This window comes from Pyxidicoccus trucidator, assembly GCF_010894435.1.
GTDB lineage: Bacteria > Myxococcota > Myxococcia > Myxococcales > Myxococcaceae > Myxococcus > Myxococcus trucidator.
Map to the genome: position 1 here is coordinate 132,214 of NZ_JAAIXZ010000013.1, position 114,962 is coordinate 247,175.

Genomic DNA, 114,962 nt, shown 5'->3' on the forward strand with positions numbered 1-114,962 from the left:
CTGGTGGCCGCACTCCATCGCGCCGGGGTCACCAACCTGCAAACCTTCCCGGCCGTCCTCACCGACTCCCAGCGCGGGCTGCGCCTGCCCGGCTTCCAGGCCGTGCAGATTCTGGGTCGCATCAAGGCGGCGGATCCGAACGAGTCCATTGCTTATGACCCGGACTCTGTGGGCCGCACCATCGTCGCCTTCGACAAGCTGGTCATCGATGCGGAAGCCGCGCATGGACTTCTGATGTTCCGGCTGCTGGAATCTGCCTCGACCATCATCGTGCACGAGCAGGTGAAGCGCGAACTGGACAAGGAGCAGTGGCGATTCGTCTCCGTCCACCCCACTGACGAGAATCCGGACCCGTTAGACTTGGACGACTTCGCGAATACCCAGGGTGTCGCCCAATGGGACAAAGAAGAAGACGAAGACGACGATACCGTCGATAGCGAGGAAGATGACGCTGGAGACGACAACGCGTCGTAAAGCGGACGAGCTGCAATGGCTTCCAAGAACTCCTTGACCTCCTCCCCCATGTACTACCGCCTGCGTCCCACGCCGGTCCTCGAAGGCGTTTACGACATCCGCAGGTCTGAGCTGGCGGCACGGTGGCTTTCAGGCAGGCCCATCTCCGACGCCCTGCCCAATCCCATCGAGCTCGAACTGGATGACCGGTTCGGCACGCGGATGGCCGACATCTTCATTCGCGGCATCCTGGTGATGAGCGACCGGCTGGTGGCCGCACTCCATCGCGCCGGGGTCACCAACCTGCAAACCTTCCCGGCCGTCCTCACCGACTCCCAGCGCGGGCTGCGCCTGCCCGGCTTCCAGGCCGTGCAGATTCTGGGTCGCATCAAGGCGGCGGATCCGAACGAGTCCATTGCTCATGACCCGGACGATATTGGCAGGGATGTCGTCGGCTTCCACAAGCTGGTCATCGACCCGAAGGCCGCTCGCGGAGCATTGATGTTCCGGCTGCTGGAGTCTGCCTCGACCATCATCGTGCACGAGCAGGTGAAGCGGGAACTGGACAAGGAACAGTGGCAGTTCGTCTCCGTGCACCCCACTGACGAGAACCCGGATCCGCTCGACCTGGAGAACTGGGCAGCTGACTTTCGGGAAGTGCTTCAGCTTCAGGCAAAGGCGAAGGCGAAGGCGAAGACACCTTCGAAGCCGAGAAGCACTGCCCGGCAGAACCAGGCGACCGCAAAGACGAAGCGGCCTACCCGGAAGCCCGCGACCACGACTCATGCAACGAAGCCTGCGTCCAAGACGAAGCGCGCCACTCCCAAGCCGAAGGCTCCATCACGGACGAAAGTCGGTGCCCGGAAGAAGCCTTCACCTGCGGCACGTCGTCCGCGTGGCAAGCGCTGACTCTTGATGTCAGGAGAGGCCCCAGGCCCGGCAGACGGGCATCATGAGCATCTCCGCCTGCGGCCCTCCAGCCGCGCGTGGAGCAGGAGCAGCCTCATACGTGCGCGTCTCGCGAGGTGAATTGCGATGGCTCACAAGCAATCCTTGACGCCCTCTCCCATGTACTACCGACTGCGCCCCACTCCAGTCCTCGAAGGCGTCTACGACGTCCGGAGACCGCACCTGGATGCCGAGTGGCTCTCGGGAAGGCCCTTCTCCGTCGCGCTGCCCAATCCTCTCGAGATTGAGCTGGATGACCGATTTGGCACGCGCATGGCCGACATCTTCATTGACGGTATCTTGGTGATGAGCGATCGGCTGGTGGCGGCGATCCAGCGTGCGGGTGTCACCAACCTGCAGACCTTCCCGGCCGTCCTCAACGATGCCCAGCGCGGACTGCGCCTGCCCGGCTTCCAGGCTGTGCAGATTCTCGGCACCCTCAAGGCCGCGGACCCGAAGAAGTCCATTGCCTATGACCCGGATGATATCGGCCGCGACATCGTCGGTTTCGACAAGCTCGTCATCGACCCGAAGGCGGCTCGTGGCGCTCTGATGTTCCGGCTGCTGGAGTCCGCCTCCACCATCATCGTGCACGAGCGGGTAAAGCGGGAGCTGGACAAGGAGCAGTGGCAGTTCGTCTCTGTCCACCCCACCGACGAGAACCCGGATCCGCTCGACCTGGAGGACTGGGCTGCCGACTACAGGGCCTTGGTGGAATGGGAGAAGCGCAAAGCTCAGGAGAAAAGGGCCGCGAAGAAGAAAGGCACTGCCCTAAAGAGCCAGGCGACCGCGAAGAAGAAGCGCCCCGCCCGGAAGCCCGCGTCCAAGACTCGTGCAACCAAGCCCGCGTCCAAAACGAATCGCGCCACCCCCAAGACGAAGGCTCCATCACGGACGAAAGTCGGTGCCCGGAAGAAGCCGTCACCCGCGACACGTCGTCCGCGTGGCAAGCGCTGAGCCTCCAGACCTGAGACTCTCTCGGCGCACCCACACGGCCCAGACGACATCCCCCATCCGGCCCTCTTCTGCGTCACTGGAGTCCGGGGGACTCACGGAGCCCTCCCGGGCAGCGCTAGAACGGATCCGGGTGAGCTGCCCAGACGCTCGCCACGCTGAGAAACTCATCGGCCTCCGGGTTCATCCCGAGCTGCCGGAGCAGGATGCCGCTCGACACCCGCTCGATGAAGCCCCACTGCCAGATGGACCTGGGTTCGACGCCGGTCAGCTCGGACAGTCTCCGGCAGCGCTCGACGCCACGTGCGAAGGCATCGCCCGCGAGCAGGTCCGCGCCCCACTCGCGCATGAGGATTCCAAGGTCATAGCCGCGCTCGATGAAGAGGCCCTCCGGGTCGATGAACTTGAACCTCCGGAGGCCTTCACCGGGTACGAGCAACGTATTCTGTGAGTGGCAGTCACCGTGCGCGAGGACCGCATTGCGTGGAGTGAAGGCAGCATGCCGCGCCTCCGCGAAACGCAACGCGGTGTCGACGACGTCACCTGGCCACGGCGTCGCGAGCTTCGCCTGCTCGTCCTCGATGAAGCGGGCGAGGCTCTCTGCCTTCTCCGCGCCGGACATGAACCCGGCGGCGTCTGGAATCTCCCGCCAGGCCTCCAGCAGCGTCTGGCAGCTGAACCCGATTTGAACCGCTGGCTCGAGGCCCAGCTCGCTCAGGTGCGGCCCCAGTCTATCCAGCAACATGGCGCTGTGCGCTTCGTCATGCCGGAGGACCCGGACGTAGCCCTGGCCATTCGCATGCAGCAGCGTGCGGAGCTCGCGGACTGAGTGCTCCAGCCCCGGCATCACGACCTTCAGGACGGCCTCTTCGCCATCCTGCGTGGTCGCGGACACAACAACAGCTTCGGTGCCGCCCTGCATGACGCCTGAGAGCGTCAGCCCCCACTGCCGTGCAATCGTGTCCACCCGCGTGGGCAGTTCCTGAAGCCACGCCTGTCCCTCCGCCCCCTTGGCCAGGGCTCTGCGTCGGACGACGTCCGGGATGTCCAGGGGCGACACCATGGCCCGACATGATGCGAAAGAGAGGGGTGCGGCGCAAAGGGCTCCCTCCGGGTGCATCGAGTGCTGAAACACTCGCACCAGCGCCACTCCAGCTCGACTCCGAATCACCTGCCAATTACGAGAGGAACGACCGGGCCGCCGCCTGAGCGCGACGGTCCGACAGGCACCGCGGAACCCGGGCAGCTCCGCTCGCGAGGAGGCACGGACGGCCATGATTCAGGGATTGGACCACGTACAGCTCGCCATGCCTCGGGGACAGGAGCCCCAGGGCCGGACCTTCTACGGTGGACTGCTCGGACTGGGCGAAGTGCCCAAGCCGCCGGAGTTGGCGAAGCGCGGGGGCCTCTGGTTCGAGCTCGCGGATGGGCGCGGACTGCACCTGGGCGTGGAGGAGCCCTTCCTCGCCGCGAAGAAGGCGCACCCGGCCTTCCGCGTGGTGACGCTGGACACATTGGCCGAGGCGCTACGGACCGCCGGCCACCCGGTGACGTGGGACGACTCCGTGCCCGGCGTGCGCCGGTTCCACAGCGCGGACCCGTTCGGAAACCGGCTGGAGTTCCAGGAGGCGGCCCCTCGGGAGAGCTGAACTCCGGGCTTCCAACCCCGCCACGCCCGACACCCCTTCGGGCGGTCTGAAGCGCGGCGGTACTCGACTCCGTCCGGAGCGGCTACACGCGGTGAGTCTCCCCACCGCGTGTCAGCCGGCCTCACTCCGTCACGGAGCGGCGCTCTGCGAGTCCGCGGGCTTCGCGTCCTGCGGCTGCTCGGCCTGCTTCTCGTCCGCGGGGGCACCGGCGGCGGCCTGCTTGCCAGCGGCCTTCTCGGCGGCGATCTTCTCGCCAGCAGCCCTGTCGATAGCGGCCTTTTCGGCAGCGGCCTTGTCGGCAGCGGCCTTCTCCGCCGGGTTCGGCGTGCGCTTGGCGGCCACGGCGGCCTGGCGGACCAGCTCGCGAGCCTTCTGGGCGACCTTCGGCGTGGGCGCGAGAATCATGAACATCAGACGCCCTTCCATGCGGGGCGGCTGCTCCACGATGGCCACTTCCTTCAGGTCCTTCGCCACGTCCTCGAGGATGGCCGTGCCCTGCTCGCGGTGCGTGATTTCACGGCCGCGGAACTGGATGACGACCTTCGCCTTGTTCCCGTCCTCGATGAACCGCCGCATGTTGCGGACCTTGAACTCGTAGTCGTGGTCCTCCGTCTTCGGACGGAGCTTCACTTCCTTGAGCAGGACCGTGACCTGGGCACGCTTCGCTTCCGAGGCCTTCTTCTTCTCCTCGTACTTGAACTTGCCGTAGTCCATGATCTTGCAGACCGGAGGACTGGCCATGGGGCTGATCTCGACAAGGTCGAGCCCCTCGGTACGGGCCTGCTCGAGGGCGGCTTCGAGCGGCATGACGCCAAGCTGCCCGCCGTCGGACCCGACGACGCGGACCTCGCGAGCGCGGATACGGCGGTTGGTCCTCTGATCGCGGCTCCCGCCGCGGCTGCTTCTCTGTTCGCGAATGATGTGAAGCTCCTTTGAAATTCGGTTTCAGCCCTGTCGCCTCTAAAGGTGTGACAGGTCACTCCGGTACAACAAGCGGCCGGACAGGGATGTGAGGCAGCCCGCCCTTCCCGCGTCCAGCGCCTGGAAGGCCGCTCTCCTTATACAGGAGCGCCTCCAGATGCCTGCTCGCCCGGAAGGAGGGGTTCGCCGCGCCGGACTCTCCCCGACCCGGGACGGTAACGCCAGAGATAACGGGGGATCCGCCCTCCCGCTCGGAGACCTCGCCACCGGAAACGGTGCCACGGCGGCACCGAATGGCACCACCGGCTGCGGGAGGCCCTGGACGGCCAGGCTGGGAACGGACCCAATCAAGGCCCGCCATCATGGGCCCGCGACGCGTCCGGTTCCAGGACCTCAGGGGAAATGTGGGCCCTTTGTCGGATGGTCCGGAGTTCTCATGACCCCCACCTGACGCTTGGGGGCACGCATCCCGGGCCTGGCACACATTTCCCTTCATGCTCCAGGCGCCTGGAAACCGAGCGTTCCGGAAGCGGGCCTGGGGCCACAGGGGGCAGGAAGGGGAGCAGGGGCCCACCCGCGCCCCTGCCCGGCCGGTAACGGTGGGAGGTGCCTCACGCCGGCCGCGAGCGCTTGGGGACCTCCACCCGGTCCAGGTCTCTCGCGGCGACGACGTCGTCCACCAGGGGCTTCGCCTCCGCGACGAAGGGCGCGGTGTCCTCGTAGCGCTGCGAGAAGTGCGTGAGGACCAGCCTGCGGGCCCGCGCCTCCCGGGCCAACTCGGCTGCCTGGAGGGCCGTCATGTGGAAGTGGTCGTGCGCCTCCTTCCGCTCGGTGTCCAGGTACGTGGACTCGCACACCAGCAGGTCCACGCCCTGGGCCAGCCGCGCGGCGCCCGCGCACGGGCGCGTGTCCATGACGAAGGCGAAGGCCTGTCCCGGGCGGGGCTCGCCCACCTCCTCGACGCGCACCGTGCGGCCCCCGACTTCCACCACGCCGCGCCGGAGCAATTCGCCCGTCAGCGGCCCGGAGATGCCGGCCTCCGCGAGCCGGCTGGGGATGAGCTGGACGCGCGCGTGCTCCTCGAGCCGGAAGCCGAAGGTGTCCACGGCATGCTCCAGCCGCGCGGCCGACAGCTTGAAGCCCTTCGTCTCCGCGAGGACGCCGTCCTCGGAGATGGGCCGGGGAATGATGGTCGCCGCGTCCATGAAGATGGTGGCGTGCCGGAGCCGCTCGAAGAAGGCCTGCCCGGACGCCGGATAGTGAATCTCCACGGGGTGCTTCGCGCGGTCCAGCGACAGCCGCTGGATGATGCCGGGCAGCCCGAGCGCATGGTCCCCATGGAAGTGGGTGATGCACACGCGGGTGACCTGGGTGGCGGAGAGGCCCGCGAGCGTCATCTGCCGCTGGGTGCCCTCGCCGGGGTCGAACAGGATTCCCTCCTCATCCCAGCGGAGGAAGTACGCGTTGTGGTTCCGGTGGCGCGTGGGCACCTGGCTGGCGGAACCGAGGACGATGAGCTCGCGGCTGGACATGGTGGGCTCCCCCGAGGCGAAGAATGGCACCCCGACGGGGCCTCGCGCACGGCCCTGACACCGCAAAGGCTCAGGAGAATCCGCGGGGAGGACTGGCCGGCGAGCGGCGCAGCCAGTTGTCCTCCGGGTACGTGGCGGTGCCGTCGATGAGGTGCAGCGAGTAGGCGTGGCGGCTCTTCGGTGACGTGTTGGGGCCGCTGCGGTGGGGCAGCAGTCCGTGGAGCACCACGAGGGTGCCCTTCTCCACCTCCAGCGGCACCATGCCCTCCTCGGGCACGGGCGTGGAGTCCAGCACGCGAAACGCGGTGCCTCCGCCCTCGGCGCGGACGAAGCGCTTCTTCAGGCCCAGGCGATGGCCACCGGGCAGCGCCCAGAGACAGCCGTTCTCCAGCGTCGCGTCCTCCAAGGCGAACCAGAAGCCCAGGCAGGTGAGCGGCTCCGTGTAGAGGAAGGTGGAGTCCTGGTGGGAGTTCACCTCGCCGCCGATGTGGGGCTGCTTGAAGATGTACATGGACTGGAGGAGCAGGGGCTTGCGTATGCCCAGCTCCGAGGCCAGCGAAGCCAGCTCCGGCGTGCGGGAGAACCCGTCGAAGCGCGAGTCCAGGTCATGCAGGGCGTGGCCTATCTTGTTGATGGACAGGGCCTTGTCCTGGCGCAGCGAGCCGTCCGGCCGGAAGGCGCCCTCCTCGAAGAAGAAGTGGATGCGGTCGCCCGAGGAGAGGAAGTAGTCGTCGGACGTCCGGGTCTGCTCGTGGGTGGTGAAGACGGAGACAGTCTCAGGCTGGAAGCCGGCGACGAGCTCCTCCGCACGGGCCTTGAGCGCGTCACAAGCCGCCGGGGTGACGAACCGTGGAAGCACGAGGTAGCCCTGCCGCTCGAAGGCTTCAGCCCGGTCCGTCATCTCACCCTCCCGAGTGACAGGGCCCTCGGGCCCTCGTCGCGCTCGGGACTATCTCACGGGTTCCGGGGCCCTGCTCATGAGCGGCGCGGCCTCACGGAGCGCGTCCGCCAGGGCACAGGGCACACGCGTAGCGACGGGGTCGAACGCCCCGCATCCGGACAGGATGTTACTCATTAGAGAGGTTATCAAGCTGTTCACCCATGAGGTAGTGTCCCGCGCATGGGCGGAGCGAACCGCCCCACGTCGGCAGGGGCTCTCATGGAGACATCTCGGGCATTGCAGGACCTGGCGCCAGCCTCACTCCCAGCGGGCACGGAGGTCGGCGTCTGGCGCGTGCTGGAGCGCCGGGGCCGGGGCAACTACGGCGCCGTGTATCGCGTCGAGCGCGTGGGGGACCCGGGTGCCGGCCCCTTCGCGCTCAAGCTGGCCACGCACATCCTGGACCTGCGCTTCGAGCGCGAGGCGGAGCTCCTCTCCCGCATCCACCACCCCGGAGTGCCCCGCCTTCACGCAAGCGGCCTGTGGCTCCACCCGGCGGGTCCCTTCCCCTACCTCGTCATGGAGTGGGTGGAGGGCCAGTCCCTCTACGACTGGGGCCGGGAGCGGCACCCCACCTCGCGGCAGGTGCTCCGGCTGCTCGCCCAGATGGCCCGGGCACTGGAGGCGACCCACGCGGTGGGCGCCGTCCACCGTGACGTGAAGGGAGACAACGTGCTCGTGCGCGTGAGCGACGAACAGGCCGTCCTCATCGACTTCGGCGCGGGCAACATCCGAGGCGCGCCCACGCTGACGGCGCCACCGCTGCCCCCCGGAACCCCGGCCTACCGCAGTCCGGAGGCCATCCGCTTCCAGTGGGACTACCGCAGCCATCCCACCGCGCGCTACGAGGCACAGCCCGCGGATGACGTGTACGCGCTCGGCGTCACCGCGTACCAGCTCGTCACCGGAACGTACCCGCCCCCTCCGCGAGTCACGACCGTGGACGGGAATGCCGGCACGGCGGCACCGCTGAGTCCTCCGCGCCTGCACGACCCCGCCGTGTGCGCGGAGCTGGACGGGCTCATCCTGCACATGCTCGCGGAGCATCCCCAGGAACGTCTGGGTGGTGGCAACACCTCGGCGGTCGTCCTCGCGCTGGAAGAGGCCGTGGCCGAGGCGGGCCCCGAGGCGGACCTGCCGCTCTCCGGGCGCGCGACACTCACCTCACCTGCCGTCGCCACCGGGGCTGGCGCAAAGCGCCCGGGGCACGCGCCCTCACGGGAGCACTCGCACGACGCGACACCCGAGCACCCGAGGCTTCACGCTCCGAACACCCAGCACCGGCCTGGACAGGAAGACCTGGTGCACACCGAAGATGCGCCCGCGCGCACCGCAGTGAGCGGCACCGCGCACGCCTCCGCGAACAGCACCGGGCACGCCGCCGAATCTCACGGCCCGGGGCGGTGGGCCTGGCTCGCGGTGGCCACTGTCGGCCTGTCCCTCCTGTCGGCGGCGATGGGCTGGTTCCTGCGCCCCACTCGAAGCGAAGACGACCTGGAGCAGGCCGCGGCTGCGTACCAGGAGGCTCGCGACGGCGGCACCGTGGCGGTGGGAGATGCCTCCGTGGCCTCGCCGGTGACCATCCTCGCGCCGGTGCCCACGCTCAACCTGCCCCCCGGCCTGATGCTCCCCATGCCGGACCGCCCCTTCCCGGGCCAGCGCAAGCCGCCCTGCAACCGCAAGGGTGAGCTCGAGATACGCGGCGGCTGTTGGTACGAGCTCGCCCGCGTGAAGTCGCCCTGCGACGAGGACGCCTACGACTACAAGGGGGCCTGCTACCTGCCCTCCTTCCCCGTCCAGCGCCCACACACCTCGGCCCCCGCGACGAACACAGGCCCCTGACTCCCGGCCGCCAGCCTCGCCGGGAGTCACCCTTCCTGAGTCCTCCGGCCCACGGATGCGCACGTCCCCGCTCGCGCGAACCACAGGGGATGTGACACACCCACGTCCATGAAGCGTCACGCCCCGGCCCCGGAACGCAACCGCGAGCCCCTGCTCGCCGTCCTTCGCGAGGTGCTGCCCACCTCTGGCACGGTGCTGGAAATCGCAGCCGGCACCGGCCAGCACGCCGTCTTCTTCGCCCGCGCCTTCCCCGGCCTCACCTGGCAGCCCACCGACGTGGAGCCCGAGTCGCTGGAGAGCATCTCCGCGTGGCGCGCGGAGGAAGCCCTCCCCAACCTGCAGCCACCGCTCCCGCTCGACGCCAACGCCGAGTCCTGGCCGGTGTCCTCCGCGGACGCCATCCTCAACGTGAACATGATTCACATCTCCCCCTGGGCGTCCTGCCAGGGGCTGATGCGCGGCGCCGGGCGGGTGCTCGCGCCGGGTGGGTGCCTCGTCATGTACGGCCCCTACTTCGTCGAGGGCCGCGAGACGGCCCCCAGCAACCTCGCCTTCGACGCGTCCCTGCGCTCCCGGAACGAGGCCTGGGGCGTGCGGCAACTCGAAGCCGTCACCGCCGAGGCCGCACGCCACGGCCTGGAGCGCGAGCGTGTGGTGGACATGCCCAGCAACAACCTCACGCTCGTCTTCCGCAAGCGTCCGGGCGCAAGCTCCCCGGCCTGAGCAACCCTCCAGGGTACACCCGCCCCGGCAATGAAGCCCCGCCGACATCCGCGGGGAAACAATGCGGACCGGCGCCTCCGCCCGGAGTCCCTCCCCCCTTTACGGGAGCGCCCCCCGCCACCACCATTCGGGACGGTCGGGGCTGTCCGCGCTGACGTGAGGCGGGAGAGAGGGGATGCACTCAATGCCTGACACAGGCGCGAAGGTCGGCACCTTCGATGGAGCGCTCTTCGCCTCCGTCCTCCATGCGCGTGCCAGGCAGGCCCCGGACCGCGGGCGCTCGCTGTGGCTGGTGCCGCTCGCCATCGGCTTCCATGCCGTGGCCCTGCTGGGCCTCGCGTCCCTCTGGCACGGCGGCTCCGGAGGCCCGGGCCGCCCCAGGGACGACAGCGGAGACCTGGTCCTCCGGCTCATGTCGGCGCCTCCACCGCCGCCGCCCGCGGCCACGTCGGCGACCGTCGCCCGGAAGACGGTGGCCCGCCGCTCGCGTCCCTTCCCGAAGCCCACCTTCGCGCAGTCCCAACCCACCCCTGTCGAGTCCCCGACGTCTCCCGTCGAGGCGCCGCCCTCCTCCCTCCCGGACACCTCCGAGCTGCCCGGCACGGACGCCGCGGCCACGGGCCCGGCGGGGGTGCCCGGCGGCGTGGCGGGTGGCGTGGTGGGAGGCCTCATCCAGGGCGTGCTGGGCGCGAGCAACCCGGGCCTCCTCCTCGCGCCCCCTTCGCCCCGTCCCAGCCAGGAGCAGCTCTCCACGTGGCGCCAGGAGTACTTCGAGACGATGTTCCGGGACCGCTTCGAGAACGTGCGCTACCCGCACCAGGCGGCCATGGCCGGCATCGAGGGCAAGCTGGTGGTGCGCATCTCCGTGGGCGCGAGGGGCCAGGTGCTGGGCCTGCACGTGCTCGGCTACTGCCCGCACTACGTGCTCTGCGAGGCCGCGATGAAGGCCGTGCGCGACGCCGCGCCCTTCCCGCCGCCCCCGCCGGAGCTCGGCGGGCGCGTCACCGTGGAGCTGCCGTTCAACTACCACCTGCGCTGAGCACTACCGCCCGGACACTCCCGCCTCATGGAGCGCCCGCCGCGCCCGCGAGTCCGCGAGGTTCCACTCGGGCCACGCGCCGTCCGTGGGCTGCCGCTCCGCATACCCGTCCAGCAGCGCCGCATTCCGCGCGTCCTTCAAGTCCAGCCCCCGCACCAGCTCCGGCACCGCGTCCGCCGAGAGGCCGGAGAGGTAGCCCAGGTCCGGGCCGCTCGGGTCGGTGGCGCGCGCGATGTTGAGGCGGACGATGAGCGCGTCCGGGTTGATGGCATTCACCGCCAGCACCGCGCCCAGCGCCGTGACGAAGGCGCCGATGGCGAACCGCTCGGGCCGCCACCACAGCGTCACCGCGCGCCACGTCAGCACCGCGCCCAGCGCGTACATGAACACGTGCGTGAAGAGGCGCAGGCGCGTGTAGCCGAAGGCGTCCTCGTACAGCGTCATCCGCTTCACCGCCGAGGCGACGATGACCAGGGTGAGCGCCACCATGAGCGACGTGCCCACGCGGAAGACGCCCTGGGCCAGCGGCGACTCGCGGCGCGTCCACCGCGCCAGCGCCATGACGAGCCCCAGCGTCAGCATGGACACGAGCAGCAGCTCGAAGAAACCCCGCCGCGCGTACGTCGCGTAGGTGTAGCCCTCCGCCGGGGACGAGGCGCCGCCGATGAACAGGTACGCCACCTGGAAGCCGGCGAAGGCGAGGAAGAGCGCATCCACCGCGAGGATGAGCGTGAGCGCCTCGGTGAGTCCCAGCCGCGGCAGGGCCGGCTTCACCTCCACCTCGCCCATTTCCTGCCCCTTGCGCCGGCGCAGCGACTGGCCGAGCACCGCCGCCGCGACACACGCGGAGAACCCCGCCCCCACGACACGGCCGAGCGTGCTCCCGAGCAGGCTCCACCCGTCCACGTCGAACAGCCGGCCCAGGGCCACCGAGAAGGCCGCGTCGGCGGACGCCAGCAGCACGGCGAACACGCCCAGCACCGGAAGGGCGATGAGCAGCCCGCGCGCGAAGGGCAGCAGGCGCGGCGCGTGCGTGCGCGCGAGCTTCAGGTCCACCGAGTCCCGGACGATGGCGGGCGGGTACAGCAGGCTCCGGAACGCCGAGGTCAGCGCCGCCAGCGGGTAGCCCACGAGCCCCAGCCGCTGCACCCGGCCCGCCGCCCAGAAGTGCGTGAGCAGCAGCAGCAACGCGCCCGAGGCCAGCAGGTTGAGCGCCAGCAGCCACGAACTCGCGCGCACCGCCACGAAGCCGGAGCTGACGAGCAGCGGCGCCGCGAGCCACGCATTGGGCCGCGCCCGCTGCCACCCCTCACGGCCGCCCAGCAGCACGAGCGTCCCCAGCAGGGCCGCCACCACCAGCGGGAAGGACACGCCCCACCGGGGCCGGTCCAGCAGCACCTCCGCGAGGACGCCGATGCCCAGGGAGGCGGCCAGCATGGCGCGCGGGGCGCGGACGCGGGGAAGCCACGCGGAAGCGGGAGCCGCCCGCCGGTAGGACGCGATGGCCCCGTCGTCTTCGGGCGAGGACGCCACGAGGGGAGGAGCCCCGGGCGATGACGCCAGGGACGCCGCGGAGGGCATCCCCGCCAGGGGCGTGGAACCAGACGAAACGGACGTGCTCATGACGGCGGACCTCGGACTGGGGAACGACTCGGAACGTCCCCAGGATGCGCAGGTCCGCTTTGGGAAAGGCCGCGCACGGGGGCGAACGGTCGCGCCCGGAGGCCGGACGGTCCATCCCCGCCCCTGGCTGGTGCCCCGTCACGCCAGGCACCAGTCCGTCCTTCGAGCAGCGCGCGCTACCCGCCGCGCATCCAGCCCTCGCGCTCCAGCAGGCCCGACACGCGCGCGGCAATCTCGTCGCGGATGCGCTCCACCTGCTGCGCGGACTTACCCTGCGGGTCCTCGAGCGGCCAGTCCTCACGCATCAGCTGCGTCGCCTGGGGGACCGCCTCACCGCACCCCAGGGTGATGAGCCATTGCGCGTCTCGCGCCAGCGCGTCCGTCAGCAGGCGGGGCTTCGCGTCACCCAGGTCGATGCCAATCTCGCGCATCGACTCCAGCACCACCGGGTGCATCCGCTCTCCAGGTTGGGTCCCCGCGGTCAGGGCCTGGGCCTTGTCCGGGTCCGCCATCACATTGAAGAACGCCGCCGCCATCTGCGAGAGACCGGCGTTTTGTGTACAGGCAAAGATAACCTTGCTCATCGACTACCCCCTCCAATTCCTACGCGTCGGCGCGCCCCTCCCCCGCGCGCTACCACGAATCATCCTGGCCACCCCCCATGGGTGGTCCACGGCTTGAGGCTGTCACATCCCGAGGACGGATGCTCGACAAGAGAGACGCCAGGGCCCTGCTTCCTTGAGTGGTTGGCCTTTACGCAACCCGTCATGGCCGCACGTCTGCCTGGGAGCCAGGGTGGCACAGTCCCTACCGTTCCCCACCTGGGGGGCGGAGCCCCGGAGGCTGGCCGCCCGGAGAGATGCATAGGTTGGACGGAGCCATGCACATTCCCACATGGATATGGGTGGTCTTCTGGGCGGTGGTGCTTGCGCTCATCGTCGTGGACCTGCTCGCCCACCGGGGACGCCACGGGGAGTCCCACCGCGCGGCCGTCATCTGGAGCTGTGTGTGGGTGGCCGCCGGCCTGCTCTTCAACCTCCTCGTCTGGCGTGTCCTCGGAGGGCACGCCGCCCAGGAGTACCTCGCGGCCTACTTCATCGAGAAGAGCCTCAGTCTCGACAACGTCTTCGTCTTCCTCGTCATATTCCGCAGTCTGGGCATTCCCGCGAAGGCCCAGCACAACGTGCTCTTCCTGGGCATCTTCGGCGCGCTCGTCTTCCGCGCCCTCTTCATCTTCCTGGGCGCCGCGGCGCTGCAGCGCTGGAGCTGGGTGGCCTACGTCTTCGGCGCCATCCTCCTCATCACCGCCTGGCGCGTGTTCCGCGAGGACCCTTCCGGGCAGCAGGAGAACAAGGCCGTGCGCTGGCTCGCCCACCGCCTGCCGGTGACACACGAGGTGCACGAGAAGAAGTTCATCGTCCGGCTCGCGGACGGCCGGCGCGTGGCCACGCCGCTGCTGCTGGCGCTGCTGGGCCTGGAGCTGACGGACATCGTCTTCGCGGTGGACTCGGTGCCCGCCGCCTTCGCGGTGACGCAGGACACCTTCATCCTCTACAGCTCCAACGCCTTCGCCATCCTCGGCCTGCGGGCGCTGTACCTGCTGCTGTCCGGCACCGTGGGGCAGCTGCGCTACCTGCACTACGGGCTGGCCGGAGTGCTCGCCTTCGCGGGCCTGAAGATGGTGCTGGAGCCGTGGCTCCACGTCACCCCGCTGCTGTCGGTGGCCATCATCGTCACGCTCATCGGCGCCTCCGTCGTGGCCAGCGTGCACGCGAAGCGGCGGGACGCGCGCCTGGGACGCCCCCCTCCCGGGCGCGGCGGGGAGCCGGAGCGCCGCGGCCCCGGGCGCCCCACCGAGGTGGAGGCCTGAGCCGGGCGCTCCCGTGACGGAGGGCTACTCCGCTTCCTGCGCGTTGGCGCCGCCCGCGAAGTCGGTGCTCGCGCCGCCCAGCACGAAGCTGTCGAAGGCCGCGTTGGCCATCAGCTGCACGCGGTCCTCGTACTTCTTCAGCAGCGCCACGTTGGCGGCCGTCACCTTCCGGCCCTCCTCGGACAGGGGTTCCCCGGCCTGGCCGGCGCCCTGGTCCATGGCGTCGATGGCGGCCTGGAGCTGCCCCTGGGCCTCCTCCAGCTGCGTGCGCTCCTCGTCGGAGAGCGCGTCACCCTCCAGCTTCGTGTCCATCTCCTCCAGCTGCTTCTCCAGGGCGGCGCGGCCCTGCTTCATGCCCTCGCGCGCCTGGTCCAGGCCCTCGGCCATCAGCGAGGCGTAGACGGTGCCGGTGATGGTCTGGAACTCGGCGGGCGACATGTCGTGCTGCTTCAGGCCCTCGATGTAGGCGGCGCGCACGTCCACCATCATCGACATCATGAGGTTGGTGGCGTCCATGGCCGCGCTGAAGCTGGGGTTCTTCTTCCCCTCCTCGCCACCGTGCTCCTGCTCGAAGGCCTCCGCCTTCTGCTCCAGCGCCTTGAACGCGGGCAGCGCCGACTCGCGCACGGCGAAGTAGGTCTCCAGCCGCTTGGGCTCCAGCGCCAGCACCTCGCCCTGGGGAGGCGCCTGGAAGGTGTGCTCCTGGTTGAGCTTCGTCAGCTGCTCCTCCTGGGCCGACATCTTCTGTCCGGCCTCCAGGGTGCCGCCGAACGTCTTCTTGAACAGGAAGCCTCCGGCGACCACCGCGCCAATGCCCAACAGGAGGATGACGCCACAACCGATGCCTACGCCGATGAGGACCTTCTTCATGAACCCCTCCGAAACCGATGTTCCACGCCCCCGTGCTAACCGGGCAGGTGCCCATGGAGCAAGGGCCCCCTTGCCCGTCGGGCGGCGGCCCCCTGGGCACGCTTCCCTCCTGCGCGGCTAGTGGAGCCGGGACGCTTCGGCCTCCGGAACCCGCTGCCCGAGCTGGCGGGGCAGGCGGACCAGGAAGGTGGTGCCATCCTGCTCCGTGGAGCGGACGCGGAGCGAGCCGCCGTGCGCGTCGACGATGTGCTTCACGATGAACAGGCCCAGCCCCAGGCCGCGGCTGTCGCGCGTCCCCTTGCGCTCCGCGCGCTTCATCGGCTCGAAGAGGCGCGAGCGCAGCTCCAGGGGAATGGCGCCCCCCTGGTTGTGGACGGCCAGCGCCACCGTGTCCCGCGTGCCGTGCGTGCGCACCCGCACCGGGCAGTGCTCCGGGCTGTAGTTGATGGCGTTGTTGACCAGGTTGGTGATGACCTGCGCCAGCCGGTCCGGGTCCCACAGGCCGCGGCCGTCGCCGCCGCACTGGATGTCCAGCCTCCGCTCCGGATTCGCCAGCTGCACCTCGTCCACCACCTGCCGGGTCAGCTCGTGCAGGTCGAACGCCCGCGGCTGCATGGGGATGCCGCCGCCCAGGCGCGCCTGGGTGAAGTCCAGGATGTCGCGCAGCATGCGCGTGGCACGCTCGGCGCTGGTGAGGATGCGGCCCATCACCTTGCGCTGCCGCTCGTCCATGCCCTCGCGCCGCAGCAGCGTGGTGGTGGCCATGGTGATGGCGGAGAGGGGGTTGCGCAAATCATGGCTGACGATGCCGATGAGCAACTGCTCGAACTCCGCCCGCCGCTGCGCCTCCAGCTCCGCGGCGCGCCGCTCGGTGACATCCTGCATCGCGCCCACCATGCGCACCGCGCGGCCCGAGGCGTCGTGGACCACATGGCCCCGGTCCGAGATGACGGCCCACGTCCCATCCCCGCGCAGGAAGCGGTACTCGTCCGTCCAGTGCTCCTCACCCCGGTCGATGACGGCCTGCATGTCGCGGCCCACGCGCTCGCGGTCCTCGGGGTGGATGTGCTGGGTCCACGCGTCGAGGTCCATCCGGGGCTGGTGGGAGTCCAGGCGGAACTGCCGGGCGGCCAGCTCGCTCCACTCGATGTAGCCGGTGTCAAACTGCCAGTCATAGATGACGTCGCTGGTGGCCAGGGTGGCCAGCCGGTAGCGCATCTCCGACTGGCGCAGCACCTCCTCCGCGCGGTGCCGCTCGCTGATGTCCAGCGACACGCCCGCCACGTTCACCACGACGCCATCGGGCCCCATGACCGGGGAGACGCGCGTCATGAACCAGGCGCCCCCCAACTCCGACTCCAAGGAGAAGGACTCACCGCCATGCGCGCGCCGGGTGGCCTCCATGAGGTCCGGCCGGTCCGCGTACAGCTCGAAGGCGGAGTGGCCCACGACCTGCTCGCTCTCCAGTCCAATCACCCTCAGCCCTTCGCCCTCGAAGAGGGTGATGATGCCCTGCGCGTCCGTGGACCAGAGGATGACGGGCAGCTGGGTGAGGATGCGGTGCAGGTGCTCGCGGGCCTCGTCCCGCTCGTGCTCCATGCGGGCTTTCTCCGTGAGGTCGGTGGAGATGCCGCACACCGCATACGAGTGGCCCCACGCGTCCGGCACGGGGAACTTGAGCGAGCTGTAGAAGTGCGGCCCGTCCTGCTGCGGCACCACCTCGTCGTAGCTGTGCGGCTGGCCGCTCGCCAGCACCCGCGCGTCATTGGCGGTGAGGTCCGCCGCCACCTCGGGCGGGAACAGCTCCACGTCCGTGTGGCCCACCACCTGCCGACTGGCAAGCCCGGTGGCCTCCTCGAAGGAGCGGTTGATGAAGAGGTAGCGCCCCTCCGTGTCCTTGGCGAAGATGACGGCCGGGGCGTGGTCGAGGATGTCATGCAGCTTCGCCTGGGTGGCGCGCATGGCCTGCTCATGGTCCCGGGCGTACTGCACCACCGCGTCCGCGATGCACGCGTCGAGCGCCTGGTTGAGGACCCTCAGCCCGGCCAGCTCGGGCGCCCAACCCGACTCGTCGAGGATTTCGTGGATGCTGTCCCGCAGCAGGCCGTACTCGCGCACCACCGCGCCAATGTCACTGCCCGCCTGAAAGCGCTCCCGGCCATGCCGGCCGCCAATGGCCCGTGCCCTCTCCAGGTCGGGCGTCGCGTGCAGGGTCCGGAGCGTCTCCACCAGCGAGTCCATCAGCCCGGGCAGGCTGCTCAGCGGCCCCGTGCGAGGTACCGGGCCCTCCCCGAGCACCTCCAATACCCGCGCCTCCCAGCGCTGGAGGATGTCCTCTCTGCGCGCCTCCAGCAGGTCCGGCAGGAGGAGCGGCGGCGTGGCGCAGGGGTTCATGCAAGCGCCTCCCACGAGGGGGCCCCGGGCGAATCCCCGCCTGACGGCCCTCCCGAGGAGGTGCAATGCCTGGATGGATGAGGCGAGGACATAGCCGTTGCCACTTTGATACATCCCCTCCGCCCGAAGGGCTCCCCGCCCCCACGTCGGGCCCGGGTGATGCCTCGCAGAGAGGGCGACCACGGGTGCGCCCCGTGCGGGGTGCCACGCTCCCTTTCATGGCCGGGCCTCCAAGTCTGGGCTTCCTCGGCCACCTGGACCAGACTGGGCACCCACACCCAGGAGGAGAGCATGGGACTCGCGGAGCGCAGGGCCGCCAAGAAGTTCGAGGACACGACGTACCCGAAGCTCAAGCAGCAGGTCGACGCGGCGGCGCACTTCGAGGTGCCGCTGGACGTGAACTGGCAGAGCCTCGCCATCGACGGGGGCGCGGACCTCTACGAAGAGGGCTTCACCCAGGTGTACTTCACCCCGCTCATCGAGGCGTTCCAGGCCATCTGCATCGACGACATGGGGCGCGACGCGCTCAAGTCGAAGCTCAAGCGCGTCATCATCCGCAACACGGCGGGCGTCTACTACGCGAGCAGCATGGTGACGTTCGAGGACGGCGTGCTGACGCTGGACCATGAGCCCACCACCAACGTCGGCGACGTGAGGGACCGTCGCGACAGCATCCAGAAGACGCTGGAAGCCGCGCTGTAGTCAGCGCTGGCAGGGCACCGGCGCGCAGGCACCCCACACCCCTCGCCTCGCGCGCCGGGCCTCGGCCTCCAGCGACTCGAACTCCGCGCGCCGCGCGCTCCCCGCGGGCGGCACGTGCAGCACGCAGGCATGGCCCCGCTCCACCAGGAGCGTGTTCACCTCGCGCCCGTCCACGGACACGTAAGCGAGGAGCCGGCCAAAGCGGTCCTCGCACGCCTCACCGTAGGCCAGCGCCACCCGCCGTCCCTCCACGAGCCCGCGATTGAAGGCGTGGGCCTCCGGGCCGAAGCAGTCGCGGGTGCGCCCCGTGCTCTCGGGCGCATCAGCCAGCAGGTAGCGGATGCGCTCGCCACTCTCGAGGAGGAGCGTGTCACCGTCGATGACCTCCGCCACCCGGCCCGTGTCCGGACCGCACGGGGTGCTGGCCTCTCCCCCGCAGGCCAGGAGCGCGGCGGCCAGCACGGCCGCGCTCACCGAGCGCATGGACGGTTCTCCACGCCCGGAGTGCCCCGGTCCCCCAGCCCATAGCGGACGCTGGTGGGAGCGGGACAGAAGCTCCCCGCCGCGTCATTCCGGGTGGCGTCACTCCGGGATGGGTCGACCTGCGAGGACACGCCCGGCACCGCCGCGGTCGTCCACGTCACGGCGTCCAGCAACCGCCCGTCCACCGCGAGCCGCAGCACGTGGTTGCCCGCGCTGTTCGCGAGGTTGAACGCGAACGTGCCGAGCACCGCCGGCAACCCGCCATTGAGGGACACGTCCTCGCTGCGCGCGAGGACGGCACGGCCACCGGCCTTGAGGGACAGGCACAGCGCCGACATGAGCACCGCGCTGCTCCCACTCCCGTTGGACAGGGTGACGCCGTTGAGGTCCACCTCGCGCAGGGCGAGCACCTCCACCCACTCGCCCGTGGCATCCGCCACCGCGCTCGGGTCGGCCATGAACTCGGTGAGGACCAGCGAGCCCGCATCCGGCACCCTCGGCGCGCGGAGCTTCCCGGTCGACCTGTCGATGCAACCATTCACCGGAGTCCCCGCGTCCACGCCTGCATCCGCCGGGCCCGCATCCGGAACGCCCGCATCCAGCCGACCTCCATCCGGGGCCCCCGCATCCGGGACGCCACCGTCCGAGCCACCCACGCCACAAGCGCGGTTCGCACGGCCAGGAGTCCCCAGGTTGCCGCGCGTCCCATAGACCTCCGTGGCCCGACACCACGCCGCTCCCGAGTCATTGCGCTGCGCATCCGCCAGCAGCGCCGACACCTGCGTGGCCACGCCCTCCTCCGCCGGGCCGTACCCGGCGCCATCGATGAGGACGTCCCCCGCCTTCACCATCACCACGCCGCCCGAGTTGCGCAGGTCCACACCGAAGGTGGCCACCGGCGCGGGCAACCAGCCGTTGACCGCCGCCTCGGTGCGGCGTGCCAGCACCGCATGCTCACCCGCCGCGAGCGACACGCACGCCCCCGTCGCCACCTTCGTCCCCGCCGAGTCCGTGCCCACCGTCACCCCATTGAGGTCCACGGGCACGGTGGCCCGCACCTCCACCCACTCGCCCAGCGTGTCGTCTCCGCGCGGGTTGGCCATCACCTCGGTGATGACCAGGTCTCCCGGCCGCGGGCGCACCACGGGCCTCGCGGAGGAAGCTCCCGCCGGCACACAGGACTCCGCGACACCCGCATCCGCGGTGGAAGACGGCGGAGGTGCTCCCGAATCACAGGGAGCATTCGCCGCACCGGGGCTCCCCCGGGGCTCATCCGCTCCGGCCCCGTCACACCAGCGCTCCGGGTCATCGTTGCCAGCGGAGTCGGGCACGAGCCGGCCGTCGTAGATGCGGGCCACTCCACTCTTCGCGGGCGCGGTGAGGTGGACCTCGTCAACGTCCCGCTCCCCGCATCGCACGCCCAGCTTCCCACCCGTGTTGCCCAGCGCGCCAAGCGCCTCGCCATACGCATGGTCCATGTACGCGGGCAGCGGCCCCTCGCGCACGTCCCCCAGCACGAGGTAGCTCCCGGCCGCCACGGGCACGGAGCCGGTGAAGAGATAGGCCCGCTCCTGCGAGCCATCCACGCGGGCCGAATAGAGCGTGACTCCATGCAGGTCCACGGTGGTGCGCGTGGGGTTGTGAAGCTCGACGTACTCCTGCCCGGTGTCCGTCCCCACGGGGTCATTGAGGTACTCGGTGATGACCAGGTCTCCGGGCAGCAGCCCGGCGCACGCCGCGTCCACGCCCTCGTCCGGAGGTGCCCCTCCACAAGCCCACGCGCCGAGCAGCGCCACTCCACCCAGCCACCTTCCCCAGCCCCTCATTTCGGCAACCCTCACGTTCAACTCCTCTGTCTCACAGCACTTCAGGACCGCGACTCCAGCTCCAGGTGAAAGCGGCAACCCTCACATTCAGTTCCTCTGGTTCACAGCGCGTCAGAACCGCGTCTCCAGCTCCAGGTGGAAGAGGTGGCGCGGCGGGTCGGGCGGTACACGGGCCACGCTCGCGTCCTTCAGGTCGAGCACCCACGCGTACCGCGCCCGCGCCGTCACCCTCTCGAAGGCGGCCCAGCCCGCGTCCACGGCGGCGCGCAGCTCCTGCCGGAGCCGGCGGCGCTCGGAAAGGTCCTCGTCCTTCCACACCACCCGGGCGCCCAGCTTCACGGACTCCGCGGGCCGCAGCCGCACGTCGAGCACGGCCTGTCCGTCATACCGGGGGCCCTCGGCGTCAGGCGCCTCCACGCGCGCGTGCCCGTACTGCACCGCCACCGTCACGCCGTCGGCGACCTCGGACCGCACCCGGGCGACGACTCCGTACCGGCCGCTGGAGCACGGGCTCGTCCCTTCCTGGGAAGCGTCGACCTCCGCCTCCCCGGAGCACGCGCCCCCTGTTCCCAGCCCGGAGTCCCGCAGCTCCACCTGGAGCGACGGCTGGAACCGTGGCCACACGAGCCAGTCCGCCCGGGCGGAGGCGCGCAGGTGCGCCGTGCCCGCCGTCCCCGGCACCGCGCCATCGGCCGGCAGCGTCCACGCATCCACCTGCCCGCGAACCCGCCACGCACCTTCCGCGCGCTGGAGATAACGCACGCGAGCGCCCAGCTCGTTGCGCACGCGCAGTCCCTCCAGCGTGTCCGGACCGGAAGTCGCACCGCTGTAGGGATTGGCGAAGTCGCGTCCGTAATAGCGCAGCGCCAGCTCCACCTCGTGCCGTGCGCCAGAGAGCACGGTGCGCTGGACGGCACCGAAGCCACCACCTCCGTCCGGAGCGACATCGAAGCTGCGCGTGCCCTCGAAGAAGAGGTCCACAGCGCCACGCCCCCAGGCCGCATCGAGCCCCACCGCGCCGAAGCCGCCACCCGCCGGGTAGCGGGCACTCGGCTGGAAGTCGAGTCGCGCACCTTCGGGGCTCCACACCGGCCGCGCGGCCCAGCCCGTCACCCCGACCTGGGCACGCGGTGACAGGGACAGCGTCGCATTGCCGCCACCCGCCCACTCCTGGAAGACACCCGGCAGCGTGCGCGCCGTGAGCTTCTCCACCCGTGAGCCCGACAGCGGCACCAGCACGTCCGGAGCCCGGCACCCACCACGCGAGTCCACACAGGCCGAGCGGTCCAGCACCGCATGACGCGCCAGCGAGCGGAGCTGGTACGAGCCGAAGCCCGTGAGCGACAGCTCCGCGCCAGTACCCACCGGCCCACGCACGGTGCCCACGAGCCCCCGGAAGCCCTCGTCCCAAGCGAAGTCCGGGGTGACGTCGGACAGCCGCTCCTCGGGCTCGCAGCCCGTGCCTCCCACGAGGCACTCCCGTTCCAGCGCTCCGGGCGGTCGCACGCCGTCATCGGGAAGGAAGCCCTCCGGCGACGGCAGCGCCGTGGTGTCCAGCGTGAGCCGCTGCCCGAAGCCCAGCCGGTACGTGCCCGCCAGCACGGAGGCGCGCTCACCCGTCCAGTGCGCGTAGAGCTTCGGCAGCAGCACCGCCGGACCGGGCGCCTCCACCACCAGGGCCCGCCGACGCTCATCCCTCTGAAGGGGCCCCAGTCTCCTGCGCGCGAGCGAGAGCAGTACTCCCGCCCGCATCCCGGCGAGTCCTCCCGCGCGAACCTGCAACGCCACGGGTGGCAGCAACGGGTCCGACGCGGCGAAGGCCATCAACAGCCTCGCATCACCAGAGAGCCCGGGCTCCCGCCGCACGAGGAACGACGCGAGCCTCCGCTCCTCTTCCTCCGTGAGTCCTCCCGGAGAATCGCTCCCCGCGGCACCTGAAGCCCTCGCGCGCCCATGCTTCGTGGCTCGCCCGCCAGCGTCCCGCCGCCGCATGCGAGCCCGCAGCAGCACATCCACGTCCGCGTACGTCAGCCCGGGCAGGCCATACAGCGTGGCGCGCGTCGCGAGCCTCGGGTCCACCCCGGCCCGCCGCAGCGCCAGCAGTGCCGCGAGCGTCTCACGGGAGATGGCGCCCTCTTCCGCCAGCGCGAGCAGGTCCAGCTCACCCGAGACTTCCGGCTCCACCTCATACGGCGCCGCATGCACGGGCAGCGCCCGGCACAGCCAGCACCCCAGCAACCACGGCAACCACAGTGAGAGGACACGGCGCACGCCGCGCTCCGCTGCACATCCGAGACCACCGTTCCCTACAGCGTCACCACTCCGTCACTGCGTCTGAATCCCGGACCCATCGTCCAGGAGCCGGACAGGACTCAGGCCCTCGCGGCTCGGGGGTCCACCCGCAGCAGCTCCTCGGCGACGGACTCCGCGGCCACGGCGCGGGCCTTCGCGGCGGCGTGGCGAAGCCGGGCTTCGTCACTGCCATCCAGCGCCGCCTGCGTCTGGCGCAGGTCGAAATCGGCGGTCAGCAGCAGTGCCGCCAGGTTCATCCGTTCCAGTTCCATCAGCATCCAGGAGACTCCGCGCTACGACCTGCCTCTCCAATAACCAGCAGCATGGCAGGGGGGCCCGACGCCCTTTGGCCGGAGTCCCTGTGCAGACCCGGGGCCAGCCTCACAGGCCACCAGGCAGGCGCTCACGCCCCACCCTTCCCGGCATGTGGACCTGGGGACGACTCCGAGTGGACGGGACGGACGCGTGGCCCCGTCCATGTATGCTGCCGCTCCGCTCCATGGGCCACGTCCACATCGTCCGAGACTTCCCCTCCCCCCAGGAGGGCTTCCACCGCACCGTGCGCGTCTACACACCCGACGCCTACGACTCGATGCCGCACCACCGCTTCCCCGTGCTCTACATGCACGACGGACAGAACGTCTTCGCCCACCCCGACTCGGCCCGCTTCGAGACGTGGTGCGCCAACGTCGCGCTGGAGCACGGAGTAGACGAGGGCCGCCTGGAGCCGTGGATCATCGTCGCGGTGGACTCGGGCGAGGGGCGGCTGCAGGAGTACTCGCCCTGGGACGAGCCCCGCAACCAGACGAAGGCGCGCGGCGAGGCCTACGGCCGCTTCCTGGTGCAGCACCTCAAGCCGCTGGTGGACCGCACCTACCGCACGCGCCCCGAGGCCGAGTGGACGGGCGCCATGGGCTCGTCGATGGGCGGGCTCATCTCCCTGTACCTCGGCTTTCGCTACCCGGACGTCTTCGGCCGCATCGGCGCGCTGTCGCCCACCGTCATGTGGGGCGAGGGGCGCCTGTTCGAGGAGTGGGCCACTCACAGCCGCCACTGGACGCGCATCTACCTGGACGCCGGCGAGCAGGAGTTCATCCACACCGACGGCGTGCCCCTCAACTACGGCGAGGCCACGCGCGCCTTCTACGAGCACCTCAAGCACGTGGGCTACGCAGACCACGAGTTGTCCCTGGTGCTGGAGCCCGGGGGCGAGCACCACGAGCGCGACTGGCAGCGCCGCCTGCCCCAGGCGATGCAGTGGTTGCTGGGGTGAGGCGCGCCGCGTGAAGCTCCGCAAGCCGGTGCCGCTCGAGCAGCGGCTCGTCTACGTGCAGGTGGTGGAGGGACTGCTCCAGCACGGGCTTCAGGGCAGGGTGTCGCCCCGGCTGAAGCAGCGGCTGCGGCAGGCGGGCATCGACCTGGACCGGCCCTTGCTGCCGGCCTACCCGGTGCCGCTGTGGATGCATTGCCTGTCCGTCATCGTCGAGGAGACGTACCCGGGCGTGCCCCGCGAGGAGGCCTTCCGCAAGCTGGCGGAGGCGCACGTGCAGGGCTACGGGCGCACCGTCATCGGCCGCGCGGTGTATGGCGTCATGCGGCTGCTCGGCACGCGCCGGCTGGTGCAGCGCCTGCCGCAGACGCTGCACGCCACGGACAACTACACGGAGGTGGAGCTCGTCGAGCGCGGCCCCACCACCTATGAGATGCGGATGAACTCCGCGGTGGACTCTCCCGGCTACGTGGAGGCGCTCTTCGAGTCCATGATGCGCGTGGGCGGCGCGGAGTCCCCGAAGGTGACGAAGACGCACGTGGACCCGGCCGCGCCGAGCACCACGTACCTGCTCACCTGGACCGAGCGCTGAGCCTCAGGCGGTGGCCTGGATGAAGCGCACCGCCTCGTGCATGGCGTCCAGGTCCGGGTGCCGGGTGAGGTACATCTCCTCGCCCATGAGGCTGTGGTAGACGGGCGGCAGGTCACCCTGGTGCTGGAGCAGCGAGGTGCCCAGCTTCTCCACAATCTGCTTGTGGTTGTGCTTGTAGCGGCGGCTCTTGCGGCGCGCGCTGTGACAGACATGGTAGCGCGGGGTGTAGCGAAAGTCCGCCACCGGGTCCCCCGTCACCACGCGCGCCCACAGCCGGTACACGTCGATGTCGCACGTGTAGTTCATCATGTCGGTGATGAAGCCGCCGGGCGGGCGGAGGTTGACCTCCAGCACGATGAAGCGGCCGTCGGGCAGGCGGAAGAACTCCAGGTGGAACCAGCGCTCGCGCAGGCCGCACGCGGCCACCACCTCGCGGCCCAGCACGTCGAGCGCGGGCGGAATCTCCTGGAGGCTCCAGAAGGAGATGTCGCGCTTCTCCAGCACCGTCTCCATGCCGCCGTCGCTGTACTGGTGGCTGAGGTTGAAGACGATGACGCCGTGCCGGTCCACGATTCCGTCGTAGGTGACGATGGTGCCGCGCACGAAGGGCTGGGCCACGTAGGAGGTGGGCAGCGGGTGGGCCAGGGCGTCGTCCACCTCCTTGTCGCTGGCCACCTTGAAGGTATGGGCGGCGCCCACGCCCACGTCGGGCTTGAGGACGAGCGGGTAGCCCACCTTGGCGGCGAACGTCTTCACCTGGGCGGCGTCGCGCACGCGGATGAGCTCCGGGTGGGGCACGCCGGCCGCGTGGAAGACCTCGGCCATGCCGGACTTGGAGCGCAGGCGGTGGATGTCCGCAGGCTGCAGGCCGGGCACGTGGAAGTCCTCGCGCAGGCGGGCCTCCACCTCCAGCCAGGACTCGTTGAGCGAGTCGATGCGGTGGATGCGCCCGTGCTTCCAGGTGAGGTAGCCGGCGGCGCGGACGAGCGCGTCCTCGTCGTTGAGGTTGGGGACGAGGAAGTACTCGCGCAGGGACTCGCGCAGCTCGGAGCGCAGCGAGTCATAGGGAGCATCGCCGATGCCCAGCACCGTGACGCCACGCTCGCGCAGGGCGGTGACGAAATGGAAGAACTGGGGCGGGAAGTGGGGGGAGATGAAGACGAAGTTCATGGCTCCTCGGGGCGGGTCCCGACGACGTTGACCATAGCGGCGCTCCGGGTCGAGGCCCACTTCCTTGCTCCCCCTCCAGACAGGTGTACGACATTGTCCCCCTACCCCGTGGAACCAGCCTGGAGGGCGCCCGGGAGAGAGGGAGCAGGCGGAGCCTCCAGGGTGGGGGATGGCCCATGAAATACGGGCACGACTACGCTCGCGGACACACGCAAAGCCGCGAGGTCCGTCACGAACCGCTTCACTGGAACCGCGACCCCACTCACCGCCCGGGGAATCGAAGCCTGCGCTGAAAGGCTCTCCGTCCACCCCGCGGAGCTGTGGACGGTGCTCCAGGTGGAAACGCGCGGCTGTGGCTTCTTCGCGGACCGCCGGCCCGTCATCCTCTTCGAGCGGCACATCTTCAGCCGGAGGACGCAGGGCCGCTTCGACGCGCAGGTGCCCGACCTCAGCAACCCCAAGGCGGGCGGCTATGCCGGCGGCGTGGCGGAGTACGGGCGGCTGGAGCGGGCCCTCGCGCTGGACGCACCGGCGGCGCTGATGAGCGCGTCCTGGGGCCTGGGCCAGGTGATGGGCTTCCACGCGAGTGACCTGGGCTACGGCTCCGTCGAGCAGTTCGTCAGCAGGATGATGGAGTCCGAGGACGAGCAGCTCGGCGCGCTCGCGGCCTTCATCCAGACGAACGGGCTGGTGAAGGCGCTGAAGGCGCATGACTGGGCCACCTTCGCGAAGGGCTACAACGGCCCGGCCTACGCGAAGAACCAGTACGACAAGAAGCTGGCGGAGGCATACCTGCGCCTGTCCACCCACGCGCCACCCGACGTGAGCGTGCGCGAGGGCCAGCTGCGGCTCATGTTCCTCGGCTTCGAGCCGGGGACGCCGGACGGAGCGCTCGGCTCGCACACGAAGGCGGCGCTCAAGAAGTTCCAGGCGAAGCAGCAGCTCCCCATCACCGCCACGTTCGACGCGGCCACGCTCGACGCGCTGAGGCAGCAGCAGGCCCTCCTGCCCCGGAGCGACGCCGGTGGCGAGGCGCTGGCGAAGAGCCCTGCGGCGCCCGTCCCCGTCCCCGTCAGCCCGGCGCAGGCGGTCTCCCCTGGAGTTGGCGCCTCCGCCCTCGCAGTGAGCCAGCCCGCGCAGGTAGTCTCACCCGCCTGGACGCTGGCGCCGAGGAGAAGCCCCGAGACCGCGGCCACGCTCGAGTCCGTCACCACCTCCTGGCCCGAGGCCCCGGTGATGCCGGAGTCCTCACCGCTCCCGGAAGCGCTGGCCGAGCAGCTCCGCCAGCGCCTCTCCCAGCCGCTCGACCCGGACCTCCAGGCCGAGCTCTCGCGCGTCCTCGTCCTGCGCGGCAAGGTCGCTCCGGAGCTGGGAGCCCCCGCCGTGGAGACGCTGGACCTGTGCCTCACCGCGCTGCTGGCGGAGCGACCCAACCTCTCCTTCGCGAAGAACACGCGGCTGCGCATCGCCTCCGAGTTGGCGGACCGCATCTACCCGCTGCGCCCGCTGCCCATCCTCCGCTCGCGCTCTCCCGCCATGCAGGTGGTGCACGGGCTGGGGCTGTTGCTGCTCTGCTGCCACGGCCTCTTCGGCCTCGCGCACGAAGTGCTGACCACGGAGGCGACGCAGGTCTTCGGCCTCCCCGCCCGCACGCTGTTGCTGGTGGGGCTGTGCGGCGCCGTGGGCGGAGTGGTGAGCATCCTCATGCGGCTCGGGGACTTCGAGAAGATGCGGGGCGCCAGCCGTGTCTCCATGCTGATGCAGGGCTTCTTCAAGCCGGTGGTGGGCATGTACTGCGCCATCTTCGGCTTCGCGCTGATGAAGTCGGGCGTGCTGCCCCTCCAGCCGGCCACGCAGGAGTCCGCGCTCTACCTTTATATGTCCGTGTGCTTCCTACTCGGCTTCAGCGAGCGGCTCGCCCAGGACCTGTTCATCCGCGCGGGAGAGGGTCTCGCCTCGGTCGGCGCAGATCGGTCCGCCTCCTCCTGACGGCTTCGTCCCGTGGCTGCCGGAGCCACGCTCCCAGACGTCCACACTCGGCGAGCCTCGGCGCCCAGGGACGCCGACAGGCAGGCCGTGACGGGCTTGCCCGGGAACCGCCGCGCCGTGCTATCTCGCCCGAGCATCCCGAGGCTCCCGGTGGCCGAGCACCGCGGAGGGATGCCCGGGAGCAACGCTTGTCGGAAACACCCGCCGTCACCACCAGGGCCATGCCAGCTCCCCGCGCGGTTGTTCGGCGGGGCACCGGACTGGCGCCATGAGCCCGCCCCTCACGGACACCGCATCCGGGCGCTGGAGCAAGCTGCTGCCCTGGCTGGGCGCGGTGCTCGGCCTCCTGTGGTACCTGGTGGTGGGCGGAGGGCTGACGCTCGACCCCACCAACCTCGACTGGGTCGGCGGTGGGGACACGGCGCAGCACGTGCTCGGCTGGCTCCACTTCCGCAACGCGCCGTGGGACTTCCCGCTGGGGAAGACGCCCTCCCTCCTGCACCCGCTGTCCGCGTCCGTGGGCTACACCGACTCGAACCCGTGGGTGTCGCTGGCGCTGAAGCCCTTCTCGCGCTGGCTGCCCCAGGACTTCCAATTCGTGGGCCTCTGGTTTGCCCTGTGCTTCGCGCTCCAGGGGTGGATGGGCGTGAAGCTCATGGAGTGCCTCACGGCCAGCGCGGCGCAGCGGCTGCTGGGCGCGTCGCTCTTCGTCATGGCGCCCGTGCTGCTGGCGCGGAGCGGCCACGACACGCTCTGCGCGCACTGGATGATTCTGGGCGTCCTGTGGCTCCACCTCCGTCCCCGTGAGGACACGCGGGCGGCCTGGAGGGACGTGCGTTGGGCGCTCCTGTTCAACGTGCTCGCCGCGGGTGTGCACCCGTACCTCGTGGTGATGGTGTTCACCCTCACGCTGGCGCTGCTCTACTCGCTGGTGAGGCGGGAGCGACTCCTGTCCTGGCGGGCCGGGAGCGCGGCGCTCGCGGGAGTGCTGCTCGCGGTGGGGACGCTGTTCGTCCTCTTCGGCTACGTGGGCCAGGGCGCGGGGCTGGCGGCGGACCTGAGCTTCGGCCATTTCAGCGCGGATGTGCTGACGCTCTTCAACCCCATGGGCTGGTCGAAGCTGCTGCCGAACCTGCCCCACGGGCCTGGACAGTATGAGGGCTTCGGGTACCTCGGCACGGGAGGGCTGGCGCTCACCGTCGTGTTGCTGTTCAAGCCCTCGTCATGGTGGCCGCGTGCGAAGGAGGAGCTGAGGGCCCGCGGGCCGCTGGTGCTCGCGGTGCTGGCCCTGACGCTGCTGGCCTTCTCCACGGTGGTGACGGTTGCGGGCAAGCGGGTGCTCTCGCTGCGGAGCGTGACGCAGGCGCTCCTGCCACTGCTCGCGCCGTTCCGCGCGTCGGGCCGGTTCATCTGGGTGCTCGACTACGCGCTGTTGACGGGCCTGCTGGCGCTCGTCACGTGGCGCTGGAGGCAGCGGCCGAAGGTGGTGACCGGCCTGCTGCTGGGCGTGGTGCTGCTCCAGTTCCTGGACACGGATGACGTGTGGTTCCGGGGCCGCTTCCACGGTGAGCCCTGGCCACGGTTGAAGGCGCCGGAGTGGGAGCAGGTGGACCCGTCGTACCGGCACGTCGTGTTGTTCCCGCCGGCCATCAAGAACTGGCAGGAGCCGTGTGTCGCGCAGACCTTCCCGGACAACGCCTACGTGCGCTTCGGGGACCTCGCGTATCGCAAGAGACTGACGACGAACAGCGTCTACATGGCGCGCTTCGACGCGGCGAGGCTGAAGGCCGTCTGCGAGGCGCTGCGGGCGGACGTCCGAAGCGGTCGCTTCGCGGAGGACACGCTCTACGTGGTGGACGCGAAGGAGCTGGCCGCGTTCCAGCGCCCGGAGGCAGGGCTCACGTGCGGCGTGCTGGACGGATACACGGTCTGCGTGGCGGCGAAGGAAGGCCGCTTCCGCGAAGCGCTCCTGCGCGCCTCGAGTCCCCGCTGAAGCCAGGTTCGTCGGGAGCCACTCCCAAGGAAGCCCGGCCCCGGCCATGCACCTTGTCCCCGCCGTCCGCCGCGTGCCATGAAGCCCGGCATCCTCCGTGCCGCCGCGAACGCGTCCCGCCGACGGAGCCGACGCACCGCTGAACCGTTGAGCCCCTCATGGGCTGGGAGCTTGAATGAACTGGGTCACCGCGCGCACCCTGTGCGTGCTCGCCGTCTGGGTGCTGGTCGTTCCCGCCGCTGGAGCCGCGACGCGGCAGCAGGAGCTGGACCAGCTCGTCACGAAGTACCACCAGCTGCGCCAGTTCCACGGCACCGTGCTCGTCGCCAACGAGAAGGGCGTCCTCTACAAGAAGGGCCATGGCTTCGCGAACCTCGAGTGGCGGGTGCCGAATACGCCCGACACGAAGTTCCGCCTCGGCTCCATCACCAAGCAGTTCACGTCGATGCTCATCATGCAGCTCGTCGCCGAGGGCAAGCTCAAGCTCGACGACAAGCTCACGAAGCACCTGCCCGACTACCGCAAGGACACGGGCGACCGCGTCACCGTCACCCACCTGCTGAACCACACCTCCGGCATCCCCAGCTACACGTCGCTCCCCGGCTTCTTCGAGAACGAGTCCCGCAATCGCTTCACCGTCTCCGACCTCGTGAAGAAGTTCTGCAGCGGCGACCTCAACTCCGAGCCCGGGACGAAGTACGCGTACAACAACTCCGGCTACGTCCTGCTCGGCGCCATCATCGAGAAGGTCACCGGCAAGACGTACGCGCAGGCGCTCCAGGAGCGCATCTTCGACCCGTTGGGAATGAAGAGCACCGGCTACGACGTCTCCTCGACGGTGCTCCCCAAGCGCGCGAGCGGCTACGAGTTCCAGCCTGACGGGTACTTCAATGCCGCGTACCTCGACATGACCGTCCCGTATGCCGCTGGCGCCCTGTACTCGACGGTGGAGGACCTCTATCTCTGGGACCGGGCGCTCTACCTGGACACGCTGCTGCCCGCGCCGCTGAAGCAGCGGATGTTCACCCCTGGCCTGAACAACTACGCCTTCGGGTGGTCGCTGCGGCCCATCCCCCTGCAGGACGGCACGGAGCTCGCCGCCGTCAGCCATGGGGGCGGAGTCAACGGCTTCAGCACGCTCCTCATCCGCATCCCCGAGCGCAAGGAACTGGTCGTCCTCCTCGACAACGCGTCGTCCGGCGGCAAGCTCTCGGAAATCGCGGCCGGGCTGCTCGGCATCCTCCGCGGAATCCCGCCCCTGCAGCCCCGGCCCTCGGTGGGAGAGGTCGTGTGGTCCACCCTCGACAAGGCCTCCGTCACGGAGGCCATCGCCAGGTACAGGGTGCTGAAGACGACGAAGACGGAGGAGTACGATTTCTCGGAGGAGCAATTGATGGGCGTGGGGTACCGGCTCCTCCGTGCCGGGCGCGTCGCGGACGCCATCGAAATCTTCAAGCTGAACGTGGAGACCTACCCGACCTCGGCGAACTGCCACGACAGCCTGGGCGAGGCGTACCTGGCCAGCGGCAACAAGGAACAGGCGCTCGCGAGCTACCGCAAGGTCCTGGAGCTGCTCCCAGGGAACAACCACGCGCAGGAGCTCATCAAGAAGCTCGCGCCACCCGCGAGCAGCGGTAGCAACACGCCCGCGTTAAAGAGCAAGCCATAGCGAAGCCCGCGCCGCATGAGCCAGCCCGGTCTCCCTCGGGATACCACTGAAGGCGTATGGCCCCTCGGGCCCGGCCCGGTACGCTGGGGCCCGCCTTCCTCGCCGAGAGTTTCCGCCATGCACCGAACCTGGAGCCTTCCCCGACGCGCGCTCGCGCTCGTCCTGGCCGCATCCCTGGTGGGGTGCGCCAGCACCACCACCATCCGCAGCACGCCGTCGGGCGCCACCGTCTACGTCGAGGACCGGCGCGTGGGTACCACGCCCCTCATCTACGCAGACCGGAAGACGTCCTTCTCGTGGGTGAAGCTCCGCCTGGAGAAGGAGGGCTACGCGCCCGTCGAGGCGGTGATGCGCCGCGACGGGAGCCTGAACTTCGGCGCCCTCTTCTTCGGCGCCCTCATCTTCCCCCTGTTCTGGATGATGGGCTACCCCGATGAACACAGCTACGCACTCGAGCCGGCAACAGACCCGGAGGCCCTGGACTGGGAGAAGCGGGACACCGACGACCTCTACTGACTAGAAGAGCCAGCCCGCTCCGATGATGGGCATCAGCTGCGCGCGCGGGCTGCCGTCCTTCGGGTACAGGGCGAGCCCCAGCCCTCCCTCCAGGAGGAAGCCACCCTCGGATATCCACTGGATGCCGCCATCCACGTGCAGGTTGAGGGCGAAGATGTCTTCACTGGAGACGTCATTGGCGTCAGTCGGGTCGTTGGTGATGTCCTTGCCGCCCACGCCGATTCGCGTCGGCGTGGACGAGAAGCCGGGGATGCCCACGTGTACGCCCGAGCCCACGAAGGGACTGAAGCGCGAGGACACGAGGGTCCACCGGACGCCCGCGTCGACCCCGCCGAACCCCACGTCCAGGGCGAGGTAGGGGAACAAGTCCTTGCGGACCACGTAGGTGGCGGAGATGACCATCACCCCCCGGGTGCTGACGAGCTCCAGGCCCAGGCCCCAGGTGCGGCCCAGCCGGGGGTTGCGCTTGAACTGCATGAGCGCCTCGGCACGATGGGTCTCATCGCGCGCCTGGGTGGACTCCTCCTCCTCGAGCTGCTGGTAGCGGCGCAGGAAGTCCGGGTCCTCCGGCAGCGTGGGGTCCGCGGCAATCGCCGCCCGCAGGGCCCGCCGCTCCCGGCTCTTGTCCCCGGTGCGCTCGTACGCCTCGGCCATTCGCACCAGCCCGCGCGCGCGCCCACGCAGCGAGGCCGCGTCGTCCGGCACCTCCTCCAGCACCTGGTCGAAGAGGCGCAGCGCCGCACGCGCCTCGCCGGCAGCCAGCAGTCGCAGCGCCTCGTCCCGGCGCCAGTCGCGCAGCTCCGCCGGGTCGTCGGTGTCCTCCGGGCGGCCCTTGAGCAACCCCGCGGACAGCGGCCGGGACTCGAACGTCAGCCCGGCCACCTCCACGCGCGCGCCCTCCGCGAGCTTCACCGCCGCCGACTCCACCGTCTGCGGGCCCACGCGCTTGACGTGGTAGTCGCCCGGCGCGAGCGCCAGCAGCAGCTCCCGCTCGGGACGCGTGCGGCCCTCGGCGGCCAGGCGCCGCTCCTGGCGGTCCACGACGACGTAGCGCTCACCCTCCAGGCGCGGCAGCACCAGCGTGGCCGTGGCGCGCTCCAGCCACGTCAGCACCACCTCGCCCTGCCCCTTCAGCTCGTACCGGAAGGCGGGCCGCTGCGGCACCGGCGTCGCCGCGGTGTCCGCCTCCGTGCGCTGGAAGGCGTGCTGGTAGGCCTCGGACAGCGTCACCTTGCCGTCCTCATTCGCATCCGCCGCGCCGCGCAGGCCGGAGACGAGGTGGTGCGTGAAGACGGAGCCCGCCAGGGCACGGCGCTCCTGGGACAGCTCGTCCGCGCCGCTGGAGGTGAGCAGCGCGAGCCCATTCACCTCCAGTTCGTCCACCACCTGCGACTGGAAGGTGGCCACCGGCCGGCCGCCCTTCGTCTCGACGATGGAGCCGCTGCGGCACGCATCCACCACGCCCAGGCGCACCCGGCCGGGCGAGTCGCGCAGCACGGTGTATAGCTCCTCATGGGACAGCGGCTCACCGCGCAGGTGCAGGTGCCGCTCGTCCGCGTGGCCCGAGTAGTAGACGAAGAGCAGCGACTCGCCCCGGCTCGCGCGCAACCAGCCGCTCATCTTCCGCAGCAGCGCGCGCACCGAGGCCGTGTCCGGGTCTCTCAACAGATGTACCCGGTCGGGCGCGAAGCCGCCCAGCTCCACCAGCACGTCGCGCACGTGCTCCGCGTCGGACTCGGCGTGGCGCAGCGGCTTGTCGTTGGCCCAGCCCGCGTTGGCGCCAATGACGACGGCGAAGCGCTCCTCCGCGAGCGCGGCCCCGGGAATGGCCAGCACTCCGGCGATGAGCAGCGCCCAGGCGATGCGAGGCATCCGTGTTCCCCCTGGCACGGCCTTCACGAAAGGCCTGGTGCCACAGGCCTTCCCAATACCATGCCGGGGGGACTGTCAGCGCGCCCCCTCACTGGAAGCAGAGCTCGGCCGTGTCCAGCATGTCCGTCCGGTTCACCCGCTGGACCTGGCTGCAGCGCTCTCCCATTCCGCACGAGGCGCCGTCATCACACCTGCGATGACACTGGCGGTCACCCTCCTCGTCCTCACAGACGGAGGGCTGATCCTCATAGGGCGGGTAGCACACCTGGCTCACGAAGCACGACTCCTCGGGGTCCTCGCACGGGTCGGTGAAAGAGCAGGCCGCGAAGGAGGAGCGCGGCGCGCTGGAGATTTCATCTCCGCAGCCCAGCGGAGCCAGCAAGCACAGGAGGGCAAGGGTCAACAGCCGCATGGGGGACCTCGGAAGACGGGGCGGGTGAAGCGCGCTGCCTCATATACGTCGGCGGAAGGTCGCGCTGGCAATCACCCGGGCATCCAGCCCCCATGCCGTCCCGCCGGTGACGTCGCGAGGCTGCGCGTGCGACAGTCGCCGGATGGGCCAGAACCCCCTCCCTTCCGTCACCGAAATCGGACCTCGCGACACGGCGATGCAGTCCGCGTTCTGCGACTACGTGCCCCAGGTGTTCCGCCGTGCGGGCTTCCGGCGCTGGTTCGAGTGGGGCGAGTGGGACGACGACTACCGCGCCTTCGCGCTCTTCGAGGACGGCCGCGTGGTGGCGAACGCCTCGGTGATGCGGATGCGGCTGCTGCTGGAGGGGCGCGCGGTGCCAGCCTTCCAGCTCGGCGCCGTGGGCTGCCTGCCCTCGCATCGCGGGCGGGGCCTGTCCCGCGTGGTGATGAACGCCGCGCTGGACGCCTGCGGCGGGGCCCCGGTGCTGTTGTTCGCCAACCCCAACGTGCGCCAGTTCTACCCACGCTTCGGGTTCCAACCGTGGAAGCAGACGCTGTTCGCCGCCCCGCACGAGGCCGTGCCCGGGGGCACCCCGGCGCCCACGCTCGACCTGGCGGATGCGAAGGTGCGGGCCAGGCTCGCCACGCTCTCCCGCGAGGGGCTCCCGGTGACGGAGCGCTTCGGCGCGCGCGGCTACTCCACGATAGCGACCTGGTACGCGGCCAATGACTTCGCGCGGCCCCTGCGACAATTGAGTGACGACGCCTGGGTGTTCGCGAGCGTGGAGGGCGACACGCTGTACCTCGATGACATCTTCACCCGTGAGCCCTTCGACTTGCGCGCCCAGCTCCCGCGCCTGATTGACCGGCCCATCCGCTCCATCCACTTCGGCTTCACGCCGGAGCGCTGGTGGCCGGAAGCGGTGGAGGCCGGCGAGGACACCGAGGCCGACCTCTTCGTGCGAGACCTGCCCCTGTCACGCGACGCCCACCGCTTCCCGGTGCTGGCTCACACCTGAAGCCGGGCCCTGCTTCAGCACAGGGCCCGGACTCCTCGCCTCAGCTCGCGTGGCTCACCCCGAGCCGGGCTCCGCCGCGCCAGCTTCCGTCCACCAGTCGCTGGATGCGCTGCTCCAGCGGAGGGTGCGTGGAGAACAGGGCCGCCACGCCGCCTCCGCGGATGCCGAAGGCCTTCATGTTGGCCGGGAGCAGAGCGTCCGAGTCGTGCTGCCGGCGCAGTCGGTCCAGGGCGCGCGCCATCGCACCCGCGTCCACCAGCGAGGCGCCGCCGTCGTCCGCGCGGAACTCCCGGCGCCGGCTGAACCAGGCGACGATGAGGCTGGCGCCGATGCCCAGCACCAGCTGCATCACCAGGCTGGTGATGAAGTAGGCCGGCCCGGTGCCGCTGCTCTCCTCGCCGTCCTCGGAGCGGTTGAGGAACTTGTCCACGACGAAGCCCACCACTCGGCTGATGAAGATGACGAAGGTGTTGAGCACACCCTGCAGGAGGGTGAGCGTCACCATGTCACCGTTGGCGACGTGGGCCACCTCGTGGCCGAGCACCGCCTCCACCTCGTCGCGCCGCATGCCGTGGAGCAGGCCCGTGGACACGGCGACGAGCGCGCTGTCGCGCCGCGCGCCCGTGGCGAAGGCGTTCATGTCCGGGCTGTCGTAGACGGCCACCTCGGGCATGCCGATGCCTGCGTCACGCGCCAGCCGGCGCACGGTCTCCACCAGCCACAGCTCGGACTCGGTGCGCGGCGTGTCGATGACCTTCGCGCCGGTGCTCCACTTCGCCATCGTCTTGGACAGCAGCAGCGAGATGATGGAGCCGCCAAAGCCCATCACCGCCGACATGATGAGCAGGGCGGTCAGGTTCAGCCCCCCACCCTGGCGGGCAAGCATGCTGTCCACACCCAGCAGCCGGCCGACGATGGCGAGCATCGCCACCACCGCCAGGTTGGTCACGATGAACAGTGCGATACGGCTGACGAAGCTTTGCTTCATGGCCCTCACTCCGAGAGAAATCGTTGACCACAACATTCAGCAGCGCGGAGCAGATGCAAGCCGACGCGGCCAGGAAGTGTCGTGGCGCGAAGGGAACAAGTCCGGGGCCAGGGCCTTCCAGAGATTGTTCCTTCGTGGAGGTGAGGTTTTCTCTATGGCTGGAGAGAGCGCGGGGCGTTAGTCGACAGTCGTGCCCGTCCCGTAGGGCAGCGCCATTCCATGGGCGCGAAGCGTCTCCTCGTAGACGGTGAGATACCCGGCGAGCTTGTCCTCCAGCTCCTCCAGCACGGCGGCCAGTTCCTCCCGTGCCTCTTCCGAGCCCGCGGCCGCTGCCGCGAGCTTGCGCGCCTCTCGCACGTCGGACCGGAGGATGCTGAGCGAGTCCCCCTGGATGACGACACCGGGGAACTTCCTGCCAGGAACGCGCACCACGGCGGCGTTCACCACCGTGGAGAACACCTCCACTTCCTTGAGCTCCATGTTCCCTCCCACTTCGTGGAGCGGGCCACGTGAAGGCCCGCGTCAGATCTTGGCGAGGAAGCCCTTCAGCACCCCGGCGACGTTGACGCCCAGGTCCTGCACCGCATAGCCGCCTTCCTGCACGAACACGGTCGGCACCTTCAGCGCGGCCAGCCGCTCGCCCATCAACGGGAAGTGGTGTGTCGCGAGCTTGAAGGCGCTGATGGGGTCGCCCTCGTAGGTGTCGACGCCGAGCGACACCACCAGCGCGTCGGGCGAGAACCCGGCGAGGGTGTCGAGGGCCGCATCCAGCGCGGTGCTGTACTCCGCCCAGGAGGTGCCTCGCGGCAGCGGGAAGTTGCGGGTGTAGCCCTCTCCCGCGCCCACGCCACGCTCGTCGGCATAGCCGAGGAAGTAGGGGTACTCGGTCTCCGGAGTGCCGTGGATGGACACGAAGAGCACATCGGAGCGCTCCCAGAAGATGTCCTGGGTGCCGTTGCCGTGGTGGTAGTCCACGTCGAGCACGGCGACTCGCGCCTTGCCGCAATCTCTCAGGTACTGCGCGGCCAGGGCCGCGTTGTTGAGGAAGCAGTACCCGCCATACGTGGCCTGCCCCGCGTGGTGCCCGGGTGGACGGCACAGCGCATAGGCGCTCCGCTCACCCTCGGCGACGCGGGCCGCGGCCGTCAGCGCGCAGTGGGCGGCGGCGAGCGCGGCGTCCCACGTGCCCTCGACGATGGGGGTGCCGGCGTCGAAGGCGTAGTACCCCATCCGTCCATTGATGCCGGAGGGGATGCGGTCCTGTCTCATGCCGCGCGCGGGGAAGCCGCCAGGCAGCATGAAGCCGCCCTTGCCGATGGCCCGCCACTCCGCATGCGCGGTGCGCAGGAACTCGATGAAGCCGGCGTCATGGACGCGCGGGAGCGACTCCAGCGCGAACGGGCGCGGCTCGCTCACCTCGAAGCCCTCGCGCACCAGCGCCTGGAGGATGAAGTCGGCACGGGCCGGCATCTCGAAGCACGGCACCAGTTCGCCACGGTGCAGCTCCTTGCCTCCGTCATGGCGGGCGTGCAGCGGAGAATGGACGACCTTCAAGGAGTGCCTCCAGACGCGTGGAAGGAGTTGAGGCGTGGCGCCGCAGCATGCTGCACCAGGGTCTCCGGTGCGACAATGCTCGCCCGACCTCTGTTCCCGCCTGGCCGCCTGCCGCGTGGAGGAGGCGTGGAGCCGCCGCTACGGAGACCCCTGCCGCTTGACGAAGGTCACAGCTCCCGACGCGCTGATGCGCACGTACGGCCAGCCGTCGAGGGTGGCTGCACGGTCGCAGGACATCAGGCGCGACTCGCTCGGGTTGTACTGTGCGGTGACGGTTACGAAGAACTGGCCCTGCTCCGTGGGGACATAGGCCGTGTAGTCGGCGATGCGGATGACCGTGGGCTGGGCGCTCTCGGTATAGATGTACGCCCCGGGGTCCAGGACGTTGACGACGTCATCGGCGAGGGACACCCAGTTTCCCGGCGTGGCCTCAATCCACATCTTCTGCTCGGCCGTGCCGCTGAACCGGATCGCCGAGACCTTCCAGCACGCGCCCGCGCCAGCAGCATCAGCAGCGACGGTGAAGGCCTCGTAGGGAACCGGGCCGACGCCGGAGGGGAGCGTGAACGTCGGATGAATGGGACTGCCGTTCGCGCGGCGTGCACTCAGGTCGACGTGGTAGCGCGTAAAGAACGAGCCATGCACGTTGCCCGTCGCATGGGCGGTGGACGCGGTGGCGAGCAGGACCAGGGCGAAGTGCTTCAGGAGGGTATTCAAGGTGGGGCTCCTTCGAAAAGGAGGCTCCACTTTGCACCTTCAGGCTGACGGTCCGGGTGTCGCGGCTGCCGGGCCCGGGTGTCGCATCACCCGGCCACCGCATGTCCTGCCTGGATTCCCTGCCGAGGGAAGCCGAAGCTATCAGGCCATGATCCGGCTGGAGACAGAGGCCCATTTCGACGCGCCCCCCGCCACGGTGTGGCAGGTCCTCACCGACTTCGCGCAGTACCCCGTCTGGAACCCGCTCCTGCCCGAAGCCCGGGGCGAGGCGAAGCCCGGCGCTCGCGTGGCGATGAAGGCCAGCGCACCGGGTAGCGCGGGGAAGCGGTTCGGCTTCACCGCCACCCTCGTCCGCTGCGAGCCCGGCCAGGCGCTCGAATGGACGGGGGGCGTGCCTGGAGTGCTGCACGGCCACCACTACTTCCGTCTGTCCCCCGAGGGCGCGGGAACGCGACTGGTGCACGGCGAGGACTTCACCGGCCTCCTCACCGTGCTGTTCGGGCGCAAGCGCATCGAGGGCATGCGGCGCGGATACGAGGGCCTCAACCGCGCGCTGACGGAGCGTCTGCGCACCCTCGCTGTGTCGACCTGAGCCGCGCCCACGGAAGGCCGCCTACTTCTGGTCCACCGCCATGGGCATGGGGGCCACCGGCTCCCGGACGAAGCGCAGGTCCCTCACGCGACCGAGCCCCAGACTCAGCCCGCTCACCCGGCCCTCGGAGTTCCGGGTGAAGCGCACCAGCCCGAGCTTCGGCGCCAGGAAGGCGTCCGCGTAGAGCGGCACCAGCCGGTACACGGCGTCCGGCCGCCGACGCAGCACCAGCCCGTCCCTCTCGGCCGCCACCGTATAGGTGGCCTCCGCCTCCTCGCTCGTGAAGGAGCCTCCATACTCCGCCAGCCGCGCCGCGTCCGGCCGCGCGGGGGCCACCGGCTCGAACGGCACGCTGTCACCGTCGGACGTGAGCAGCCGCGCGGCGGTGGGCCGCCCGTTCTTCCCCAGGCCGAAGGCGAGCTGCGCGCGGCCATCCCCCACGCGGAAGCTCGTCTCTGACACAGGAGTGAGTGGCATGCCGCCCTCCAACTGGAGCTGCCCGTCCCGCACGCGTACGTCGAGCGTCTCTCCCGTGCGCGTGTTGCGGTAGAGCCCCGCCCTCGCGGCGAGCCGCGCCTGCGTGAGCGTCACCTTCGGCGGCTCGGGAGGCGGGGACAGCTGGCCGGAGAGGAAGACGTCGGCCACCTCGTGCGCGAGCTGCACGGGCCCCGCCTCGGCGTGGTTGCACAGCACCGCCACCGTCACCTGCTGGCGCGGGTAGCGCGCGAGGAAGGCGCGATAGCCGGCCGTGGCGCCGCTGTGGCTCACCTCGGGAACACCCTTGTACGAGGTCATGAAGAGTCCCGCCGCGTACTCGATTCGCCGGCCGCCGGTGAGCTGCCCCTGGCGCTGCATCTCCTGGAGGAACGCCGCCCCGCCCACCCTCCCGTGCACGAGGCCGTCATCCCAGCGCAGCAGGTCCCCCACCGTGGTGAGCAGCCCGCCGTTGCCATGCACGTTCTCGAACGGCATCTCCGAGCGGAACCGTCTGCCGTCCGGGGCATAGGCGGTGGCCCGCCCCTTCACCACGCGGGTGAAGTCATCGCGCCATTCGGTGTGCAGCATCCCGAACGGAACAAACAGCCGCTGCTTCGTGAAGTCAGCGAAGGACTGCCCACTCACCCGCTCCACGATGATGGCGAGCAGGTTGTAGCCGGTGTTGCTGTAGAGGAACTCGGTGCCGGGCGGGAAGTTGAGGGACTTCTGCCGGCTCACCACGTCCAGCACGTGCGCGTGCGTGTGGATGCGGCTGCCCCGGGGCCAGCCCGCGGCCTCCACCACCGTGCCCCAGTCGCGCAGGCCGCTCGTGTGGTTCATCAACTGGCGCAGGGTGATGGGGACACCGTAGTCCGGCACCTCCGGGACATGGCGGCGCACGGAGTCCTCGAGCGAGAGCTTCCCGTCCCGCGCGAGCAGCAGCACCGCCGCCGCGGTGACCTGCTTGGACACGGAGCCGGCCTCGAACACCGTGCCCGGAGTGTTCGCGAGGTCGTGCTCCAGGTTCGCCTGCCCGTACGCGCGCTCCAGCACCGGCGTGCCGTCCCGGCTCACTCCGACGGCACACCCGGGCGAGCCCGGCGTGGCGAAGCGCGCGAACACCGTGTCCACCCGAGCCACGAGCCCTCTGGCGGCCACGGGGGGAGCCTCCCACGCGCCCACGAGCGCGGGCAGGAGCGAGACGGCGAGCAGCAGGACGCGCGGCGGGGGGAAGGGCATCACGGCCGCGAGCCTACACCGTCACCCGGAGGCCCCACCGAGTTGTGGACATGCGCCTCCTCCCTCAAGGCCGGCCGCAAAGCCCTGGCGCACTCCTCGTTGCGAGTGCGCGGGAAGCTGGCGTGACGGCGCACGGGGGAGTCCTGCGTACTCGCGACTCCGGGCAGTGCCCGCAAGCGCGCGTGAGTGGTCGTCAGCCAGCGCTCCACCCTCTGCCGCATGTTGAGCAGCAGGTGCCAGCGGTCCGCGACCTGTTGGGCGCCGGGAGCACCGAGGGCCGCCGCGCGTGCGCACTCCGTCGAGCAGTCTCTGGCGATGATTTTGACGCCTCGGTGCCGACGCAGCCTGGCAGTGACAGTCGGTGCCGAGCGGTCGGGCAGCAAGTCAACGAAGAGGCGCGCCTCCAGGTCGACGAACCGGTCTGACGGGAACCTTCAGGTCATGGTCAGGATGGATCGCACCCTGACTCGCCAGTAGAAGCGCCGGTCATGCTCAACAGCTACGCCCTACTCCTCTCCTCTGCAATCCTACTCGCCACATCCATGGCTTGCACCACAACCGATGGAGTCTCCCTGCGAGCGGACGGCTCTCCTGGACCGCAGGAGTGTCCGGAGAAGGCGCTCGACGCCATGCGATACCTGAAGCTGCATGTGGGTGACGCCTCGCTCGTGGAGCTGGACGCGAACCAGATGAGGTCACGCGGCATCACCCTCTATGATGGCCCGGTTGAGAGTGTCCTCATGCGCGATTTGGGCCCGCTGGAGACGACAACCCGTTTGTACGGGCAGGTCTGGACGAGCGGGCCGCAGGTTGTCATCCGGTACTACAAGGCCCACCCACCGGACGGTGACGAGATGCCCATCTGCGCGGTGGCACGGCTGAGTGAGGACCAGCTGCGGAAGCGGCCCGAATCGAAGCCCGGCACGGCCATTCTCGATGGTTCCATGGCGTCTGCCGTCGTGGTCAATGCGTTCCGGTGACACATCCGCTCAGGACGAGTTCGAAGTCGACGTATCGGCGGAATTGGCAGCCACTTGCACCTCGGCGTCCGGGAGCCCGGTGTGCGCCCCCTCGGACCCTGGCGGGCCGTGGCCCTCCAGGGGGCGCGGCCCCCCGCCTCCTGCCTGCGCGCGCACTCCTGGCCTGCCGGGCGGCCTCTCTGGCCCAGCCGGTGCCGCTCAAACCGAGGTGTCGGGCGGCTCTGCCCTTCCGTGCAGCCACTCCCCTTGGGGCGCGCCTCGTGCAGAGGCCATGGGCGCGAAGCTTGTCGTCCAGTCCCTCCAGCACCGAGGCCAGCTCCTCCCAGGCCTCGTCCGACTGCACGGCCGCTCCCGCGAGCTCACGCGCCTCTCGCACGGTGCGCCTCAAGGGGCCGTGGCGAAGAGCCGCTCGCCCAGCAACTGGACGTACCGGGCGCGGCTGATGTTGCGGCCGGTGATGACCACGGCGATGTGACGGAAGCCCTCGGGCGGGTGGCGCAGCAGCGCGGCCACGGTGGCCGCTCCGGACGGCTCGACGACGAGTTGGTGCTCCTCCAGCAGCCACGCCATCGCGTCCTGAATGTCCACCTCCGACACGCGCAGCACCCGGTCCACATACCGGAGGGCCAGCGGCAGCGTGAGGGTGTCCGGCTCGGGCTGCGCGCCCAGGCCATCCGCGATGCTCGGCCGGGACTCCACCGGCACGGGCCGGCCATGGCGAATCCACTCGGCGAGCACCGGGCTCACCTCCGGCTGCACACCCCACAGCTGCATGCGCGGGTTGCGCTCCTTCATCGCCACGCCCATGCCACTGATGAGGCCGCCCCCACCAATGCCCACCACCGCGAGGTCCACCTCCGGCAGGTCCTCGAGCACCTCCAGCCCCACGGTGCCGCCCCCGGCGATGATGTCCGGGTCGTTGTAGGCGGAGACGAAGAGGCGCTGGTGCTCAAGCGCATGCGCCTGAGCGGCCTCGCGAGCTGCCGGCACCGAGTCGTGGAAGTAGAGCCGTGCCCCATCCCGCCGCATGACCTCCACCTTGCGAGCATCCGCCGTGCGGGGAAGGAACAGCTCCACGGGGACACCGAGCCGCCGCCCGGCATGGGCCAGGCCGATGCCGTGCCCTCCGGCGGTGGAGGCCACCACGCCACGCGCTCGCGTCGCCGCGTCCACGGCCAGCAGCTTGTTGAAGGAGATGCGTGGCTTGAAGCTGCCCGTCACCTGCAGGGACTCCAGCTTGAGGAAGACGCGGCCTCCCGTCGTCTCGGAGAGCCCGGCGGAGGGCTCCAGCGGGGTGTGCCGGATGAACGGGGCGATGCGCTCGCGCGCCTGGAGGATGGACCGGGGCGTGACGGCCTGGGGCTCGGAAGGCATGAGGGTGCTCCTGTCCGCGGCGTGGCGCCGGGGCGACGAGGCCCCACGGATGTGCCACCCGCGTCCCTCGCGCGGAAGGGGCAGGAGCGCGGGGGCAGGCATGCGAGAATGCAGGCGTGGACTGGAATGACCTGCGCTACCTGCTGGCCGTGCACGAAGGCGGCTCGCTCGCCGCCGCGGCACGCGGCCTGCGTGTGGATGCGGCGACGGTGGGCCGACGGCTGGCGGCGCTGGAGCGTGCCGTGGGGGTGCGCCTGCTGGAGAAGGCCCCCGGGGGCATGCGGCTGACGACGGCGGGCGAGCAGGCGGTGGAGGCCGCCCGACGCATCGACGACACGGCCACCACGCTGGAGCGCCAACTCGCGGGCGCGGACGTCCAGGTCTCCGGCGGCGTGCGCGTCACGGCGCCGGAGACGGTGGTGAGCCACGTGCTCGCACCCCACCTTCCCGTCTGGCGCGAGCGCCATCCCGCGCTGCGATTGGAGCTGCTGGCTGCGACCCAGGTGCTCAACCTCTCGCGCCGCGAGGCGGACGTGGCCGTGCGGCTGTTCCGCCCGCAGGAGCCCACGCTCACGGTCCGCAAGCTGGGAGACCTGTCCTTCGCGCTCTATGGCTCCAAGACCTACGTGCGCCAGCACGGGCGCCCGAAGCTGGAGGCGCTGCGTGAGCACGTGCTGCTCGGCTATGACGACTCGCTGGCGCACACCCCGGAGCAGCAGTGGCTGGAGCGGACCGGCGAAGGGGCCCTGTTCGCCGTGCGAAGCAACAGCCGTTACGTGCTGATGGAAGCGGCACGGCGGGGCGTGGGGCTCACGGTGCTGCCCTGCTACCTGGCGGACGGCGTGACGGACCTCGTGAGGCTCTGTCCCGCCGATGCCCTCCCCTCGCGCGAGGCCTGGCTGGCCGTCCACCCGGACCTCCAGCATGCCCCGCGCGTGCGGGCCACCATCGACTTGCTGGTGGAGGCCTTCCAGCAGGAAGCACCGCGGCTGCGCGGCGAGCGTTCGTGAGGACCCGGGAAGGGGGTGTCCGGCAGGAGGCGTGGAGCCGCCGCTACGGAGCCCCCTCCCGCTTCACGACCTGACGAACCGCCCGCGTGTCGCGGCTCGCGGGCCCGGGTGTCACATGGCCGGCGCCCGGGTGTCGCACCGTACCGGGCACCGCGGGGCCCGCCTGGATTCCCGGCCCCGGGAAGCCGAAGCTCTCGCACCATGATTCGTCTGGAGACCGAGGGCCATCTCGACGCGCCCCCCGCCACGGTCTGGCAGGTCCTCACCGACTTCGCGCAGTACCCCGCCTGGAACCCGCTCCTGCCCGAAGCCCGGGGCGAAGCGAAGCCCGGCGCTCGCGTGGCGATGAAGGCCAGCGCACCGGGTGGCGCGGGGAAGCGGTTCGGCTTCACCGCCACCCTCGTCCGCTGCGAGCCCGGCCAGGCGCTCGAATGGACGGGGGGCGTGCCCGGAGTGCTGCACGGCCACCACTACTTCCGTCTGTCCCCCGAGGGCGCGGGAACGCGACTGGTGCACGGCGAGGACTTCACCGGCCTCCTCACCGTGCTGTTCGGACGCAAGCGCATCGAGGGCATGCGGCGCGGATACGAGGGCCTCAACCGCGCGCTGGCGGAGCACGTGCGCACCCTCGTCACGCCATCCTGAGCACGTCCTGCGTCCAGCGCCGGTCCACGGCGCGCCCCAACCGTACCGCCGCACCAGCTCAGCTCCAGATGAAGCACGCGCCACCATCACCGGGCTGATAGGAACAAGGTACAGCCGCCTGTTCCTGGTGCCGGTACAGCTTCGCAGGGCCTCGAGGGAGCCTTTCTCTCCCCACCGATAATGGGTACGAAGCGCCCCCAGAAGTCGTGAAGGAGTGCCGATGCCCTTGATGAACCTCGTGTCTGAAGCCGCCGCGCTACCCCAGTCATGGCGCTCACGGGTGCTGGGGCAGGTGGGCCCGGCGAACGTGAAGGTGCTGCGCATGGACGCCCTGCCGCTCGAAGAAGAGCTGCATCCGTACGACGAGGCCCTCCTGGTGCTCGAGGGGATCATGGAGCTGACAGTCTCGGGCGAGCCCCTCTCCGTACGAGCGGGGGAGCTGTACCTCGTCAAGGCGCGGACCCCGCACTCCGTACGGGAAGGCAGTCAGGGAACGCTGGTCATCATCGACTTGTAGCCCATGAAGCTCCGAGACCTTCCCATTCCCCTCGACCGGCGCATCCCCTTCGTCTCGGCGGTGGTCGACGTCATCGAGGGACGGGGAGACATCGCGACTGCCATCGAGCTGCTTGTGGCTGCCGAGCTGCGCTGCGGCGTCGCCATCTGGACAGACCTGGCGGGCTCCGAGTCACAGATGGCGGCGGGCAGCTTCGTCCCCGTGAACAGCGCGACCCCGCCAACGCTGCGCGAGACGATGGACCTGATCCGCCGCTGGGAGGACTTCGAGCGGGTCTTCCGGAGCGCGGACGCAGACCCCAGGGCCGATGCCCTGGACGCGGGCGTCGCACGACTCCTCGGCGAGACACACCTGGTCCTCTCCGGGATGGACTTCACCAACGACACCTTCGTGCGTGCTGTGGACGGGACCGTCGCCGGGTGGACCCAGCGCGCCTGGGGCGCCTTCCTCGCACGCTGGGCGAACGGCGTCGGTTGGGGCCCTCTCTCCAACGAGCGGGGGAAGCGCCACGTCTGGGACTACGCGGACTTCTATCACCTGAACGACCAGTACATTGAGCACTACACGCGGTGGCGGGAGGTCGTCATGGACGTGCTCCACCAGAAGACACTGCGGGCCATGGGTGATGCGGGAGGACGCTGAGTTCCGCTCAAGGCCACGAGAAAAAGACGCTGGTCATGCCCGCGCCGATGCTCAGGAACACGGTGACGATGGTAACGAGGCCCAGCACCACGGCCTTGCTCCACGTCGCCAGGTGCGAGCCGCCATACACCCGCTGGAGGGCCAACCCCAGGTAGACGATGAACACGGTGTTGACCAGCGCCATGCTGGGAACCCACGTGTCCAGCACTAGCCGGAGCGGCTGGCCCACCGCGCCGATGAGGAAGCGGAACACGGCGACGTGCAGGGCGAAGGTGAGGTGCTCTCCGAAGTAGCGGCGAGGCCGGCGGTAGAGCAGCGGCAGTGCTCCGGCCAGCAGCATCACCCCGGCGAGCTGCGCCAGCTTGTTCACCCGCTGGAAGCGCGCCTCCAGGTGCTCGCGGTGCACCGCGGGCGCGACACCGAGCTGCCGCGCGGAGTGCTCGACGTAGGACTCGTAGCGCTGCACGCTGGCGCCCATCAATCCCTCCAGCCGGTAGAACGTCCCGCTGCCGAAGAGGAAGTACGCGGCACCGACGAGGAGGAACAGCTTGCGCGCCGAGACATACGGCCCGAAGCGCCCCGAGTGCGCCTCCACGGTGAGGAAGCCGGGCCGCGTGACGAGCAGCCACAGGGTGCGCCACAGCCGGCCGTCCAGGTGCAGCCGCTCCAGGAGCAGCTTCTTCATGTACGGCGAGAATTGCTGCTCGTCGCGAGTGAAGCGCTTCGCACCGCACTGCGCGCAGTAGGGGCCCGTCAGGTTCACCCCGCAGTCCGCACATGCCTCCACGGGAGGAGAAGGCACGGCGCTCACCTCGGGCTGCGGCTGCGGAACGGCGGACATGGAGCGGGAGTCTACCGTGTGCCCGGGAGCGGGGTTACGCTGGGGCCTGGCAATGGCCCAGGACCCACGCGACTACCTCCCCGACGTGCGTGACGGGCTCACCCGGGTGGAGCGCATCATCCTCCACACGCTGAACGAGCTGCAGCAGCAGCGGGGCGGGCGCAACGTGCCCACGGCCATGCTCTACGGCTACGTCGTCGAGCACGTGAATCTCCGCCCCGACGAGTTCCAGGCCATCCTCGCGCGCCTCGTCGGCCGCGGGAGCCTGTGAGCGTCGGGGCGGCGCAAGGGCAGTGGCGGATGGTCGCGGCGAGCCTTCACGAGCCCGTGGTCGGCCTGAGCAGTGGATGAGCGGGACGCTCGGTGCCCTTCAGGATATCGAAGGATGGCTGCCAGGATTGGCCCGTCCACCGCCATGGAACATCCACCAAGAGCCATGGTGTCTCGTCTCGCACCTGGTATCGGAGGAGTGCGACATCAGCGATCAGGCGGGCGCACTGCTCGGTGTCATTGGAACCGAAGACCAGAACCTTGGTGCGCGCGCGAATAGCCGCAAGCTTGACGGCCTCTTCGAGGACTTTCACCCGCGTATTCCGCACGTCTCCGCACCGTCCCCACTCGGACTCCAAGCCAAGCAGCACCTCCCTCTGTCCAAGGAGGCACTCGTCCCAATAGGCGTCCTTGTAGTACCGACCGATATAGTCGGGGTAGGTCGAGTGGGTGAGGTCCAGGAGGAACTCCGCTCGGCTGGTGCGCATCGGAATGTCTCGCAAGCACGAGAAGAACGGACGCCAGTCCGCCCGAACCTCCCGTGCGCGTGCATCCACGAGCACAGGCTGTCCTGAGAACGCACCTGCAGCACAGGCGAACCAGTCGAGGACCAGCTCTGTCCACGCCTCTGTGGGCGGCTCCAGACTCCGGTCGTATCCGCGAATCATGGCATCGACCAATTGCTTACCTGCGGTGGTCAGTTCCGCTGAGTCATAACGGACGAACTTGAAGTGGCCGGACATTGAACCTCCAGCGAGAAGCGCCCAGAAGTAGCTGAGGGCTTCTCGTTACCGGAATGCCGCATGTGGCATATGTCCCCTAAGCGACGACAGGATCGTACCGTGGTGAGGGTTCAACCACACCCGTTCTACCCGGCCCGTCCAGCGCCATTCAGGAGGGGAACGAGCCGCTCACGAACTTCCTTCAGGAACTCGGCAAGGCCGTTCTTCTGTCCTCGCTGCTCCAGCACCGCGAGCGGCGTTTCTTCCAGACACTGCCGCTCGCGCTCCCAGTCTTCCTGGGTCAGTTCATCGAGGGCACGTTTGATGTCCTTCTTGGCACCGTGCTCGCTCGCCGCCAGCTCATGGGACGCGGTGATGGGGTCCAGGGAGAGACGCGCTCGAAGCTCCTGGAGCCGCGACTCCTCACCAGCGTTACGTGGGACAAAGCCCGCCAGCACCCACGCCTCGCGCTTGGGGTGGGCCATGCCAATGACCACCTTGAATGGCCAGCGGTACTTCTCTCGAACCTGCTTGAGCCCCTGCGCAGCGATACGGTCAGGGTCTGCATCGCTGTCACGCACGAGCAAGACGGCATCCGGACAACGTCGTAGCGCGGCGAACAGCAGGAGTGCCTTCCGCGCGCTCAACGCATCCGGCTGTGCTGCCTCGCCATTGAACGGGCCGAAAATGCTCCTGACACCACCGTGTGCGAACGAGCTGCTGGACTTGAATGCATCCTTGACGTGAGCCCACTTCAGGAATGGCTCGTCCGCCCTATCTTCGAGTCCCCGCCACCGGCGAACCGAGTCCAACACCACGGGGTCATCAAGCCACTCAACCGCCTCACGCAGTGTCCGATCAGCGAGCTCGCAGGCCGTGCGTTGGTCTGCCAGCGCCTCGCAGACCACCCCGAATTCAAAGGAGGGCTCACTCATTCGCGGCAGGCCCACCCAGCTTCCCAATCCACTCTTCGCCGACGGTGCTCCAGAACTCTCCCGGAGCCATCAGGCCCTTCCACTTCTCGAACTCAGGGTGGGCGGTGAGCTTCTCGCAGCGGGCGAATCCGTTCTCCGCGAGGAAGGTCATCCGGACCTCCTTGGGGTCCAGGTAGTTCAGGATGAAGGGCGAGTGACTGGTCGCGATGATCTGCAGCTCAGGGTCACGCTTCTGGATGGCACGCAGGGCCTCGACGAGTCGGACCTGAGCTGCCGGGTGGAGGGACAGCTCGATGTCGTCGAGCAGCACGAGCCGGGGTTTCGTAGGCCCCAGGAGCGCCGTAAGCAAGCCGAGCACCATCAGAGTGCCCTCGCCTGCGGCATCCGGTGCGACGCCCTTCGCACCGCGCATGTCGAAGACGACCTGGTTCCCCCAGATCGTGCGCTTCTCCGGCACCTCATGGCGCTGCTCATCCAGTGCAATGGTCCGAATCGCGGTCTGCTCGACAACCGCACGTTCGATGCGAATGCGGCGCACGGCCGGGACGACTTGCTTGAGCGCCAGCTCAATCTCGTTGAACACCTCGTCCTGACTCAGCTTGAGGTAAGCCAGCACCGAAGCAAGCCCGCTCCCATCCGGATGAAGATAGGGAATCGGGGCTTCACTATACGAAGCCTCCGCCAGCCGCCCTGGGACGAAGCGCAGGATCGACGTTGCGCGGAGTCCCTCTCGAAGCTGATTCAGGACATCTTGATCCGCCTTGACCTGGACGACGCGGGCTGGATCCCATACAGGGGGAGCCGCATCGTTCGGGTTCGCATACCCCACGTTGAAGCTCTTCCCGAACAAAGAGCCGACAAGGGCGAAGGGCAGGTCCACTTTGCCTGTTCCGCGACGCGTGACTGGCGCGACGGTGCTGAGCGCCGACGCGGAGCCTTGCACTGCCCCCCAACGGCCAACGACGCCCAGTTCAACCCGCTCCTTGACCCCGTGGGACTGCACCAGCGGCCCGGGCCAGAAGCTCCATCCGCCTCCCAGTAGAAAACTGGACGCTGTCGACAGGAGATTCAGCCCCTCCAGCAGCGTCGTCTTCCCCGACGCATTGGGCCCCACCAGCACCGTGAAGGGCTCCAACTCCAGGTCGAGCGAGCGGTACGCCTTGAAGTTGCGGAACTGGACCTTCTCAATCACGGCAGCCCCTCCTGACGTCGCACACCCTACCCCTCTCCCGTGAGGGAGAGGGGAAGTCCCGCCGACTCAGTTCTTCGTGAGGGGCCGGTACCGGATGCGGTGCGGCTCCAGGGCGTCGGGGCCGAGGCGCTTCTTCTTGTCCGCCTCGTAGTCCTGGAAGTTGCCCTCGAAGAAGAACGCCTTGCTGTCCCCCTCGAACGCCAGGATGTGCGTGGCGATGCGGTCCAGGAACCAGCGGTCGTGGCTGATGACCACCGCGCAGCCCGCGAAGCTCAGCAGCGCATCCTCCAGGCTCCGCAGCGTCTCCACGTCCAAATCGTTCGTGGGCTCGTCGAGCAGGAGGAGGTTGCCACCCTCCTTGAGCATCTTCGCCAGGTGCACGCGGTTGCGCTCGCCGCCGGACAAATCCTTCACGCGCTTCTGCTGGTCCTGCCCCTTGAAGGCGAAGCCCGCCAGGTACGCGCGGCTGGGAATCTGCCCGCCCTTGCCCAGGTCCAGGTGGTCCAGCCCGCCGCTGACCTCCTGGAACACCGAGTTGTCACCGTTCAGCGCGTCGCGGCTCTGGTCCACGTAGGCCAGCTTCACCGTCTCGCCCATGCGCAGCTCGCCCGCGTCCGGCTTCTCCACGCCCGTCATCATCCGGAACAGCGTCGTCTTGCCCGCGCCGTTGGGGCCAATGACGCCGACGATGCCACCCGGCGGCAGCTTGAAGTTCAGGTCGTCGACGAGCAGCCGGTCCCCGTACGCCTTGCGCAGCCCCTTGGCCTCCACCACCAGCCCGCCCAGCTTCGGCGCGGGAGGAATGATGATTTCGCCCGTGGCCTCGCGCTTCTCCTGCGACTGGCTGAGCAGCTCCTCGTACGCGGAGATGCGCGCCTTGCTCTTCGCCTGACGCGCCTTGGGCGACTGCCGCACCCACTCCAGCTCGCGCTTGAGCGTCTTCTGGCGGTGGCTCTCCGACTTCTCCTCCAGCGCCAGCCGGTTCTGCTTCTGCTCCAGCCAGCTGGAGTAGTTGCCCTTCCAGGGCACGCCCTCGCCGCGGTCCAATTCCAGAATCCACTCGGCCGCGTTGTCGAGGAAGTACCGGTCGTGGGTGATGCAGACGATGGTGCCCTTGTACTCCTTCAGCGCAATCTCCAGCCACGCGACGCTCTCCGCGTCCAGGTGGTTGGTGGGCTCGTCCAGCAGGAGCAGGTCCGGCTTCTCCAGGAGGATGCGGCACAGCGCCACGCGGCGCTTCTCGCCGCCGGACAGCTTCGTCACGTCCGCGTCACCCGGGGGCAGGCGCAGCGCGTCCATGGCCATCTCGATGGTCCGGTCCAGCTCCCAGCCATTCACCGCGTCGATGGCGTCCTGGAGCCGCCCCTGCTCGGCCAGGAGCTTCTCCATGGCGGCGTCGTCCATGGGCTCGGCGAACTTCGCGCTGACCTCGTTGAAGCGGTCCAGCGTGGCGCGAATCTCCTTCAGGCCCAGCTCCACGTTCCCCTTCACGTCGAGCGAGGGGTCGAGCTGCGGCTCCTGGGCCAGGTAGCCGACCTTGGCGGACGGGTCCGGCTTGGCGACGCCGAAGAACTCGGTGTCCACGCCCGCCATGATGCGCAGCAGCGTCGACTTACCGGAGCCGTTCGGGCCGATGACACCAATCTTCGCGCCCGGGAAGAACGACAGGTAGATACCCTTGAGGATCTCCTTGCTGTTCTTGACCTTGCGCAGGTCCTGCATCGTGAAGATGAAATTCTGGGCCATCGCGGCTTTCCTGCCTCCGGCGGAGTGAAGGGCACAGCGGATACCAGGGTGGAACAGCGCACTCAAGCCGCGTGCGTCCCTCCCCTGTCACCCCTGAGGCCCCCCGACAGCCCGGCAGGACCGCCAGCCGTCGGCGTGTGGACAGAGGGCCCCTGCCTGGCGGCCCACTCCCTTCCAGGGCCTGGGGCCCACCCGACTCCCACCTGCCGCCGCCGCGCCGTCACTCCCGCCGCAGGGTGATGACGGCCAGCTCCGGCGGGGCGCCCAGCCGCACCGGAGGGCCCGTCGTCCCCGCGCCGCGATTCACATACAGCCACGAGCGACCCCGCCGGTACATCCCGGAGGTCCACCGGGTCATGAACCGCGCCAGCGACAGCCGGCGCACCCCGGGGACCGCCAGCTGACCGCCATGGGTGTGGCCGGAGAGCGTCAGCTCCACGCCCCGCGCCTGTGCCTGGGGGAACAGGTCCGGGTCATGCGCGAGCAGCACCGTGGGCACGCCTTCCGGACGCGCCGCGAGCGCCCGCTCCAGGTCATGGCGCGAGCTCCACGTGTCATCGACGCCCGCGACGTACAGGCGCGCTCCGCCCCGCTCCACCACCACGCCCCGGTTGCGCAGCACGCTCAGGCCATTCCACTCCAGTTCGCGGACCAGGTGCTCGCCATCGGTGAAGTAGTCGTGGTTGCCCATGCACGCGAAGGCGCCATCCTTCGCCCGCAGTCCGCCGAGCGCCCGCGCGACGGCCTCCACATGCGAGGGGCCGTGCGCAATCAGGTCGCCGGTGACGGTGACGAGGTCCAGCCCCAGTTCGTTGAGGCGCGCCACCCAGCCGGCCACCTTCGCCTCGGGCACATGGGCGCCGCAGTGCACGTCGGAGAGCTGGCCGATGCGGTAGCCGTCGAGCGCCTCCGGCAGCCCGGCGATGCGTACGGTCCGCCTCCGCAGCCGGGGTCGGTTGAGGACCGCGTCGCCTCCCACCCCCAGCGAGAGGGTCCCCACCAGCGCCCACGTCGCCCCTCCGGGAGCCCCCGCATGGATGGCCAGCGCTGCGGGGAGCATCAGCAGGTCGAACACCAGACACGCCGACCACCAGCCCAGCGCCACATACGTGGACGGCGTGCGAGGCGTGGTCGTCCAGGGACTCTTCAGCCGTCGCAGGTACGGCCACGAGACGCCGAGCGCCACGAGCGCAGGCAGCGGCGTCCGCGTCAGCGCGCACAGCCAGAGCACCGCGGGGAGCTGGACGACCGTGACGAGGGCGGTCGCCACGAGCTGGAAGCGACCCTGGTGGAACGAGCGGATGAGCATCGGTCCCCAGGTTTCTAATCGACGCCTGCTCCCCGCGCAGGGGAGTCAGTCCCAAGCGGCCAGCCACCCGAGGGCCCCGCCCCGCCCGTGCAGGTGGGGCGGGCCCTTCCCGGGCCTACAGCGGCTCCTTCCCGTCCAGGGCGAACGCGGAGAACACCGACCACCAGTCGTTCTCGTCGCGGCCGTCGTAGCAGGTGACCTCCTGCTGGCTCCGCGTCCACTCCGGATGGGCGTGGCCGTGGTGCGAGTGCAGGGCGTGGTTGGTGCCGATGTGGATGAGCCGCACCCGCTTGCCGCCGGTCCACGCGCCTCCGCCCTCCACCTCCACCCGCCAGTTGTCGTTGCCGTCGCCGACGCCATTCGTCCCGAAGCAGGAGACCTCCTGCTGCTGGGTGACTGGCGACGGATGACCGCTGTGGCTGTGCAGGTTGCGTCCGGTGGCCCGGTGGTTCAGGCGAATGGTCTGGCCGTGATAGACCGGCGCCCCCGATTGGTAGTTGTTCGGCGTCCCATGCGGGCCCCGGATGCGCCACCAATCGCTGTCGTCGTAGCCCTCGAAGGCCGTCACCTGCTGCTGGCCCGACGTGCCCGCGTGCCCGTAGTTGAAGGGATGCGAGTGCAGCGCCCGGCCACTGCCGGAATGCCGCAGCTTGACGCTGCTGCCGTACGCGACGGTGAAGCCCTCCTGGGGCGACTGGAGCTCCGTCAGCACGAAGGGGTGGTCCGTCGGGTTGTTCGGCGGCGACCTCCGCGACACCATCCTCACGGAGTACGGCCCCCGGAAGTAGATGAAGTCAGGAGTCTCCGGCGCCTCGTCATTCGGATGAGGGTGCGGAGTCAGGGTGTTGATGAGCCCGCTGTGGTCCCTGAAGTGGTTGTACTGCGGCGCATGAAGCTCCGCCTCCGGCCAGGCGTTGAAGTCACCCCCGAAGATGATGGGGAGGTTCGGGTCCCGCCCCGCGGTCATCGCGGCGGCCTGCTGGTGGCCGGCGGTGTTCTCCCGCAGCTCCTGCTGCCAATCGAAATCCGGGTTGCCATGATGGACCGGGCTGAATCGCGTGGAGAAGATGTGGATGCGCCTGCCATCCACGAGGAAGCTGCTCTCCAGCGTCCCGAACCCCGTGTCGTCCCCGCTCCACTTCACCGGGTGGTAGACGGCCGCCTCCAGGGGGAACCGCGACAGGATGCCCACCGCCTTGTGGCCTCGCAGCCCAAGCGCATTGGTGTTGGCCCAGTGCCGGTACGGCAGCCCCGTCAGCTCCGAGAGGCGAACCACCTGGTTGACGCCGCTGCCATAGGGCCAGCCCTTCTCGTTCCTCACCTCGTTGAGGAAGACGATGTCGGGCGCCTGGGCGCGAATCTCGTCCGCCAGCCGGGGCAACATGGAGTTGCTCTCCAGGCTCCCCGTCATGTTCCCTTCCGCGATGTTCCAGCACATCACTCGCAACAGCACCGCCATGACCTGTCCCCCTATCAAGTGCCGAGACGTCCAATCACTCTCGACATTCTGGATACGGAGCGCAGCGCCCATTCTGGCTGTCCTCAGGGCACGTCCATGGCCGTCGGCTCCGCCTTCCAGCGCTCCAGCTGCGCCTTCGAGGGGAAGCCCTTCACGCGGTAGCGCTCCGGGTACAGGCCTGGCTCGGGCATGAGCAGCAGCCCGGCGTCGCGCACGACCAGGTCCCAGCGGACGATGGCCACCGGAGGCGCCTTCGAGCCGAGCGTCTGGTCCATGAAGAACAGGATGTCAGCGCGTGGCAGCAGCGTGTCGATGTCGCTGACCCAGACGGCCTGGCCGAAGGAGCGCCCGTGCTCGTCCTCCTCCGGGATGAACTCCGCGATGAAGATGTCCAGGCCGTCCCGCGCGTGCTGCTGCTCGAGGCGCTCGGCCTGCTCCGCGTAGTCGCGGGCCAGGCTGGTCACCGCGAGCTTCTGCAGGAGGCTCCGCGAGGGACTGCCGGGCTCGGGCAGGAAGGTCTTCCACCCCTCGGGGGTGAGGCGCAGCGCGCGCCCGTCCACCGGGCGCGGTACCTGGAGGGCGCGCTGGGCCACGTCCGCCACCGCGAGCAGGCCCTCCTCTTCGCGCGAGCCGGTGATGAACAGCGTGTCCCGGTTGGGCACCAGCACCACCAACTCGCCGCGCACCTCGCAGCGGCGCACCACCTCCTCCAGCAGCAGCCGCGAGGCGCCGTAGCTGTCATTCGTGGAGAGCACGCAGGCGCCCTGGGCCAGGGGCGTCAGCGGCTCCACGCCGCGCCGCCGCAGGTTCGCCAGGGCGTCGGCGTAGGCCTGGTCGAAGGAGGTGTCCCAGCGCTTCAGGTCCTCCGGCGGGACGTAGCGCATGGCGTCCGCGGTGTCCTGGACGAGCGCCACGGCCAGCGTGTCGCCCAGCGGGCGCCACGACACGGGCCCCTTCGAGCCAAAGGGGCTGCCGAGCTGCGTGGAGAGCAGCTCGAAGGTGGCGCGAGGACGCACCACGAGCATCAGGTCCGGGCGCGCCTGCGCATAGGTCTCCGGAGCCTCGACGGACAGGTTCGCCTTCGTCAGGCGCGCGAGCACCTCGGCGCGCCGCTCGGGCGGAGTGGCCTGGTACTCGCGGTAGAAGTTGGTGAGGAAGAGGGTCATCGCCACGCCGCCGTCCGGGCCGTGGGTCTGGATGCGGAAGTGCTCCGGCTCGTAGCGCGGCTCGCCCGGGACGCCCGCGGCGCGGAGCGCCTCCACGGCCTTCCGGGCGAAGGCGGCCTTCTCCTCCTCCTCCGACAGCGGAGCCTCGGGGTCCTCCTCGCGCGCCACGGAGGGAGCGGCCTCCCTCCCGAGCGCATCATCCCCCCCGCTGGAGAAGGCCAGCCCGACGACGAACACCAGGGCCAGGACACCGAAGAGGACCGCACTCCAAAGCGTGTTGCGTGACATGTCCGGGCTCCACCCGTGCGCGGGCGCAGGCCCGGGCAGGTGAGCGCCGGGCCGGGGGCGAGGTTACCGCACCTGTCGCATGGGACACGTCGCTGGAAGCCGTCAGCGGCCTGCCACCGCGAGAGTCGGGCGCACCGGCCTCGAAGGTGTTAGACGAAGCGCCGCCCATGTCCACCCCCGCCCTCGAGCTCCAGGGACTCACCAAGCGGTACGGCACCTTCACCGCGCTGCAATCGATGGACCTCTCCATCCGCCCGGGAGAGATTTTCGCCCTGCTCGGCCCCAACGGCGCCGGCAAGACGACGATGATTGGCAGCGTCTGCGGCCTGGTGAAGAAGACGGCCGGCACCATCCGCGTCTTCGGCGTGGATTTGGACAAGGACCCGGTCGGCCCGCGCTACGACATCGGCCTGGTGCCGCAGGAAATCAACTTCGACCCGTTCTTCTCCGTGTCCGAGTCCTTGCGGATTCAGCTCGGCTACTACGGCCGGCCCCGGGACGAGGCCCGCATCGACGAGGTGCTCACCGCCCTCAACCTGCACGCCAAGAAGGACGCGATGACGCGCGCCCTGTCCGGCGGCATGAAGCGCCGGCTGCTCATCGCCAAGGCGCTGGTGCACAGGCCCCGCCTCGTCTTCCTGGACGAGCCCACCGCGGGCGTGGACGTGGAGCTGCGCCGCGACTTGTGGACCTATGTCCGCAAGCTGGCCACCGAGGGCACCACCATCGTCCTCACCACGCACTACCTCGAAGAGGCCGAGGAATTGGCGGACCGCGTGGGCATCATCAACGAGGGCCGGCTCCTCATGGTGGAGGACAAGACCACCCTGCTGCGCCGCTTCGGCGAGCGCCGCGTCGTCGTCACCTTCGACCACCCGCAGGCGGCCCTGTCCGAAGCCGGCCGCCGCTTCGCCGCCGCCCTCTCCGCGGACGGCCGCACCCTCACCTATGTCGAGCGCGAGGGCTGCGCGCCCTCCGGCGAGCTGCTCCGCGCCCTCTACGCGGAAGGGCAGCCCATCGCCGACGTGGAGACGCGCCGCTCGCGCATGGAGGACGTGCTCATCGAAATCCTCCGCGGCCGTCCCCAGGCCGCCTGACCCCACCGCCCGCTCCGCCCACCATGAACGTCCTCGGGATGCAGACGCTGTTCGCGAAGGAGGTCCGGCGCTTCATGCGCGTGCCGGGCCAGACGGTCCTCTCGCCCCTCATCAGCACCACGCTGTATTTCATCGTCTTCGGCTACTCCATCTCCGGCCGGGTGCAGACGGTGGATGGCGCGCCCTACCTGCACTTCATCGTGCCGGGGCTCGTCTTCCTCGGCATCGCCAACAACGCCTTCCTCAACAGCTCCTCGTCCCTGTTCATCACCAAGATTCAGGGCACGGTGGTGGACCTGCTGGTGTCGCCCCTGGGGCCCGGCGAGCTGATGGCCGGCTTCATCGGCGGCGCCATGGTGCGCGGCCTCGTGGTGGGCGGCCTCACCTGGGCCGTGGCCGCCATCTTCACCGGCTTCAGCCTGGAGCACGCGTGGGTGGCCGCGTACTACCTGCTCCTCTCCTCCTACGTCTTCAGCGTGCTGGGCATGCTGGCCGCCGTATGGGCGGAGAAGTTCGAGCAGATCAACTTCTTCCCCACCTTCGTGATGCTGCCCCTCACCTTCCTGGGCGGCGTCTTCTACTCGGTGCGGGAGCTGCCCTCGCCGTGGAAGGAGGTCAGCCTCTTCAACCCCATGGTCTACATGGTGGAGGGGCTGCGCTACGGCATGCTGGGCCGCAGCAGCTTCTCGCCCCTGGGCGGCGGCGCCATCCTCGCCGGCGTCGCCGTGGTGGCCACCCTCACCACCTGGCTGGTGTTACGGTCAGGTTACAAGATGAAGGCCTGATGCCTACATCCCCTGAACCCCGGCCCCGGAGGGCTGGGTAGCTGTGGGGTATTTCGCGACTGGGTGTTTCCCACCCGGTGAGAAAGGGGGATATCCTCCGGGGTACATCATGGCTGTGCCATTCGGTAAGTATGAGTTGCTGCGGAAGATTGCCTCCGGGGGAATGGGGCAGATCTTCCTCGCCCGCGAGCACGGGACGGGGTTCGAGCGACTGGTCGTCCTCAAGCTCATCCTCCCCCACCTCGCCGAGGACGATGAGTTCCTCAGCATGTTCCTGGACGAGGCGGGGCTCGTCGCTCGGCTGACGCACCCCAACCTCATCACCATCCTCGACCTGACGGAGATCGAGGGCCGGCACTGTCTGGCCATGGAGTACGTCCAGGGTGACGACGTGCGTCGTCTGGACAAGTTCTCGCGGGCGCATGGCAAGCCGCTCCCGGTGGGCCTGATCCTCCGCATCATCGCGGATGCCGCGGCGGGACTTCACTACGCGCACGAGGCGCGTGACGCACAAGGCAAGCCGCTGCGGTTGGTACACCGCGATGTGTCACCGCAGAACATCCTCGTCGGCTTCGACGGCGGGGTGAAGGTCATCGACTTCGGCGTGGCCAAGGCGGCCACCAGCAGCCAGAACACCGCCACCGGCGTCCTCAAGGGGAAGTACCCCTACATGTCGCCCGAGCAGGCGAACGGGCACAGCATCGACGCGCGCAGTGACTTGTTCGCGCTGGGCGTCGTGATGTGGGAGCTGCTCACGGGCAAGCGCCTCTTCAAGGGCGAGTCAGACTTGATGACGCTGCGGCTGGTGAAGGACTGCCAGGTGCCGCGGCCGTCGCAGCTCAACCCCAAGCTGCCGCCGGGGCTGGACGAGATTCTGCTCAAGGCGCTGGCCACCACGCCGGACGGGCGCTACCCGGACTGCGGCGCCTTCCGGCTGGCGCTGGAGGACTACGCCCTCAACCTGCGGCTGCCCTCCAGCAGCGCGCACCTGTCCGCGTACCTGCGCGAGGTGTACGCGGAGCGCATCGCCACCGAGACGGACCCGGCGAAGCTGGACCAGCTCGCCGAGGACGCGGACCTGGACTCGCGCTCCAACTCCTCGCTGAGTGGCATCAACGGGGGCCCCCGCTCCGCCGCGTCGCGCGCCGTCCCGCGCCCGGCCCAGGGCGCCGTCCCGAGCACGCGCTCGCGCCAGGGCGTGGCCGCGCAGCCCGTGCACGAGAAGACGCGCGGTACCTCGCCGTTGGGCCGCCCTGACGTGCCGCCGCGCCGCGTGCCCTGGGTGCCCGTGGCGGCGGCCGGCGTGGGCCTGCTCATCGCGGGCTCGGCGCTCATCTTCATGCGCGGCGCCGAGGCGAATCCGGTGAAGCCGCTCCCGCCGCACGTCGCCGTGGCTCCGCCGGTGCAGCCGCCGCCCTCGAATCCCCAAGGCACGCGGCCTCCGGACGCGCCGCCGCGGTCCGTGGCGCTGCCCGTCTCCTCCGTGCCTCCCGGTGCGACGGTGAGCGTCGGTGGCAAGGCCCTGGGCACGACGCCAATGGAGCTCACGCTCCAGCCCGGCGGCGCCCCCTTGGAGGTGACGCTGGAGCTGGCCGGGTATGACCCGGTGACGCGGCAGGTGTCCGCCGCCGACTCCGCGCTCGAGCTGGAGCTGCAGCGGCCCAAGGGCGGCACGAAGGTCACCCCCGTCTCCGGCAAGAAGCCGGGCGGCGGGCTCGGTGGCATCAAGGGCACGCGCTGAGCCCCCCGGGCCGCGCCGTGCGCGCGGCTCAGCCGGGCTTCACTGGAAGCCTGACTCGAACAGCACCTTCGGCTCGTCGGGCGCGTCCTCGTCCTCTCCATAGAGCTTGAAGTTGAGGCGCGCGTGCTCGCCTTCGAGGTCCACCTCGATGGTGCCCACGTTGAGTCCGCCCACCGGCTGCTGGAAGACGCGCGCCATGCTGCCGCCCAGCAGGTGGATGCGCGCCGAGCGCCCGTCCAAATCCGACATCACGAAGTGCGTGCGGGGAATGTGGCGCGCCATGTGCCAGTCGAGCGACGGCATCTTGTGGGTGATGGAGCTCGACACGAACTGGTACAGCGACGTCGGCGGGTCCGTGCGCCAGTCACACCGGGCCACGTAGCCCACGTGCACGTCGCCGCCCACCATCACCACCCGCTGGTGGGGGTTGCGCTGCTGGTGGTGCTTGATGAGCTCCAGCATGCGGCAGCGGTCCTTGCGGTACTGCGGGTGCACCCAGCGGTCATGCGCGTCCTCACGGAAGCTGCCCGGCACGTAGCGGGCGACCCGTGAGAGCCAGCCGGGCATGAAGAACGGCGGCACGCTGACCACGACGAAGAGCACCGGCGCCTCGGTGTTCGTGTTCAGCCAGGTGGAGAACTCCTCCAGCTGGCGCGGCGCGAAGACGCGCGCGTGGTCTCCATCGGCGGAGCGGCGCTCGGAGCGCACGTCCAGCACGTACCCCGCCGCGACGCCATACTCGAAGGCGTAGTCGTAGGGGCCCTCGTCATCGGGGCGCAGGGGCTCCACGCGGGACTGCTGGTAGTGGCGGTAGGCGGCCTCGGCCGCGTCGCGCAGGTGGCGCCAGTCCTTGTGGTGGTGCTCGGGCAGGGAGCCGTAGTTGTCCGCCACCTCGTGGTCATCGAGGATGGGGTAGCCCGGGAAGCGCGCCTGGAGCGCGAGCCAGTCCGGGTGGCCCCAGTTGCGCCGGTAGCGTGCGTGGTACACCGCGAGCGCCTCGTCGTGGGTGCACTCCAGCAGGCTCCTGCGTCCCGGAGGCCCCACCGTCTTGAAGTACTCGGGGTCGAACAGCGACTGATTCTCCGGGAAGTCCGCGTAGAGCTGGTCGCCCACCCACAGCACCTGCTTCACGTCACAGCGCTCCCACGCGGCCCTGGCGACGCGCAGCATCCGCACGCCCATCTCGTGCATCGCTCCGCTCTTGTCGAAGGGCTGGTGGCAGCTCGCCACGCCGATGCAGAAGCGCTTCGGCATCTGGCTTCGCCGGGCGGGCAGCGTCTCGAAGCGCCCCTCTCCGACGAGCCCCCCGTCCGCGCGGCTCAGCCGGAAGCCGTACTGCGTCACCGGCTCGAGCGCCTTCGCGCCGGGGAGGTCGTCCGGAAAGGCGAAGGAGAGGGTGTGGTCGCAGAAGGAGCGGTCCCCCATGTCGAGCGCGTAGGAGACGCGCTCCGACGGCGCCGCCATCAGCCACAGCTCCAGGCGGTGCGGCCCCCCGCCCGGCGAGCGCATCCACAAGCGCACTCCCCGCGGGCTGACCCGGCCCACGGCCACGGCACGCTCCAACTGGAACCGCTCTGCCTGCATGAGCTCAAAGTGCTATCGCCCGAGGCTCCGGACCAGCAGCCGCATGCCCGAACCGGGAGGAGGCGCCTGCCCGGCGGCTCCGCTCCGCCGCACGGGGAGCAGGCAGGGAGACAGCAGGCAACAGCCGGCACAGCCCCGCGGCCCTTCCGATTCCCTGAGATGGCGGCGGGGCCGGGGCCCTCTTCACGGCTGGACCGGTGAACGGTCCGAAAGGAACCCCCTGATGCGAAACACCCTGAAGGCAGGTCTGGCGGCGCTGGCGTCCGTGGCGCTCATCCCCATGGCCGTCGGAGCGCACGAGGTCCGCTCCCCGTTCCCCGGCACGGTGACGGCCACCACGAACTACCCGAGCGGCGGCTACCACGGCGCCGTGGATATCGGCCCCGGCAGCTGCAACTACTGGGGCGCCGAGACGGGCGTGGTCGGCTCGGTCTCCTGGACGGTCACCATCAAGACCACCGGCGTGGTCTGCAACGGCAACGGCTACGAGAACGCGAACGAGGCCCGCCACCTCTGGCAGAGCGGGTGGACGTTCCGCCAGAAGCACTGGATCAAGACGGCCGACTCCCGCAACCGCACCTGCGACCGCTGCCAGATTGGGAACGCCGGCGGCACCGGACAGGCCACCGGCCCGCATGCCCACCTCATGCAGGACAAGCTCGGCACCAAGGACATCGGCTGGTACGACGGCTACACCGTCTACGGTGAGGCCGTGGACCGCAGCGAGACCATCGGCTTCCTGGACTGAGCCAGCGCTTCCCCGCGCACGTGGGCCCCCGGCCCGCGGCAGCGCCCCATGAGGGCCGGTGGGTCGACCGGACCCTCACCGGAGCCTCATGGGGCCGCTGTCCTTCCGGACGCTTGCGGCCGAGCCCCGCTCGGCGCGGTCGCGAAAAACCCGGGGAGAAAATCCCCGTGAAATCATTTTTCAAGACAGCGGCGGCCCCGGGCCCTCCTGAGGGGCTGGAACCCCTCACAGGCCCCCACCGCCATGACTCCAGAATCCGTCCACCGCTCCGCCGCTCCCGTGACGGGCCCCCAGGGCCGGCGCCCGCCACTCGTCCTGCTCGGACTTGGCGCCGTCGTGCTGCTCGCCGGTGTGGCGCTGCTCGCCTACGGCCCCAGGGGCGGTGAGGAGTCCGGGTCCGACGGCGCCTCCTCCAGCGCCCACGCGAAGGGCCACTCCGGGACGGGAGGCTCCAATGGCCACTCCGGCGGGGGCGCCGCGCAGGCCGAGGAGCCGCCGCCCCGGTTCGAGGCCACCGTCTGCTGGCGGGACATCGAGCGCTTCAACGAGTCGGTGACGATTGGGAGCTTCCGGAACTGGGCCGCGCCCCTCTTGGCGTCGAGGGACCCGAACGTCCGGGCCTACTTGCGCGAGCGCCTCACGGAGCTCATCGGCAACGACGCGGGCCACGCGCTCGAGGTGCTGGGCTGGAGCCGCGACGCCGCGCCCCGGGAGTTCAACGTCATCATGATGGCGCTGCGCGACTCGGAGGCCGTCCACCAGCCCCAGGTCGCCGCGCGGCTCCTGGAGCAGGGCATGGACCTCACCCTGGACGGCCAGCGGCGCGCGGGCCTCCTCTCCGCGCTGGACACGCAGAAGCGGCTGGACCCGGCCTCGCTCGGCACGCTGGCGGACTTCGCGAGGGACCCGGTCTCCGGCGAGGCGGGCTGGGCCGCCACGCGCACCATCGCCCGGGTGATGAAGCGCGACTTCAACGCGAAGGGGAACCTCGCGCCGTACATGGACAAGCTGCTCACCATCGGCGTCGAGTCGCCCGACGAGCAGATCCGCTACCTGGCGCTGTCCATGCCCATGCACGCGACGCCCGTGCTGGATGATGAAGCCAGCGCGCGCTACGCGAAGGTCCTCACCACCGAGGGCAGCCCGGAAGGCCGCGAGGCGGCGGCGCACAACCTCTCGGTGTCCGGCGGCGACAAGGCCCGGACGCTGGAGCTGTTCGCCCAGTCCTTCACGGCGGAGCAGGACATCTGCGTGCGGTGGGCCCTCTTCCGCTTCGCCGCGCGCGTGGCCGGCCAGGAGTCGCTGCCCACCATGGCGAACATGGCCATCGCCGACCCGCGCTTCCAGCCCCTCTACCAGACCTTCGAGCGCATCTACGCGAGCGGCACCCTCGACTTCGTGCGGGTGTGGAACAGCCTGCCCGACCAGGACCCCTTCGGCTGCCTCGACCGCCACGAAGAATGAGCACGGGAACCCACGCCATGACCTGCCCCTCCTCCTTCTCCTCGCGCGCGCTCGGCCTCGTCGCGCTCGCGCTCATCCCCCTCCTCCCCGTCACGGCGTCCGCCCAGGCCGCGGCCCCGGCGGTCCCCGAGCTGCGCGCGGACTCCTGCTCCGTCGAGGGGTTGATGGACAGCATCCGCCGGGGGCTTTCCTCCAAGTCCCCCGCCTACAGGAAGTACCTGCGCACGCTGCTGCGCGAGTCCGCCGTCACGCTGCCGGACGCCGAGCTGCGCGCGGCCTTCGAGCGGGAGACGGACCCCGCCATGGTCGAGCACCTCGCCGCCGCGCTGGTGGCGCGCACCGAGCGCGGGGCGGACCCCGCGGCCATGGGCGTGGTGGCGAAGCGCATCCAGGAGGAGCGAGACCCGGCCCTCCGCATCGCCTCCCTGCGCGCCCTGCGGCGCACCAGCGCCACGGAGAACACCGGCGACCTGTACGAGCGCCTGGCGCGGGACGCCTCCCCCGAGGTGCGCCAGGAGGCCGCGACGAACCTCATCGAGGACAACCAGTTCGTCTACTCGGGCCACCACGGCCCGGCCGCGGACGCGGCGGTGGGCGCGGCCGCCGCCTCCACGGACCCGAAGGTGACGGCGCGGATTCTCGACAACGTCTCCACCGAGCACATCAGCCCCGAGTCCGCGGACCGCCTCAAGTCGCTGCTGCGCAGTGACGACGCCAGCGTGCGCGCGGCGGCGGCCAACGCGCTGGGCGGGGTGCCGTCGGAGCAGATGGCCAGCTCGCGGGAAGCGCTGCTCGGCATGTACCGCGACGAGCAGGACCTCGGGGTGCGGAAGATGCTGCTGCGGAGCATCGCCCAGCTCGGCTTCGCGGGTGCGATTCCCGACCTCCAGCGCCTGCGGGGTGTCGACCCCCGCCTGGTGCCCGAGGTCGACGCGTGGATTCGGGCTCTCGGCATGGGCCTTCAGGAGTGGAGCCTGATCCTGAGGGAGAAGCAGCGGTTGCAGCAGGCTCCGTGAAGCTCAGTTCAATCGGGGGCCGCTGTGGCGGCCCGAAAGGAATGACGATGCGTAGCATCATGAAGACGGGTCTGGCCGCGCTGGCCTCGCTGGCGATGATTCCCGCCGCTGTGACGGCGCACGAGGTTCGCGGTACGCACACCGGCACGGTGACGGCCACGACCACCTATCCGAGCGGCGGCACCCACCGCGCGGTGGACATTGGCGCGGGCGGCCGGTGCAACTACTGGGGCGCCGAGACGGGCGTGGTCGGCTCGGTCTCCTGGAACGTCACCATCCGCAAGACGGGCGTCTACTGCAACGGTACCGGCAGCGGCACGCAGAACGAGGCGAAGCACCTGTGGACGAACGGCTACACGTTCCGCCAGTGGCACTGGATCAAGACGAGCGACTCGTACGACCGCACGTGTGACCGCTGCCAGGTGGGCAACATCGGCGCCACCGGCAACGCCACCGGCCCGCACGCGCACCTCCAGTACGACAAGCTCGGCACCAACGACACGTCCTGGTACTCCGGCTACACCGTCTACGGTGAGGCCGTCGACCGCAGCGAGACGCTCGGTTACCTGGACTAGTCACGCCTTCGACCGGCCGGGAGGCGGGGGCCCCCCATTCCCCCCTCCCCCCACCCTGCCTCCTGGCTGGTCACCCGTGTCCGCCGTCTCAGCCGACCTTCAGGCCCTTGGGCCGGGCCATGAGCCGGTCGACGTAGGCCTCCAGCTTCGGCCGCCCCGTGTTGCCGCCCAGCATGCGCTGCCAGATGAACATGGAGCCAACCATCACATCGGCCGCGGTGAACCAGTCGCCGAAGAGGTAGGGCCCGCTGCCGAGCTCGTTCTCCACCGCGTTGAGGACGCCCTCGAAGTCCGTCCAGCCGCGCTGGGGCGCCGTCGGCTGCTTCATCATGTGGTCGCCCATGGAGGGCTCCACCTGGGACGTCGAGTACACCACCAGGGACAGGTAGCGGCCCCGCTCCGGCGCGCCCGGCTTCGGCGCGAGGTTGGCCTCGGGGAACTTGTCGGCGAGGTACAGACAGATGGCCGCGGCCTCGAACACGCGCGTGTCGCCATCCACCAGCGCGGGCAGCTTGCCGGCGGGGTTCACCTTGAGGAACTCCGGCGCCTTCTGCTCCCGCTTCGACAAGTCGACGGGCACCAGCTCGTACTTCGCGCCGCACTCATCGAGCATCCACTTCGCGATGACCGCACGGCTCCTGGGATTGAAATAGAGCTTCATCGAGGGCTCCTCCGGGAAGACAGACACAACGGGTTGGCGGGCTCCGTGTACCAGAACGCCACGGCGGGGGGCCGCACATCCCACACCGTGATGAGCGCCAGCGTCCCCGGGTGGACTAACAGGGCCCGGCCCGATTGTTTCCATCACGTTGCTGGTGCAGCGGGACTTTTGTAGGACGATGCGAACTTCACACGGGTCCGTGGCGTCCGGTGCCGCGCGGACGCAGGCCCACCCTCCGCGCCTTCCTGACGGCGCTCGCGGGGACGTCGCCCATCAACGCGACGCTGCCCCGGACGACGCAGTCCCTGTACGACGGGCTGGTCGACTGCCTCTAGAGCGCTCCGTATGCCTCCGGGGGTGGCGGCGGTGGATGCGGAATGCGCTTCAGGTTCACCAGGACCCCCATGTCATCGACGCCCAGGAGCTTTCCTCCTCCTGGGACATCCGCAATCACCACCCCCTGGTTCGTCAGGAGTCGGACCTGCTGTTCCAGGATGGGCTCGAGCTGGTCCAGCCGGGTCTCGGGTCTCTCGTACTCGCACTTCTTGACCCAGTAGAAGCCCTTTCCCTCCCTGTCGTGGATGATGAGGTCATCCGTGGCCGGAGCGGGGCTGACCAGGCAGGCGGCCTGCGGGTCGATGGGCGCCGGCTCTATCGGCAGCCGGCCCTCGGAGGGGAAGTCCGTGCCAGAGCCTGACTCGCGAGGCCCGAAGCCGCTCAGGTTCACCAGGTAGCACATGGCGCCAACGCCTGGGATGCTGCCCACGGGGATGTCCGCGAGCGCCACGCCCTGGTCCACCAGGAGCTGCACCTGGCTCACCATGGACGTCCTGATTTCATGGTCGGCGTTCTGGTAGGCCTCCTTCTTGAGCAGGTAGAACTGGTCATCACTGGACAGAATCACCAGGTCCTCGGGGCCCGGCGGAAGCGGACGCGGAAACGCGTTGTCCCTGCTCGCGTGCGTCGAGGTTTCGGAGGGTGTTGTCATGGTGTCTCCCTTTGTCCGCGCTCAAAGATGCAGCGGGGGCGGCCGCTTCATTCCTGACAGCGCTTCCCAGTCACACATCAACATCTGGCTTTCATCTCCGGTGATTTCCTCGAGGGCGGCGAACCGCACGTTCTCCTGCAGCTCCAGCATCTGCTGGTAGAGGTTGTTGGCGTCCTTGAACCCCCAGAGGTTCATCACCGTTTCACTCCCGGGCTCGCCACCCGGGGCCCCCGTCCCGGGCAGGGGCCTGCCAGCGGCGAGGAAGTCCCACTTGAAGTCGTGGGCCAGCGTCTGCATCCCCTCTTCGAACGTCTTCATGAAGCCAGGCTTCACGTGGATGGTGACGTTCAGGAAATAGGCGGGGAGGTTGAGCATCATCTCGTACGTCTGGGCCCGCTTCACCGGATCCATGGCCTCCCGGAGCAGCTGCTCCACCTGCGTGAGTTCTTGTTGTGTCTTTGCCTGCTGCGACTCCAGGCCGGCCTTGTGCTCCTTCGCCGCTTTCAAGTCGTCGTCGAGCCGCCGAAGCCTGACGCGCTCCTTGTTGATTTTGTCTCGCAGCTGCCGGATCTGGTCTTCGAGGTTCCTGCTCCTCCGACCCTCCAGCTCCTCGAGCTCGACTTCCAGCTTGGCGATGCGCTCGTTGGCTTCGGCGACCTGCCCCTCGAGCTTCTTGACGCTGGCGTCGGCCGTGGCGAGTTCCCCACGGAGCCGCTCGAACTCCTGGAGGGCGCTCCTCCGACGCACCACGAGGCCCTGCTCCGCCATGATGGCCTCGATGACCTCCTTGAGGCGCGTGTCGAAGCCCAGGGCGGGCAGCAGCTCCTCTTCTCGGGGCAGGTCTTCCCGGCAGCACTCCAGCAGCAGCGCGTACTCCGGCTGCGCGTGCAGCGACTCCAGGACCTTCCTGGCCACGTCCATGTCCTTTTCCGGTAGCGGGACTCCGTAGATTTCCAGCACCCGCTCCGGAATGTCCGTCAGGGCGTAGCCCACCACCACGCGGACCCAGTTGAAGTGCTCCTGCAGCCAGGCGGCCTGCCAATTCAAGGCATTCATGTACAGCGCCTTCGCCCCCGGCTTCGTCATGCTGAAGGTGCGCAGAATCATGAAGTCGGCGGCCACCTCCCCGCCCCCGTCCGCGGCGTCACCCGACTTGCGTCCTTCTCCGTCGCTCATCATTCCCCCCCTTGGTTCGTTCTCCCGTGCCTCGACGTGCGCTCCGTGGGCGTGGGCCTCACAGGAAATGGTGCTCGTCCGCCAGGTCCACGGCACGCAGCAGGTGTTCGAGCGCCTCTCGCCGCTGCCCCTTGTTCCACGCCCCGACCGCCGCCTCCAGCGCGCCGGACAGTGGGTCCGGCAGGCGCTGCTGCGCCGGGTCCAACAACTCCCTCGCGTGCTCCACCGCCTCCGCCACCTTCCCGCGCCGCGCCTCCAGCGCCAGCAGGACCACCAGTCCCTGCCACTGCCCGGCGAACGGGTAGCGCGCCGAGAGCTTCCGCCAGCAGTCCGTGGCCGCCCGCGCCTCGCGCTCGGCCTCGTCCAGGCGGTGCTCCTTCCACGCCACCCACGCCCGGGTGGCCTGGACCGCGCCGACGTAGTCGTCCATGCCGGCCGCGGTGGACACCTTCAGACAGCGCTCGCTCCACTCGCGTGCCTCGGCCACCTGGCCGCGCCGGCGGTACACCTGCATCAGGTAGGTCAGCAGCCGTGACTGCAGCGTCAGGTCACCCAGCAGCTCCGCCAGCCGCAGGCCCGCCAGCCCCTGCTGCTCGGACGCATCCAGGTCGTCATGGAACAGCAGGGTGAACGCCAGGAAGAAGCGGCAGGTCGCCATCTCGGCGAGGTCTCCAGACCGCTCGCCGGCCTCCATCGCCCGCCAGGCATCCCGCACCGTCTCGTCGGAGACCCTGTAGCGGTCCCGCTTGAAGGCCATCAGGAGGAGCGCCTGGAAGAAGCGGGCGCGCTGCTGGAACGTGCCCCGCGCCTCCACGTCCGGGCGGACCTTGTCGATGATGGCCTCCATCTCCGCCACCCGCCCCATCCAGTAGTAGACCCAGATGCGCTCCACGTGGACCTGGACCCACTCGTGCCACCAGCGCGGCGCCGTCCCCTCCTCGGCCACTCCACCCGTTCCTGATTGGGGCACGCCCAGCGCGGCCTCGGCCTCGTCGTAGGCGCGCAAGGCGTCCTCATGCAGGTGATGCGTCTCCCACGTCTTGCCCACCTTGCGATGGAGGCGGGCGCGCTCCTGACGGAGCGCTGAAGCCAGCCGGGAGCGGGCCTCGCCATACGCCGCGCGCGCTTCCTCCTGCCGCCCGGTGAGGGCCAGCACGTCGCCCAGGCTCTCCTGGAGGACCGGGAGCCGGGCCGCGTCCGGCTCGCGCCCCATCCCCGCCTCGGCCAGGGCGGATTGATAGAAGCGGATGGCCTCGTCGTTGGCGTGAGCGGCGCGGGCACGGTCCCCCGCCAGGCCGTAGTAGCGACTCGCCTGTTCATGCACCTCGGCCTTCGCCCAGTGGTTGGCCAGCCCGGGGAACATCAGGGCGAAGTCCAGCGCGGTGGAGTAGCTCCGCTCCAGCGCCTCCGCGGCACGGTGGTGGAGCACGCGGCGCCGCTCGGGGCCGAGGGCGCCATAGGAGAACTCGCGCAGCTTGTCGTGGATGAAGCGCAGCCGCCCTCCGTCCATCCGCTCGAGAATCTGCCGCACCCGCAGCGTCTCCAGGGCCTCCAGCCCATGCGCCTCGCTCAGCGGCACGGCGTCCAGCAGCAGCTCGGCGTCGAACTCGCGCCCGAGCACCGCGGCCAGCTCCGCCACCACCTGCGTCCGGGCGTCCAATGACGCCAGCCGCCCTCGGATGATTTCGGCGATGGAGGCGGGCAGCGCGAGCGACTCGAGTGAAGCGCGGGCCCGCCGGGACAGGTGCCATTCCCCGGAGGGGTCGCGGTGGAGCAGCCCCTGGGAGATTGCGGCCCGCAGGTACTCGGCGACGAAGAAGGGGTTGCCCTCGGACCTGCGCACCAGCCCGTCGAGCACGGGAGACAGGGCGCGCAGGGCCAGCATGCCGCGAATCATGGCCTGGATGTCCGTCGCTTCGAGCCGTCCCAGCTCCAGGTGCAGGGCCTCGGGAGCGCCGGACACCGCGTCCCTGAGGAGCGGCTGGCCCAGCGCCTCCACGCGGTAGGTGCCCAGCAACAGCACGCCCCGGGAGACGAGGTCCTCGTAGCGAAGCTGCCGCAGGAAGCCGAGCGTCAGCTCATCCGCCCACTGCAGGTCGTCGAGGACGAGCAGCATCAGGTCGTCCTCGCTCAGCGCGAAGAGGGCCTCTTGAAGGGCGGTGAAGATGCGGGCGCGCTCGGCCGCGGCGCTGGCCAGGGGCGGCGGCACGGGGAGCGCGTCCAGGGCGGGCAGCCCGCGCAGCGAGGGCTCGTAGGGAACCAGCACCCGCCCCCAGGTCCCGAGCAGCTGGCCCGCCTCCCAGCCCTCCTCGCGGCACCGGTCCGCCACCCGGACCAGCAGCGGGCGGAAGGGGTGCAGGGGCGAGGCCCGCGTGCGGTCATCCACGGCCGTTCCCGACAGCCCCAGGGGAATGCACTCGCCCGTCACCACCATCAAACCCTTGCGCAGCGCCCGCCGGGCCATCTCCATCACCAGCCGCGTCTTGCCCGTGCCGCTGCCGCCGCCAATGAAGATGCAGCCACCGCGGCCCTCGGCCAGCGCATCGAGCCGGGCGCCAATGCGTTGCACCGCCTCCACCCGGCCCGAGAAGGGTGGACGGTAGAGATAGGGCCGGGGCCGGGGCGGCTTCGCCGGCAGCGCCGACTCCACCCCCAGCTCCCCAAGCACCCGGTCCACATCCTCCGCATAGCCCAGCCGGTCCTGCGGCTGCTTCTCCAGGAGCTTGGAGATGAGCCACTCCAGCCGCTCCGGGAGCGGCTCGTCCAGGAGCTGGGAGGGCGGCGTGGGTGGCTGCTGAAGGTGGCGCCGGCGGATGCTGCCGGGCGTGCCCCCGAAGAAGGGGGGAAAGCCCGTCACGCATTCGTACAGGATGCAGCCGAGCGAATAGAGGTCCGCCCGGGCATCCACCAGGTCACCCAGAATCTGCTCGGGCGCCATGTAGAGGGGCGTGCCCTGCACGCCCTCATCCACCTGGAGCTCCTCCCGTCCGGAGGCTCCGCCATACGCGCCCACCAGCCCGAAGTCCCCGAGCACCACCGTCCCATTCCTCCGGATGAAGACGTTGCCGGGCTTGAGGTCTCGGTGCACCAGGCCGCTGCCATGCAGGTAGGCCAGGGGCGCGCACAGGCTCCGCACGAGCTTCAGCAGGGGGAGCGCGGGAAGCGTCGCACTGGAGGCGGTGCCCTGGCTCGACACACTCCAGTAGCGCTCGATGAGCTGCCGGAGCGTCCGCCCCTCCACCAACTCCATCGCATACCAGGGCCTCTCGCCGGAGAGCCCACTGTCGAGGATGCGGACCACGCCCGGGTGGTGGATGCGCCCCAGTGTCCGCACCTCCCACCGGATGCTGTTCAGCAGGCTCCCGTGCGTCACGAGCACCGTCTTCAGCGCCACGTGCTCACCCGTGTTGCGATGGACGGCCGAGTAGACGACCCCCATTCCACCCCGCCCCAGGACCTCCTCGAGGTGGTAGGGCCCCAGGTCCCGGACCCCGAGAACCTCGCCCTCCTGCAAGGGTTCGTCGATGTTCACGGTTGCACCTCAAGCAATGAGTGGGGATGCGCAGCGCCCTCTGACAAGGGGCCTTGCCCGGCTGACAGGCCTCGACGGGCACTACGCTCCCCGCTCCTCCTCGGCGCATTCCCGCTCCAGGCGCAGGAAGCAGTGCTCCCGCAGGGCCGCGCGCCGGAGCTCGTCCACGCTGGCGAAGCCCGCGTCGCGCGCGTAGCGCTCGAGGTCCGCGGGCACCGGGCGTGAGTCGAGCCGCTCGGTGAAGTACCACTGCCACAGGGCTTCCTCGTCGACGCCGGCTTCCTCGGGTGCGGGGTGCTCCAGCCCCGAGCGCGAGAGCACCCGCGCCTTGCGCTCGGCACGGTCCACCAGCAGCCCGTACACGCCGAGGGCGCGCAGGTGGTCCGGCAGGCACTGCTCCACGTCCGAGGCGTGCAGCAGCGCCGTCTGGCGGACGCAGGCCTCGTCCCGGAAGAAGCGCAGCGGCTGCTCCAGGCGCTGCTCCACCAGCCACTGCTGGAAGCGGCTCAGCTCCATCAGGCCCTGCTCGCGGCGGAAGCCCTCGCAGGCCCGCTGCACGGTCTCCAGCTCCACCGCGCCCGCGCGGCGCCGGGCAAGCTCCAGGGCCAGGGCGCGGGCCAGGACTCCGGCACGAATCCGGGGGAGGAGGCCGCCCACCCGCAGCTCCTCGAGCAGGGCCTCTCGCGGGAGCGCCTCGGCGCTGGCGCCGCCCCGGTACCCGGGCGCGAGCCGCCCGGCGCAGCGGCAGGCCTCCAGCCATGCATCGGTTTGAGCGAGCGAATAGGAGACCTGCTTCGGCTCGGAGTTCTCCGCCAGCGACTCGCGCATGTGGCGGAGCATGGCCAGGGCGTCCAGACGCTTCTGGTCCACGCGCCCCCCTGGCAGCCATTCCCGCAGGCGCCGCAGCGGCTCGGGCGGCAGGCCCGCGTCCACGGCCCTCCCGAGCAGGGCCGGCCAGCTCCGCTCGGGGTAGTAGAGCGCCTTCGCGAGCCGCTCCAGGCGCGCCCTCTCCTCCGTGTCCAACACGCCCCGCTGTTCGGCGTGGGCCAGGGTGGCGCGGATGTTGACCATGGCCTCGGAGAGCGGGCGGAAGCCGTCCTCGGCGGGGGCATGGACGACGGCCACCTCGTCGTCATCCATCAGGTCGCCGCGCTGGAAGGCCTCGAAGATGGCGCCCACGCCCTCCATGCCGAAGGAGGCCAGCTCCGCCGCGCGCAGCGCCCCCATGCTCGCGGCGCCGAAGACGGGGATGCCCTCGGCCATGGCCCAGAGAATCTCCTTGTGCCAGACGGAGGGAACGCTATCGAAGAAGCCGTCGATGAGGCCGATGGCGCGCGGTCGCTCCAGCGCGGCCCGGTAGACATCGCCCTGCGCCGCGGGCGGAAGGAACACGGCGTCCAGCTCGCGCGTCCCCTCGGAGGCGGAGAGCGTGGGCCCGGCGAAGACGTACATCATGACGCGTGCTCCTTCAGCACGTCCCGCGCCCTGCGGCCCGGGACGTAGCCGGGCGCGTCGTGGGGCGCCTCCAGCCCGGCCACCACCACCCGCGTCACGGGAATGCCGAGCTCGGGTCGGGACAGGTCCACCGCCACCGCCTCATGCAGCCCCGCCTCCGCCAGCCGCGCCAGCTCCCAGGCCACGTCCTCGTCGAACGTCCTGCCCACGAAGGTGGGGACGTCCTGGAAGCGCCGGGCGGGCGGCCCGCAGCGCATCCGCTCCACCTCCTTGCGCCAGACGACAGGGTCCCGAAAGGCCGTGTAGCAGCGCGACAGCCCCAGGTCATCGCGAGCGCCGGAGATGAACGTGAGCCGCACCTGGGCCGCCTCGGTGAGCGCGCGCAGCAGGGCCACCTCGCGAGCCGGATGGCACCCCGCTCCCGACGTGGGGGCGCGGGGACGGAGCGGCTCCGGCGAGCGCTCGGCGAGCACGCAGTAGAAGCTGGCCAGCCCCACGTCCGTCGTCGTCTCCCAGACGGCCACCTCCATGCCGGCGCGCTCGAAGCGCTCCAGCACCTGGAGGCAGGCCGGGTCATCCACGGTGTCCGGGTCCAGCCGCGTCTCGCGCCGTGCCGCCTCGCCGCGCAGGTGCCAGAGGCAGGTGGCGTCCCGCTCCACCACCTCGCAGAGCCCGTGGCTGAGGGCCTCCAGCGGATGGTTGCCGGAGGCCAGGCCATTGGAGCTCATGAAGAACGCGCCACTGCCCTCGGGCAGCGGCAGGGTGAAGTCGGTGTGGACGGACTCGAAGGGCAGCCACCGGGGCGTGCCGTCCCGGAGGTCCCTTCCCTCAACCCACAACAAGCGCCGCGCTGGATGGAAGGCGTGGACGGACAGGCGCGGGAGCAGGCCCACGTCCACCACCGGGCGGCGGGCGCTCAGCTCTTCATGGCTGGCGCGCAGCAGGGGCAGGTCGATGTGCTCGGCATGGTAGGACTCCACCGCCTCCATGAGCCCGGAGGCCTGTGCGGCGGCCAGGTCCAGTCCCTTGCCCTGGGACACCGACAGCGAGCGCGCGTTGGGCCGGCACACGGCCACGACGGGAAGCCCAATCCAGTCCAGGCCCGTCAGGTTGGCGATGCGGGTGATGCCCATGCGTCCCATGAGGGGCCTGACGCGACGGAGCGTCTCCTCGGGAGGAATCAGGCGGTGCGTGCCCGTGCGCCACGACTTGGGAGCCACCGGGCCGTTGCTCCCAGCGACGGTGGCATTCAATCCATCCATTCGGGGTCTCCCCTGGATGAATGGGGACTGGAGCACCCGGGCGACAAGGCGGCCCGCGGGGTCATGGCGGGCGGGGACAGCCCTCCCTAGTTTGAGATGGGCCCGAAGGAGGCATGGCGATGAGAGCGGTGACGAGCGTGGTGGGGGCCACCGGACTGCTCGGCGGCGCCATCTGCGAGCACCTGGTGGCGGCGGGCAGGCCCGTGCGAGCGCTGGTGCGGCCCACCTCGGAGCCGGAGCGGCTCACCCGGCTGACACGCCTGGGCGTGGAGCCGCGGCAAGGGGACCTGAAGGAGCCCGCTTCACTGGCCGCCGTCTGTGAGGGAGCCCGGGCCGTCATCTCGACCGCCACCTGCATGCTCTCGCGGCAGCCGGGAGACTCGATTCAGGCCGTGGACGTGGACGGGCAGCTCGCCCTCCTCGAAGCCGCGCGGCGCGCCGGGGTGGAGCACTTCATCTTCATCTCGTTCATTCCGCTCCAGGAGCGCTTCCCCCTCCAGGAGGCCAAGCGCACGGTGGAGCAGGCGCTGAGACGGAGCGGGATGCCCCACTACACCATCCTCCGGCCCTCCTACTTCACCGAGGTCTGGCTGGGGCCCGCGCTGGGCTTCGACGCCGCCAACGCCCGCGCCCGGCTCTTCGGCACGGGGCATGGGAGGATGAACTGGATTTCGCTCGACGATGTCGCCCGGTTCGCCGTCGGCGCCCTGGAGCGCCCCCAGGCGCGCGACGCCATCCTCGACCTGGGCGGAGAAGAAGCCCTCAGCCAATGCGAAGTCGTGCGGCTCTTCCAGCAGTGGGACGGGCGCGAGTGGGCGCTGGACTCCATCCCCGAGCAGGTGCTCCACGCCGAGTTCGAGGAGGCCACCGACGCCCGGCACCGCTCCGTCACCGCGCTGATGCTCAACATCGCGCGGGGCCGCGAGGTGGACCCGAGGCCGGCGATGGAGGCCATTCCCGTCCGCCCCACCCCGGTCAGCGACTACGTGCGCGGCGTCCTGGCCCGGCTGCGGGGCTCCGCCCCGGAAGCACCGATGCTCTGAGGAGCCACCCGGCCCCGCCCCCGGTGACGGGAGCGGGGACGAATCCCACTAGCGCTTGAAGTGGTCGGCGATGACGCTGGCCACCGCGCAGGTGAGCTTCTTGCCGGTGGGCACGTGCAGGAACTCGTTGGGCCCGTGCGCGTTGCTGCCCGGCCCCAGCAGGCCGGTGATGAGGAACTGCGCCTCGGGGAAGCGCTCGCCCAGCATGCCCATGAAGGGAATGGTGCCGCCCTCGCCCATGGCCATGGCCGGCTGACCGAAGTACGTCTTCGACGCCGACTCCACCGCGCTCGACAGCCAGCCCGCCAGGGGCGGCGCGTCCCAGCCGACGCTGGCCTTCTCACCCTCGAACGTCACCTTCGCGCCGTACGGCGGGTCCTTCTCCAGCGTGTCCTTCAGCGCCTTCATGCCCGCCTTCGGGTCCAGCCGGGGGGGAATGCGCATGGACAGCTTGAAGGTGGTGAAGGGCCGCAGCACGTTGCCCGCGTTGCTCAGGGGCGGCATGCCGTCCACGCCCGTCACCGCCAGCGCCGGCCGCCAGGTGCGGTTGAGCACCAGCTCCGCGCCGTCCCCGGACACCGGCTTCGAGCCGGGCACCCAGGGGAACTTGGTGAAGACCTCACCCTCCAGCACCTTCGCCGCCTCGCGCGCCTGCTCCCGCCGCTCCTTCGGGATTTCGACGTGCAGCCCCTCCACCTTGATGTGGCCGGTGGACTCGTCCTCCACGCGCGACAGCAGCTGGCGGAGGATGCGGAAGGACGAGGGGACGATGCCCGTCGCGTCACCCGAGTGGACGCCCTCGGTGAGGATGTCCACGCGCAGGTTGCCGCCGACGATTCCGCGCAGCGACGTGGTCATCCACAGCTGCTCGTAGTTCGCACAGCCCGAGTCCAGACACACCACCAGCGACGGCTTGCCGATGCGCGGCGCCAGCGCCTCGATGTACGCGGGCAAATCGTAGCTGCCGCTCTCCTCGCACGCCTCGATGAGCACCACGCAGCGCGCGTGCGGCAGGCCCTGCTCCTTCAGCAGGCGGATGGCCGTCAGCGACGCGAAGGCGGAGTAGCCGTCATCCGCGCCGCCGCGCCCGTAGAGCTTGTCGCCCTCGCGCACCGGCGTCCACGGCGTGAGGCCCTCGCGCCAGCCCGTCATCTCCGGCTGCTTGTCCAGGTGGCCGTACAGGAGGACGGTGTCCTCGCCCTTGGTGCCGGGCACCTCCATGTAGATGACCGGGGTGCGGGGCTTGCCCTGCTCGTCCTTGAGCCGGATGACCTCCAGCTCCAGCCCGGGGAGGTGCGGCGCCTGCGCGCGGCACCACTCCGAGATGAGCTGCACCGCGGCTTCCATGTGGCCGGACTTCACCCAGTCCGGGTCGAAGGCGGGCGACTTGTTGGGGATGCGGATGTAGCGCTCGAGCGCCGGGAGGATCTCCTTCTCCCAGATGCGGTCGGAGGACTCGGTAGCGGTCTGGACGTTCATGGCCATGGCGAGCGGATGCAGAGCACGGAGGAGGGGCCCCTGTCGACTGTGGGAACCCCGGAGGGGAGTGGGTAGGACCTCGCCCCCCAGCCTACCCCGCGGCCGGTGCTGATGGCGCCCATTGGCGGCCCTGCGGACCGCCGCTCAGGCGGGCGCGTGGTACAGGCCCGGCAGCGCCGCCAGCCCATACAACACCGGGTGCGCGTCACGCGGACGGCCCGTGAGGCGCTTGAGTACCGCGTCGCTGACGATGCCCGCGGAGATTCCGTGGGCAATGGAGCAGGTGAAGGGCAGCAGCGCCACCGTCACCGAGATGAGCCCCGCACGCGAAAGGGCGCGAGGAGACAGAGCTCCCCGCGCCCTCGCGAGTCCCCGCCCCGCCCCGCGGTGCGGGACGGGTGGGTGATTCAGGTCAGCGAACCGCTGTTACGGCTGGATTTCGCGGACGGACAGCCACTTGAAGTCCACGTCGTTGGCGTTGTCCCAGCGGAAGACGGCGATGGGGCCGCCCCACGTAATCGGCATGGCACCGACAGCGCCGCCGCAGTGCTGGGCGTCGCCGCCCCACGAGCCGGAGTCCACCATGTCGTAGACCTTCTTCCAGGTGACCTTGTCGGCGTTCTCGTTGACGTACAGCTCCAGGCGCACGGCCTCCTTGCCGTTGACGAGGGTGTTGCGCATCACCGACTTGAAGCCCACCCAGCGGCCCTTGAGCGCCGTGGTGCCGGGCTTGTAGGCCGCCTGCTCGTAGGAGACGTGCCACGTCTCCTTCTGCCAGCGGGCGCGGCCGTCATAGTGCAGGGCGCCCTTGTAGCTGCTGCCCTCACAGCCCGACTGGTCGTCGTTGTGCTTGCCGCCGCGCGCGTACCAGTCGAAGTTGTCCGACGAGTCCTGCGCCGCGTTGAGCTTCACGAAGCCCGTCATCTCGACGTTCTTCCAGTCGTTGGCGGCCTGCATGTAGCCACGGCTGGCCAGCACGTCGCGGTCGTACGTGGGAATCTTCGAGGCGCTGTAGCCCGTGGACGTGAAGACAGACATGCGCACCTGGCTGTTCTTCATCTTCCAGGAGCCGTCCGCGTTGCGCGTAATCGTGTTCTGCGGGTCGAAGCGCTTGTCGCTCGTCGCGGTGTCCGCGAGGGCCCACGTCTCACCGCCGGCCTTCGTCGGGTAGATCTGCGTCACGCCGAACTTGTCCTTGCCCGGGGTGGGCGTCGGCTCCGGGGTCGGCTCCGGGTCCGGATTCGGCGGCGGCGTGGTGCTGCCGGCGATGGCCGCCATCTCGGAGATGCTCGCCCAGGTGTTGACGGTGTTGCCGTTGACGGTGACGCGCACGTAGCGGGCGTTCACCGTGGGGAACGTATAGCGCTCCAGGGACGCGGAGCGGCCGGACGAGCTGCCGGAGAACACCTGGGTGAAGGTGGTGCCGTCCGCCGAGGTGGCGATGACGAACTTGCTGGCGCGCGAGGTGCCGTTGTACCAGGCGATGTCCAGCGCGTTGATGGCCTTCACGGCGCCCATGTCACCGCGAATCCACTGGCCCACGCCATTGCTGGACCAGCGCGTGGACAGGTTGCCGTCGATGGCGCTGGCGGGCACGTTGCCGTCGTTCCCGCTGGCGGTGGCGGCGGAGAAGCCTCCGGCGGCCAGCGCGGGTGTCGCGGCCATGAACGCGGCCAGCGAGAGCGCGCCCATCGGCATGCGGAAGCGCTTCCATCCGCCCAGGGACGAAGTCATGTGTCGATTCAAGTCACTACCTCAAGTGAGGCCGCGTGGTGCCACGACTCACCGGCCGGACGGTGCCGGACCGGCGCGCCGCGTTCCCCCCGCGGCGCGTTGGCTTCCATTCGCTGGACCGCCACACGAAGACGCCCACGTTCGGTGCGTGAGGCTCTCTTCGGCCGCGGTCAGCGGCGTTGTGCAATCAACGTTTCGGTCTGCGGGCGAAAGTACCCTTTGAGCCGATATGGAATTCCCCACGCATTTGTGAACCGAGGCCTGCTCCCCCGCCCGTACAGCACCCGCGCGGGGGAGGGCCTCCCGTCCTGCTCAGCCCTTCATGGCGAAGCGGACGACGGCGGCGGCGGGCCCTTGCAGGCGCAGCGTGCCGTCCTCTAGCGGCGGCGCCTCCGCGGTGCCACCGAAGCGCGGTGCTTCACTCCACAGCACCAGCTCCGCGCCCGGGGGCACGCGGTGCTCCAGCGTGCCGCGGACGGAGACAATGACTTGCAGCCCCTGCCCTCCGCCGAGCCGCTCCAGCACCAGTGCGTCCGGCCCCAGGGCTCGGGCGTCATGGCCTCCGGGGCGGGGCGCCTTCAGCGCGGGCTCGGAGGCGCGCAGGCGGAGCAGCTCGCGGTACAGCGCGCGCACCCCCACGTGCTCCGGCTGCTCCGCCTCATGCCAGTCCAGCCGGGAGCGGGTGAAGGTCTCCAGCGCCTGCGGGTCCGGCACCTCGGCGCCGGCGAAGCGCTTGAAGCCGGCGAACTCCTTGCGGCGTCCTTCCGTGACGAGCCGGCCCAGCTCCGCGTTGTGGTCCGTGAAGTAGAGGAAGGGCGTGCTCGCGTTCCACTCCTGCCCCATGAAGAGCAGCGGCGTGAAGGGCGACGTCAGCAGCAGCGTGCTCATGGCGCGGAAGGCCGCGGGGGACACGTCGTGCCCCAGCCGCTCGCCCAGGGCGCGGTTGCCCACCTGGTCATGGTTCTGGATGCAGTGGACGAAGCGCCACGGCTCCAGCCCCTCGGCCTTCGTGCCGCGCGCGTGGCCCAGGTTCTTCGACACCTGGCCCTCGTAGAACCAGCCCTGGCGCAGCGTGCGCGCCAGGTCCTCGGTGCTGCCCGTGTAGTCCTGGTAGTAGCCCTCGCTGTCGCCCGCGAAGGCGCGGCGCATCTGGTGGTGGAAGTCATCCGCCCAGACGCCGTCCAGGCCGTGGCCTTCCGGCGCGGGGCGCAGCAGCTTGCGCTCGTTGCGCTCGTCCTCGGCAATCACCAGCACGCGGCGGCCCTGCGCGCTGGCGCGGGCGCGCTCGGCGATTTCGGTGAGCAGGTGCGGGGTGCCCTCGTCGACGATGGCGTGCGCGGCGTCCAGGCGCAGGCCGTCCGCGTGGTAGTCGCGAATCCACATCTCCACGTTGGAGAGCACCAGCGAGCGCACGTACGCGCTGCCCTCGCTGTCGTAGTTCACCGCGTCGCCCCACGGAGTGTGGTGGCGGCCGGTGAAGTAGTGCGGCGAGTACGCGCGCAGGTAGTTCCCGTCCGGCCCGAAGTGGTTGTAGACGGCGTCGATGAGCACCGCGAGCCCGCGCGCGTGCGCGGCGTCAATCAGCCGGCGCAGCCCTTCCGGGCCGCCATACGCGTGCAGGGGCGCGAAGAGGTCCACCCCGTCGTAGCCCCAGTTGCGCACGCCGGGGAAGGCGGCCACCGGCATGAGCTCCAGCGCGGTGACACCCAGCTCCTTGAGGCCGGGCAGCCGGGGGATGAGAGCCTCGAAGGTGCCCTCGGGCGTGGCGGTGCCCACGTGCACCTCGTAGATGACGAGCGCCTCGGGCTCCACGCCCTTCCAGGCCGCGTCCGTCCACTCGAAGTCCGGCACCACCACTTCGGAAGGGCCGTGCACGCCTAGCGGCTGCGAGCGGGACCACGGGTCCGGGAAGGGGCCCTCGCCGTCCACGCGCAGCTTGTAGAGCGTGCCCGCACCGTGGCCCTCCAGCACCGCGCCGAAGCAGTCGCCGGAGCCTGCATCAGAGCCTTCATTCGAGCCTGCATTGGGCTCCGGCGTCATGGGGACGATGCGCCCGGGCTGCCCCCGCGCGTCGTGAATCACCACCTCCAGGCGCTGATGGCCGGGCGCCCAGACGCGCCACCGCACGCCCGTGCCCTCTTCCACCCACGCCCCCAGACGGGGCACCGCTGTCCGTGTCGACCGAGAGTCATCCGCTGGAGCCATGTGGCTGCTCTGTAATGCGTCCGTCCCGCGCGCGAGAGCGCTTCCGCGCCCAGCCGGGCCCGGGCCCAACAGGAGATGTTCACGGTTGGGCAAGCTCCCGGCATGAATGGGCACCGGAGGACGGTGCATGGCCTCCCTGCGTACGGGTGGCCGGAGCGGGCGCCGGCTCCCGGGGCCGGGCACGGGGCCCCACCGGGAGCGCGGCGCCGGGAGCATCACCGCGCGAGCAGGCCTGGGAGCCTCACCGCGCGAGCAGGCCTGGGGGCCTCACCGCGCGAGCAGGCCTGGGAGCCTCATCGCGCGAGCAGGCCTGGAAGCTTCACCGCGCGCGGGCCACCGGCTCACGGTGCAGCAGGAAGGGCAGCGTGAGCCGGCGCAGGCCGGGCAGCTCCAGGTGCGTCAGGGCCAGCAGCGTGTGGCCATCCAGCCAGCGCAGCTCGTCCACGAAGGGGCGCCACTGGAAGCCGGCCTCGCGTGGGTACTCCACCTGGAGCCCCACGCGGCCGTCGGCCCGTGAGACGCCCTGGCGCAGGAGCAGCGGCACGGACGGGCGCAGTCCGTCTCTCCGGCGCACGAGGTTGACGCCGCCGTGCGCGCCCGCCGCGAAGTCCTTGCCCCACCAGCCGCGCATGCCCAGCACCGCCAACAGCACCGGCGAGCCGAGCCGCAGCCACGCGGGGCCCACGAACTCGCCCCGGTAGCGGCCGGGAAGTGACTCGCGCTGGGGCGTGGGCAGCCGGGCGAAGAGCCGCCGCCATTCGCCCAGCCGGACGCGCTCCGGTGCAGGGGCCAAGGCTTTCAGCTCCACCGCGGTCGTCATGACCCACACGCTATGCAGCCCGGGTCCCTCCGTCCGGACGCGTTCCGCCCGCCCCCACGGCGGACGGGCGGCCAGGACAGCAAGCCGAAGGGACGGACGACCAGGACAGTGAGTCCGTGAGCCCGGACCGCCAGGGCGGCGGACGACCAGGCAAGACGGCCGGTCTGTGAGACGAGCAGCCAGGGCGGTGGGCGGGCAGCCCAGGAGACAGGCCGGTGGAAAGGTAGCGCCGCCTGCTCGGGGCGGGTGCGTGCCTTGTGGATGCCCACTCCCCCCGGGATGATGGGGCGTCCTAGCCCGAAACGCCGGGCCCGCGCCTTCTACCGGAGCACCCTGGAATGAGCATCGCCCGCACTGGCCTGGAGTCCGTCCCCCGTGGAGACGACGTGCGCGAGCGCGTGGCCGCCATCGAAGTGCTGTCGCCGCGCGAAATCGACGCGCGGCTGACGGACCTGGGCTACCGCGGACAGGACGAGGCGCGGCGCGCGGCCTCGGTGCTCGCCTACCGGCACCTGCGCCGCATCCGCCGCCTCCACCTGGAGGGGCTCGCCCCCGAGCCGGGCATGCGGGAAAACTGCCTGTTCCTGGGGCCCACCGGCTCCGGCAAGACGTTCCTCGTGGAGCTGCTGTTCCGCGAGGTACTCGCGGTGCCCACCGTGCTGGCGGACGCCACCCAGTTCTCCGAGACGGGCTACGTGGGCGACGATGTGAACACCCTGCTGTCGCGCCTGTACGAGGTGGCGGACAAGGACGCGGAGTGGGCCGCCTGCGGCGTCATCTGCATGGACGAGTTCGACAAGCTCGCCACCAGCCGCTCCGACAGCCGCTTCGCCGGGCAGCAGACCACCAAGGACGTGAGCGGCTTCGGCGTGCAGCGCAGCCTGCTGCATCTCCTGTCCGCCTCCAGCGCGGACTTCCCCGCGGACTTCGGCTTCACCAGCCGCATGCAGCCGGAGAACATGGACCTGGCCTGCGTCACCTTCATCGCCTGTGGGGCCTTCAGCGGCCTGCGCTCCACCGCGGAGGGCATGGCGCGCGAGGAGCGGCTCGGCTTCGGCCGCGAGCCTCGCGCCTTCCAGGCAGAGGCCATCGCCGCGAGCGTGACGCAGGAGCAGCTGGAGCAGACCACCGCCTTCGCCCGCTACGGCTTCATCCCGGAGCTCATCGGCCGCTTCAACCGGCTGGTGCCCTTCTCCCCGCTGGACGCGGCCACCCTGGGCGACATCCTCCAGCACAACGTGCTGCGCGTGTACGAGCGCGAGTTCGAGCAGGAGGGCCTGCGCCTGGTGGTGGAGCCCGCCGTGCGCGAGCACGTGGTGGCCCGCACCCTCAAGCGCGAGACGGGCGCGCGCGGCCTGCGCACCACGCTGGCCCCGCTGCTGGAGGGCGCCGCGTACGAGCACTTCGGCCGGCCGGGCACGTCCGGCAGCGTCCGCCTGGTGCTGGAAGGCGACGCGGTGCGGGCGCTGGCGGAATAGTCCCGGAGGGCACCGTCCAGCGTGGCGAGGGCGCGGTGGGGGCGCCCCTGTCACGCCAGGAGGGCGAGCCCGCAACCCACCGCGAGCGTGCGCGCCTTACGGTTTCTTCAGAGGGACGGAACGCCGGAGGGCAGCACCATGCACCACACTCGTGAGATTCCCCGTGAAGGCTGGGCGGACTACCTCGCCCTGCTGAGCAACCTGGAGCGAGACCACTGGGTCCGCATCGAAACAGAGAGCCTGGACATGGGTGACCAGCCGCTCGCCGGCAGGCTGCCGCTCGTCGAGATTGCCCTGGAGGAGAAGGGCAGCGCCCAGGGCGCCGTGGAAATCATCGTCGGCCGGCCGGGGGACGAAATCACCCACCGCATCCTGGAGCCGGACCACATCTACGCGGACGAGAGCGAGAGCGGCGAGCTGGAGTGCCTCGACATCGAGGGCTCGGACCACACCAAGACGCTCATCTTCTTCGAGCAGCCCAACGCCGGAGACGAGCGGTCCGCCAGCGCGCCCATGTGAGGCGCGCGCAGGGCTGGAAACGACGAAGGCCGGAAGGCGCCCCCTTCGTGAGAAGAGGAACCCTCCGGCCCGGGCCACGCGCCCCGCCAGGGCTCACGCCGCGGCGGGTGCATCAGCCGTGTGTCGCGGGATTACGGGTACAGCGAGCGAGCGCCCTGCTTGTCCAGGCTGGTGAGGACGAGGTCGCCCGTCTGGGTGCCGTTGCACTGGGGGTAGTGCATGACCGAGGCGCGGTCGTAGGTGGACGTCAGCGCGCGCCACTGGTTGTCCTCGTAGCAGCCGCTCGCCGTGGAGCGGGTGTGCTCGTGACGGAAGCCCAGCACGTGGCCCAGCTCGTGACGGAGCACGCCCGTCAGGCTCCAGGCGCCGCCGCCGCTGAAGGCGCTGGTGGAGATGAGGATGTTGCGACCCGAGCGAGCGGAGTTCGGGAAGAAGGCGCGCGCCACGTACGACGTGGTGGAGGTCTGACGCACGTCGAACAGCACGCCCGTCTGCGACGCGGTGCAGTTGCTGTCGTAGCTGGTGCTGTGGATGAAGTTCACGCTCGCGGTGGCCTCCCAGGCCGCCGTCGCGCTGTTCATCGCGTTGACCACGGTGGTCTTGCGGGTGCCGAAGCTGCTGGTGCTCACGCAGTAGGTCAGGTTGCCCTTCTGCGCGGCGGACCACTTGATGTCGCCGCCGATGTAGTACACCGCGAGGCCGTCCGCGCTGGTGCCCTTCTCCTCGGCGATGTTGTTGTCGTAGAAGCCGCGCAGCTCCTCCTTGGAGTCGAAGGCGAGGTCGCCGTCGATGATCCACTTGCCCTCTTCATCCTGGAAGGCGTTCGCCTGGAACTCCTCCCACGACATCACGGGAGCCTGGGTCTCGGAGGCCTCGGGGCCGCCGCACGCGGTACCGAGAAGGGCAACACCAGCCATCAGCGCAATGGAGCGAAACTTGAGCATCGGGGGTTCCTCTGAAGCGTATTGCGGGGGACGCGTCGTCCGCCTGGCTTCCGCCAGCCGCGGCACGGCGCGCACGGCCCATGAGCAAGCGCCAGGCCAACCGGCCCTCAGAGGGTGAAAAAACCGAAAACACGGTTTAACTGGACTGCCCGTAGTCCAGCCCACAAACCGCCAGTGTAAACGGCGGCGACAGTCACTCCGCCAACCCCGCGTGGGCAAAGGGAAATTGCCTCACGCGGAAGAGTGCCTGAAAAAAGGACAGTGCTGTCTGGTTATCAGACAGCGGCCCGGGCATCGCAGCTCCCCGAGAAGAAGGCGGAGTGCGACGCACGCGTGCGCGCGGTGTGGGTCTGTCAGGCTACCCATGCAGACCTGCTGCGTCAATCCCTCCGACGCATCGCGGCCGGAATGATTGAGTATCGGCGCACCGCGCCAGAAGTTGCGTCGCGCGGCTACAAGAGGGCGCGGCGCACCCGCCAGAAGGTCTCCTTGGCGGTGCGGAAGGCGGCGGAGTCGGAGGGCAGCAGCGTGCGCAGCAGCTCCGCGGACTGCGTCTGCAGCGGCCGGACGCAGTGCGCCTCCACCTTGGTGCGCAGGAAGCCCACCGGGTCTCTGTTCCGGTAGTCGGCGAAGTACGCCTTCAGCTCGTTGCGCGTGCGCGCGTGGCCGTTGTCCGCGTACTTGGCCACGTAGGGGCTGAAGTCCGGGTACAGCTTCCCCTCACCGAAGTCGCCGTGCAGCGTCGTCTTCATGAAGTTGCCGATGAGCAAGTCGTCGAAGACCTGGTAGCGCACGGCCGTCATCAGCGAGTTGCGCGGCACCTCGAAGGTGATGCCGCGGCGGAAGCGGCGCGGGTGGAACTCGATGACGTGGTCCTGCCCGCCCACGCGGAAGCGGAGGAAGTCCAGGGCGGTGCCCAGGTGTTCGACTGCGCTGAAGTACTCGCGCAGCGCCTTCGCCTCGTCGGCCTCCAGCAGCTCGCTCCAGTCGTCGCCGAACTGCTTAGGGTCGAGGGGGACGAGGGCGCGCTCCTTCGGGCGGATGAGCGTGGTGCTGTCCTTGCTGAAGTCCTGCTGGATGAAGGCGGGCAGCAGCGCGCACGACTGCGACTCGAAGCCGCGGCCGTAGTCCTCCAGCGTGGTGGTGTACTCGGAGGCCCAGACGCTGTCGGCGCGCTGGTACTTGTGCATGGAGCTGGAGGGCACGAAGTAGCGGACCCCGTAGAACTCCGCCTGACGGGCGATGGTGCGGCCCACCGGGCTCTTCGCCGCGGCGTGGGGCGCAATGCGCTGCCCGTCCTCGGTGAAGTAGTTGATCATGTCCGCGTCGCCGTAGCCGGACAGGGCCAGCAGATAGGACTCCTTGTAGGTGCTGACGATGTTGCGCACGTAGCGGCCCCAGCCGCGGTCACCCGCGTCATTGAGGTTGACGACGAGCCGCCCGCCCACGTCCACCAGCAGCACCGCGTCCTGGTTCATGTCCGGCAGGCACATGACGCGGATGCGCGGGGACAGCTGCGTCCACACGCGGTCCGGCAGCACGTGCACGCTGAAGCCCTGTCCGCGCAAGTCGTCGCGGATGCGATTGCCGAAGTGGTTGGGCACCAGGAGCGTGGCTTTGCGCAGCTTCTCCAGCGACTCCATGCTCAGGTGGTCGGGGTGGCCGTGAGAGAGCCACACGTACGGGCACTGCCGGATGGCCTCGCGCTGCGCCTCCGGGACTTCATGCGACAGTGTCCAGCTTCCGAAATACGCCCCGCCGTCCGTCCAGGGGTCCGTGGCCAACACCGGACCGTCGTCGTGGCAGATGACCGTGGCATTCCCAATGGTCTCGAAACCCAGTTCCATCTCGCGCTTCCCCCTCGCCCGCGCCCGCACTCCGTTGCGCTGGATGGGCGGAAAGGTGAAGCCCACACCCACAGCGGCACAGTGCCTGTTCGTGCAGCGAAAGGATTTTCCCGCTCGGCTGGCCGCTCCACGAGGAGGGGTGCCGTGTTCTGTTACTCGGTGACGACGAGCCGGCCGACGCCGTGCTGGAAGTCGCGATGGACGGTGCAAAAGAAGGGCACGAAGGAGCCGGGGACGGCGTCCACGGGAATGGTGAAGGCGCGCTCCTCGCCAAGGAACGCGCCGGTGTCGAAGGAGATGCCGTCCGACTCCCCCGGGACGAAGCGGCCGGGCTCCGAAGCGCTCGTCGCCGAGTGGGGTTGCGTGTCCAGGTTGAGCATCCGCACCGTCTGCCCCGGCTTCACCCGGATGTGCGTGGGCTGGTAGCGCCAGTCGAAGATGGAGACCAGGACATCGTCACCCGGATACGGGGCGCAGCTCCCCAGCATGGCCCCCAGCAGCCCCACGCCCCACGCCTTCCCCCACCTGGCTCCGCGCATCCCCCACCTCCCGTGTCACCACCCGCGAGAAGGGTGGCCACGGCGCTGACACACGGGGAGTGCGGGCTCCATCCGGAGCAAGACTGTCGGAAGCGCGACACGGGAAGGCTGGTGACGCCAGGCCTCAGCGTCGCCGCGAGACGAGGGAGAGAATCTCCGTGCCGTAGCGCTCGGTGAGCGCGGGGCCCACGCCGTGGATGGCCATGAGCTCCCTGCCGTTCTCCGGCCGGGCCACGGCGATGGCGCCCAGCACGCGGTCCGTGAGGATGCGGAAGGCGGGCACCTTGCGCTTGCGCGCCTCCGCGAGCCGCCACGCCTTGAGGGACTCCACCAGCGCCGGGGGCGCCTCCGCCCCCTCCGCGTCACCTGACACCGCGCGCCGGCCGCGCGAGGTGGGGGCGGGCGCGTCGTCATGGTCGATGTCCGCGCGCCCGCTCCGGGACGCATGCTCGTCGCGGGACGCATTCCAGGAGGAGCGGCCGCCCGCCGCCGCCGGGGCATTCGCGCGCCAGTGCTGGGGCCGGGCCTCTTCCCTCGCCTCCAACTCCGCGCCCCGGCTGTACCGGCCCGCGTCCGCGTCCCCCTTCGGGCGGGAGGCGCGCTTGCGCGAGGGACGCTTCGCCGCGGTGGCCGCCGCCTTGCCCTTCTGCCGCTTCTTCTTCGTCGCCTTCTCCAGCGCCAGCGGGAGGAACACCTGGCGGGGGTCCACCGCGCGCGTGCGCCGGCCCTCGTCCGTCAGGGACAGGCGCTGGAAGTTGATGACCTGGCCGTCCTTGTCGAACGAGTCCACGTCCAGCCGCGCCAGCCCCGCGCGGACGAGCCCGCCCGCCAGCCGCTCGAAGTCGCGGCGCGGGAGCGCCTCGCCGAACAGCTCGCGGTGGAGCCGGCCCATGGCCTGCCCGTCCCGCTCGTGCAGCGACTCGAGGATGCGCTCCAGCCAGTGCCGCTCCGCGGAGGTGGGCTCGACGAAGCGCAGCGTGGCGCAGGACTCGGGGGAGCAGACATCGCACAGGCCGCACGCCTCGCCGGAGTCCTGCACGTCTCCGAAGTGAGCCACCAGCTGCTTCATGCGGCAGCCGTGGGCCTCCGCGTAGCGTCCCATCTGCTCCAGGTGCAGCAGCTTGCGCTCGCGCTGCGCGCCGTACGCGACCGCCCAGCCCGGCCGCCCGCGCGCCACCGTCTCCTCCGGCGTCATCACCACGCCGCCGTGAATCCAGAGCTGCTCCAGCGCCTTGTCGAACACCTCCGGGTCCCCGCGCACGCGCCCCTGGAGCACCACCTTCGGCTCCAGCTGCGTGCCCGTGGCCTGGAACAGCCGCTCCAGGACGTGGGGCTCCGGGTAGTCGCGGCGGTGGAAGAACTCGTGCGTGCGCCGGTCGATGTACGAGTGCAGCAGCACCGCGCGCGAGGGCTTGCCGTCGCGGCCCGCGCGGCCCAGCTCCTGGTAGTAGCCCTCCAGGCTGGACGGCAGCGCGGCGTGGATGACAGTGCGCACGTCCGCCTTGTCGATGCCCATGCCGAACGCGGTGGTGGCCACGATGACCTCCAGCGAGCCCCGGAGGAACTCGGCCTGCACCCTGTCGCGCTCCGCCGGCTGGAGGCCCGCGTGGTACGCGGCGGAGGGGAACTCGCCCGCGAGCATGTCCGCGAGCTGCTCGGCGTGCTTGCGCGTGGCCGCGTAGACGATGGCGGGACGGTTCTCCTCGTCCTGGAGGAGGCTGAGGATGGCGTCGCCACGGGCGCCGGGATTCAGCTCGCGCACTTCAATGGCGATGTTGGTGCGGCGGAACCCGTGGATGAAGGTGCGCGCCTTGCCGCCGGCCCCGTGCAGCCCGAGCTGCTGGACGATGTCGCGCTGCACGTCCGGCGTGGCGGTGGCGGTGAGGGCCACCACGGGCGCGGGACGGAGCAGCGGCAGCCGCGCGCCGAGCAGCCGGTAGTCCGGACGGAAGTCATGGCCCCACTGGGAGATGCAGTGCGCCTCGTCGATGGCGATGAGCGCGGGGGTGCGGCGCGCGAGGAACTCCACGAAGCCGGGCACGCCGAGCCGCTCGGGGGCGATGAAGAGGAAGTCGAGCCCGCCTTCCAGGTAGTCCGCGCACACCTGCCGCGAGGTGGCCCTGTCGCGCCCGGAGTGGATGCGGTCCGCCGCGAAGCCCAGCGACTGGAGCCGCGCCACCTGGTCCTCCATGAGCGCGATGAGCGGGCTGACCACCAGCGTGGTGCCCGCGCGCGCCAGGCCCGGGAGCTGGTAGCAGAGCGACTTGCCCGCGCCCGTGGGCATGACGAGCAGCAAATCCTCGCCCGCCGTGGCCGCGCGGCAGACAGCCTCCTGGTACGGCCGGAAGTCGGAGAAGCCGAAGGACGCCTTGAGCAGCGGGCGGAGCTGGTCCGGCGGCGTGGGCGCGCGAGGCACCCGCGCCGGCCGCTGGCCCGGCTGCGCGGCGGTGGCACCGCTGCGTCCCGTGCCCCGCGAGGACGGCCTCCCCACCGGGCCCGCGTTCCACGAGGTGGACTCGGGAGCAGGGCTCCGCGAGGGCGCGGCGGGGCCCGGCGACATCACCACCGCGGCGTCGGAGAACGCGCTGGAGGCGACGCGACGGGGCCCCCCCTGCCCTCCCATGGCGCCCGGTCCACCGGAGGCGGAGGAGTTGAAGGAAGCAGCAGCCTGGAACGCCGGTTGCGCCCCATATGCGGGCGCGGCGGCCGGACTCGTGGGCCCATGGCCCACCACTTCAATGACGTACTTCTCGATGCCCCGGAGGAACTCGTCCAGCCGGCCCTCGCCGCGCTCAATCCGCTGGAGCCACGCCTCCCACTGCCCCGTCATGGCCGGCGTCTTCACGTCCGGGTGCACCACCTGGATGAGGTGGATGCCCTTCTCCGTGGCCTCCATCACCTTGCCCTTGCGGCGCAGGTACTCGCGGTCCAGCAGCACCTCGATGATGGCCGCGCGAGTGGCCGGCGTGCCCAGGCCCGTCTCGCGCATCGCGTCCGCCAGCTCTTTCTCATCGAGCGCCCTGCCCGCCGTCTCCATGGCGGTCAGCAGCGTCGCGTCCGTGAAGCGCGGCGGCGGGCGCGTGCGCTTCTTCACCGCCTCCGCGTCCTCCACCGTCTGCGGCTGCCCGCGCTCCAGCCCGGAGGGCAGCGACTGCGGCTCGTCGTCCGGCTCGCGCTCCTCGTCCTCGCCCTTCTTGCCCTCCGCCTTCGGGCGCGGTGCCTTCTGCCCGCCACCGATGTCCAGCACCTTCCAGCCCACCCGCTCCACCTGCGTGCCGGTGCTCTGGAAGCGGTCCACCACCCGCGCCGCCGCGTCCCCGGACGTCACCGCCGTAATCACCGTGGTGACGCGCCAGACGTGGTCCTCGTGCCACGCCTGGAGCACCCGCCGGCACACCAGGTCGTAGATGCGCTGCTCGTCCGGAGACAGGCGCGCGCCCTCCGGCGACGTGGGTGTGGGGATGATGGCGTGGTGGTCCGTCACCTTCGCGTCGTCCACGTAGCGCTTGCCGAGCGGCCGCGCGCCCGTGCCCGGCGCGAGGTCCTCCTCGAAGGGCGCGCGGATGGCGTTCACCACCTCCGGCAGCGTGTCCGCCACCGTGCGCGACAGGTGCCGGCTGGCGGTGCGCGGGTAGCTCAACAGCTTGTGCTTCTCGTAGAGCGCCTGCGCCACCTCCAGCGTGCGCTGCGCGCTGAAGCCGTAGAGCCGGTTGGCGTGCCGCTGCAGCTCCGTCAAGTCGTAGAGGAGCGGAGGCGGCATCTTCTTCTCCTCCGCCTCCAGGGATTCAATGGCCGCGCTCCCCCGGCGCACGCGGTCGATGATGGCCTGGGCCTCCACCCCGTTCGCGTCCAGGCGCCGGGCCTCGCGCGGGGCCTCGCCGGGTGGCACCACGGGCCTGCCGTCCGGCCCCGAGCGGAACCAGGTGCCCTGGTACCGGGCCCCCACGGGCACGGCCTTGGAGCGGGGCACGAAGGTGGCGACCACCTCCAGGTAGTCCCGGGGGACGAAGTCGCGGATGGCCAATTCGCGCTCCACCACCATGGCCAGCGTGGGCGTCTGCACCCGGCCCACGCTCAGCATCTCCCCGTGGCCCCCGTGCGCCAGCGTGTACAGGCGCGACAGGTTCATCCCCACCAGCCAGTCCGCCCGGCTGCGCCCCATGGCGGCGGCGGCCAGCGGCTCGTACTCGCGCCCGTCCGCCAGCTTCTGGAAGCCGTCGCGGATGGCGCGCTCCGTCAGCGAGGACACCCACAGCCGGCGCACCGGCTTGCGGCACCCGGCGGCCTCGTAGATGTAGCGGAAGATGAGCTCGCCCTCGCGGCCCGCGTCCGTGGCGCACACCACGGTGGAGACCTCGGGCAGGTTGAGGATGCGCTTCACCACCCCGAACTGGGTGTGCGTCTCCTTCGAGACGACGAGCGGCCACTCCGCCGGCAGCATGGGCAGCAGCGCGCGGCTCCACTTCTTCCAGTCCGGGCGAATCTCGTGCGGCTGGGCCAGCCCCACCAGGTGGCCGATGGCCCACGTCACCACATAGCCGTTGCCCTTGAGGAAGCCGTCCCCGCGCTCGTTGGCCCCCAGCACCCGGGCGAGGTCTCTCGCCACGGAGGGCTTCTCCGCCAGCACCGCCAGGACGGACCCCCGCCCGCCGGCGCGGCCGTCCGTGCTCCCGAGCCTGTCGTCACGGGGCGACTCGCCCATCTCTTCCCACCTCATGAAGCCCTGTCCCCTCCCGCCCGCTCCACCGACGCCCCGGGTAGAGCCCCTGGCGCCGCGAAACCCATTCCCCTACCGCGTCAGGCTGACATGGCCGAGCCCCGCCTGTCCCTACCCGTGAAGCCTGCCCGGTCCACGGCCGGCCGAGGGATGCCGCGCGCTTCCACACACCCGCCCGCCTCGCGCCCGCCACCAACCTTCCAGGTCTTCATTCACGCGCAGAGAACCGGGCCCGCACGCCCTGGCTTGACGCCTTCGCGCACACTGGCGCCTTCGCGCAAGCATTTGGCGCGGCAGAGGAAAACTCCCTCCAGCACCTGAGCCAGTATGCCCTTGTCGCCAGTCGCCAACAGCGGCTGTTGACGGGGGGAGAGCAGGCGTCACCGAGAGTGCGAAGGGGGAAGCATATGTCGCACGTCGCGCATGAGTCGGGCCGAGGGGTTCCGGGGGGAAACACGAGGCCCGACAGGGTGTCGCGCGGGGACGAAGGGGCCACATTTTGTAAGCCAGGGCGTCAGTCCTGGGGGGAGTGGCGGAGGGCGGTCGAGGGGGGGACGGGGGGAGTCGCGGTACCGGAGCTGGCTGTCTTCGCGGGGGCGAAGCGGACGCAGCTCGGCGCCCTGACGAAGTCGACCGCAACCGAGCCACTTCGTGAAGTGTTGGAGGATGTGACGCGGGTGGCTTCCATGCGCCCGCGGACGTTCGGCAGGGCCCAGACACTGGCGCGACTGCGGGCGCTCTCGCGGCCCGCGGTGCCCTGGGGTGAAGCCGGACGGGTGAAGGGGGAATCACGGCGCAGCCGGGTGTCGGTACTTGGGGTACCGGACACGCACCGGGTGGAGCCGTAAGCGCGCACCGGGGGGTGCACGTCTTGAATGAAAGTTCGCTGGAGGGGTCCAAGGCCCTCCGGACACTCAGGGGCGGGTAGGAGGACGTTGCCGCGGGGGCGGTGGCGTCTGTGGAAGGGGGACCCGGGGTCACGCTCGTCAGAGGGGGAGAGCAACCCGAGCATGGGTCATATCCGGGGGGTGCTCCGAGTCCATCGGGGCATCCCCCGTTGCTTTTGCGGGCTCGACGCCGGGGGTTCAGGGCCGGGCCCCGCTCCGAGGCCCGCGGCGCCGGCCCCAGCTTCGGGGCCCATGGCGCCAGGGGCGTCGGGCGTCACTCCACGTGCAGCGTCACAGTGCCGGTGAGGGCGCGGTGGACGGTGAGCCACAGGACGTCCCCGGCGGCGTCCACGGAGGCGAAGTAGTCCACGTCGGCCGTGAGGGGCTGGCCGTCCAGGGTGACGCGGGCGGGAGGCGTGGACGCGGTGTAGCCGCGCAGCACCACCACCGGGTGCGTGACGGTGCGGGCGCCCGCCTCGAAGCGGAGCGTGGCGCGGTTGGCGGCGGCCTGGGCCTCCCACGTGGAGTACACGGGGTTGTAGCCGGGCACGTCGTACGTCACGGCGTCGGCGCGCCCCACGCCCCCGGGCCCCCGGGTGAGCACGGTGCCCTCGGTGGCGGACAGCCGCACGCCCTGCGCGGCCTCCACCTCCGACGTCACCTTCAGCACCGGGTCCTCCGCGTGGGTGCCCAGCACCATGAACACCGAGTAGCTCTGGTACGGGTGGCCGGAGAGGTTGCCGTCGTCGCCGTAGCGCGGGTACTGCTGTAGCCCCAGCGCGCCGAAGTTGCTGCCCCAGGCGAGGCGGTGCGAGCGGGTGGTGGTGGGCAGCTCGTACTGGTTGAGCTGGTACGTCCAGTTCCAGTCCTGGGGCATGGGGCCGTCCGCGTCGCGTGCGCCCCGGCTCGGGTAGAACCAGTAGCCGCCCGCGGGCTTCTGCTCCCACGTCTGCGTCTGCACCACGCCCATCTCCGCGTTCGGCGCCGCCGTCCACATCCGGATGTAGGGGACGACGTTGGGCGCGCTGTAGTCCCAGCCGGAGTTCATCGTCACCGGCGAGGAGAGCGTGACGAAACGGTTGCGGTCGCCCCAGCCCAGGCCGGCGATTTCGGCGTTGGCGTTGCCGTCGAAGAGCAGGTCTCCATAGGGCGAGCGCACGTCGGCCTGGATGACGTTGGCGGGGAAGCCCGAGGCGTCATGCGTAATCGCGTAGAGCGGGTGGCTCCTGCCGGTGGCGAAGAGGTAGTGCACCGTCACGTTGACGACGCGGCCGTCGAGCGGGAGCGGCCAGCGGTACTCGTGCAGCGCGTGGTGGCGCCCCGCGAAGACGGTGCGCCAGGTGCCTCGCACGCCCTGCGTCCAGTTGCCCCAGCTGGCGCCCTCGTGGAGGTGACACACCACCATGCCCCAGCCGGGAACCTGCGAGTGCGCACCGTCGCAGACGCGCTCCGCGCCGCCGACTTCGTAGGTGTAGCGGCGCAGGTAGCCGCCATTCCATCCCGCGGGGTCCGCGGCGTCATTGCGCACCAGCGCGGCCGAGCGGGGATGGCAGGCACTGTCGCTCCAGGCGTAGCGGTCCGTGCGGAAGCCGTCGACCTGCACGTCGCGCTCGAGCCGCAGCGGGGCACATTCTCCGGGGACGACAGTGCCGGCATCCGGGTCATCGGTGCCGGCATCCGTGTCACCCGAGCCCGCGTCCGTGGTGCCCGCGTCGGGCAGCTCGTCATCGGGGTCGGGCTTCACGTCCTTGCCACCGCACGCGGTCAGCAGCAGGGACAGCAACACGGCAACGCCGCGTGCTCGGAGCAGGAAGGCGGGGCTGTTCAGGTCGGGCATCATCGTCGCTCCCTCGTGGCGGACCGGGGCTTCCCTCGGAAGGCGAGCCTGGCCGCGCCCCTCGTCCTGCCAACGTGCTCGCCCGGGTGCAAGGACTGGTGGAGTGGACCGTCAGCTCAGCCGCGAGCCGGACCGGTGGCCTGGAAAGTTTCCATGCAGGCAATCGTGGACGCCATCGCCCAGAACGCCGCCAGGGCGCGGTGCTGACGGGAGGCCCGGAATGTCCCGGGCCTCTCCGTCACCGCCCGTTGCGCCTGGGCGACGTCACCCCGCCTTGGCGGTGCCCTTCTCCTGGTGCCACGCGGCGAGCACTTCCTTCTCCCGCTCGGCCGTGACTCCCGCGCCCAGCTTCGCCTGACGCTCGGGGGGCTGCGTCTTGAACCAGGCCACGGTGTCGCGAACGGTGTCCGCCGTCGGCCGGAACGTGAGCCCCGTGGCCAGCGCCTTGGCGATGCTCACCCGCCCCAGGCCCTTCTCCTCGCTCGAGCGCGGAATCCACACGGGCATGTCCTGCCACGGCGCCACCTTCTGCTTCTCCAGGAAGGCCGCGTCCACCCACGTGAAGCTCGCGTCGCTGCCCGTGGCCGTCTTGCACGTGTCCAGCAGCTCCTTCATCAGCAGCGGCTGCGTGGGCCCCGTGGCGTTGAAGACGCCCGCGGTGTTGCGCTCGACGTTGAGGATGATCCACGCGGCCAGGTCTCGCGCGTCGATGAACTGCACGGGGTCCTGCCCGTCTCCCGGGGACAGCACCTCGCCCCCGCGCGACACGCGCACCGGCCAGTAGCTGAAGCGGTCCGTCGGGTCATCCGGGCCGACGATGAGGCCCGGGCGCACGTTGAGGACGCGGCCGGGCATGGCCGTCTCCGCCGCCTTCTCGCACAGCGCCTTCAGCGCGCCGTAGTTCTCCGCCACCTTCTCCGTCGTCTCGTCCTCCACCGTGGCCACCGGCGAGCTCTCGTCGATGCCGTACTGCGACAGGTCCTTGTAGACGGAGATGGAGGAGACGAAGACGTAGTGCCCCACGTTCGGGGCCAGCAGCTCCGCCGAGGCCTTCACGATGCGAGGCACATAGCCGGAGGTGTCCACCACCGCGTCCCACTTGCGGCCCTGCAGCGCCTTCAGGCCCTCGCCCTTGTTCGGGTCCCGGTCGCCCTCCAGCTTCTCCACGTCCGGGAAGAGGCCCGGGTTCGTCTTGCCGCGGTTGAAGAGCGTCACGGTGTGGCCGCGCGAGCGCGCGAACTCCACCAGCGCCGGGCCCAGGAACTTCGTGCCGCCCAGGATGAGGATGCTCTTCGGCGCGCTCGCCTTCGCGCCCTGCCCCTGGGCGGAGGCGTCGGTGCCGCCCTCCGCCGTCTTGCCCGTCGTGGCACAGCCCATCGCCCAGAGCGAGCCCACCGCGGCCGCTCCCTGAATCACTCCTCTGCGGGACAGCTTCATGCCGTGTTTCCTCCTGTTGCCCTGCTCTTTCGAAGGACTGCCTAGCACCGGGCCGCCTCAGCGGACCGGGACATTCTCCGGGACGGCGGGCGCCTGCGTTTCCGGAGCGCCCGGCGTGCGCCGCCGCTGGTGGCTGGCGAGGTACAGCGACACCGCGAGCCACAGCCCGGCCAGCGGCACCGCCACCAGCGACAGGCCCGTCATCCCCATGCCGAGGCTCTTGAGCCCCTCCTGGAGCCACCCGCTCAGCGTGTCGCTGCCGCGATACACCACCGTGTCGATGAAGCTCTTGGACTTGTAGCGGGCCTCGCGGTCCACCGTGGTGAAGAGGATTTCGCGCGACGGCCGCTCCAGCGCGTAGTGGCTGGCACCTCGCACCGCCTTGAAGGCGATGAGCACCCCCAGCAGCGGCAGCGCGGCCAGCCCCAGGAAGCCCAGCGCCGTGACGACGGGCGCCACCGCCATCGCCGCCCCCAGCCCCAGCCTGGAGATGAAGCGCCCCGTGACGAGCGTCTGCAGCCCCAGCGTCGCGAGCTGCACGTAGAAGTCGATGTTCCCGTAGAGGGCGGTGCGCGAGGCGGCGTCCTTGCCCACCTCGGCGACGAGACGGACCTCCTGGAAGTTGATGAACGTGGAGGTGGCCGCGTAGAGGAAGACCTGAAGCCCGAGCGCCAGCAGGAAGGGCGACGTCGCGATGAGCCGCAGCCCGGCGAGCACCCCTCCGCCCACGGGCCCTTCCGCGGCGGGCGGCTGGTGCTGGACGTCATGGGCCCAGCCGCCCAGCCTGCGCACGCACTGCGTGCTCACCTCCAGCAGGACGATGGAGATGAGGATGAGGTTCACCGGGCCCAGGGGCTCCGCCAGGCGGCCCACCAGGAAGGGCCCCACGAGCATGCCCGTGGTGCCTCCCGCCGCGATGAAGCCGAACAGACGCTTGCCCTGGCCGCTGGCGAAGACGTCCGACATGAAGCTCCAGAAGATGGAGACGACGAAGAGGTTGTAGACGCTCAGCCACACGAAGAAGACGCGCGACACCATCACCGGCGCCACGCCGAGCTTCAGCAGCGTGAACAGCGCCACCAGGCACAGCAGGAAGAAGCGGTAGACGCGCGGGATGACGATGCGCCGAGGCCAGCGCGCCACCATGGCGGAGAAGGCCGGCACCACGGCCAGCATCACCAGGAACGTCGCGGTGTAGAGCTCGGGCAGGTCCTTCACGCTGCCAGCCGTGCCCAGCTCCGTGCGGATGGGCCGGAGGATGGCGTAACCGCACATGAGCGTGAAGAAGTAGAAGAAGGACCAGAGGACCGCCTTCACCTCCTCGTCCCGGACATCCACGAATCGCTTGAACATGAGCACGCGCGCGTCCAACCCAGATTCAGACAGTGTATTCCCGGATTGCTCGTCGGGAGAACGTGCCGGCCAGGCCCAGGTCACGATGCGCCGCGTGGCGTGCGACCTGGAATCGCGAGGCCCGTTTACAAGGAGGGGACTCCACGTCCCCGCCCCAGCGCCGCGCCAACCGCACCCCGAGTCCCGACGCATGGACCCGGGGCATGGACACGTCTACTTGCCGGCGGCGAGCGCCTCGCGGAGGGCGGCCTCCACGCGGGGCAGGGCCTCCTCGATTTCCTTCACCGAGGTGGCGCCCACGGACAGGCGGAACCAGCCGGTGTCCTCGGCGAGGCCGAAGGCCTGGAAGGGCACCACCGCGAAGCTCGCCTTCTCCAGCAGGAGCTTGCGGATGTCGTCATTCGTCTTGAGCCCGCCCTTGCCCACCAGGTCGAAGCGCACGGAGAGGTAGATGGCGCCCTGCGGAGCGATGTGCTGCACCGGCAGCCCTGCCTCGCGCATCCGCGTGAAGCCGCGGTGCAGCGCCTCCAGCCGCTCGTCCACGCGCTGGCGCATCACCGTGAGGAAGGACTCGGTGGCCTGCGTGTCGTCGAGGTAGCGGGCCACCGCCACCTGCTCGGCCTTGGGCGCCCACGCGCCCACGTGGCCCAGCACGTCGCGCATGCGGGCGATGATGGACGGCGGGCCCACGCCCCAGCCCACGCGCACGCCCGTGGCGGCGAAGGCCTTGGAGATGCCGTCCACGAAGACGGTGTACGGGGCCACCTCGGGCACCATTTCCACCGGCGTCACGTGCTTCACCGCGCCGAAGCTCAGCACCCAGTAAATCTGGTCGTACATGAGGATGAGCGGCTTCTGGCCGCGCTTCTCACGGTCGCGATTCTCGGCGACGACGCGCTCGCAGATGGTGGCCAGCACGTCCGGCGAAATCATGGTGCCGGTGGGGTTGAGCGGGCTGCATAGACATAGCAGCCGCGCGCTGCCCAGGTGCGGGGCAAGTTGCTCCACGGTGGGCATGAACCCGTGCGCCGGGTCCGTCGTCACCACCACGCTCTTCGCGCCCATGATGTACGCGTAGTGGTTGTTGTTCCACGAGGGCACCGGGTAGACGACCGTCTCCCCTTCATCCAGCACGGCGCGGTAGGTGCCGTAGATGATGGGCCGGGCGCCGCCTGCGATGACGATGCCCTCCAGCGGGTACTTCAGCCCGAGCGCGCGCTCGTAGAAGCGCTGCACCGCCTGGCGCAAGTCGAGCACACCGTCGGACGGTGGGTAGTTCGTCTCCCCGGCCTGGAGCGCGGTGGCAATGTTCTGCCGCAGCCCGTCGGGGATGGGGAACTCCTTCGGGGCGAAGTCGCCCACCGTGAGGTTGCACACCTTCTGGCCCTTGGCGACGAGCTCCCGGATTTGCGCGGCGATTTTGAGGATTTCGCTGCCGACGAGGCCCCTCGCCATGGTGCCCACGGTGGCGTCGTCCCGTGAGGGGCGGGGAAGGGAGGTGAGGTCGATTGCCATGAGGTGTTGCTCTCCGGTTCGTTCGCGTTGAAGGGGGCCACGCGGACTGCGGCCGGGCGCGGACCATACCCGCCGCACGGCGCCCCGTGTGTCATGCATTTGCATCCCCACGCGGAAGTGCCGCTGCTTCAATTTTCCGGAAGTCGCCTCCCCGCCGGCCCCGTGGCGCACAGGGCAGCCAGGACGCCGGGCCCTCTCTGAGAAGGTCGGGGCCGCGCCCCCGTGTGTAATTCCCGGCAGTGGTTCTGCCCGTATTCCCGAGGCGTCCCGACTCCCCGATATGCGCCAGGGCGCACGTCGTTTTTCGCCCCGATAGCCGCGGGGACGAACTCCAAGCGTCCCCCCTGAATCCCACACCACCTGGGAGCCCCACGGCCGCGAGGACCTCGCGCGCTGGACGGGAGCCCCTTGTCCCGAGGTCAGAACATGAAGCTCCTGAAGCGCGGCCTGCTGGTCCTGTCGTCCCTGCTGCTGGCCTCGTCCACGGCGTCCGCGGCGGACCGCCCCATCAACACGCGCCTGTTCGGCACGCGTGCCATCCTCGCGTGCGACCCGGTGGAGAAGTCGTGCGGCATGGGCGTCATCACCTTCCCCAGCGGCGTCACCGGGCTCGTGCCCTACGGGCGCCCGGGTCTGGCGGTGGCCTCCATGTCGGTGCCGTCGGTGGATGATGCGCACGCGGTCATGGCTCGCATCGACTCGGGCGAGGCGCCGCAGGCCGCCATCGATGCCGTGCTGGCCGCGGACCCGTGGGCCGCCTACCGCCAGCTCGCCGCCGTGAAGCTGAATGACGACGGCAGCGTGACGCTGGGCCAGCGCACCGGCGCGCAGAACAGCCTGGAGACCTGCGACGTGCGGGGCACCACCTACGTGGTGCAGGCCAACAACCAGACCACCGCCGACATGTGCCGCGCCATGGCCCAGGGCTTCGAGCAGGCCCGGGGCAGCCTGCCGCAGCGGCTGCTCGCGTCGCTCAAGGCCGGCGCGCGCGTGGGCCAGGACAACAATGGGGACCGCTCCGGCGTCATCCGCGTGTGGAACGGCACCGACGACTCCGCCCTCTACACGCAGGTGCTCGCCGAGGGCACCGCGTATGCCAGCACGAAGGCGCTGCGGGACATGGAGGTGACGCTGAACCGCTACCAGGCCACCATCGCCGTGCCGAACCCGGCCGACCTCGTTCCGATGAACCTGGTCAACACCCTGGTGGTGAAGCTCGCGCTGCGCAAGCTCGGCTACTACAAGGGGCCCATGGACGCCTCGTGGTCCCCGAGCGCCGAGAAGGCCCTGGCCGACTTCAACTGGAACAACATCTTCTTCGACAAGCCCACCGTGGTGGTGAACGGCGTCCGGAAGATTGATGGCGTGCTCGTCAACTTCCTGCGTGACGCCGACCTCGGCGCGCTCGTCCGCGCGACGCCGCCGGCGCAGTGAGGCGCACCTGCGCGAAGGCTGCTCGGGCCCTGCGTCCCCGTGTGGGCGCGGGGCCCGCTGTCTCCTGAGGGCTCGCTTCCATGCGGTGACGCTGGCACCCGGGCGCCGCTCGTGAGAGAGGGAGGCCACAGGCCCGGACCGAGCGGGCCGCCAGGAGAGGGACGATGAAGCAGTCTGGACGCAGGCTGACGTCGCTGTTGCTCGTGGGGTGCATCGGAGTCACCGGGTGCTCGAAGAAGGAAGAGGGGCCGACGCATCCCGCCGCGGAGCTGCCCGCCGCCGAGGACGCTCCCGCGCAGCCCTCGGGTCCGCCCCCGGGCACCCTCCCCCGCGAGGGCGAGGCCGCCGCCAGGCCACCCGTCCATGTCGTGATTCCTGGTGACGGGGGCGCGGCTCGGCAGCCGGAGGCCCTTCCGGGTGAGACGCAGCAGGAGGCCGCCGAGACGGCGCCTACGGCGGGGAACGACACGGCCGCGGCGGCTCCGGCTCCCACGCCTGCTCCGGCTCCGGCGAATGCGGCGGATCTGCCCGCCGAGGACCCGAAGAACCGCGAGTGGACCGCGAGCAAGGTGGAGCTGAAGCGGCGCCCTGGCGCGTCCGTGACGCTGCGCTCGGTGCGCGCGGGCCAGCACGCGGACTTCGACCGCGTGGTGTTCGAGTTCGAGGGCCAGCAGCTCCCCGGCTACGCGCTGGAGTACGTGGACAAGCCCATCATCCAGTGCGGCTCGGGAGACCCGACGCCCGTGGCTGGCCAGGGCTGGCTCCAGGTGCGCTTCACTCCCGCGCGGGGACACAACGACCAGGGCCAGGCCACCGTCGCCGAGCGTGAAATCAAGCCCCGCCTGCCCATCATCCTGGAGCTGGAGCGTATCTGTGACTTCGAGGGCGAGGTGACGTGGGTGCTCGGCAACAAGAGCCCCAACAAGTACCGCGTCATGGAGCTGCACGGGCCCACCCGCCTCGTGGTGGACGTGCAGCACTGAGGCTCGTGGAACTGGCGCGGTCCGCCGTGGACCGCGCCCGGGCTCAGCGCGCCACCTGAGCCTTCACGCGCTTGCGCTCGATGAGCTCGCGCGCGGTCTGCCCGCTCGAGACGAACTCGACGTCTCCCTTCAGCTTTCCCGTGAGGTAGAGACCGAACGCGACGGCCTTGGCGCTCGCCATCTGCAGGCGATTCGTTCCGACATAGACGACGCCCCGCAACCACTCCGGGTTGGCCAGCTGACTGAAGGCTTCCCGAGCCGGCTTGTCGATGGTGGAACCATCGATGTCCAGGATGACGAACACGGGCCCCTGGTCCGCCGCCACCTCCTGCACGATGGAGAGCAGCCGCTTCGCATCTTCCAGGACCGTGGGTCCACTGAAGTCGACGAACAAGACATCGGGCTCCTCGAAGTGCGCCCGATGCGTTCCAAACACCCATTCACGTCGATTCGTCATGAGGGCCCCCCGCCCGGAACTGGAACAACACGCCGGAGAATACCGAATTGTGTCGCGGGGCCGCCAGGGGGCGCCCGAAGCAGGGCTGAGGCGCTGAAACCGTCAGCGCCCGTTCCCGCAGGGCACTCCTTGCACAGGCGTGCGCAGCGCGTCCGCGAGTCGGTCCAGACCCGCGAGCAGGGCGCGGTGCCGCTGGCGCGTCTCCGTGCCTCTCGCACGCAGGGCCATGGCCAGCGCGGCGGGGACATTCAGCGCCGCATCCCCTCGGAGCCGCTCGCGGTACTCGCGCGCCCAGTCGGACGGCACGCGCAGGGACCAGTTCCGCTCGTCCACCGTGCCCGGCGTGTTGTACGTCTCCGTCATTCCCAGCAGGTCCGTGAAGAACACCATGACGTTGCGTGCACGGCTGGCGAACAGGTCCGCCAGCTTCGCCTGTGCGAGCAGTCCCGGGTCCGCTGACAGCTTCCGCGCGAAGTCCTCCCGCTCGGCTTCCTCCGGACACAGGCGCCACGCGAGGTAGTCCGCCTGTGCCTTCAGCGTGCCTCGCCACTGCCACTCCGCCACCAGGCGCCACAGCGACTTCGTGTCGTGGTTGCCCACCATCACCCAGTCCTCGGGCGCCACGTTCTCACTGCGGTACACGTCCGCCGGGTTGTTCAGGTCCGCCTTCTGCGTCACGCGGAAGCGCCCCAGCCCGTACTGCGCCAGCACGCGCTCCAGGGGATACGGCAGCGTGCTGAGCACCTCGCCCAGCAGGTCGCCGAGGTCTCTCCCGTTGCGCCGCGCCGCGCCCACCACGGTGTCGAAGAGGACGCTGTAGCGGCGCACCTGCTCGGGGGTGAGGTACTTCACCTCTCCGTCGGCATGGCGCGGCACCGTGCGGTCCAGCTGCGCCGGGTGCACCAGGGCGTAGCGCGCCAGGTCCGGGTGGTCCGGCAGGTCAGGTGAGGAGAACAGACGCCCCCCGTGCTGCACGGCCCACAGCGCGTCCGGCAGGTCCGCGCGGTACACCCAGGGACACACCAGCCCGTGCGGATGGTCCAGGCGCAGCCCGTCGTACTCGCCGAGCATCTTGTCCATGCGCGCGTTCATGAAGCGCAGCACCGGACCGGTCCGCTGCCCGGCCGCCACGCCCGCGTCGTCGGGCTCGTAGTACTGCTCCGGGTCCAACACGGGGTAGTTCCAGGGCTGGCCATCCGGGTTGGTGCGGCTGGGCGGCGCGCCCATGAGGTACCTGCGCAGGAAGAGCCCCTGCCACGCCCACGTGTCGCGCGGCGAGAAGCCAATCTGCAGGTCGCCGTACAGCTTCAGCCGCCACCCCACCGTGCGCTCACGCAGGCCCTGGTGCTGCGCGTGCACGAGGAATTGGAAGAAGGCGTAGCGCTCCAGCGCCTCCGTGTACCGGGACTCCAGCTCCACGAGACGCGCGGCCGCCGCGGCTTCCTCTTCCTGGCGGGGGCTCCACAGCCGCCCATCCAGCGAGTCACCCCAGCGCCTCCAGTCCGGCTCGTGCTTCTCCTCGCACAGCACGTCGAAGAGGGCGTCACGGAGGAGCCAGGCGTGGTGCTGCTGTCGGAAGGTGGCGAAGCGCCCCGCCAGCCCGAGGATGGCCGGCGAGGCGTCGGGCGCCCCGCGCTGGCGGCGGAAGGACTCCCACGCCTCGTGCAGCGCGGCGAGCTGTGTGCGGAACGCGTGGCGATAGCGCTCACCCGGGCTGACGCCGCGCGGACGACTGGCGACGAGGGCGGCCACGCGCCCGCGCGGGAGGAGTGCGCCCCAGGGCTCGGGCTCCTCCAGCGGCGCGAGCGCGACGTTGAGGACGTTGCGCGAGAAGAGCGTGCCGTCATACGGCGACGCGTTGAACTCCGTGGTCTGTCCCTGCGGCCCGAGCTGGATGCCGTTGAAGCCCAGCTCCCGCGCGAAGGCGAGGTAGCTCGCGGCGCCCTCGGAGTACGGCGAGCCCCAGCCCGTGTCTTCCTCCGGGAGACTGGGAAAGCTCGGGTCGTGGATGCTCAACACGCAGTTGTGGATGTCGAGCGCGGCCAGGGCCTCGGTCACGAGTCGGTGATGGTCTTCGGGCAGCGGCGCTTGAGCCATAGGGGGCAGCGCCGACCCTACGGGCCTCCGCGCAAGGCGCCAACCGTCCTGATGGGCCGGACGTTCAACATCAACCCACGGCGGCGCCTCGTCGGGCTCAGTCCTGCCGGGCCTGGGGCACCGGACGGGGCTCGCCGCCGCCACCGTGGGGCGGGCCGTGCTGCTCCGGGGGACGCATGTGGAAGACCTTGCGCAGCTTGCGGCTCATCCACGTGCGCCCGTCCACGAGGATTTCGTACACCGTCGGAATCACCAGCAGCGTCAGCAACGTGGACGTAATCGTTCCGCCAATCACCGCGCGGCCCAGCGGCGCGCGGAAGTCGCCGCCCTCGCCCGCGCCAATGGCCACCGGAATCATGCCGGCCACCAGCGCCAGCGTCGTCATGATGATGGGCCGCAGGCGGATGCGTCCCGCTTCGATGAGCGCCTCGCGCAGCGGCATGCCCTTCTCGTGCGACCACTTCGCGAAGTCGATGAGGAGGATGGCGTTCTTCGCGACGATGCCCATCAGCAGGATGACGCCGATGAGGCTCATGATGTTGAGCGTGTCGCGCGTAATCAGCAGCGCCAGCACCACGCCGATGAGCGACAGCGGCAGCGACAGGAGGATGGCCAGCGGGTCCAGGAACGAGCCGAACTGGATGACCAGGATGAGGTACATCAGCAGCACCGCCACCCCGAGCGCGATGAACACCCGCGTGAAGACCTCCGCCTGGTCCGCGGACTCACCGCCCGTCGTCAGCGTGTAGCCAGCCGGCAGCGGCACCGCCGTCACCCGCTCCTGGATGTCCGTCATCACCTCCGTCAGCGAGCGCCCCTGCGTGTTCGCCTGGATGTTGATGACGCGCTCGCGGTCCAGGTGCGTAATCTGCGCCGGCCCCAGCGTCTGCCGGATGTCCGCCACCTGTCCCAGCGGCACCAGCCGGGGTGGGCCCTCCTCTGCTCTGGCCACGGCGATGGGGAGCTGCTCCAGGTCGTTCGGATTGTCACGCGCCTCGGGCGCCAGCCGAATCATGACGTCCCGAGTCTCTCCAATGGGGTCCACCCAGTCCCCCACGTCCAGACCCGCGAAGGCCGGCCGCAGCACCTGGGCCACCTGCCCCACCGTCACCCCGAGCTGCCCCGCCAGCCCGCGGTTCAGCTCCACCTCCAGCTCCGGCTTCTGCCCGCGCGTGGACAGCCCCACGTCCACCGCGCCCGGCACCGCCTCCATCTCCTTCTGCACCTGCTCCGCGAGCTGCGACAGCACCTTCTGGTCCGGCCCCCGCAGCTCCAGCTGAATCTGCTTGAAGGCGCCGCCGAAGCCGGAGGTGAACACGGAGATTCGCGCGCCGCCGAGCGTCTTCAGCTCGTCGCGGAAGATTTTGCCGAGCGCATCCTGGCTCACCTCCCGCTCTGACTTCGGCTTGAGCCGCACGTACACCAGCGCCTGGTCCACGCCCGGCGCGCTGAGCGGCAGCGGCACGCCGATGGTGCTGTACGTGTATGCGACTTCCGGGTGCGCGCGGGCGCGGCGGACCACCTCCTCCACCTTGCGCCGCGTGTAGTCCAGGCTGGAGCCCGGCGGCGTCTCCACCAGCACCTCCACCTCTCCGCGGTCGCTCACCGGCACGAAGCCCGCGCCGCCCACCGTGGCCTGCAACCCCAGCGCACCCACCAGCGAGCCCACCGCCACCAGCACCATGGCCAGCCGGTGGTCCAGCGCCCAGGCGATGACGCGCTTGTAGCGGTCCGCCTGCCGGTCGAACCACGTATTGAAGCGCGACAACTGCCGGGAGATGAAGCCGCGCCGCGCGCCCTGCTCCACCTGCGGGTCCGGCCAGTACGCGCTCAGCATCGGGTCCAGCGAGAAGGAGACGAACAGCGACACCAGCACCGCGCACGCAATCGTCAGGGCGAAGGGCTTGAACCACTGCCCGGCGACGCCGTACATGAAGGCCACCGGGACGAACACCGCGACGATGGAGAAGGTGGTCGCCGACACCGCGAGCCCGATTTCCGCGGTGCCCTCGCGCGACGCCGTGTAGTGGTCCTTCCCCATCTCGATGTGGCGGACGATGTTCTCACGCACGACAATCGCGTCGTCGATGAGGATGCCGATGGCCAGCGTCAGGCCCAGCAGCGACATGGTGTTGAGCGTGAAGCCGAACGCCCAGACGCTGATGAAGGCCGCCAGCACGCTCACCGGCAGCGCCAGGCCGGTGATGACGGTGGAGCGCCACGAGTTCAGGAAGATGAACACCACCAGCACCGTGAGCAGCGCGCCCTCCAGCAGCGCCGACTGCACGTTCTCCACCGACTCCTCCACGCGCACGCCCGCGTCGCGGACGATGGCCAGCTTCACTCCCGCCGGCAGCCGCTTCTGCAGGGCCTCCACCCGCGCGCGCACCGCGTCCGCCACCTCGGTGGTGCTGTAGCCCTTGGTCTTCAGCACGTCGATGCCCACCGCCTCCGCGCCGTCATAGAGCGCGAGCGTGCGCGGCTCCTCCGAGCCCACGAAGACGTCCGCCACCTGCCCCAGCCGGATGACCTGCCCGTTGCGCGTGGCCACCACCATGTCCTGGAAGTCCTTCACGTCCCCCAGCCGGCCCTTGAGGCGGATGGACGCCTCCGACAGCGGCGCGTTGATGCGGCCCACCGGCGCCGCCAGGTTCTGCGCCTCCAGGGCCCCCACGACTTCCGCCAGCGATAGGCCCGCGGCCTGGAGCGCTTTCGGACTGAGCTGCACCGTCATCTCCCGCTCGACGTCGCCCACCACGTCCGCCTGCGCCACGCCGGGCACCGAGCGCAGCTCGCCCACCACCAGCGGGTCCGCCACCCGGGACAGCGCCGCCACGTCGAGCTGCTCCGAGGTGAGCGTCAGCGAGACGATGGGCTGGTCCGCCGGGTCGAACCGCGTGAGGATGGGCTCCTCCATCTCCTGCGGCAGGTCCGCCCGCTTGCTGGAGATGGCATCGCGGATGTCCTGCGACGCCTCCTGGATGTCCTTCTCGAACTCGAAGAACACCGTGAAGGTGGCCAGGCCATCGGTGGCGCTGGACGTCGTCTCCTTCGGGTCCACGCCGCTGATGGCGAAGATGGCGTCTTCAATCGGCTCGACGATTTCGCGCTCCACCGTGTCCGGTGACGCACCCGGGTAGACGATGGTGACGTTGATGATGGGCTGCTGGACGTCGGGGAACTCGTCCGTCTCCAGCTGCCAGAGGGCCACGAGGCCGAAGACGACCAGGGCCATCATCGCGGTGATGGTGACGATGGGGCGTTTGATTGCGAAATCGGAAATGAACACGGGGTGACTCCCGGCGGGAAGCGATGGGACGCGAGCGGATTCAGGGCGCGGGTGGAGCTGCCGAGCCGCCCACGCCCGGACCTTCGTCCTCCACGGGCTTCGCGCCCGGGGACGGCGCGTCCACCTTCACGCGCGAGCCCTCGCCCACCTCGTCTCGCGCCGAGCCGAGCAGCACCACGTCTCCCGCCTGCAGCCCGGAGCGGACCTCCACCCACTCCGCGACGTCGTCCCGCAGCCCGAGCTTCACGGGCACGCGCTGCACGCGCTCGGACTGGACGCGCAGCACGGACGTCTCGCCGCGCGTGGTGTCGACGGCATCCACCGGCACCGCGAGCGCCTGCCGCGACTGCGAGGCCACGCGTCCCTCCGCGAAGAGGCCCGCCAGCAGCTGCAGGTCCGTGTTGGGAATGGCCACGTAGAGGCGCACCTGGCCGGTGGCCGGGTCCACCACGGGGTTGATGCGCTCCACCTTGCCGGTGAAGGCGCGCTCACCGTAGCCGGTGACCTGGAACTCCACGGACGTGCCGACCTTCACCTGCTCCAGGCGCGCGGCCGGCACCGAGGCCTCCAGCCGCAGCGTGCGCGGATCCACCACCGTGAAGAGGGGCGTGCCGGGCTGCACGACATCGCCCGCGCTCGCCTGGCGCTCGCTCACCACGCCGTCGAAGGGCGCGGTGATGCGCGAGCGGCCCACCTGCTCCTGCGCCAGCGCCACCCTCGAGCGGGCCTCCGCGAGCTGCCCCTGCGCCTGGGAGACGGAGAGCTGGATGCGCTCGAAGTCCCGCCGGGTGATGACGCCGGCCTCCGCCAGCTTCGCGCTGCGCTCCTCCTCGGCCCGGGCCACCTGGAGCGCGGTGCTGGCCGCCCGCACCGCCGAGCGCGCGGCGAGGAGCTGGTCCATCTGGCTGAGGACCTCGATGCGCGCCAGCTCCTGCCCCTGCTTCACCGTCTGGCCCTGCTCGGCCTTGATGTCGAGGATGGTGCCGCCGACCTCGGCGCGGACCGCCGCCGCCTTGCGCGCCTGGAGCGTGCCGGAGATGCCGGGGCCGGAGCGCAGCTCCTGTGGCTCGGCGCGGGCCACATTCTCCTGCCCGAGCGTCACCACCGGCTCCACGGTCGGCGCCGCGCCTCCCGAGCCCTTGCTGCAACCCGCCAGGGCACAGGCCACCGCCAGCAGCAGCCCGGGCCTCCAGCCAAGCGTCGTTCCACCTACCTGGGCTCGTCTCACGGCGCGTCTCCCGTCCTCCGCCCGGCGGCCGGCACCTGGCCCCGGCGAGCCGGCTAACCATGGTGTCGCCCCCCTGCCTCCGGTAGCCGCTCCAGGTGTCCTTCCACACCCACGGGACACCGGGTGTCCATTGCCTGAAAGCGGAGCGGGCGGGCGGGCGAGCGCCGTCCAGTTCGCCACGTCCTTCGACGCGGCGGAGTCCGGAAGTCGACGGGCTACGGCGTCGTGGCCGCGGGCACCTCGCTCATGAGGAGCGTGCCGGTGCGGAAGTGCCCTGTCTGGCCACAGCCCGACAGCTGCGGCTTGTTCGGGCAGCTCACCGGCGCGGGGGCGCGCGTCGAGGAGGAGGAGCAGCGGGCGCCCTCGGCGTTCCACTCGGCCTCCAGCAGCCATGACTCGGTGTCCTGCTGCACGCCCACCGCGTCGTAGAGGTTCACCCAGTTCCCATCCACCGTGTGCGAGGTGCCGTCCCCGCAGAAGTCCGCGCGCACCATGCGCGTGCAGGCCTGGTGGTGGTCCGCGAGGCTGCGCCCATCCGCCGCCGTCTCCCAGGGCCGGTAGCCGAAGCGCACGCACTTGGCGATGGCCGCGTCCTCGCACGCGAAGGTGAAGACGGTGGGGTCGTCGATGCGCGCGCCGCCGCCGGCCACGCCCTGCTGGTAGTTCCAGCGTCCCATGACGGGAATGGCGTTCAGCGCCGAGCCATCCGCCGCGGGGCACGCGGGCTTCCAGAGGCCGTCCACCGTGTCGAGGAAGGAGACGCGGTAGGACCACACGTCCGCGTTCGCCTCGGTGCCCGGCTGGACCTCGTCCACCCGCAGGTCCACCTTCTGGCCGTCGCCCAGGTTGCCGACGAAGCGCGCGCCGAGGAAGGCCGTGCCGGACACCTCCTGGCCCGCGTCGTAGCCGTGGAAGACGCTGCCCTGGAGCCACACCGAGCTCATCGGGTCATCCGCCGTCGCCGAGGCGTGGGCTCCCGCGAAGCTCACCGAGACGAGCACCTGTCCCAGCTCGGAGCCGTTGAGGTTGCGTCCGTTGAGGTTGCGCCCGTTGAGGTTCCGTCCGTTGGGGGAGGCCAGCTCCGCCACGCGGGACTGCAGCGGAGTCTCAGACTCCGTCACCCCACCCGCGCACCCCACCAACCCCCAGGCCACCACCGCCGCCTGCACCGCCCGCCTCGCGCCCATGACCCCACCTCCCCGACCCGACCTACCCATCCCACGCCGTGCAAGATTTGCAGTCCCGGCGTGCCCCGCAAGCGGCCTGCACTCCGACGGACACTTGCAACGTCCTGCGGATGGCAGCGCACTGGCACGGCAGGGCGAACCGGGGGTTCCAACGTCCTGTAACACCCGGAGTCAGGGTGCCGGTCCGAAGACGGGCCTGGCGGGCGGGCGGCCTACAGGTCCGCGGACGTCGAGTCCGCGCACACGCGCACGCCCATCGCCACGTCGCGCAGCGAGGGCTCCGGCAGCTCGCGGTTGGTGGCCCGCGCGGAGGTGGCCGCGAAGGCGAAGCTGCCGCCGCGCGCCACCGCCTTGCCCGGCTCCAGCCACGAGCGCGTCCACTCCCACACATTGCCGGCCAGGTCGTCCACGCCGAAGGGACTGCGCGACGCGGGGTGGCTGCCCACCTCGTCCGGGCCGAAGCCCCCGGGCTGCTTGCCGTAGGTGGTGTCGATGTTGGCGTCGTCCGGGCCCAGCGTGTCGCCGTGCGGGTACTCGCGCCCGTCCACGCCTCGGGCCGCGCGCTCCCACTCCAGCTCCGAGCACAGCCGCGCCCCGGGCACCCGGCCGCTGGAGGACAGCCAGGCCGCGTACGCCTCCGCGTCCGCGAAGGTGACGCCGCTGACGGGGAAGCGCAGCCAGTCCTGCTCCACGCGCCGCGAGCGCTGGGAATAGCGCAGCTTCTCCCCGGCGCGCACCACGTAGGGCTCGCCGCCGGGCTGGAAGCGCAGCCGCCACGTGCCGTCCACCCTGTCCAGCGCGAGCAGCCCCGCGTACCCGCCGGTGCCCACGCGGGGCAGGTGCCGCCCGCGCTCGTCCGGCGGCAGCGCCTCGATGAAGCCCAGCCAGTCCGCGTACGTCACCTCGTGGCGGGCGATGAGGAAGCCGGGCACCTCCACCGGGTGCTCCGGCACGGCGTTGAAGAACTCGCGCACGCTGGCCTCGGCCGCGCTGCCGAAGCGCACCTCGCCCGGCGGCACGTAGACGAAGCCCTCCGGCACCGCGCCCGCCAGCGGCAGCGGCACGGCCAGCCGCCGCGACTCCCCGCGCCGCAGTTGCACCGGCTGCACCACCGGCTCGTGGCCCAGCGCGCGCAGGGAGAGCTGGTAGCGCCCCGGCGGCACCGGCACGTCCACCCAGGGCCCCACGACGAGGGGCAGCGGCTCGCCGGGACTCTCATGGCCCTGCGCGTCCCGCGTCACCGGCCGCAGCTCCACCTGGACGCTGGAGACGGGCGTCTCCAGGGTGAGGCGCGCGGGCGCGTTCCACTGCTGCCAGCGCGCGCCGGTGACGTCGTACAGCTTCAGCCGCTGCAGCAGCGCGGGCAGCGCCGCGGCGTCGCCGTCCTGCTCGGCCCACAGCGCTCGCTCGTAGAGGAAGTCCGCCAGCGCCTCGCGCACGTCCGGACGGCCCGGCGCCAGGGCCAGCGCGCGCTCCAGCCGGCCCGCCACCGCGTCATAGCGGTGACGCACCCCCGCCGCCTGCGCGCCCGCCTTGCCCCAGAGCTTGTCGGCGTCCGCCTTGCGGCCGCTGCCATAGAGGCGGAAGGCCTCGGCGCGCTCGGAGCCCAGCGAAGCCCGCTCGTACCCCACCGCGCGCAGGGCGTGTGCGGCCTCCTGCAGCTCGGCGCGCACCTGCCGGTCCAGGCCCCAGCGCTCGCGCAGCTTGAGGCCGCCGTAGACGAGCCCCAGCGAGAGGACGAAGCCCGCCGCCAGGACCTGCCGCATGCGCCGGCTGCGCACCACCGTGCGGCGCGAGGCCTTGAGGAAGTCCTGCTCGCGGCGCGTGAGCTCGGCCGCGTCGAGTAGCCGCGTCTCGGCGAGCTGGCGCGGGCCCCACAGCGACTCGCGCACGTGGCCCAGCTTCTCCCAGTGCGCGGCGGCGGCCTCCAGCCGGGCCTGCACCTCGCGGCGCTCCGCCGCCTCCGCCAGCCAGCGCGCCAGCGTGGCCCAGCCGGACAGCAGCGCCTCGTGGGCCAGCTCGTATGAGGTGCCTTCCTGGGCCTCGCGCGCCACCAGCAGGCGCGCGTGCACCAGCGCCTCCAGCGCGGCGCGGTAGCGCGCGTCGTTGCCCACCAGCTCGCGGTCCGTCTTGCGCGCGCGGGTGCCGTCAGCGGTGACGAGGCGCAGCAGCACGCCCCGCGCCGCCGTGCGCTGGTCCGGCAGCAGCCGCGCCACCGCGGCGTCCGCGTGCCGCGCCAGCGCTCCGGCCACGCCGCCGAGCGAGTCCAGCGCGGCCTGGGTAATCACGCTGGCCGCCCCGTCGCGGGCCTCCCACAGCTCCGCCAGCGCGAACTGGAGCAGCGGCAGGCCACCTTCCGCCGCGGTGGTGGAGGCGACGAGCGCGTCCACCAGCGCCTCGGACTCGAAGCGGACGCCCTTCACCCGCGCGGGGCCTGTCACCGCCTCGCGCGTCTCCTCGGGCGTCAGGGCGCGGAGCAGGTACAGCGCGCGCGGCACCTCCATGCCCAGGCCGGGCACGGAGGTGAGGCGGGTGAGGAAGTCGCTCCGGCCGGTGGCCAGCAGGCGCACGCCGCTGGCCCCTTCCGCGAGAGTGCCCAGCGCCTGGCCCGCCAGCGCCACCTCCACCGGCGAGGCCAGCGTCACGAGCTCCTCGAGCTGGTCGATATAAAGGAGGAGGCCGTCACGGGCACCCAGCTTCGCGCGCAGCCGGCGGACGAGGGAGGCGGGCTCGCTGCGCAGCGCCTCGGCCAGGGGCTCCTCGTCCACCTCCAGCAGCGGGGCGAGCGCCGCCGCAAGGGCAGCCATGGGCCTGCGGCCCGGCACCAGCCGCGCGGTGTACCAGCGCCGTCCGTCCTCCAGCCCGCCCTCCGCCACCGCCGGGAGGATGCCGGCGAGGCACAGCGAGGACTTGCCCACCCCGGAGTCGCCGGTGATGAGGAGGAAGGACTCGGAGCGCAGCCGCTCCAGCACCGCGCGCTGCTCGCGACGGCGGCCGAAGAAGACGGCGCGGTGCTCCGCCTCGAAGGCCTGGAGGCCCCGGTAGGGGTTGCCCTCGGGCACGTCCTCCGGCGTCTCGTCGCGGGACAGCGCCTCCAGGGCTTCCAGCAGGTGCGCGGCGGAGGTGTAGCGCTCGCCTGGCTCGCGGCGCAGGCACCGGTCGATGATGCCCGCGAAGGCAGCGTCCACACCGGGTGCGGCCTCGGCCAGCGAGCGAGCGTCCTTCGTGCGCACCACCTTGGGCAGCTCTCTCCAGGGCACGTCGCGGAAGGGGCCCCGGCCCGAGCACAGCTCGTAGAGGACGATGCCCAGCGAGTACACATCGCTGCGCGCCGTCAGGTCCTCGCCCGCCCAGGCCTCCGGGGACATGTAGTAGGGCGTGCCCACCAGCGCGCCGCTCGGCAGCGAGGGGAGGAAGACGCCGTCCAGCGAGCGCGCGGAGAAGTTGGGGCTGGCCTCCGGGTCCAGCTCCTCGGGCAGCTTCGGCGGCACGGCGTCCGGGCGGGGCCCGGCCTCGCCCGGCTCGGCGGCCTGGTCCAGCAGCTTGGCGAGCCCGAAGTCGAGCAGCTTCACCTCACCGGCCTCGGTGAGCACGGCGTTGCCCGGCTTGATGTCCCGGTGCAGCACGCCGCGCCGGTGGGCGGCGCTCAGGCCGCGCGCCAAGTCCCGGCCGATGGACAGCACCCGCTCCCAGGGCTGGGGCTTGGAGAGCCGGTCCAGGCTCACCCCCCGGATGAACTCGGAGACGAGGTAGGGCTGGTCCTCCAGTTGTCCCACCCGGTACAGGGTGACGACGTTGGGGTGCTGGATTCGGGCGGCGGCCCGGGCCTCCACCAGGAAGCGGGCCAGGGCGTTGGGGCCGAGGGCGGGGATGAACTTCACCGCCACCGGGCGCTCGAGGAGCGTGTCGTGGGCCAGGAACACCCGCCCCGTCCGCCCGCGGCCGATGGGCCGCACGAGGCGGTACTCATCGAACTCCTCGGGAGGAGTCCACGAGTCCGTCGGCGGCGGCTCAGCGGCAGCGGGGGAAGTGCCCACAGGGGGTGCCTATGCATCCACACGCCAGGGGTCAACCGGGCGGGAGCGGGGAACGACTCACAACGGAAGGGCGGTGCCCCGAGTGTCCGGTGCCGGGCAGTGGGGGTGTCTTCTGGCTCAGCTCCCCTGCCCGCTCTTCCCCTTCACCTTGCTGGGCTTGAGCATGTTGCGAATCTTGTTCTCGAGGTCCTGCGGCAGGCACGGCTTGGCGACGAACTCGTCGGCACCGGCCTCCCGGGCGTGCTCGGCGTTGCCCGCGAGGACGTGGCCGGTGAGCGCCATGACGGGGATGTCCCGCGTGCGCGCGTCCTGCTTGATGAGGCGGGTGGCCTCCCAGCCATCCATGATGGGCAGGGACAGGTCCATCAGGATGATGTCCGGCTCGCCGTCCTGCGCCTTCTCCACCGCCTCCCGGCCGTTGGAGGCGGTGTCCACCTCGAAGCCGACGAACTCCAGGTACTCCGCGTACATCTCCCGCGCGTCATCGAAGTCGTCGACGACGAGGACCCGCTTCTTGTTGCCGGCAGACGCTGGGAGCGCGTTGGCGGGCGCCGCGTCTTCCGGGGCTGTCATGGCCGTTCGCTTCATGGAACCGACGCCTCACGTGTAGGGAAAGGGCGGTCGGGAATCTATACACGACGGTTCCAACGCGCCCGTCCCCCCACGATTTGACGAATGGACCCGGGGGGTGATGGAGCGTTGACTGGAGAACCGTGGGAGGCGGGTGGCGCCCCGGACCTTGGCGGACCGGGGCGCGGTGGGGCTGAGGGAGTGCGGAGGAGGGCTCAGTCGTTGGGCGTGTAGACGTAGAGCCTTCGCCGGGTGGGTTCGCTCTCGGAGTACTCGGCCCGTGCCAGCACGGGTCTACCGGAGGCGTCCAAGGCGAGCAGGGTGGCTCCAAATGGAGTCGAACCGGGAGTCTTCCTCAAAGGGCTGCCTACCGGCTCCCAGGCTCCAGCATTCCACCGTCGAAGGTAGAAGACGGTCGCCCCGCCTGCCATTTCTGGTTCGGCAATCAGTGCAATCAGTCTCCCCTGCGCGTCAAAGGTGAGAGCAACCGCCAAGGAATTGGTTGCACCGGGATGGACGCTGATGGGGTTGCCAAGGGCCACCCAGGAACTCCCATTCCACCTCCGGAGCTGAGCGCTGTTCGCAGTCCCATTCGAGGCGGGAACGTCCAGAATGGGGGCCCCTGAATCATCAATGATGAGTTTCCCGGGGTAAGTCTGCGCCGGCATGGGGATGGCTTCCCAGGCACCGCCGTTCCAGCGCTTCATGTAGGCGGCGATGGTGCCGGAGTTGCTCTCGCTCCAGGTGACGATTGGATTTCCGGCCGCATCCATTTCCATCTGCAAGCTGGAGACGGACCACGCTGAGTTGACCTTGAGTGTGCCTCCCAGAAGGCCCCAGCTACTGCCATTCCAGCGCCCGACCAGGAGCTGGTCAGCCCCCTGGTAGAGTTCACGAAATGCGAGCGCAAGGTAGCCCTGTTCGTTCCCCTTGAAGATGATGAAGTCGGCACTCGCTTGCTGGCGCAGGAGTGTTCCCGGAGTACCCAAGGACTCCCAGGCCTCGCCATTCCACCGC

94 protein-coding genes (1 of these 94 running past the window's edge) are annotated in these 114,962 nt (G+C 70.3%); 36 read left to right on the forward strand and 58 right to left on the reverse strand.

Annotation, left to right across the window (positions count from 1 at the left end):
- The 3 genes from G4D85_RS31840 to G4D85_RS31850 all read left to right on the forward strand — a co-directional run.
- The coding region (locus G4D85_RS31840; RefSeq protein WP_420821734.1) for a hypothetical protein at positions 1-474 on the forward strand (474 nt) is incomplete at its 5' end.
- Between the two features lie 15 nt (positions 475-489).
- Complete coding sequence (locus G4D85_RS31845; RefSeq protein WP_205525802.1) at positions 490-1,362, forward strand: imm11 family protein; 873 nt, start codon at positions 490-492, stop codon at positions 1,360-1,362.
- Positions 1,363-1,521: 159 nt separating this feature from the next.
- Positions 1,522-2,358, forward strand: a complete 837-nt coding sequence (locus G4D85_RS31850; RefSeq protein WP_164017820.1) for an imm11 family protein — start codon at positions 1,522-1,524, stop codon at positions 2,356-2,358.
- Between the two features lie 115 nt (positions 2,359-2,473).
- On the opposite strand, the gene G4D85_RS31855 is transcribed toward G4D85_RS31850, so the two are convergent.
- On the reverse strand, positions 2,474-3,418 hold the full coding sequence (locus G4D85_RS31855) for an aminoglycoside phosphotransferase family protein (protein ID WP_164017821.1): 945 nt from the start codon (positions 3,416-3,418) through the stop codon (positions 2,474-2,476).
- A gap of 211 nt (positions 3,419-3,629) precedes the next feature.
- On the opposite strand from G4D85_RS31855, the gene G4D85_RS31860 reads away from it, so the two are divergent.
- Positions 3,630-4,004, forward strand: coding sequence for a VOC family protein (locus tag G4D85_RS31860; protein WP_164017822.1), 375 nt, complete (start codon positions 3,630-3,632; stop codon positions 4,002-4,004).
- A gap of 129 nt (positions 4,005-4,133) precedes the next feature.
- Here the strand turns inward: G4D85_RS31860 and infC are convergent, their stop codons facing one another.
- The 3 genes from infC to G4D85_RS31875 all read right to left on the reverse strand — a co-directional run bounded on the left by infC (position 4,134) and on the right by G4D85_RS31875 (position 7,358).
- Positions 4,134-4,943, reverse strand: coding sequence for a translation initiation factor IF-3 (gene infC, locus G4D85_RS31865; RefSeq protein WP_420821736.1), 810 nt, complete (start codon positions 4,941-4,943; stop codon positions 4,134-4,136).
- Between the two features lie 593 nt (positions 4,944-5,536).
- Complete coding sequence (locus tag G4D85_RS31870; RefSeq protein ID WP_164017823.1) at positions 5,537-6,457, reverse strand: ribonuclease Z; 921 nt, start codon at positions 6,455-6,457, stop codon at positions 5,537-5,539.
- A 70-nt stretch (positions 6,458-6,527) separates the two neighbouring features.
- The gene (locus tag G4D85_RS31875; RefSeq protein ID WP_164017824.1) at positions 6,528-7,358 is read right to left on the reverse strand and encodes a phytanoyl-CoA dioxygenase family protein; all 831 of its coding nucleotides are present in this window, start codon (positions 7,356-7,358) and stop codon (positions 6,528-6,530) included.
- Positions 7,359-7,616: 258 nt separating this feature from the next.
- On the opposite strand from G4D85_RS31875, the gene G4D85_RS31880 reads away from it, so the two are divergent.
- The 3 genes from G4D85_RS31880 (at position 7,617) to G4D85_RS31890 (ending at position 11,001) form a co-directional block, all read left to right on the forward strand.
- Positions 7,617-9,239, forward strand: coding sequence for a serine/threonine-protein kinase (locus G4D85_RS31880; RefSeq protein ID WP_164017825.1), 1,623 nt, complete (start codon positions 7,617-7,619; stop codon positions 9,237-9,239).
- 108 nt (positions 9,240-9,347) lie between these two features.
- The gene (locus tag G4D85_RS31885) at positions 9,348-9,962 is read left to right on the forward strand and encodes a DUF938 domain-containing protein (RefSeq protein ID WP_164017826.1); all 615 of its coding nucleotides are present in this window, start codon (positions 9,348-9,350) and stop codon (positions 9,960-9,962) included.
- A 184-nt stretch (positions 9,963-10,146) separates the two neighbouring features.
- Positions 10,147-11,001 carry a TonB family protein gene (locus G4D85_RS31890; RefSeq protein WP_164017827.1) on the forward strand — a complete coding sequence of 285 codons (855 nt, stop codon included), beginning with the start codon at positions 10,147-10,149 and terminating at the stop codon, positions 10,999-11,001.
- Positions 11,002-11,004: 3 nt separating this feature from the next.
- Here G4D85_RS31890 and G4D85_RS31895 read toward each other — a convergent pair whose 3' ends face one another.
- Positions 11,005-12,624: a DUF4153 domain-containing protein gene (locus tag G4D85_RS31895; RefSeq protein WP_205525803.1), complete on the reverse strand. Its 1,620-nt coding sequence runs from the start codon at positions 12,622-12,624 to the stop codon at positions 11,005-11,007.
- Positions 12,625-12,800: 176 nt separating this feature from the next.
- Positions 12,801-13,208 (reverse strand): arsenate-mycothiol transferase ArsC, encoded by a 408-nt coding sequence (locus G4D85_RS31900; protein ID WP_164017829.1) that lies wholly within the window; start codon positions 13,206-13,208, stop codon positions 12,801-12,803.
- Positions 13,209-13,504: 296 nt separating this feature from the next.
- Between G4D85_RS31900 and G4D85_RS31905 the strand changes: the two genes are divergently transcribed.
- Positions 13,505-14,494, forward strand: coding sequence for a TerC/Alx family metal homeostasis membrane protein (locus tag G4D85_RS31905; RefSeq protein WP_164017830.1), 990 nt, complete (start codon positions 13,505-13,507; stop codon positions 14,492-14,494).
- Positions 14,495-14,518: 24 nt separating this feature from the next.
- Here G4D85_RS31905 and G4D85_RS31910 read toward each other — a convergent pair whose 3' ends face one another.
- Positions 14,519-15,364: a hypothetical protein gene (locus G4D85_RS31910; protein ID WP_164017831.1), complete on the reverse strand. Its 846-nt coding sequence runs from the start codon at positions 15,362-15,364 to the stop codon at positions 14,519-14,521.
- Positions 15,365-15,481: 117 nt separating this feature from the next.
- Complete coding sequence (locus G4D85_RS31915; RefSeq protein WP_164017832.1) at positions 15,482-17,758, reverse strand: PAS domain-containing protein; 2,277 nt, start codon at positions 17,756-17,758, stop codon at positions 15,482-15,484.
- A 291-nt stretch (positions 17,759-18,049) separates the two neighbouring features.
- On the opposite strand from G4D85_RS31915, the gene G4D85_RS31920 reads away from it, so the two are divergent.
- Complete coding sequence (locus tag G4D85_RS31920) at positions 18,050-18,460, forward strand: hypothetical protein (protein WP_164017833.1); 411 nt, start codon at positions 18,050-18,052, stop codon at positions 18,458-18,460.
- Here the strand turns inward: G4D85_RS31920 and G4D85_RS31925 are convergent, their stop codons facing one another.
- From G4D85_RS31925 to G4D85_RS31940, 4 genes are all read right to left on the reverse strand, one after another.
- Positions 18,461-18,943: a thermonuclease family protein gene (locus tag G4D85_RS31925; protein WP_164017834.1), complete on the reverse strand. Its 483-nt coding sequence runs from the start codon at positions 18,941-18,943 to the stop codon at positions 18,461-18,463.
- The gene (locus tag G4D85_RS31930) at positions 18,931-20,784 is read right to left on the reverse strand and encodes a lamin tail domain-containing protein (RefSeq protein WP_338052920.1); all 1,854 of its coding nucleotides are present in this window, start codon (positions 20,782-20,784) and stop codon (positions 18,931-18,933) included. Before G4D85_RS31930 ends, G4D85_RS31925 begins: the two co-directional genes overlap by 13 nt.
- Positions 20,785-20,880: 96 nt before the next feature.
- Positions 20,881-23,040, reverse strand: coding sequence for a hypothetical protein (locus G4D85_RS31935; protein ID WP_164017835.1), 2,160 nt, complete (start codon positions 23,038-23,040; stop codon positions 20,881-20,883).
- 101 nt (positions 23,041-23,141) lie between these two features.
- Positions 23,142-23,339, reverse strand: coding sequence for a hypothetical protein (locus G4D85_RS31940; protein WP_240359612.1), 198 nt, complete (start codon positions 23,337-23,339; stop codon positions 23,142-23,144).
- 221 nt (positions 23,340-23,560) lie between these two features.
- On the opposite strand from G4D85_RS31940, the gene G4D85_RS31945 reads away from it, so the two are divergent.
- Positions 23,561-24,334, forward strand: coding sequence for an alpha/beta hydrolase (locus G4D85_RS31945; RefSeq protein WP_164017836.1), 774 nt, complete (start codon positions 23,561-23,563; stop codon positions 24,332-24,334).
- Positions 24,335-24,344: 10 nt separating this feature from the next.
- Entirely contained in the window at positions 24,345-24,923 is a 579-nt protein-coding gene (locus G4D85_RS31950; protein ID WP_164017837.1) for a DUF2378 family protein, read from the forward strand.
- 3 nt (positions 24,924-24,926) lie between these two features.
- On the opposite strand, the gene G4D85_RS31955 is transcribed toward G4D85_RS31950, so the two are convergent.
- The gene (locus G4D85_RS31955) at positions 24,927-26,093 is read right to left on the reverse strand and encodes an ATP-grasp domain-containing protein (protein WP_164017838.1); all 1,167 of its coding nucleotides are present in this window, start codon (positions 26,091-26,093) and stop codon (positions 24,927-24,929) included.
- Between the two features lie 318 nt (positions 26,094-26,411).
- Here G4D85_RS31955 and G4D85_RS31960 point away from each other — a divergent pair, with 318 nt between their 5' ends.
- From G4D85_RS31960 to G4D85_RS31975, 4 genes are all read left to right on the forward strand, one after another.
- On the forward strand, positions 26,412-28,082 hold the full coding sequence (locus G4D85_RS31960; RefSeq protein WP_275900333.1) for an N-acetylmuramidase domain-containing protein: 1,671 nt from the start codon (positions 26,412-26,414) through the stop codon (positions 28,080-28,082).
- A gap of 268 nt (positions 28,083-28,350) precedes the next feature.
- Positions 28,351-30,075: a DUF6311 domain-containing protein gene (locus tag G4D85_RS31965; protein WP_164017840.1), complete on the forward strand. Its 1,725-nt coding sequence runs from the start codon at positions 28,351-28,353 to the stop codon at positions 30,073-30,075.
- 175 nt (positions 30,076-30,250) lie between these two features.
- Positions 30,251-31,744: a serine hydrolase gene (locus G4D85_RS31970; RefSeq protein ID WP_164017841.1), complete on the forward strand. Its 1,494-nt coding sequence runs from the start codon at positions 30,251-30,253 to the stop codon at positions 31,742-31,744.
- 117 nt (positions 31,745-31,861) lie between these two features.
- Complete coding sequence (locus G4D85_RS31975) at positions 31,862-32,260, forward strand: PEGA domain-containing protein (RefSeq protein ID WP_164017842.1); 399 nt, start codon at positions 31,862-31,864, stop codon at positions 32,258-32,260.
- Here G4D85_RS31975 and G4D85_RS31980 read toward each other — a convergent pair whose 3' ends face one another.
- Positions 32,261-34,132 carry a caspase family protein gene (locus G4D85_RS31980; RefSeq protein ID WP_164017843.1) on the reverse strand — a complete coding sequence of 624 codons (1,872 nt, stop codon included), beginning with the start codon at positions 34,130-34,132 and terminating at the stop codon, positions 32,261-32,263.
- An 88-nt stretch (positions 34,133-34,220) separates the two neighbouring features.
- The gene (locus tag G4D85_RS31985; protein WP_164017844.1) at positions 34,221-34,544 is read right to left on the reverse strand and encodes a hypothetical protein; all 324 of its coding nucleotides are present in this window, start codon (positions 34,542-34,544) and stop codon (positions 34,221-34,223) included.
- A gap of 142 nt (positions 34,545-34,686) precedes the next feature.
- Here G4D85_RS31985 and G4D85_RS31990 point away from each other — a divergent pair, with 142 nt between their 5' ends.
- A complete protein-coding gene (locus G4D85_RS31990) occupies positions 34,687-35,562 on the forward strand; it encodes a GNAT family N-acetyltransferase (protein WP_164017845.1) in 876 nt (291 codons plus the stop codon).
- Between the two features lie 40 nt (positions 35,563-35,602).
- Here the strand turns inward: G4D85_RS31990 and htpX are convergent, their stop codons facing one another.
- The 4 genes from htpX to G4D85_RS32010 form a co-directional block, all read right to left on the reverse strand.
- Positions 35,603-36,550 carry a protease HtpX gene (gene htpX / locus G4D85_RS31995; protein WP_164017846.1) on the reverse strand — a complete coding sequence of 316 codons (948 nt, stop codon included), beginning with the start codon at positions 36,548-36,550 and terminating at the stop codon, positions 35,603-35,605.
- A 177-nt stretch (positions 36,551-36,727) separates the two neighbouring features.
- Positions 36,728-37,030, reverse strand: a complete 303-nt coding sequence (locus tag G4D85_RS32000) for a DUF6959 family protein (protein ID WP_164017847.1) — start codon at positions 37,028-37,030, stop codon at positions 36,728-36,730.
- 42 nt (positions 37,031-37,072) lie between these two features.
- Positions 37,073-38,104 carry a histone deacetylase family protein gene (locus tag G4D85_RS32005; RefSeq protein WP_164017848.1) on the reverse strand — a complete coding sequence of 344 codons (1,032 nt, stop codon included), beginning with the start codon at positions 38,102-38,104 and terminating at the stop codon, positions 37,073-37,075.
- Positions 38,105-38,242: 138 nt separating this feature from the next.
- Positions 38,243-38,821, reverse strand: a complete 579-nt coding sequence (locus tag G4D85_RS32010) for a hypothetical protein (protein WP_164017849.1) — start codon at positions 38,819-38,821, stop codon at positions 38,243-38,245.
- Positions 38,822-38,969: 148 nt separating this feature from the next.
- Here G4D85_RS32010 and G4D85_RS32015 point away from each other — a divergent pair, with 148 nt between their 5' ends.
- The gene (locus G4D85_RS32015; protein ID WP_164017850.1) at positions 38,970-39,413 is read left to right on the forward strand and encodes an SRPBCC domain-containing protein; all 444 of its coding nucleotides are present in this window, start codon (positions 38,970-38,972) and stop codon (positions 39,411-39,413) included.
- Positions 39,414-39,434: 21 nt separating this feature from the next.
- Here the strand turns inward: G4D85_RS32015 and G4D85_RS32020 are convergent, their stop codons facing one another.
- Both G4D85_RS32020 and G4D85_RS49795 read right to left on the reverse strand, forming a co-directional pair.
- Positions 39,435-41,129 carry a serine hydrolase domain-containing protein gene (locus G4D85_RS32020; RefSeq protein WP_240359631.1) on the reverse strand — a complete coding sequence of 565 codons (1,695 nt, stop codon included), beginning with the start codon at positions 41,127-41,129 and terminating at the stop codon, positions 39,435-39,437.
- A complete protein-coding gene (locus tag G4D85_RS49795; protein ID WP_420821737.1) occupies positions 41,129-41,536 on the reverse strand; it encodes a transposase in 408 nt (135 codons plus the stop codon). Before G4D85_RS49795 ends, G4D85_RS32020 begins: the two co-directional genes overlap by 1 nt.
- Positions 41,537-41,617: 81 nt before the next feature.
- Here G4D85_RS49795 and G4D85_RS32030 point away from each other — a divergent pair, with 81 nt between their 5' ends.
- Positions 41,618-42,109 carry a serine/threonine protein kinase gene (locus tag G4D85_RS32030; protein ID WP_164017853.1) on the forward strand — a complete coding sequence of 164 codons (492 nt, stop codon included), beginning with the start codon at positions 41,618-41,620 and terminating at the stop codon, positions 42,107-42,109.
- Positions 42,110-42,493: 384 nt separating this feature from the next.
- Here the strand turns inward: G4D85_RS32030 and G4D85_RS32035 are convergent, their stop codons facing one another.
- Positions 42,494-43,483: a threonine ammonia-lyase gene (locus G4D85_RS32035; protein WP_164017854.1), complete on the reverse strand. Its 990-nt coding sequence runs from the start codon at positions 43,481-43,483 to the stop codon at positions 42,494-42,496.
- A 116-nt stretch (positions 43,484-43,599) separates the two neighbouring features.
- Between G4D85_RS32035 and G4D85_RS32040 the strand changes: the two genes are divergently transcribed.
- The 4 genes from G4D85_RS32040 to G4D85_RS32055 all read left to right on the forward strand — a co-directional run bounded on the left by G4D85_RS32040 (position 43,600) and on the right by G4D85_RS32055 (position 46,297).
- On the forward strand, positions 43,600-44,493 hold the full coding sequence (locus tag G4D85_RS32040) for a LysR family transcriptional regulator (RefSeq protein WP_164017855.1): 894 nt from the start codon (positions 43,600-43,602) through the stop codon (positions 44,491-44,493).
- A gap of 201 nt (positions 44,494-44,694) precedes the next feature.
- On the forward strand, positions 44,695-45,138 hold the full coding sequence (locus G4D85_RS32045) for an SRPBCC domain-containing protein (protein ID WP_164017856.1): 444 nt from the start codon (positions 44,695-44,697) through the stop codon (positions 45,136-45,138).
- Positions 45,139-45,367: 229 nt separating this feature from the next.
- A complete protein-coding gene (locus G4D85_RS32050) occupies positions 45,368-45,655 on the forward strand; it encodes a cupin domain-containing protein (RefSeq protein WP_205525804.1) in 288 nt (95 codons plus the stop codon).
- A gap of 3 nt (positions 45,656-45,658) precedes the next feature.
- Positions 45,659-46,297: a hypothetical protein gene (locus tag G4D85_RS32055; protein WP_164017858.1), complete on the forward strand. Its 639-nt coding sequence runs from the start codon at positions 45,659-45,661 to the stop codon at positions 46,295-46,297.
- Between the two features lie 7 nt (positions 46,298-46,304).
- On the opposite strand, the gene G4D85_RS32060 is transcribed toward G4D85_RS32055, so the two are convergent.
- On the reverse strand, positions 46,305-47,138 hold the full coding sequence (locus G4D85_RS32060; protein ID WP_164017859.1) for a DUF3667 domain-containing protein: 834 nt from the start codon (positions 47,136-47,138) through the stop codon (positions 46,305-46,307).
- Positions 47,139-47,190: 52 nt separating this feature from the next.
- Between G4D85_RS32060 and G4D85_RS32065 the strand changes: the two genes are divergently transcribed.
- Positions 47,191-47,409, forward strand: coding sequence for a hypothetical protein (locus tag G4D85_RS32065; protein WP_164017860.1), 219 nt, complete (start codon positions 47,191-47,193; stop codon positions 47,407-47,409).
- Positions 47,410-47,455: 46 nt separating this feature from the next.
- Here the strand turns inward: G4D85_RS32065 and G4D85_RS32070 are convergent, their stop codons facing one another.
- The 7 genes from G4D85_RS32070 to G4D85_RS32100 form a co-directional block, all read right to left on the reverse strand.
- The gene (locus G4D85_RS32070) at positions 47,456-48,151 is read right to left on the reverse strand and encodes a hypothetical protein (protein WP_164017861.1); all 696 of its coding nucleotides are present in this window, start codon (positions 48,149-48,151) and stop codon (positions 47,456-47,458) included.
- A 125-nt stretch (positions 48,152-48,276) separates the two neighbouring features.
- Positions 48,277-49,065 (reverse strand): hypothetical protein, encoded by a 789-nt coding sequence (locus tag G4D85_RS32075; RefSeq protein ID WP_164017862.1) that lies wholly within the window; start codon positions 49,063-49,065, stop codon positions 48,277-48,279.
- Entirely contained in the window at positions 49,058-50,257 is a 1,200-nt protein-coding gene (locus G4D85_RS32080; protein ID WP_164017863.1) for an AAA family ATPase, read from the reverse strand. The genes G4D85_RS32075 and G4D85_RS32080 overlap by 8 nt, the downstream gene beginning before the upstream one ends.
- 66 nt (positions 50,258-50,323) lie before the next feature.
- Positions 50,324-52,003: an energy-dependent translational throttle protein EttA gene (gene ettA / locus G4D85_RS32085; protein WP_164017864.1), complete on the reverse strand. Its 1,680-nt coding sequence runs from the start codon at positions 52,001-52,003 to the stop codon at positions 50,324-50,326.
- A gap of 220 nt (positions 52,004-52,223) precedes the next feature.
- A complete protein-coding gene (locus G4D85_RS32090; protein WP_164017865.1) occupies positions 52,224-53,312 on the reverse strand; it encodes a metallophosphoesterase in 1,089 nt (362 codons plus the stop codon).
- 115 nt (positions 53,313-53,427) lie between these two features.
- Positions 53,428-54,771: an MIR domain-containing protein gene (locus G4D85_RS32095; RefSeq protein WP_164017866.1), complete on the reverse strand. Its 1,344-nt coding sequence runs from the start codon at positions 54,769-54,771 to the stop codon at positions 53,428-53,430.
- 83 nt (positions 54,772-54,854) lie between these two features.
- Positions 54,855-56,225, reverse strand: coding sequence for a DUF1444 family protein (locus G4D85_RS32100; protein WP_164017867.1), 1,371 nt, complete (start codon positions 56,223-56,225; stop codon positions 54,855-54,857).
- 167 nt (positions 56,226-56,392) lie between these two features.
- Here G4D85_RS32100 and G4D85_RS32105 point away from each other — a divergent pair, with 167 nt between their 5' ends.
- From G4D85_RS32105 to G4D85_RS32115, 3 genes are all read left to right on the forward strand, one after another.
- Positions 56,393-57,322, forward strand: coding sequence for an ABC transporter ATP-binding protein (locus tag G4D85_RS32105; protein WP_164017868.1), 930 nt, complete (start codon positions 56,393-56,395; stop codon positions 57,320-57,322).
- A gap of 38 nt (positions 57,323-57,360) precedes the next feature.
- Positions 57,361-58,107 (forward strand): ABC transporter permease, encoded by a 747-nt coding sequence (locus G4D85_RS32110; protein WP_240359613.1) that lies wholly within the window; start codon positions 57,361-57,363, stop codon positions 58,105-58,107.
- 109 nt (positions 58,108-58,216) lie between these two features.
- Entirely contained in the window at positions 58,217-59,848 is a 1,632-nt protein-coding gene (locus G4D85_RS32115) for a serine/threonine protein kinase (protein WP_164017870.1), read from the forward strand.
- 39 nt (positions 59,849-59,887) lie between these two features.
- Here G4D85_RS32115 and G4D85_RS32120 read toward each other — a convergent pair whose 3' ends face one another.
- Positions 59,888-61,432 carry an alkaline phosphatase D family protein gene (locus tag G4D85_RS32120; protein WP_164017871.1) on the reverse strand — a complete coding sequence of 515 codons (1,545 nt, stop codon included), beginning with the start codon at positions 61,430-61,432 and terminating at the stop codon, positions 59,888-59,890.
- Between the two features lie 223 nt (positions 61,433-61,655).
- On the opposite strand from G4D85_RS32120, the gene G4D85_RS32125 reads away from it, so the two are divergent.
- The 4 genes from G4D85_RS32125 (at position 61,656) to G4D85_RS32140 (ending at position 65,235) form a co-directional block, all read left to right on the forward strand.
- On the forward strand, positions 61,656-62,180 hold the full coding sequence (locus G4D85_RS32125; protein WP_164017872.1) for a hypothetical protein: 525 nt from the start codon (positions 61,656-61,658) through the stop codon (positions 62,178-62,180).
- A 243-nt stretch (positions 62,181-62,423) separates the two neighbouring features.
- Positions 62,424-63,644 carry a hypothetical protein gene (locus G4D85_RS32130; RefSeq protein WP_164017873.1) on the forward strand — a complete coding sequence of 407 codons (1,221 nt, stop codon included), beginning with the start codon at positions 62,424-62,426 and terminating at the stop codon, positions 63,642-63,644.
- Positions 63,645-63,661: 17 nt separating this feature from the next.
- On the forward strand, positions 63,662-64,660 hold the full coding sequence (locus G4D85_RS32135) for a HEAT repeat domain-containing protein (protein ID WP_164017874.1): 999 nt from the start codon (positions 63,662-63,664) through the stop codon (positions 64,658-64,660).
- A 47-nt stretch (positions 64,661-64,707) separates the two neighbouring features.
- Positions 64,708-65,235 carry a hypothetical protein gene (locus G4D85_RS32140; RefSeq protein ID WP_164017875.1) on the forward strand — a complete coding sequence of 176 codons (528 nt, stop codon included), beginning with the start codon at positions 64,708-64,710 and terminating at the stop codon, positions 65,233-65,235.
- A gap of 88 nt (positions 65,236-65,323) precedes the next feature.
- Here G4D85_RS32140 and G4D85_RS32145 read toward each other — a convergent pair whose 3' ends face one another.
- Positions 65,324-65,896 (reverse strand): glutathione S-transferase family protein, encoded by a 573-nt coding sequence (locus tag G4D85_RS32145; RefSeq protein WP_164017876.1) that lies wholly within the window; start codon positions 65,894-65,896, stop codon positions 65,324-65,326.
- Between the two features lie 209 nt (positions 65,897-66,105).
- Here G4D85_RS32145 and G4D85_RS50405 point away from each other — a divergent pair, with 209 nt between their 5' ends.
- Positions 66,106-66,231, forward strand: a complete 126-nt coding sequence (locus G4D85_RS50405; protein WP_275900329.1) for a hypothetical protein — start codon at positions 66,106-66,108, stop codon at positions 66,229-66,231.
- Here G4D85_RS50405 and G4D85_RS32150 read toward each other — a convergent pair.
- The 5 genes from G4D85_RS32150 to G4D85_RS32170 form a co-directional block, all read right to left on the reverse strand.
- The gene (locus G4D85_RS32150) at positions 66,228-66,884 is read right to left on the reverse strand and encodes a hypothetical protein (RefSeq protein ID WP_164017877.1); all 657 of its coding nucleotides are present in this window, start codon (positions 66,882-66,884) and stop codon (positions 66,228-66,230) included. The two genes, G4D85_RS50405 and G4D85_RS32150, sit on opposite strands and share 4 nt — an antisense overlap.
- A 21-nt stretch (positions 66,885-66,905) precedes the next feature.
- Complete coding sequence (locus tag G4D85_RS32155) at positions 66,906-68,060, reverse strand: hypothetical protein (RefSeq protein WP_164017878.1); 1,155 nt, start codon at positions 68,058-68,060, stop codon at positions 66,906-66,908.
- A 58-nt stretch (positions 68,061-68,118) separates the two neighbouring features.
- Positions 68,119-71,592: a serine/threonine-protein kinase gene (locus tag G4D85_RS32160; protein ID WP_164017879.1), complete on the reverse strand. Its 3,474-nt coding sequence runs from the start codon at positions 71,590-71,592 to the stop codon at positions 68,119-68,121.
- Positions 71,593-71,673: 81 nt separating this feature from the next.
- The gene (locus G4D85_RS32165; protein WP_164017880.1) at positions 71,674-73,047 is read right to left on the reverse strand and encodes a TfuA-like protein; all 1,374 of its coding nucleotides are present in this window, start codon (positions 73,045-73,047) and stop codon (positions 71,674-71,676) included.
- A complete protein-coding gene (locus tag G4D85_RS32170) occupies positions 73,044-74,309 on the reverse strand; it encodes a YcaO-like family protein (protein ID WP_164017881.1) in 1,266 nt (421 codons plus the stop codon). Before G4D85_RS32170 ends, G4D85_RS32165 begins: the two co-directional genes overlap by 4 nt.
- A gap of 119 nt (positions 74,310-74,428) precedes the next feature.
- Between G4D85_RS32170 and G4D85_RS32175 the strand changes: the two genes are divergently transcribed.
- Complete coding sequence (locus G4D85_RS32175) at positions 74,429-75,352, forward strand: SDR family oxidoreductase (RefSeq protein WP_205525805.1); 924 nt, start codon at positions 74,429-74,431, stop codon at positions 75,350-75,352.
- Between the two features lie 48 nt (positions 75,353-75,400).
- Here the strand turns inward: G4D85_RS32175 and G4D85_RS32180 are convergent, their stop codons facing one another.
- From G4D85_RS32180 to G4D85_RS32200, 5 genes are all read right to left on the reverse strand, one after another.
- A complete protein-coding gene (locus G4D85_RS32180; protein WP_240359614.1) occupies positions 75,401-76,837 on the reverse strand; it encodes a M20 family metallopeptidase in 1,437 nt (478 codons plus the stop codon).
- Between the two features lie 138 nt (positions 76,838-76,975).
- The gene (locus G4D85_RS32185) at positions 76,976-77,140 is read right to left on the reverse strand and encodes a hypothetical protein (protein ID WP_164017883.1); all 165 of its coding nucleotides are present in this window, start codon (positions 77,138-77,140) and stop codon (positions 76,976-76,978) included.
- A 117-nt stretch (positions 77,141-77,257) separates the two neighbouring features.
- Positions 77,258-78,577 carry a discoidin domain-containing protein gene (locus tag G4D85_RS32190; RefSeq protein WP_164017884.1) on the reverse strand — a complete coding sequence of 440 codons (1,320 nt, stop codon included), beginning with the start codon at positions 78,575-78,577 and terminating at the stop codon, positions 77,258-77,260.
- Between the two features lie 300 nt (positions 78,578-78,877).
- Positions 78,878-80,770, reverse strand: a complete 1,893-nt coding sequence (treZ, locus tag G4D85_RS32195) for a malto-oligosyltrehalose trehalohydrolase (protein WP_164017885.1) — start codon at positions 80,768-80,770, stop codon at positions 78,878-78,880.
- 319 nt (positions 80,771-81,089) lie between these two features.
- Complete coding sequence (locus G4D85_RS32200; RefSeq protein ID WP_205525806.1) at positions 81,090-81,563, reverse strand: hypothetical protein; 474 nt, start codon at positions 81,561-81,563, stop codon at positions 81,090-81,092.
- A 365-nt stretch (positions 81,564-81,928) separates the two neighbouring features.
- Here G4D85_RS32200 and G4D85_RS32205 point away from each other — a divergent pair, with 365 nt between their 5' ends.
- Both G4D85_RS32205 and G4D85_RS32210 read left to right on the forward strand, forming a co-directional pair.
- Positions 81,929-83,068, forward strand: a complete 1,140-nt coding sequence (locus G4D85_RS32205) for an AAA family ATPase (RefSeq protein ID WP_164017887.1) — start codon at positions 81,929-81,931, stop codon at positions 83,066-83,068.
- A 138-nt stretch (positions 83,069-83,206) separates the two neighbouring features.
- On the forward strand, positions 83,207-83,587 hold the full coding sequence (locus G4D85_RS32210; protein ID WP_164017888.1) for a DUF5335 family protein: 381 nt from the start codon (positions 83,207-83,209) through the stop codon (positions 83,585-83,587).
- A gap of 131 nt (positions 83,588-83,718) precedes the next feature.
- Here the strand turns inward: G4D85_RS32210 and G4D85_RS32215 are convergent, their stop codons facing one another.
- The 8 genes from G4D85_RS32215 to G4D85_RS32250 all read right to left on the reverse strand — a co-directional run bounded on the left by G4D85_RS32215 (position 83,719) and on the right by G4D85_RS32250 (position 98,663).
- A complete protein-coding gene (locus tag G4D85_RS32215) occupies positions 83,719-84,531 on the reverse strand; it encodes a M57 family metalloprotease (RefSeq protein ID WP_164017889.1) in 813 nt (270 codons plus the stop codon).
- Positions 84,532-84,983: 452 nt separating this feature from the next.
- The gene (locus tag G4D85_RS32220; protein ID WP_164017890.1) at positions 84,984-86,378 is read right to left on the reverse strand and encodes an MBL fold metallo-hydrolase; all 1,395 of its coding nucleotides are present in this window, start codon (positions 86,376-86,378) and stop codon (positions 84,984-84,986) included.
- 152 nt (positions 86,379-86,530) lie between these two features.
- Positions 86,531-86,917 (reverse strand): cupredoxin domain-containing protein, encoded by a 387-nt coding sequence (locus G4D85_RS32225; protein WP_164017891.1) that lies wholly within the window; start codon positions 86,915-86,917, stop codon positions 86,531-86,533.
- Positions 86,918-87,041: 124 nt separating this feature from the next.
- Entirely contained in the window at positions 87,042-91,634 is a 4,593-nt protein-coding gene (locus G4D85_RS32230; RefSeq protein ID WP_240359615.1) for a DNA topoisomerase 3, read from the reverse strand.
- A 1,161-nt stretch (positions 91,635-92,795) separates the two neighbouring features.
- Positions 92,796-94,361, reverse strand: a complete 1,566-nt coding sequence (locus G4D85_RS32235; protein ID WP_164017892.1) for a hypothetical protein — start codon at positions 94,359-94,361, stop codon at positions 92,796-92,798.
- 261 nt (positions 94,362-94,622) lie between these two features.
- Complete coding sequence (locus G4D85_RS32240) at positions 94,623-95,795, reverse strand: SDR family oxidoreductase (protein ID WP_164017893.1); 1,173 nt, start codon at positions 95,793-95,795, stop codon at positions 94,623-94,625.
- Between the two features lie 57 nt (positions 95,796-95,852).
- Positions 95,853-97,148, reverse strand: a complete 1,296-nt coding sequence (locus tag G4D85_RS32245) for an NTP/NDP exchange transporter (RefSeq protein ID WP_164017894.1) — start codon at positions 97,146-97,148, stop codon at positions 95,853-95,855.
- Between the two features lie 213 nt (positions 97,149-97,361).
- Positions 97,362-98,663, reverse strand: coding sequence for a pyridoxal phosphate-dependent aminotransferase (locus G4D85_RS32250; RefSeq protein ID WP_164017895.1), 1,302 nt, complete (start codon positions 98,661-98,663; stop codon positions 97,362-97,364).
- 426 nt (positions 98,664-99,089) lie between these two features.
- Here G4D85_RS32250 and G4D85_RS32255 point away from each other — a divergent pair, with 426 nt between their 5' ends.
- Together G4D85_RS32255 and G4D85_RS32260 are read left to right on the forward strand one after the other, a co-directional pair.
- Complete coding sequence (locus G4D85_RS32255) at positions 99,090-100,097, forward strand: DUF1028 domain-containing protein (protein ID WP_164017896.1); 1,008 nt, start codon at positions 99,090-99,092, stop codon at positions 100,095-100,097.
- A gap of 164 nt (positions 100,098-100,261) precedes the next feature.
- Positions 100,262-101,080 carry an AMIN-like domain-containing (lipo)protein gene (locus G4D85_RS32260; protein ID WP_164017897.1) on the forward strand — a complete coding sequence of 273 codons (819 nt, stop codon included), beginning with the start codon at positions 100,262-100,264 and terminating at the stop codon, positions 101,078-101,080.
- Between the two features lie 43 nt (positions 101,081-101,123).
- Here the strand turns inward: G4D85_RS32260 and G4D85_RS32265 are convergent, their stop codons facing one another.
- The 8 genes from G4D85_RS32265 to G4D85_RS32300 form a co-directional block, all read right to left on the reverse strand.
- On the reverse strand, positions 101,124-101,537 hold the full coding sequence (locus G4D85_RS32265; protein ID WP_164017898.1) for a hypothetical protein: 414 nt from the start codon (positions 101,535-101,537) through the stop codon (positions 101,124-101,126).
- Positions 101,538-101,639: 102 nt separating this feature from the next.
- Positions 101,640-103,634: a 4-alpha-glucanotransferase gene (locus G4D85_RS32270; RefSeq protein WP_164017899.1), complete on the reverse strand. Its 1,995-nt coding sequence runs from the start codon at positions 103,632-103,634 to the stop codon at positions 101,640-101,642.
- A 97-nt stretch (positions 103,635-103,731) separates the two neighbouring features.
- Positions 103,732-106,923, reverse strand: coding sequence for an efflux RND transporter permease subunit (locus G4D85_RS32275; protein WP_164017900.1), 3,192 nt, complete (start codon positions 106,921-106,923; stop codon positions 103,732-103,734).
- A gap of 40 nt (positions 106,924-106,963) precedes the next feature.
- Positions 106,964-108,151 carry an efflux RND transporter periplasmic adaptor subunit gene (locus G4D85_RS32280; protein WP_240359616.1) on the reverse strand — a complete coding sequence of 396 codons (1,188 nt, stop codon included), beginning with the start codon at positions 108,149-108,151 and terminating at the stop codon, positions 106,964-106,966.
- A gap of 215 nt (positions 108,152-108,366) precedes the next feature.
- Entirely contained in the window at positions 108,367-109,338 is a 972-nt protein-coding gene (locus tag G4D85_RS32285; RefSeq protein WP_205525807.1) for an ADYC domain-containing protein, read from the reverse strand.
- A gap of 212 nt (positions 109,339-109,550) precedes the next feature.
- Positions 109,551-113,375 (reverse strand): bifunctional serine/threonine-protein kinase/formylglycine-generating enzyme family protein, encoded by a 3,825-nt coding sequence (locus G4D85_RS32290; protein ID WP_164017901.1) that lies wholly within the window; start codon positions 113,373-113,375, stop codon positions 109,551-109,553.
- Positions 113,376-113,492: 117 nt separating this feature from the next.
- On the reverse strand, positions 113,493-113,948 hold the full coding sequence (locus tag G4D85_RS32295) for a response regulator (protein WP_420821735.1): 456 nt from the start codon (positions 113,946-113,948) through the stop codon (positions 113,493-113,495).
- Between the two features lie 212 nt (positions 113,949-114,160).
- On the reverse strand, positions 114,161-114,962 hold the 3' portion of the coding sequence (locus G4D85_RS32300) for an Ig-like domain-containing protein (protein WP_164017903.1). 1,076 nt of this gene lie beyond the right edge of the window; only the last 802 of its 1,878 coding nucleotides appear in the window; its start codon lies off the right edge, out of view — the gene reads right to left on this strand; its stop codon occupies positions 114,161-114,163.

What these genes read in the sequence shown, in the direction of transcription:
- G4D85_RS31985 (WP_164017844.1), bottom strand. Translation starts at nt 34,544, where the DNA reads ATGCGGCTGTTGACCCTTGCCCTCCTGTGCTTGCTGGCTCCGCTGGGC.
- G4D85_RS31890 (WP_164017827.1), top strand. Translation starts at nt 10,147, where the DNA reads ATGCCTGACACAGGCGCGAAGGTCGGCACCTTCGATGGAGCGCTCTTC.
- G4D85_RS32120 (WP_164017871.1), bottom strand. Translation starts at nt 61,432, where the DNA reads ATGCAGGCAGAGCGGTTCCAGTTGGAGCGTGCCGTGGCCGTGGGCCGG.
- G4D85_RS32265 (WP_164017898.1), bottom strand. Translation starts at nt 101,537, where the DNA reads ATGACGAATCGACGTGAATGGGTGTTTGGAACGCATCGGGCGCACTTC.
- G4D85_RS32045 (WP_164017856.1), top strand. Translation starts at nt 44,695, where the DNA reads ATGATTCGTCTGGAGACCGAGGGCCATCTCGACGCGCCCCCCGCCACG.
- ettA (WP_164017864.1), bottom strand. Translation starts at nt 52,003, where the DNA reads ATGGCCCAGAATTTCATCTTCACGATGCAGGACCTGCGCAAGGTCAAG.
- G4D85_RS32210 (WP_164017888.1), top strand. Translation starts at nt 83,207, where the DNA reads ATGCACCACACTCGTGAGATTCCCCGTGAAGGCTGGGCGGACTACCTC.
- G4D85_RS32055 (WP_164017858.1), top strand. Translation starts at nt 45,659, where the DNA reads ATGAAGCTCCGAGACCTTCCCATTCCCCTCGACCGGCGCATCCCCTTC.
- G4D85_RS32235 (WP_164017892.1), bottom strand. Translation starts at nt 94,361, where the DNA reads ATGATGCCCGACCTGAACAGCCCCGCCTTCCTGCTCCGAGCACGCGGC.
- G4D85_RS32090 (WP_164017865.1), bottom strand. Translation starts at nt 53,312, where the DNA reads ATGCTCATCCGCTCGTTCCACCAGGGTCGCTTCCAGCTCGTGGCGACC.
- G4D85_RS31850 (WP_164017820.1), top strand. Translation starts at nt 1,522, where the DNA reads ATGTACTACCGACTGCGCCCCACTCCAGTCCTCGAAGGCGTCTACGAC.
- G4D85_RS32135 (WP_164017874.1), top strand. Translation starts at nt 63,662, where the DNA reads ATGACCTGCCCCTCCTCCTTCTCCTCGCGCGCGCTCGGCCTCGTCGCG.
- G4D85_RS31940 (WP_240359612.1), bottom strand. Translation starts at nt 23,339, where the DNA reads ATGCTGATGGAACTGGAACGGATGAACCTGGCGGCACTGCTGCTGACC.
- G4D85_RS31875 (WP_164017824.1), bottom strand. Translation starts at nt 7,358, where the DNA reads ATGACGGACCGGGCTGAAGCCTTCGAGCGGCAGGGCTACCTCGTGCTT.
- G4D85_RS32150 (WP_164017877.1), bottom strand. Translation starts at nt 66,884, where the DNA reads ATGACAACACCCTCCGAAACCTCGACGCACGCGAGCAGGGACAACGCG.
- G4D85_RS32060 (WP_164017859.1), bottom strand. Translation starts at nt 47,138, where the DNA reads ATGTCCGCCGTTCCGCAGCCGCAGCCCGAGGTGAGCGCCGTGCCTTCT.
- G4D85_RS32125 (WP_164017872.1), top strand. Translation starts at nt 61,656, where the DNA reads ATGCGAAACACCCTGAAGGCAGGTCTGGCGGCGCTGGCGTCCGTGGCG.
- G4D85_RS31910 (WP_164017831.1), bottom strand. Translation starts at nt 15,364, where the DNA reads ATGAAGAAGGTCCTCATCGGCGTAGGCATCGGTTGTGGCGTCATCCTC.
- G4D85_RS31905 (WP_164017830.1), top strand. Translation starts at nt 13,505, where the DNA reads ATGCACATTCCCACATGGATATGGGTGGTCTTCTGGGCGGTGGTGCTT.
- G4D85_RS32255 (WP_164017896.1), top strand. Translation starts at nt 99,090, where the DNA reads ATGAAGCTCCTGAAGCGCGGCCTGCTGGTCCTGTCGTCCCTGCTGCTG.
- G4D85_RS31860 (WP_164017822.1), top strand. Translation starts at nt 3,630, where the DNA reads ATGATTCAGGGATTGGACCACGTACAGCTCGCCATGCCTCGGGGACAG.
- G4D85_RS32145 (WP_164017876.1), bottom strand. Translation starts at nt 65,896, where the DNA reads ATGAAGCTCTATTTCAATCCCAGGAGCCGTGCGGTCATCGCGAAGTGG.
- G4D85_RS32100 (WP_164017867.1), bottom strand. Translation starts at nt 56,225, where the DNA reads ATGTCACGCAACACGCTTTGGAGTGCGGTCCTCTTCGGTGTCCTGGCC.
- G4D85_RS32020 (WP_240359631.1), bottom strand. Translation starts at nt 41,129, where the DNA reads ATGCCCTTCCCCCCGCCGCGCGTCCTGCTGCTCGCCGTCTCGCTCCTG.
- G4D85_RS32115 (WP_164017870.1), top strand. Translation starts at nt 58,217, where the DNA reads ATGGCTGTGCCATTCGGTAAGTATGAGTTGCTGCGGAAGATTGCCTCC.
- G4D85_RS32180 (WP_240359614.1), bottom strand. Translation starts at nt 76,837, where the DNA reads ATGGCCATGAACGTCCAGACCGCTACCGAGTCCTCCGACCGCATCTGG.
- treZ (WP_164017885.1), bottom strand. Translation starts at nt 80,770, where the DNA reads ATGGCTCCAGCGGATGACTCTCGGTCGACACGGACAGCGGTGCCCCGT.
- G4D85_RS32105 (WP_164017868.1), top strand. Translation starts at nt 56,393, where the DNA reads ATGTCCACCCCCGCCCTCGAGCTCCAGGGACTCACCAAGCGGTACGGC.
- G4D85_RS32285 (WP_205525807.1), bottom strand. Translation starts at nt 109,338, where the DNA reads ATGGGCGCGAGGCGGGCGGTGCAGGCGGCGGTGGTGGCCTGGGGGTTG.
- G4D85_RS31980 (WP_164017843.1), bottom strand. Translation starts at nt 34,132, where the DNA reads ATGCCTCGCATCGCCTGGGCGCTGCTCATCGCCGGAGTGCTGGCCATT.
- htpX (WP_164017846.1), bottom strand. Translation starts at nt 36,550, where the DNA reads ATGAAGCAAAGCTTCGTCAGCCGTATCGCACTGTTCATCGTGACCAAC.
- G4D85_RS32170 (WP_164017881.1), bottom strand. Translation starts at nt 74,309, where the DNA reads ATGGATGGATTGAATGCCACCGTCGCTGGGAGCAACGGCCCGGTGGCT.
- G4D85_RS32230 (WP_240359615.1), bottom strand. Translation starts at nt 91,634, where the DNA reads ATGAGGTGGGAAGAGATGGGCGAGTCGCCCCGTGACGACAGGCTCGGG.
- G4D85_RS31885 (WP_164017826.1), top strand. Translation starts at nt 9,348, where the DNA reads ATGAAGCGTCACGCCCCGGCCCCGGAACGCAACCGCGAGCCCCTGCTC.
- G4D85_RS32260 (WP_164017897.1), top strand. Translation starts at nt 100,262, where the DNA reads ATGAAGCAGTCTGGACGCAGGCTGACGTCGCTGTTGCTCGTGGGGTGC.
- G4D85_RS32030 (WP_164017853.1), top strand. Translation starts at nt 41,618, where the DNA reads ATGCTCAACAGCTACGCCCTACTCCTCTCCTCTGCAATCCTACTCGCC.
- G4D85_RS31925 (WP_164017834.1), bottom strand. Translation starts at nt 18,943, where the DNA reads ATGCGCTCGGTGAGCGCGGCCGTGCTGGCCGCCGCGCTCCTGGCCTGC.
- G4D85_RS32295 (WP_420821735.1), bottom strand. Translation starts at nt 113,948, where the DNA reads ATGACAGCCCCGGAAGACGCGGCGCCCGCCAACGCGCTCCCAGCGTCT.
- G4D85_RS31900 (WP_164017829.1), bottom strand. Translation starts at nt 13,208, where the DNA reads ATGAGCAAGGTTATCTTTGCCTGTACACAAAACGCCGGTCTCTCGCAG.
- G4D85_RS32140 (WP_164017875.1), top strand. Translation starts at nt 64,708, where the DNA reads ATGCGTAGCATCATGAAGACGGGTCTGGCCGCGCTGGCCTCGCTGGCG.
- G4D85_RS32065 (WP_164017860.1), top strand. Translation starts at nt 47,191, where the DNA reads ATGGCCCAGGACCCACGCGACTACCTCCCCGACGTGCGTGACGGGCTC.
- G4D85_RS32250 (WP_164017895.1), bottom strand. Translation starts at nt 98,663, where the DNA reads ATGGCAATCGACCTCACCTCCCTTCCCCGCCCCTCACGGGACGACGCC.
- G4D85_RS31895 (WP_205525803.1), bottom strand. Translation starts at nt 12,624, where the DNA reads ATGAGCACGTCCGTTTCGTCTGGTTCCACGCCCCTGGCGGGGATGCCC.
- G4D85_RS31990 (WP_164017845.1), top strand. Translation starts at nt 34,687, where the DNA reads ATGGGCCAGAACCCCCTCCCTTCCGTCACCGAAATCGGACCTCGCGAC.
- G4D85_RS31845 (WP_205525802.1), top strand. Translation starts at nt 490, where the DNA reads ATGGCTTCCAAGAACTCCTTGACCTCCTCCCCCATGTACTACCGCCTG.
- G4D85_RS32070 (WP_164017861.1), bottom strand. Translation starts at nt 48,151, where the DNA reads ATGTCCGGCCACTTCAAGTTCGTCCGTTATGACTCAGCGGAACTGACC.
- G4D85_RS32050 (WP_205525804.1), top strand. Translation starts at nt 45,368, where the DNA reads ATGAACCTCGTGTCTGAAGCCGCCGCGCTACCCCAGTCATGGCGCTCA.
- G4D85_RS32015 (WP_164017850.1), top strand. Translation starts at nt 38,970, where the DNA reads ATGATCCGGCTGGAGACAGAGGCCCATTTCGACGCGCCCCCCGCCACG.
- G4D85_RS32035 (WP_164017854.1), bottom strand. Translation starts at nt 43,483, where the DNA reads ATGCCTTCCGAGCCCCAGGCCGTCACGCCCCGGTCCATCCTCCAGGCG.
- G4D85_RS32245 (WP_164017894.1), bottom strand. Translation starts at nt 97,148, where the DNA reads ATGTTCAAGCGATTCGTGGATGTCCGGGACGAGGAGGTGAAGGCGGTC.
- G4D85_RS32130 (WP_164017873.1), top strand. Translation starts at nt 62,424, where the DNA reads ATGACTCCAGAATCCGTCCACCGCTCCGCCGCTCCCGTGACGGGCCCC.
- G4D85_RS32175 (WP_205525805.1), top strand. Translation starts at nt 74,429, where the DNA reads ATGAGAGCGGTGACGAGCGTGGTGGGGGCCACCGGACTGCTCGGCGGC.
- G4D85_RS32205 (WP_164017887.1), top strand. Translation starts at nt 81,929, where the DNA reads ATGAGCATCGCCCGCACTGGCCTGGAGTCCGTCCCCCGTGGAGACGAC.
- G4D85_RS32155 (WP_164017878.1), bottom strand. Translation starts at nt 68,060, where the DNA reads ATGAGCGACGGAGAAGGACGCAAGTCGGGTGACGCCGCGGACGGGGGC.
- G4D85_RS31965 (WP_164017840.1), top strand. Translation starts at nt 28,351, where the DNA reads ATGAGCCCGCCCCTCACGGACACCGCATCCGGGCGCTGGAGCAAGCTG.
- G4D85_RS31880 (WP_164017825.1), top strand. Translation starts at nt 7,617, where the DNA reads ATGGAGACATCTCGGGCATTGCAGGACCTGGCGCCAGCCTCACTCCCA.
- G4D85_RS32110 (WP_240359613.1), top strand. Translation starts at nt 57,361, where the DNA reads ATGCAGACGCTGTTCGCGAAGGAGGTCCGGCGCTTCATGCGCGTGCCG.
- G4D85_RS31855 (WP_164017821.1), bottom strand. Translation starts at nt 3,418, where the DNA reads ATGGTGTCGCCCCTGGACATCCCGGACGTCGTCCGACGCAGAGCCCTG.
- G4D85_RS32165 (WP_164017880.1), bottom strand. Translation starts at nt 73,047, where the DNA reads ATGATGTACGTCTTCGCCGGGCCCACGCTCTCCGCCTCCGAGGGGACG.
- G4D85_RS31915 (WP_164017832.1), bottom strand. Translation starts at nt 17,758, where the DNA reads ATGAACCCCTGCGCCACGCCGCCGCTCCTCCTGCCGGACCTGCTGGAG.
- G4D85_RS32215 (WP_164017889.1), bottom strand. Translation starts at nt 84,531, where the DNA reads ATGCTCAAGTTTCGCTCCATTGCGCTGATGGCTGGTGTTGCCCTTCTC.
- G4D85_RS31870 (WP_164017823.1), bottom strand. Translation starts at nt 6,457, where the DNA reads ATGTCCAGCCGCGAGCTCATCGTCCTCGGTTCCGCCAGCCAGGTGCCC.
- G4D85_RS31975 (WP_164017842.1), top strand. Translation starts at nt 31,862, where the DNA reads ATGCACCGAACCTGGAGCCTTCCCCGACGCGCGCTCGCGCTCGTCCTG.
- G4D85_RS31955 (WP_164017838.1), bottom strand. Translation starts at nt 26,093, where the DNA reads ATGAACTTCGTCTTCATCTCCCCCCACTTCCCGCCCCAGTTCTTCCAT.
- G4D85_RS32095 (WP_164017866.1), bottom strand. Translation starts at nt 54,771, where the DNA reads ATGGCGGTGCTGTTGCGAGTGATGTGCTGGAACATCGCGGAAGGGAAC.
- G4D85_RS32240 (WP_164017893.1), bottom strand. Translation starts at nt 95,795, where the DNA reads ATGAAGCTGTCCCGCAGAGGAGTGATTCAGGGAGCGGCCGCGGTGGGC.
- G4D85_RS32220 (WP_164017890.1), bottom strand. Translation starts at nt 86,378, where the DNA reads ATGGAACTGGGTTTCGAGACCATTGGGAATGCCACGGTCATCTGCCAC.
- G4D85_RS32225 (WP_164017891.1), bottom strand. Translation starts at nt 86,917, where the DNA reads ATGCGCGGAGCCAGGTGGGGGAAGGCGTGGGGCGTGGGGCTGCTGGGG.
- G4D85_RS32000 (WP_164017847.1), bottom strand. Translation starts at nt 37,030, where the DNA reads ATGGAGCTCAAGGAAGTGGAGGTGTTCTCCACGGTGGTGAACGCCGCC.
- G4D85_RS31945 (WP_164017836.1), top strand. Translation starts at nt 23,561, where the DNA reads ATGGGCCACGTCCACATCGTCCGAGACTTCCCCTCCCCCCAGGAGGGC.
- G4D85_RS32270 (WP_164017899.1), bottom strand. Translation starts at nt 103,634, where the DNA reads ATGGCTCAAGCGCCGCTGCCCGAAGACCATCACCGACTCGTGACCGAG.
- G4D85_RS31920 (WP_164017833.1), top strand. Translation starts at nt 18,050, where the DNA reads ATGGGACTCGCGGAGCGCAGGGCCGCCAAGAAGTTCGAGGACACGACG.
- G4D85_RS32075 (WP_164017862.1), bottom strand. Translation starts at nt 49,065, where the DNA reads ATGAGTGAGCCCTCCTTTGAATTCGGGGTGGTCTGCGAGGCGCTGGCA.
- G4D85_RS31970 (WP_164017841.1), top strand. Translation starts at nt 30,251, where the DNA reads ATGAACTGGGTCACCGCGCGCACCCTGTGCGTGCTCGCCGTCTGGGTG.